Source organism: Agrobacterium sp. CCNWLW32, from assembly GCF_037083425.1.
In the GTDB taxonomy this organism is placed as follows: Bacteria; Pseudomonadota; Alphaproteobacteria; order Rhizobiales; family Rhizobiaceae; genus Agrobacterium; species Agrobacterium radiobacter.
The window spans coordinates 1-110,611 of the sequence record NZ_JBAOJM010000002.1 but is presented as its reverse complement, the minus strand read 5'-3'; the positions used below and the strand labels follow the sequence as shown (position 1 = coordinate 110,611).

Sequence of the window (110,611 nt, the reverse complement as noted above, 5' to 3'; positions counted from 1 at the left end):
TGCGGCTTGATATCGGCAATACCAAGACGGTGACGCAGGCGGTGCTTGACGGTCTGGCGGAGGTCGGTTTCATCGAAGGCAGGATTGATGAGCCGGCTTTGATGGTGCAGCCCGTCGTCTCCGACAAGCTGCTGGTCGTCACCGGTTCGGCCCACCCCTTTGCCGATGGTCGTTACCTCACCGCGCTCGATATGCTCTATGGCACCTCCTGGGTGCTGCGCGAACAGGGCTCCGGCACCCGCTCCGCCTTCGAGGCGGCCGTGCGGCAGATGGGGGTGGATCCCGCTGAACTGTCCGTCATGCTGGAACTGCCGTCCAATGAGGCGGTGGTGATGGCGGCGCGTTCCGGGGGCGCCGCCACGGCGGTGTCCGCCTCAGTGGCATCCCTGTTCCTGCGGCAAGGGTTGCTCGTCCGCGCCGGCATCGATCTGCCTGCCCGCAACTTCGCTTTGCTGCGTCACAAGGAACGTCACACCAGCCGGGCCGCGATGGAACTGGAGCGCCTCAGCCGGGCGGCGTCGGAGGATTACAAGGCCGGCCTTGCGGGATTGTAGCAGAGTGGCGAGTGGCACCGTTGGCATGGGAAGGCCGCCGCCTGCTTCTTCTCCCCGCCGGGGAGAAGTCCGCGGCAGCGGGATGAGGGGGCGACGGTCGAAATATTCGGAGAGCTTGCCCCCTCATCCGACCCTTCGGGCCACCTTCTCCCCGGCGGGGAGAAGAAAAGGGGAGCGCCGCAACCGGCGTTCCCCATTCGTCAGCATCAATCACTTGCCTTTGGACTCCAGCCAGGCCTTCATCATGGCGATCTCGCCTTCCTGCGCCTTGATCACCTCTTCAGCCAGCTTGCGGATTTCCGGATTCTTGCCGTATTCTAGCTGGACCTTGGCCATATCGATTGCGCCCCGATGGTGCGGGATCATGCCGCGCACGAAATCGACATCGGCATCACCGCTATAATCGATGGCCATATCGCCATGCATTTTCTTGCTGGCTTCCATGAAGGCCTTGGTGGAAGCGCTGTCGCTCATCGTGCCTTTTGACATGTCATGTCCGGCATGGCCGCCCGCATCCTGTGCAAAAACGGGCATGGCGAGAGAGGCTGCGAAAGCGACGGCGAGCGTCATGGTCTTGATAGACATGGATTATCCTTCCTGTGTCTGACGGATTTTTCGATGGTGGTCTGAAAAAATCTGCGGTCAGGCGCGGGGAGGCGGCAGCGGCGGGGCGAAAGCCTTGCCGTCGAAGGCAATGCCGCGTTGCGGCTTCGGATAGGCAAACGTCATGCATCCGCTATCGGCGAAGATGGTTCGTGGAACCACGATCAGGCACGCGGCGCAGGAACCGGGATGGGCGGCATTGTCACCATGCGGACAGCAACCGCCCGTTTCCGCTTTATGGGCCGCATTCTCCGCGTGTTTTTGAGAGCCGTGGTCCCGATCATCTGCATGATGCGAATGGGCATCGTCGTGTTTCATCGGCGATTGTGAGGAAGCCGCCATGCCCGTCGGCATGCTCATCGCCATCTGCGCCGGCATTGCGCCGTAAAGCAGGCAGGCAAGGAACATCAATGTGCGGACCACCTGGGACATGGCGTGAATTTACCGCGGAAATTATGGAATAAGCATGACGATCAGGTGAGTTCGCGCGCAATGACGTGATGCACGATGCGGTAATCCCTGCTTTCCTCGCCAAACGGGGCAAGCGGCCATTCCCATGCGGCGGCGGGCGCAGGAAGCTCGATGCCATGCAGCAGGTCTTCGTGCTGGTGCAGATTACCATCCTTGCCGATGACGTCGAAGGAGGTGTCGGTTATCAGGCAGGCCTTGCAGGGCAGGCCAGCCAGCGCTTCCAGATGGGTGTGAATGAGCTTCGGCAGAAGATCGTCCGGGGCATCTGCGATCTTTTCCCGCTCCAGCCGGTGGCGCGCACCGGTGCCGATCTGTGACAGGAGATTGGCCGATACCACGAGATCGAGATAGGGCACCCGCCGCAGGAAATCGAGCGGTTCGGCCGGCCGGCCGGCGAGAACATCGTCAAAACCGGAAAGATCGCGACTGGCGATGCGGACATTCTTTTTGGCATTGAGGCGCAGCTTTGCCTGCACGCTGGCGAGATGCACCAGATCGACCAGCACGACGGTATCGAACATCGCCACCAGCGCATCATAGGGCACATCGCGCAACAGGCCCGAGCCCAGCACCACCGCCGTTCGCCGCTGCTTCAGCTTTCCGGCCGATTGCAGCACGAATTGCCGGCTGTTGTTTTCATGCTCTGCCCAGGCGTTGGCGCAGCGGTTGGCGCGCGCCCAGAGGTTGACGGAATAGCGTATATGCGGCCGGAATTCTTTCGGCGTGACCGCGCGTGTGGCGGCATATTGCAGGGCTTCGAGGATCATGAATGCCTATCGGTAGATTTCACGGCGATGGCCGATTTCGACCACCAGCACGACGAGCTTGTGATCCTGTATATCGCAGATGATGCGGTAATCGCCCACCCGGTAGCGCCAGAAATTTCCGAGTTCGGAGCCTTGAAGGGCGGCGCCGGTCCTTCGAGGGTTGCCATCTCTGGCAATGCGGTCCGTCAGAAAAGAAACGATGCGATTGGCATCGCTTTTCGTCAAAGCGCCCAGTTGCTTGACGGCAGCGCGCTGAAACTCAATTTTCCAGATCAAGATCACGCATCACTTCTTCCAGAGTATAGGTGCGTTCTTTATTGGCGATGCGCTGCCGCGTCGCCTCCTCCGCAAGATAAAGATCTTCCATATCCTCGATATGTTTCTCGATCGCCTCGCGGATGTAATAGGCGGATGTGCGGCCGGTGCGCTCGGAAAGCGCCTTCAGCCGCTCATAGGTCTCATCAGGCAGGCGGATGGCCGTCTGTTTGCTCATGGGTCGCGTCCTTCCCGATCCGAATTGGGATACATGTATCCCATATAGCACCGCCTGGCTGCGTGAGCCAGCAAAACCGGAGCCTTTGCGGCTTGCCGCACCGGGCTTCATCCTCTAATACACCGGCATAATTTCAGGAAAATATCGGATCGGCCCCATGAGCGAAAAAGCAAAAAAGCCTCAGAAACTGAAAGCCCGCCTGCCGCGCGGCTTCGTGGATCGAACGGCTGCCGATATTCATGCCGTGAATGAGATGATCGAGAAGATCCGCAAGGTCTATGAGCTCTACGGCTTCGATCCGGTGGAAACCCCGCTGTTCGAATATACCGATGCGCTCGGCAAATTCCTGCCCGATAGCGACCGTCCGAACGAAGGCGTGTTTTCGCTGCAGGATGACGACGATCAGTGGATGAGCCTGCGCTACGATCTGACCGCGCCGCTCGCCCGTCATGTCGCGGAAAACTTCAACGAAATCCAGCTGCCATACCGCACCTATCGCGCTGGCTACGTGTTCCGCAATGAAAAGCCCGGCCCCGGCCGCTTCCGGCAGTTCATGCAGTTCGATGCCGATACGGTGGGCGCCGCCGGCGTGCAGGCCGATGCCGAAATGTGCATGATGATGGCCGATACGCTGGAAGCGCTCGGAATCAAGCGCGGCGATTACGTCATTCGCGTCAACAACCGCAAGGTGCTTGATGGCGTCATGGAAGCCATCGGCCTCGGCGGCGAGGAAAATGCCGGCCGTCGTCTGAATGTGCTGCGCGCCATCGACAAGCTCGACAAGTTCGGTCCTGAAGGGGTGAGGTTGCTGCTCGGTCCCGGTCGCAAGGACGAGTCCGGTGATTTCACCAAGGGCGCGGGCCTTGGCGAGGAGCAGATCGAAAAGGTCCTGTTTTTCGTCGGCATCAAGGACTATACGGCAAGCGCCGATGATCTGGCGAAACTGGTTGCGGGCACCTCGAAAGGCGCGGAAGGCGTTGATGAACTGAACATCATCGGCGCTCTGGTCTCCGGTGCCGGTTACGATGCGACGCGCATCAAGATCGACCCCTCCGTCGTTCGCGGCCTCGAATATTATACCGGCCCGGTCTATGAGGCCGAGCTGTCCTTCGATGTCACCAATGAAAAGGGCGAAAAGGTCGTGTTCGGCTCGGTCGGCGGCGGCGGGCGTTATGACGGTCTCGTCTCGCGCTTCATGGGCCAGCCGGTTCCGGCCACGGGCTTCTCCATCGGTGTTTCGCGCCTGATGACGGCGTTGAAGAACCTCGGCAAGCTCGGCCAGGTCAAGCCGCTCGCACCGGTTCTGATCACCGTCATGGATGGCAATGTGGAAAGCATGGGCCGTTACCAGCGCTTCACGCAGGCGCTGCGCTCCGAGGGCATCCGTGCTGAAATGTACCAGGGCAACTGGAAGAAATTCGGCAACCAGCTGAAATATGCCGACCGTCTCGGCTCCCCCATCGCCATCATCCAGGGCGGTGACGAGCGTGCCGAAGGCGTGGTCCAGATCAAGGATCTGATCGAAGGCAAGCGCCTCTCCGGCGAAATCGAGGACAATGCCAGCTGGCGCGAGGCGCGCGTGGCGCAGGTCAGCGTGCCGGAGGCCGAACTGGTGGCGAAGGTCCGCGAGATTCTGGAGCATCAGGCAGAGGACGTTCGCCGCGCCGCCGAAGGGCGCTGAAGCCATGGCGATCCTTGCGCTCGACCATGTTCAGCTGGCGATGCCGGCGGGCCGCGAAGATGAGGCGCGTGCCTTTTATGGCGGCCTGCTTGGCTTTGCGGAGCAGGTCAAACCCGCTAATCTGGCCGCGCGTGGCGGATGCTGGTTTACCTGCGGCCCGATAAAGCTGCATCTTGGCGTTGAGCAGGATTTCCGGCCGGCGCGGAAAGCCCATCCGGCCTTTCTGGTCGATGATCTGGTGATCTTGCGAAAAACACTTGAAACTGCGGGCTGCCATGTGATTGAGGATGAGCCGTTTGAAGGATATCACCGGTTTTATGTCCATGATCCCTTCGGAAACCGTATCGAATTGATGCAACCGCTCGAACCGTGACGAAAAGTACCGTTTCATGCCCCTGATCGACATGCCGGAATTTTCCGGAGAGCTACTGGAAGAATTCGCCGCGCGCCGCACGAGCCGGGTGAACACGCCCGTCATCCAGCCCGCCGAACCGTTTCTGGATATGGCCGGCGAGGATTTGCGCCGCCGTATCTTCATGACGGAGAGCGAGACGGGGACGAGTCTTTGCCTTCGCCCCGAATTTACCATCCCGGTTTGCCTGCGCCATATCGAGACGGCGACCGGCACGCCGAAGCGTTATTCCTATCTCGGCGAGGTCTTCCGCCAGCGCCGTGAGGGTGCGAACGAGTTTTATCAGGCCGGTATCGAAGACCTTGGCGATACCGATATTGCCGCTGCCGATGCCCGTGCCGTCATCGATGCGACCGGTATTCTGCAGCGCCTGCTGCCGGGCCGGGCGCTTGCCGTCACGCTGGGTGATCAGCAGGTGTTCGAGGCGGTGGTTGCCGCCCTTGGACTGCCGCTCGGTTGGCAGAAGCGGCTGGTGCAGGCCTTTGGCGATATGGCGCAGCTCGACGCGCTGCTGGAAAGCCTCGTGCATCCCAAGCCGATGACCGGTCTTGATGCCCGGGTCGCGGGCCTGCTGGCGACTGGCGACGAGGCGGTGCTGGTCGATTATCTCGATACGGTGATGCAAGAGACCGGCTATTCCACCAATGCCAGCCGTTCGCCGCAGGAAATCGCCCGCCGTCTGCGGGAGAAACTGGCGCTTGCGGCCACCCGCCTGCCGGATGATAGCTTCGCGCTGCTCAAGCAGTTTCTGGCCCTGAAAGCGCCCCTGCCGCAGGCTTCGCAGGTTCTGGCTGATTTTGCCGCAAAGGCGAAGCTGAAACTTGACGGCGCGCTTTCCGCTTTCGACAAACGTGTCGCAGCCCTTGCCAATGCCGGTGTCGATCTTGAGACCGTCACCTATGGCGCGGCCTTCGGCCGTCCGCTCGATTATTATACCGGCCTTGTTTTCGAGGTGGTGGAAGCGGGTGGAGACAGCGTTCTGGCCGGTGGCGGCCGTTTCGACCGGCTGCTGACGCTGCTCGGCGCACAGGAAAAAATACCGGCTGTGGGTTTTTCGCTCTGGCTGGATCGCATCGAAGCGGTGCGGGGGAGCGACAAGCCATGATCACCATCGCATTGCCCTCCAAGGGCCGTATGAAGGAAGACGCTTCCGCCGTTCTGGAACGCGCCGGATTGAAGGTCGCGGCAGTCGGCAACGACCGCTCCTATCGCGGCCGTATCGAAGGACGGGACGATATCGAGATCGCCTATCTGTCGGCCTCCGAGATCGCCCGCGAGATCGGCGCGGGCACGGTGGATTTCGGCGTGACGGGTGAGGACCTTGTGCGCGAGGGACTGACCAATGCCGATGCGCAGGTGGAATTCTGCGCCCGCCTCGGTTTCGGTCATGCCGACGTCGTGGTCGCCGTGCCGGAAATCTGGCTGGATGTGGACAGCATGGCCGATCTCGGCGATGTCGCTTCGGAATTCCGCGCCCGTCATGGCCGCAGGCTGGCGATCGCCACCAAATACTGGCGGCTGACGCAGCAGTTCTTTTCGCGCCAGCACGGCATCCAGCTTTACCGTATCGTTGAAAGCCTTGGCGCGACCGAGGGTGCGCCGGCGGCGGGGCAGGCGGATATCATCGTCGATATCACCTCAACCGGTTCGACGCTGAAAGCCAATCATCTGAAAATCCTCTCCGACGGCATCATTGTCCGTTCGGAGGCCTGCTTTGTCCGCGCCCGTAAGCCGGAGCACGATGGCGATGCAAGGGTTGAGGAGATCGCGTCGCGCATAAGAGCGGCGGTCTGACGCCAGACAAAAAAAGCCGCCGGAGCGATCCGGCGGCTTTTTTGTTGGTCGATCTATCTGGCTCAGGCGTGGGCCACAGCCGCGCCGCGCTTTGCGTCGACGGAGTAGGCGCCAGCGCCGAAGGCGGCAAGCAGGATGTAAGCGCCGGCAAGCGTGATGTTCTTCACCATCATGATGCCGTTCAGCGTGTTGATCCAGCCAAGAGCCGGCTCAGGCCAGCCGGGAACGGCAACGGTGCCGCTGTGGAAAACCAGACCGGTGAAGACGCAGAAGACGGCAAGCGCCCAGGCGGCGATTTTGGTCTGGAAACCAGCGAGAATGGCAAGACCGGCAACGAGTTCGAACAGGCCTGCGACATAGGCAAGCGCGGTTGCGGCGGGCAGGCCGGCGCCGGTGATCATGCCGGCCGTGCCGGCCGGATCGACGAGCTTGCTGAAGCCCGAAGTAATGAAGATGAAGGAAAGCAGAATGCGGGCGATGAGAACGAGAACGTTCTGGCTGCTGGACATGGATATCTCCGGTAATTGATCGGCGTGTTGCCGGTTGATCTGCAGGGCAATGTCTGGAGACATCAATGTCGGAAAATCACTCATCCATAAAGATGAACAACAGAAGACAAATTGTCTTCATTTTGTGAACGGTGGATGGCATCGCTGCAAAAAGCCTTAGGCGGCGAAGCGAATATCCTCAAGACGCGGAAACAGGAAAAGCCCTGATATGCGCCCTTGCTGGCCGTCTTCGAAGCCGGAAGATTCACCCATGCAGATGACCGGCTGCCGCATTGCCGGCAAGATGGAGAGGCCGGTTGAAAAACAGAAACGTGAGGGCGCCGTGGAAACCTGCTCGAAAAGTTCCAGCACGCGGGCGTGGTCAGCGCGGTCGTAACAGCGGACAAGGCTCAGCAACCCGCACTCGCCCGGCGGCAGGCCGTGCATGAATGATGCGTGTTCGCCGAGCCGGATGACGCCGCTCGAAAGATCGCTGCTCCACTCCTCCGAAATGAAGAAATGCGACATGGTCCGGGGATCGGGCGTGGTCGTCACCGCCGTTGGCAGAGCATCGTTGCGTCTTGATATTTCAAACAAATCGCGCCCCCGCATGAACACGTGCCAGCGCCGCCATTTCTAGCGCCACTGCCAGGTTGAACCTTTACCGCCACCCGCAGTCGAACGTGTTTGCCAAGCATCGAAACCCCTTCAATGCTCGCCGCCCAGTCGCGGAACCCTTACGGGGGCTGACTTATAGTTTATTTTCCCCTACCTACAACAACCAGTCAGTGAGAAAATCAAAAATATTATGTATTTCTTCTTCAAAATCGCGAGATTTGCGAAAAAGCACAACTAAATAGCGCACTTATAAGCCGGTCCGAGTGGAAATCAGGCCCGTATGGGGTGGTGATTCGCTCATGGCGCTGCCGCATTATTGCATGGGATGGCAAAAAATAGCCGGATAAAATCACGGCTGTTCCAAAACGGGACAATATTTGAGCGCTTCCGCTTTCGGCCTTCAGAATTATGCAACCGGTTGATTTTATTAGGCATCTCTCGCAAGAGAGACGACGTCCTCCTCGGCCTCGTGCCGAGGATCTAATCACGTCGCGGGAAATCAATCGGTTGCAGATCCCCGGGACAGGCCCAAAGATGACGCCCCTTTCGTCAAACGTGCAGGGACGGCAAAGAAAAAGGGCGGTCCGAAGACCGCCCTTTCTTATTCCAGTGACAGGACTGATTAGAAGTCCATGCCGCCCATGCCGCCACCGGGCATCTGCGGCATTGCCGATTCCTTCTTCGGAAGCTCGGCGATCATGGCTTCGGTGGTGATCAGCAGCGAAGCAACCGAAGCTGCGTTCTGCAGAGCCGTACGTACAACCTTGACCGGGTCGACGATGCCGAGCTGGATCAGGTCGCCATATTCGCCGGTCTGGGCGTTGTAGCCGTAGTTGTCTTCGTTCTTGTCGAGGATCTTGCCGACAACGATGGAAGCTTCGTCACCTGCGTTTTCTGCGATCTGGCGAACCAGAGACTGCAGAGCCTTACGCACGATGTTGATGCCGGCTTCCTGGTCGTCGTTTGCACCCTTGACGGTGATCTTCGTGGAAGAACGCAGCAGGGCAACGCCGCCGCCCGGTACGATACCTTCCTGAACAGCAGCGCGCGTCGCGTTGAGAGCGTCGTCAATGCGGTCCTTCTTTTCCTTCACTTCAACTTCCGTCGAACCGCCAACGCGGATCACGGCAACGCCGCCAGCGAGCTTGGCAAGACGTTCCTGCAGCTTTTCGCGGTCGTAGTCGGAAGTGGTTTCTTCGATCTGCGCCTTGATCTGGGCAACGCGGCCTTCGATGTCGGACTTCTGGCCTGCGCCGTCAACGATCGTGGTGTTTTCCTTGGAGATCGAAACCTTCTTCGACTTGCCGAGCATGTCGAGGGTAACGCTTTCGAGCTTGATGCCGAGGTCTTCGGAAATGACGGTACCACCGGTCAGGATGGCGATGTCTTCCAGCATGGCCTTGCGGCGGTCGCCGAAGCCCGGAGCCTTGACGGCAGCGATCTTGAGGCCGCCACGCAGCTTGTTGACGACGAGCGTTGCAAGAGCTTCGCCTTCTACGTCTTCAGCGATGATGACGAGCGGCTTGCCGGTCTGAACGACAGCTTCGAGAACCGGCAGCATAGCCTGGAGGTTCGAAAGCTTCTTTTCGTGCAGAAGGATGTATGCGTCTTCGAGGTCCGCAACCATCTTTTCCGGGTTGGTCACGAAGTAAGGCGACAGGTAGCCGCGGTCGAACTGCATGCCTTCGACGACTTCGAGTTCGGTTTCAGCGGTCTTGGCTTCTTCAACGGTGATGACGCCTTCGTTGCCGACGCGCTGCATTGCTTCAGCAATGTCGAGACCGATCTGACGCTCGCCGTTTGCAGAGATCGTGCCGACCTGTGCAACTTCTTCCGAAGTGTTGATCTTCTTGGCCTTGGCCTGAAGGTCCTTGACGACTTCTGCAACGGCCAGATCGATACCGCGCTTGAGGTCCATCGGGTTCATGCCGGCAGCAACTGCCTTTGCACCTTCGCGAACGATGGCCTGGGCCAGAACGGTCGCGGTGGTGGTGCCGTCACCAGCGATGTCGTTGGTCTTGGAAGCGACTTCGCGAACGAGCTGTGCGCCCATGTTCTCGAACTTGTCTTCCAGTTCGATTTCCTTGGCGACCGAAACGCCGTCCTTGGTGATGCGCGGAGCGCCGAAGGACTTGTCGATAACGACGTTACGACCCTTCGGGCCGAGGGTGACCTTCACTGCATCAGCGAGAATGTCGACGCCCTTGAGCATCTTTTCGCGCGCTGAGCGGCCGAATTTGACTTCTTTGGCTGCCATTTTCAAAACTCCTGGTTTCGAACGGCCGGAATGGATCCGGCTTGAAATTTAAGGAAACGATGGGTTCGGCGAAATCAGCCGATGATACCCATGATGTCGGCTTCCTTCATGATCAGAAGGTCTTCGCCGTCGAGCTTGACTTCGGTGCCCGACCACTTGCCGAACAGGACGCGATCGCCAACCTTGACGTCGAGAGCGACGACCTTGCCGGCCTCATCGCGAGCGCCGGAACCGACGGCGACGATTTCGCCTTCCTGCGGCTTTTCCTTGGCGGTATCGGGAATGATGATGCCGCCCTTGGTCTTTGCTTCGGATTCAACGCGACGAACCACGACGCGATCGTGAAGCGGGCGGAAATTGGTGCTTGTCATTGCCTAATCCCTCGATCAAATGACTGCGCGAGCTTTTGGAACTCGCCTGATGGGTGTTAGCACTCTCCTTTATCGAGTGCCAGCGGAACCGAGATAAGGAGGGCGTCTGCCGGAGTCAAGAACGCCCTGTCTGAAAAATTTCATGGCTTATGGTTATCAGCGTTCCATGACAGAAATTTCCCATGTGCGGATGCGCGCCATGACGACATTCTTTTCGCGCGATGCGCGTCGCATCCATCTGCGGGACATTTGTGTTCATGCTGCGTCAGGCGGGGCCGAAGACCGGTCACGCACCGCTTTTTTCCTTGCCATCGGCGTCCCGCTTTGCGATGTGACGCTCACCCTCTTCTCGCATCCGGAAAGCATCTCATGGCCCACCGCATTCTCACTCTCGGCGAAATCACTGATGGGTTCGACGTTATTCTTTCGGATGTCTGGGGCGTGCTGCACAATGGGGTGAGCGCCTTTCCGGATGCGGCGGTTGCGCTGCGGGAAGCGCGCAAGGCTGGCAAGACGGTGGTGCTCATCACCAATTCGCCGCGTCCCGCCCCCGGCGTCATCGCCCAGCTTCGCGTTCTCGGCGTGCCTGATGAGGCCTATGACCGCATCATCACCTCGGGCGACGTTACCCGTGGTCTGATCGCGGAAGGCCCGAAAAAGGTCTTCCTGCTCGGCCCGGAACGGGACATGCCGCTGCTGGAAGGTCTCGATGTCGAATGTGTCGGCGAGGCGGAAACGGAATCCGTGGTCTGCACCGGCTTCTTCGACGACGAGACGGAGACGCCCGAAGACTATACCGAAATGCTCAAGGGCTTCATTGCCCGCAAGGTGCCGATGATCTGCGCCAACCCCGATCTGGTGGTGGAACGCGGCGAGCGCATCATTCCCTGCGCCGGCGCCATGGCCGCCTATTACGAACAGCTCGGCGGCGAAGTCCGCATTGCCGGCAAGCCGCATGCGCCGATCTATGAAGCCTGCTTAGCTGCGGCCAGGGAAGTGCGCGGCGCCTTCGCCAAGGATCGCGTGCTCGCCATCGGTGACGGCATGCCGACGGATGTGAAGGGCGCGATTGCGAGCGGTCTCAACCTTCTCTATATCAGCGGCGGCATTCACGCTGCCGAATATACGCTGAACGGCCAGACGGACGAGGCGCTTCTCAACGCCTATCTCAAGGGGCAGGGTGCTGCTCCCGGCTGGTGGATGCCCCGTCTCGCCTGAGGATATCTCGCCTGAGGAATAGCTGGCGCAGGAATGGATCGATTGCCATGACCGTCTTTCACCGCAATGAAAAAAAGGAGCCGCTGCCGGAAGCTCTTCGTGGCGGCGTCATCGCCATCGGCAATTTCGACGGCGTGCATCGCGGCCACCGGGCTGTGCTGGATCGTGCTCTGGAACTGGCGGAAGCCCGTGGCGTTCCCGCGCTGGTGCTGACCTTCGAGCCGCATCCCCGTTCCGTCTTCCGTCCCGACACGCCGGTGTTTCGCCTCACGCCCGCGCCTTTGAAGGCGCGCATCCTTGAGGCCATCGGTTTCCGCTCCGTCATCGAATATCCCTTCGACCGGGAATTTTCGCAGCGCTCGGCGGAGGAATTCGTTCAATCCATCCTGGTCGACTGGCTTCATGCCAGCGCCGTCGTCACCGGCTTCGATTTCCATTTCGGCAAGGGCCGCGAAGGCGGCCCGGCATTCCTGATGGAGGCCGGCAAACGCCATGGTTTTGACGTGACGCTGGTGGATGCCTTCCGCGACGAGGGTGCGGATGTCGTCTCCTCCAGCCGTATCCGCTCGCTTCTGTGCGACGGTGATGTGGCAGGCGCCGCAGGCCTGCTCGGATACCGCTTCACGGTGGAAAGCGAGGTCATCGGCGGCCAGAAGCTGGGGCGCACGCTGGGTTATCCCACCGCCAACATGGCGCTCGCCCCGGAAACGGAACTGAAGGCCGGCATCTATGCCGTGCGGTTCCGTCGCCCCGATGGTTCTATCCACGATGGCGTGGCAAGCTTCGGTTATCGTCCGACCGTCACCGAAAACGGCGCGGCGCTGCTCGAAACATTCGTCTTCGATTTCTCCGGCGATCTGTACGGCGAGGTCTGTTCGGTCTCCTTCTTCGGTCACCTGCGCGATGAACTGAAATTCGATGGCCTCGATCCGCTCGTCGCCCAGATCAGGCGCGATGAAGAAGAGGCGAGAGCGATGTTATCGGGCGTGCGCCCGCTCAGCGCGTTGGATGCGAAGATTGCGTTTTGATCTGATGAGACCTGTCAGCCCATATTCCGGGCTATATTGCCGTCGCTTTTCTCTTCCTTTTTGCCGGAAAACCGCATAAACAACCGGCCATGTCCCAATACCGGTTGAAGTTTACAGTTCAGATTGGCCGAATTATTGGCCCGGCCTTCCGCCCGCTCTGACGAGCCGGAAGGTCCGGGATTTTGGCGCTTGTCATGGCATTTGTCATGGCGCTTTCCGTATTTGCCCCTCTTTGAAATTGAGACGGCGCGACCGACACGGCGCGCAACAACGGTACGATTATGAGCGACACCGCAGAAAAACTGGACTACTCCTCCACCCTCTATCTGCCGCAGACGGATTTTCCGATGCGCGCTGGCCTGCCGCAGAAGGAACCGGAAACGGTGAAGCGCTGGCAGGAGATGGGCCTCTACAAGCGCCTGCGCGCCTCCGCCGCCGGCCGCGAGAAATTCGTGCTGCATGACGGCCCGCCCTATGCCAACGGCAACATCCATATCGGCCATGCACTGAACAAGATCCTGAAGGACGTCATCACCCGCTCTTTCCAGATGCGCGGCTTCGACGCCAATTACGTTCCGGGCTGGGATTGCCACGGCCTGCCGATCGAATGGAAGATCGAGGAAGCCTATCGCGCCAAGGGCAAGAACAAGGACGAGGTTCCGGTCAACGAATTCCGTAAGGAATGCCGTGACTTCGCGGCCGGCTGGATCAAGGTCCAGGCCGAAGAGTTCAAGCGTCTCGGCATCGAGGGCGACTTCGAAAATCCCTACACGACGATGAACTTCCACGCCGAAGCCCGCATCGCCGGCGAACTCCTGAAGATCGCCCGCACCGGCCAGCTCTATCGCGGCTCCAAGCCGATCATGTGGTCGGTCGTCGAGCGCACGGCGCTGGCGGAAGCCGAAGTCGAATATGCGGATGTCGAGAGTGACATGATCTGGGTGAAGTTCCCGGTAAAGGACGCTGCGCCCGCGCTTGCCGGCGTTTCCGTCGTCATCTGGACGACCACACCGTGGACCATCCCCGGCAACCGCGCCATCGCGTTTTCTTCGCGGGTCGAATATGGCCTGTTCGAAGTCGAGAGCGCCCAGAATGATTTCGGTCCGCAGCCGGGTGAAAAGCTGATCTTCGCCAGGAAGCTCGCCGATGAGGCCGCAGCCAAGGCAAAGCTGACCTTCAAGATCGTTCGCGACGTGAAAACCGAAGAACTGGCCGCCATCACCTGCGCCCATCCTTTGGCGTCGCTTGGCTATGATTTCCCGGTTCCGCTTCTCGAAGGCGATCACGTCACCGACGATGCCGGTACGGGCTTCGTGCACACCGCGCCGAGCCACGGTCGTGAGGACTTTGACGTCTGGACCGCGCATCAGCGCGAGCTGGAAGCGCGCGGCGTTTCGTCGGCCATCCCATTCCCGGTCGGTGACGATGGTTTCTACACCGAAGACGCTCCCGGTTTCGGCCCGTCCGCCGAAGGCGGCGCTGCCCGCGTCATGGACGATAACGGCAAGAAGGGCGACGCCAACGACCGCGTCATCAAGGCGCTGATCGCTACCAATAACCTCTTTGCCCGCGGCCGTCTGAAGCACAGCTATCCGCATAGCTGGCGCTCCAAGAAGCCGGTCATCTTCCGCAACACGCCGCAATGGTTCGTCTATATGGACAAGGAACTGGGCGACGGCACGACGCTGCGTTCGCGCTCCTTGAACGCCATCGATCAGACCCGCTTCGTTCCGGCCTCCGGCCAGAACCGCCTGCGCGCCATGATCGAAGGCCGTCCCGACTGGGTTCTGTCGCGCCAGCGCAGCTGGGGCGTGCCGATCGCCGTTTTCGCAGACGAGCATGGTGAGGTTCTGGTCGACGAGGCCGTCAACGCCCGTATCATCGAGGCTTTCGAAGCTGAAGGTGCGGATGCCTGGTTTGCCGAAGGCGCCAAGGAACGTTTCCTCGGCAATGACCACGACCACGCCAAATGGCAGCAGGTCATGGACATCCTCGATGTGTGGTTCGACAGCGGTTGCACCCACACCTTCACGCTTGAAGACCGCCCGGACATGAAGTGGCCGGCGGATGTCTATCTCGAAGGTTCCGACCAGCATCGCGGCTGGTTCCATTCGTCGCTGCTCGAAAGCTGCGCGACGCGCGGCCGCGCGCCCTATAACGCCGTTGTCACCCATGGTTTCACCATGGATGAGAAGGGCGAGAAGATGTCCAAGTCCAAGGGCAACGTCGTCTCGCCGCAGGAAGTCATGAAGGACGCCGGCGCCGATATCCTGCGCCTGTGGGTCATGACGACGGATTACTGGGAAGACCAGCGTCTCGGCAAGGCCATCATCCAGACCAATGTCGATGCCTATCGCAAGCTGCGTAACACCATCCGCTGGATGCTCGGTACGCTCGCTCATTATGAGGGCGAAGAGATCGCCTATGACGATCTGCCGGAGCTGGAAAAGCTGGTGCTGCATCGCCTGTCCGATCTGGATAAGGTCGTGCGCGAGGGTTATGACGGCTTCGAGTTCAAGAAGATCGCCCGCGCGCTGGTGGATTTCGCCAATGTCGAGCTTTCGGCCTTCTATTTCGATATCCGCAAGGACACGCTCTATTGCGACGCGCCGTCGTCGCTGAAGCGCCGGGCATCGCTGTCGGTCATCGCCAAGCTGTTCGATTGCCTTGTTTCCTGGCTCGCGCCCATGCTGCCCTTCACCACCGAAGAAGCGTGGCTATCGCGTTATCCGGATGCGGAATCGGTGCATCTTGCCCAGTTCCCGGAAATCCCGGCGGAATGGAAGAACGACGCGCTGGAAGCGAAGTGGGAGAAAATCCGCAAGGTCCGCACGGTCGTGACAGGCGCGCTGGAAGTCGAACGCCGCGAAAAGCGTATCGGCTCCTCGCTCGAAGCCGCGCCCGTCGTGCACATTGCCGACGCCGATCTTCTGGCGGCGCTGAAGGGGCAGGATTTCGCCGAAATCTGCATCACCTCGGCCATCTCGGTGGTTGGTGACGAAGGCCCCGCCGATGGCTTCCGCCTGCCGGAAGTGGCAAAGGTCGTGGTCGAGCAGAAGCTGGCGGAGGGCGTAAAATGCGCTCGCTCCTGGCGCATCACCACCGATGTCGGTTCCGATCCGGACTATCCGGAGGTTTCCGCCCGCGATGCGGCCGCGCTGCGCGAGCTTGCAGCCCTCGCATAATGAAAATGGCCGGATGAATTGCGCTTTGCCTCTTCATCCGGTACACCTGCCTGAAAATGGCCGGATTTGCACGGCAATGCGGGCTGCCGCCTGCCGAAAGACGATGTCTGGCGCAGTGGGACGGACGGCTGGAAGGGTTTCGATGAAGACGATGCAGGGTAATGCGCAGGGTTTGGGCATGTTTCGCACGGTTGTTGGCATCACGGCGATAGGCGTGTTGCTCGGCGCCTGCACGAGCCCGACCTACGGTACGGGCAAGACGGCGGCTGAACAGCTTGTCGACGATCTTGGCAACGCGACCTCGATCACCGGTGACCAGAGCAAGCGCAACCTGAAATACAGCCCCCGCCCGGGTCTCGTCGTTCCCGCCCAGACCCGTGCCGAACAGCTGGCCACGCCGCAGCAGAACATGGCAAGCCGCGAAAACAACCCGCAATGGGTGGAATCGCCGGAAGAGACCCGCGAGCGCCTGCGCGACGAGGCGGATGCCAATAAGAACAACCCGCATTACCGCTCGCCGTTGCTCGCCGGTAACGGCACTGCCGGCCAGATGACCGAAAGCCAGAAATGGGAAGCCTTCCGCAAGGCGAAGGCCGAAGCCCAGGGCGGCTCGGTCGTCAACGCCCAGCGCAAGTTCCTCACCGACCCGCCGGCTGAATATCGCAGCGTCCCGCAGGATCAGTTGACCGATCTCGGCGAGCCTGAGCAGAAAAAAGAAAAGCGCCGCAAGAAAGAAGCGGCTGTCGCCGGCACCGGCAAGAGCTGGTGGAACCCCTTCCAGTAAAAACGAATGGCTGATGGCCTGCGGGAAAGCATGAGCCTCCCGCCGGCCGCTCAATCGTCGAGGCGTTTCTCGCGAAAGAATTGCCGCAGGATGTCGGCACTTTCGCTTTCCGCCAGCCCGGAATAGACATCCGGCGCGTGGTGGCAGGTCGGCTGGCTGAAGAAGCGCACGCCATTATGCACCGCGCCGCCCTTCGGGTCTTCCGCGCCATAATAGAGCCGGCGGATACGGGCGAATGAAATCGCCGCAGCACACATGGTGCAGGGCTCCAGTGTCACGTAGAGATCAGCGCCGGGCAGGCGTTCCTGCTCCAGCGCTTCGCAGGCCATGCGGATCACGGCGATTTCGGCGTGCGCCGTCACATCATTCAATTCACGGGTCCGGTTGCCGGAACGGGCGATGACGCGGCCGTCCAGAACCAGTACGGCGCCGATCGGAACCTCCTGCCGCTCGCCGGCGGCACGGGCTTCCGCCAGCGCCAGTTCCATGAAATGCGTCCTTTCGGCCATTGCGTTTCAATTTCCTCTTAACCCTTGTGCTTGGACCTGATAGGACAGCCCAAACAACAGGCAAACAGCAAATGACTTTTAAAGACAAGCCGAAGCGTGACGGCGGCAAGACAATTAGCCGCGACAAGAAGCCGAAAGGCCCCGGCAAGCCCGCCGCAGAGCGCGAAAAGAAACCGACCGAGGCAAAGGCCGCCCCGGCGCCGGAAACCGTTGGCGGCTCCAAGCCCGAGCGCATTTCCAAGATCATGGCGCGCGCAGGTGTGGCCTCGCGCCGCGATGTCGAGCGCATGATCATGGAAGGCCGCGTGTCGCTGAACGGCGTCAAGCTGGATACACCGGTGGTCAACGCCACGCTGTCCGACAAGATCGAAGTCGACGGCATGCCGATTCGCGGTGCCGAGCGCACGCGCCTGTGGCTCTATCACAAGCCCGCCGGTCTGGTGACGACCAACTCAGACCCGGAAGGCCGCCCCACCGTTTTCGACAATCTGCCGAGCGAACTGCCGCGCGTTCTGTCCATCGGCCGCCTCGATATCAATACCGAAGGCCTGCTGCTGCTCACCAATGATGGCGGTCTTTCCCGCGTGCTGGAACTGCCGACCACCGGCTGGCTGCGCCGTTACCGCGTGCGCGCCCATGGCGAGGTTGATCAGGCAGCGCTCGACAAGCTGAAGGAAGGCATTGCCGTCGATGGCGTGCTCTACGGCGCAATCGACGCGACGCTCGACCGTACCCAGGGTCACAACGTCTGGATCAGCATGGGCCTGCGTGAAGGCAAGAACCGCGAGATCAAGAACGTGCTCGGCGCACTCGGCCTCGAGGTCAACCGCCTGATCCGCGTTTCCTACGGTCCGTTCCAGCTCGGCGATCTCGCCGAAGGCAAGGTGCTGGAAGTGCGCGGCCGCATGCTGCGCGACCAGCTCGGACCGCGTCTGATCGAACAGGCCGGCGCCAATTTTGACGCGCCGATCTATAATGCGCCCGTTGAAGACGAGGAAGACAACACGCCGAAGCGGGCGGTGAAGTCCGAATGGGCAAAGAGCGATGCGCCGGAAGGCAAGCCGCGTTTCGACAAGGCTGCCGGCAAGCCGGAAGACCGTCGCGAAAAGGCGCTCGGACGGCTGGATACCAAGCGCGGCGACAAGCCGGCTGGCAAGTTCGGCTCCAAGCCCGCCGGGAAATTTGGCGCAAAGGGCCGCAGCGAGGATGATGGCGACGACCGCCGCCCACGCCAGCCCGCCGGCACCAGCCGCACGGCCAATGTCTGGATGGCGCCCGGTGCAAGGCCCACCCGTGATGGCAAGGAGCGCAAGTCTTCCGCCCGCGCGGAAGCCGAAAACCTCTTCAAGAAGCCTTCCGCCCAGGACGAGGCGCGCCGCAACGTTGTGCGGCATGCGGATGCCGATGGCGAGTGGATCCGCTCAGATTCCCCCCGCGAAGAAGAAGGTGGCCGCGGACGCGGCGACCGTCCGCGCGGCGAAAAGAGCTTTGGCGATCGTGGTGGCCGCGGCGGAAAGCCGTTCGGCGACCGGCCATTCCGCGACAAGCCGCGTGAAGAAGGTGATCGCCCGCGTGGCGACCGTCCGCGCGGCGAAAAGAGCTTCGGTGACCGCCCGGCGCGCGGCGGCAAACCTTTCGGCGACCGGCCGTTCCGTGACAAGCCGCGTGAAGAGGGTGATCGTCCGCGCAGTGACCGTCCACGCGGCGAAAAGAGTTTCGGTGATCGCACCGCCCGCGGTGAAAAACCTTTCGGTGACCGTCCGTTCCGCGACAGGCCCCGTGAAGACGGTGAGCGCCCACGCGGCGAGCGCCCGGCGGGAGACAAGCCTCGTGGCGGCAAGCCGGGCGGTAAACCCGGATTCGGCAAACCGTCCTTCGGAAAATCGGGCGAGCGTGGCGAACGTTCGGGTTTCTCAGGCAAGAGCAAAGGCCCCGGTGGTCCCGGCGGCGGCAAGCCGGGCGGCAAAGGCCCGGGTGGCAAACCTTCTGGAGGCAGGGGAATGACACGTAATGCGGATCGTAGGCGGTGAGTTCCGCGGCCGGACACTGGCCGCGCCGAAATCGAATTCCATTCGTCCGACCATCGACAGGACGCGGGAAAGCCTCTTCAACATTTTAAGCCACGCCTATCCGGAAAGTCTGGACGGCACGCGCGTTCTGGACGTTTTTGCCGGAACGGGCGCGGTTGGTCTGGAGGCGCTTTCGCGCGGCTGTCGTGTGGCGCTCTTCGTCGAAAACGGCGTCGAGGGCAGGGGGCTGCTCTGGGAAAATATCGATGCGCTGGGTCTGCATGGCCGCGCCCGCATTTTGCGGCGTGACGCCACCAAGCTCGGTGGTGTCAATAATATCGAGCCCTTCGATCTTCTCTTCGCCGACCCGCCCTATGGCCATGGCCATGGTGAGAAGGCTTTCTCTGCAGCCCATGGCGGCGGCTGGCTGACACCTGGCGCGCTTGCCATTCTGGAAGAGCGCGGCGATGTGGCGGTGAAGGTCGATCCGGTATTCAAGCCGCTCGAAAGCCGCATCTTCGGCGACACGAAAATGCATTTCTACCGCTACGAGCCCTAGAACCTTTCCAGGAAAAGTGGAGCCCGGTTTTCCGTCCGGAAATGCGACAGAACAAAGAGTTAGAGTGTTTTCGCGATTCGAAGAAAAGCGAAAACACTCTAATAGGAACGCCTCCCGTCACGCCACGGTCTTGTCTTGTTTGCCAAATAGGCAGAGTCTTTGCCGCGGAAAGAATTTGGGTGTTCGCATGGAGCAGGGTGTAAACGAAAGCATCACGATCGTCCGCGCCGGGGAAGAGGTTCTCCAAGTTGACGGCGCGGGTGGCCACGAGCCGACATTCGGACTGGCGCTCGGCGGCGGCGGGGCGCGGGGCATCTGCCACATCAACGTCATCGAGGCGCTGGACGAACTCGGCATCCGGCCCGTCGCGATTTCCGGTTCTTCCATCGGCTCCATCATCGGCGCGGGCATGGCAGCCGGCATGACCGGCCGCGAAATCCGCGAATACACGCTTGAACTCATGGGACGAAAGGGCTCGGTCGCCAACCGGCTCTGGAGCCTCGGCCCGGCATCGATGCGCCACGCGGTGGACGGTTTTCGCCTTGGGCAGTTCAACCTCGAACTCATTCTGCACGCGCTGATGCCGCAGGCTCTGCCGAAGGATTTTTCGGAGCTTGCCATTCCGCTCAAAGTGATAACCACAGACTATTACGCGCAGACCGAAGTGGTGGTGGAACGCGGGGAGATCATCCAGGCGCTGGCGGCATCCGCGGCCATTCCGGCACTGTTCATGCCTGTTCGTATCGATGGCCGCATCATGATCGATGGCGGCATCTTCAACCCCGTGCCCTATGAACATCTGCTGGATCGGGCCGATATCGTCATCGGCGTCGATGTCGTCGGCGGCCCCGAAGGCGACGGCACCACCATGCCGAACCGGCTGGACAGCCTGTTCGGCGCCAGCCAGCTGATGATGCAGGCGGCAATCGCCCTGAAACTGAGGTTACGCCCGCCGCATATTTTCCTGCGCCCGCCGGTGCACCGTTTCGGCGTGCTGGATTTCCTGAAGTCCGAGGAGGTGCTGAACGCGTCGGCTAGCATCAAGGACGACCTGAAACGGCAGATCGACATGCAGGTGGAGCTGTTTCATCGCGGGCAGGGTGTGGAGGCTTGAGCGGTACGTCCTGGATATTCGCTGGGAAACAAATGGCGCTCTTCCAGCCATCGCCTTTGAATCACAGCGAAACTTCCGTCTCGCTCTCCTCCGAACCCTCTTCCTCCTCCCACTTTTCCGCCTTGGTCTTCGGCTTCATCAGCGGTTCCGGCTTCACCTCGCGCACCGGCTTGTTGTGCAGCATCTGCCGGCCGGCGGCGAGGCCTTCGACGGCCTGAAGCTCCAGCCGCTGCTCGTCGCGTTCGCGAATATCGTCGGCAATCGCCAACGCCCTTTCGCCGTCCATGTCGAGTCCCTCCAGAATGCGCCTGCCGAACAGCAGGCCGGATTCCAGCGTTTCGCGGATTTCATATTCCACGCCTCTTTTCCTGAGGTCGAGGGAATGCACGCGGTCATAAGAGCGGGCATAGATGCGCACGCTTGGAAATTCTGACTGGATCATGTCGATGATACGGTCGGTGACCTCCTTTTTATGGGTGCAGACCGCCACGAGATCGGCCCGCTCTATGCCTGCGGCGATCAGCACGTCCTTGCGGGTGCCGTCACCGAAAAAGATGCGAAAGCCGAACCGGGCGGCCTGACGCACGCGGTCGGCGGAACTGTCGATGACGGTCACGTCGCGCCCGCCGGCGAGAAGGATCTGCGAGGCAATCTGGCCGAAGCGGGAAAAGCCGATCATCAGCACATCCGCGCCCGCCCCGTCGAAATCCTCTTCCAGCTTGTCCTCTTCCGCATCCTCCGCCGTCAGCCGCCGCGAAATCACGGCCAGAAGCGGCGTCAGCGCCATGGAAAGCGTGACAACGGCAACGAGGATCGAGGCGGTTGCCTGCGGAAACAGCCCGGAGGCCGCCGCCGTGGTGAAAAGCACGAAACCGAATTCGCCGCCCTGCGCCAGAAGCAGCGCAATCCGGCTCGATGCATAACGCGAGGAGCCCGCGATGCGGCAGAGGCCATAGATCAGGGCAGCCTTCACCGCCATCATCGCCGGCACGGCGATCAGGATGAGGACGATGTGCTCATAAACGATATGGATGTGCAGTGACATGCCGACGGCCATGAAGAACAGCGCCAGAAACAGCCCGCGAAACGGCTCGATATCGGCCTCCAGCTCATGGCGATAGGAAGATTCCGACAGCATCAGCCCCGCCAGCAGCGCACCCATGCCCATGGAAAGCCCGACCATCTCCATGATGGCGGCAGCACCGATGACGACAAAAAGGGCGGCCGCGATCATCACTTCACGCGCACCCGTGCGGGCGATGATCTGGAACATCGGCGTGAGCAGGTAACGCCCGGCCAGCACCATGCCCGCCACCGCAACGACGGAGGCGATGAGATCGGACACCATCGAATCCGTCGGCACATCCGGGCGGTTGGAAAGAATGGTGACGAGGGCAAGAAGCGGCACGATGGCAAGGTCCTGAAACAGCAGGATAGAGAAGGACCGGTTGCCATGCCGCGTATTCATGTCGCCGTCATCGGCAAGGATTTGCAGCGCAAAGGCGGTGGAGGAAAGCGCAAGACCGAAACCCGCAACCACGCTTCCCCGCCAGTCGATCAGCCCCGCCCACCATGCAATGGCCGCCAGCACGCTGCCGGTCACCAGCACCTGAGCCAACCCCAGGCCTAAAATATCGCGCCGCATCTGCCAGATGCGTGAAGGCTTGAGCTCAAGGCCGATGATGAAGAGCAGGAAAACGACGCCCAGTTCCGAGACGTTGAAGATGTCCTTCGCATCCGTGACCAGATGCAGGAACGGGCCGATGATGATGCCGGCGACCAGATAACCGAGCACGGTGCCAAGCCCGAGCTTGCGGAAAACGGAGGCCGCGATGACTGCGCCGGCCAGAAGCAGCAATGGTTCGGAAAAGAGAGCGTCGTGCTCGGTCATGCGGGCGGACTTTCGAATAGGGTGGCGACAAAACCGTCCGAATGGAGAAAGCGGCGTTTCGCCCTTGATGCGGGGTTGCTGGCACAATAAATGGAACAGGAATGAAAGGCCAACTCATGTCCTCAGAAATAGATTCTTCCAAACTTCTCGATCGTGCCAGCGAACTTGTCGATCTTGCCCGTGCCGCCGGTGCGGATGAGGCGGATGCCGTTGTGGTCCGCTCCCGCTCGCAATCCGTCGGCGTGCGGCTCGGCAAGGTGGAAAGCACCGAATCCTCCGAAAGCGACGATTTTTCCCTGCGCGTCTTCGTTGGCCGCCGGGTGGCGAGCGTGTCCGCCAATCCCGGCTTCGATCTGAAGACGCTGGCGGAACGGGCCGTCGCCATGGCCAAGGTCTCGCCGGAAGATCCCTTTGCCTGCCTGGCGGACAAGGAGCGGCTTGCGACGTCCTATGACGATCTTGAGCTTTTCGATGCGACTGAGGTATCGGCCGATCAGCTGCGTGAGGCAGCCCTTGCTTCTGAAGAAGCAGCACTCGGCGTCAAGGGCGTCAGCAATTCCTCCGGTGCCGGCGCATCGAGCGGCATGGGTGGTCTCGTCCTCGCTACGTCACACGGTTTTTCCGGCAGCTATATGGGCAGCCGTTTCAGCCGCTCCGTCAGCGTCATCGCCGGCCAAGGCACGAAGATGGAGCGCGACTACGATTTCGACAGCCGCCTTTATTATGCCGATCTCGATGCGGCCGAGGAAATCGGTCGCCGCGCCGGTGAAAAAGTCGTGCGGCGTGTCGGCCCGCGTCAGGTCGATACCGGCAGCAACATCACTGTGGTTTTCGATCCACGCATCGCCCGCGGCTTCGTCGGTGCGATTGCCGGCGCGATCAACGGCGCTTCGGTTGCCCGCAAGACCAGCTTCCTGCGCGACAGGATGGGTCAGCAGGTTCTGAAAAAGGGCCTCTATCTCACCGATGACCCGCAGATCGTGCGCGGCCCGTCCTCGCGTCCCTTTGATGGCGAGGGCGTCAGGGGCGAGAAGATGACGATGATCGAGGATGGTGTTTTGAAGCACTGGTTCCTTTCCACTTCGGCGGCGCGGGAACTTGGCCTTGAAACCAACGGGCGCGGCGTGCGCGGCGGCACGGCGGTTTCGCCGGCCTCTACCAATCTCGCGCTGGAGCCGGGCGATCTCTCGCCGGAGGACTTGCTGAGGCAGGTCGGAACCGGCTTTTACGTCACCGAGCTGATCGGCCACGGCGCCAACATGATCACGGGTGAATATAGCTGCGGCGCCAGCGGTTTCTGGATCGAGAATGGCGAAAAGACCTTCGCGGTTTCCGAGGTCACCATTGCCTCGAACCTGAAGGACATGTTCATGCGGGTCACGCCGGCCAATGATATCGATCGCAAATACGGCGTCGCGGCCCCGACGCTCGCCATTGAAGGCATGACGATCGCGGGCAAGTGAGGCGGCCTGCGGGTTGTTTTCGCCGACACTTTATGTGCAAGTGCGAAGAGAAAAACGGGCGCGCCGTTTGAGGCGCGCGGAAAAGACGGCAAAATGAACGATATGGCTGAAGCCCGCTGGGCCTCCGATCTGCGGCTGGTCCTTAAAGCCGCCCGCAAGGCGGGTGAGACGGCCCTCGGTTTCTTCCGCAAGGATCCCGAGGTCTGGTGGAAAAATGGCGGGCTTTCGCCGGTCAGCGCGGCCGATTACGCCGCCAATGAAATCCTCGAAACCATCCTGCGCTCCGCCCGGCCGGATTATGGCTGGCTTTCCGAAGAGACGGATGACGATACCGACAGGCTTTCCCGCTCCACCGTCTTCGTCGTCGACCCCATTGACGGTACCCGCGCCTTCATCGGCGGCCGGGATACATGGTGCGTCAGCGTCGCGGTGGTGCATGAAGGCCGACCGGTGGTCGCGGCTCTTGTCGCTCCGGCGCTTGCGGAGGAGTTTACCGCATTTGAAGGTGGTGAAGCTCTGAAGAACGGGTCACCCGTTTTTGCCGCGCGCGAAAATGCCGGCATCTTCCATCTGGCAGCGCCCGAAGACGTGATCACGCATCTGCCGGAAGAGGTGCGCAGCACCGTCAAACGCATTCCACACGTGCCCTCGCTCGCCTACCGGCTGGCCATGGTGGCGGATGGCCGCATCGACGGAACGCTGGTCAAGGCCAACTCGCATGAGTGGGATCTGGCCGCCGCCGACCTCATTCTGGAGAAGGCCGGCGGTCGTCTGGTCGGGCTCGATGGAAAACCTCTGATGTATAATCGCCGGCAGGTTAACCACCCCGCATTGTGCGCTGCAGCAGATTATGCGCTGCCTGCACTTTTGAAAGCGTTTTCACATCTGTCTGACAGTTGACGTTTGCCGGGAAATCCCGCAGATGAAGGCCTCTCTCAGCGTTTAAGAAAGAGACTAAGAAATGACGGAATCTGGCAAACCGAAACAGCTGCTGCACCTCGTCTTCGGCGGCGAACTTGAAAACCTTCAGGATGTTCAGTTCCGGGATTTGAACGCGCTCGATATCGTCGGCATCTATCCGGACTATGCTTCCGCGCTCACCGCATGGAAGTCCAAGGCGCAAATGACTGTTGATAACGCCCATATGCGTTATTTTATCGTGCATATGCACCGTCTTCTCAATCCGGACGATAAAATTTGAGTCCTTTTGCCCTTGCGTTGTAATACTATTGGGTGAAGGCGAGCTTTCCCGTGATTCCTGCGCGAGCGGCGCAGGCCGGGAATGCCGGAGCGAGAAAATGTGATCGCGCTTTCGTTTCCGATGACAAAAAATGACGCAATTTGAGAAGAAGTAGGCGGCGATAACAACCAGAACAGGGGCAGGGCATTGCGCGGAATGATCAAGGGCAGAATGTCATGAGCAGCCGTCTCGCACGTTTCGCTCTTTCCGGTTACCGCATTGCCGGTATCGCCGCGTACCCGTTCGCCAAGCCCTATCTTTCCTATCGGGCCGCGAAGGGCAAGGAAGACAAGCGCCGCCGGCTCGAACGTTTCGGTTATGCGAGCGCCGAGCGCCCGCGCGGGCCGCTCGTCTGGTTCCACGCCGCAAGTGTCGGCGAAACGCTTGCCCTCATCCCGCTGATCCGTGAAATCCGCAAGCGCGATATCTTCGTGCTTCTGACCACCGGCACGGTCACCTCGGCCGAACTGACCCGCACCCGGCTCGGCGATGACGTGATCCACCAATATGTGCCGCTCGACATCAAGATCGCGGTCAATCGCTTCCTCACCTACTGGGCGCCGGATGCCGCCATCACAGCGGAATCGGAAATCTGGCCGGTGACGATGATGGAGCTGGAGCGCCGGCACATTCCGCAGATCCGGGTCAATGCCCGTCTCTCCGACCGTTCCTTCGACCGCTGGAAAGCCCGGCATGATATTGCGGAATCGCTGTTTTCAAAGCTGGCGCTGGTGGTTGCGCAGTCCGATCTCGATGCCGAACGTTTCCGTGATCTCGGCTCCTGGCCGGTGGTGATTTCGGGTAACCTCAAAGGTGACACCGACCCGCCGCCCTGTGATGAGGCGCTTCTGGAGCACTATCGCAAGCAGGTCGGCAATCGCAAGACATGGGCCGCCATCTCCACTTTCGACGGCGAGGAGAAGGCTGCCGCCACCGTGCATGCGGCGATCAAGTCCCGCAATGGCCAGTTGACCATCATCGTGCCGCGCCATCCCGAGCGCGGCGATGATGTGGAAGCCATGCTGAAGGGCATGGGGCTCACCGTGGCGCGTCGCAGCCGCAATGACGTGATAACGCCGGAAACCGATATTTTCCTCGGCGATTCCATCGGCGAAATGGGGCTTTACCTGCGGCTGACCGAACTTGCCTTTGTCGGCCGCTCGCTGACGGCCGAAGGTGGGCAGAACCCGCTCGAGCCTGCGATGCTCGGCTGCGCCGTCCTGTCAGGCGCGCATGTGCAGAATTTCCGCGAAGCCTATCAGAAGCTCATCCGCGCCGGCGGCGGGCGTATCATCCGCGATGTCGAGATGCTGGCCAAGGCGGTGCATTACCTCCTGGTCAACGACAATGAGCGTTACAAGATGATCGATGCGGGCAACCGGGTCATTCAGGATATGCGCGGCGCTCTTTCTTCCACCGTCAAGGCGCTGGAGCCCTATATCAACCCGCTCACCGTTTCCGCCAAGCTGCAACCGCGGAGCGCCATCGGTTCATGGTAGCGGATATCGAACTCAACGCGGCGCAATTGATCGCCGCAGTCCTTTTCGACAAGGACGGAACGCTTTTAGGCTATGACGCCAGCTGGGGACCGGTGAACCGCGAACTTGCGGCCATCGCGGCCAAGGGCGATCCCGTTCTCGCCGACCGGCTTCTCTCCGCCTGCGGCATGGACCCCGTTACCGGTCATGTGGTGCCGGACAGCCTGCTGGCCGCCGGCAACACGGCGGAAATTGCCGCCGGTCTGGTTGCCGCGGGCTCGCCCTGCGATGTCGGGGAACTGACTGCTCGCCTTGACCGGCTGTTCACCGAGGCTGCGGATAAATCCGTGCCGGTGACCGATCTCAAGGCATTTTTCGCAAGGCTGAAGGCGCGCGGCTACAAGCTCGGCATTGCCTCCAGCGACAATGAAAACTCCATTCGACAGACGGCCATCCGCTTCGGTTTCGAAAACGACGTCGATTTCGTCGCGGGATATGACAGCGGTTACGGCACCAAGCCGCAGCCCGGCATGGTTCTGGGCTTCTGCGAGGCGATCGGCTTCCCGCCGGAACGCGTGGCCGTTGTCGGCGACAATAACCACGATCTGCACATGGCGAAAAATGCCGGAGCCGGTCTGCGTATCGCCGTTCTGACGGGAACAGGCTCGCGCGAAAGCCTGGGTGCGGATGCCGATTATTGTTTCGAGGACATTACCGCTCTCGAAGCGCTTTTGCCGGAACGGGCTCTCTGAACCCGGTTAGATTTCCGCCGGGCCCGGCATGGCCCCGTGGAACCGTCTAATCCATTTTTGCAATTTACGGTTTTTTCTGGCAAACAACCTCCTGACATGTGACAGGCGAACGGAATGCCGTGGGCGACGCGGCCGGGAGCGGGAATAGATGGTTTCTGAAGCGCCGCCGTTCTGGTGGCAGAAAGCGGGCTGGCAGGCGTGGCTCCTGTCACCTTTCTCGCTTCTTTACGGCAAGGTTGCCGGCCGGCGGATGCGAACGGCAAAAAGGGCAAGCGTTCCCGTTCCGGTTATCTGCATCGGCAACTTCACCGTGGGTGGGGCCGGCAAGACGCCGACAGCGATGGCAATTGCGAGAGCCGCCGTCGCAAAAGGCCTGAAACCCGGATTTCTCAGCCGCGGTTATGGCGGCACGCTTGACGTTACCACCCTTGTCGATCCCGGACAGCACCGATCCGCCGATGTCGGAGACGAGCCGCTGCTCCTGGCGCGCGAGGCCGTCACGGTCATCTCCCGCAAGCGCGTGGAAGGCGCACACCGGCTGGTGAAGGAAGGCGTCGATCTCATCATCATGGATGACGGTTTCCAGAGCGCGCGCCTGACGCTGGACTATGCGCTCGTCGTCATCGATACGGTGCGCGGCATCGGCAACGGCCATCTCGTGCCGGGCGGTCCGGTAAGAGCGCCGCTTGCCGAACAGATGCGGCATATGACCGGGCTCCTGAAGGTCGGCAACGGCCATGCGGCCGATGCGCTGGTCAGGCAGGCGGCAAAGGCTGCCAAACCCGTCTTCGTTGCGGCGATCACGCCGCAGGAGCCGCAGGATTTCAGGGGAAGGCGCGTGCTGACCTATGCGGGCATTGCCGACCCGGCCAAATTCTTCAGAACCGTCGAGGCGCTCGGCGGCGAGATCGTGCTGCAGCGCTCTTTCCCGGATCATCACCACTTCAGCGACGACGAGATCGCCGATCTTCTGCAGGACGCCGGCAAACAAAATTTGCAGCTGGTGACGACGGCCAAGGATGCGGTGCGGCTCAACGGCCACCACGGCCGGGCGGAAGAATTATTGTGGAACAGCCTGGTGATCGAAATCGACATGATGTTCGACGACCCCAATGCCGCCGCGACGATTATCGATACGGCGGTGAGAAACTGCCGCGCGCGTTTGCTGCGGGAAAATGCACGGACGTCGATTTAGAGTACCGAAGAATATAAACCGCTGTGCACCCACTTCTCCTCATTCCTGTGCTTGTCACAGGAATCCAGTCGACGCGCGTCCGCGCGGCGGGAAGAGCCTTGTCAGCCCAAGGACTTGGGCTGGCTGGATCCCTGTGACGAGCACAGGGATGAGGGTGGAGAGTTGAGCAGTCTCAGCGTGAAAAGAAGCGTTCTCACGCATGGCTCTTTATGGGCGTGCTTCCGCGCCCTTATCAGGCGGGCAAATTACCAGCCTTCTTTTCGGCCTCCAGCGAAGCCGCCGCATCCACATAGGCTTCCTGCCTCGCCACGCTCCAGTAGCGCAGCTCATCAACCGGGATTGTCTTGCCTGTCATGGCGCAGATGACATGCGAGCCGGTCTGGACGATGCGGAAGTCACCGTCGAGATATTCGATGACGGCGAGGCGGTTGCCGCCTCCTTCAAATCTGTTCATCCGTTTTCGTCTCCTGCTCTGTCCTGTCAGGGCACCCAGTCCGAAACGGCGTAGCGTTTTCCTGAACAATCCGGATGCTCCAGTATCCTGAATTTATATAGGCCGGCGCGGCGCAAGGCCAGCCCCGCCTGCTTGCGGCTGGATGAAGGTGTCAGCTGCGGCCGAAGAGCCGTTCTATATCGGAAAGTTTCAGTTCGATATAGGTCGGTCGGCCATGATTGCATTGACCGGAACCCGGCGTGTTTTCCATCTGCCGCAGAAGCGCGTTCATCTCTTCCGGCCGCATACGCCGGCCGGAACGCACCGAGCCGTGGCAGGCCATGGTGGCCGCGACATATTCCAGCTTGTTGGCAAGCGTGGAGGCGGCGTCCCATTCGGCGATCTCGTCGGCAAGCTGACGCACCAGCCCCTGCACATTGACCTCACCCAGCATGGCAGGTGTTTCCCGGACGGCGACCGCGCCCGGCCCGAAACGTTCGATGACGAGCCCCAGTGCATCGAACCCGGCGGCGTGATCCATCAGCCGGTCGCAATCCTCTTCCGGCAGGTCGATGATTTCAGGGATGAGCAGCACCTGCGACGGGGGACGCCGGGAATGCAGTGCATTGCGCATTTCCTCAAACACCAGCCGCTCATGCGCGGCATGCTGGTCGACGATGACAAGGCCGTTCTCCGTCTGGGCGATGATGTAGTTCTCGTGCAGCTGCGCCCGCGCGGCGCCGAGCGGGTAAAGCACGGGTTCCGGCGAGGGGCTCGTGGCGGTCTCGTAAATCTCCCGAGGCTCGGCCCGCGCCGTCGGCATGGTGATGTCGGAAAAGCGCGATTGCACCGCCTCGGCAAATTGCATGTCCCCAGAAACCGCAAGCGGCCGCGACGGTGAGGTGGCGGCGGACCACGGCGCGGCTGCTGCCATGGAAGGCGAGGGCCTGATGCCGGACGGGCTATAGCCGGGGCGGAACGCATTCATCATCTGGCTCGCGCCCGTCGTCGCGGCCCTGTCGCCGTCGCGCGTCAGCGCCTGGCGGATCGCGCCGACGATCAGCCCGCGAATGAGGCCGGGATCACGAAAACGCACGTCGGATTTCGCCGGATGCACGTTCACATCCACAAAGGCGGGGTCAAGCGTGATGGACAGCACCGCGACCGGATATCGCCCATGCGGCACGGTTTCGGCATAAGCGCCGCGAATGGCGGATAAAAGCAGCTTGTCCTGCACCGGGCGGCCATTGACGAAGACATATTGATGCGCCGAGTTGCCGCGATTGAAGGTCGGAACACCGGCAAAACCGGTCAGCGTCACATCCTCGCGGCCGGCATCGATCTCGATGGCGTTGTCCTTGAACTCGGCACCCAGAATCTGCGCCATGCGGGCCAGATGATCGTCGCCGGTCGAAGGAATTTCGAGCGTCGAACGGTCGGTGCCTGATAGCACGAAACGGATATGCGGGAAGGCGATCGCCATGCGCTTGACGACTTCGGTAATCGCGGCTGCCTCGGCCCGTTCCGTCTTCAGGAATTTCAGCCGCGCGGGGGTGGCGAAAAACAGGTCGCGCACCTCGACGATTGTGCCGGCATTCGAGGCGGCGGGCCGGACATCGGAAACCTTGCCGCCGGTAACGGAAATCACCGAACCCTGTTCAGCGCCCTGTTGGCGGCTGGTAATCGTCAGCTTGGCGACCGAGCCGATGGAGGGCAGCGCCTCGCCACGAAACCCGAGCGTGCGGATATCATCCAGCGTATCGGAAATTTTCGAGGTGCAGTGACGCCTGACCGCAAGCTCCAGATCGGCAGGTGACATGCCGGAACCGTTATCGGTAATCCGCACCAGCCCCTTGCCGCCGCCCGCCGTGGCGATCTCGATCCTGGTCGCGCCAGCGTCGATGGCGTTTTCCACCAGTTCCTTCGTGGCGCTGGAGGGTCTCTCGATGACCTCGCCGGCGGCGATCTGGTTGATAAGGGTTTCTGAAAGCTGCTTGATGGCCATGATCGTCATTTTCGCGGATTCGCTACGGCTTCGAAAGCAAAAAACTCGGGCTGTGGAAATTTGCACATGTTTTACGGTCCCTTGGGCATTTGATCATTTCGGTCAACATGGCGTTAAGCGTTAATCCGCCTTTAATCGGCCTTGATTATGGTGAGGCGGCTTGAAATGACCGCAGGAACGGGGCCGCCTTCGCCGGGCGGCGTGTGACGTCGACTATGGGTGAGCGTCATCTTCCCCTCAAGACTGCTTCAAGTTGCAAACCCTGATGTCTCTTTTTCGGAATTTTTCGTTTCATCCCGGCATTTGCCCTGGACGATTCCACTAGAAACATAAGCCTGACCCCTGAAAAACAGGCGGGAGTTTGCAGTTGAGTGATTTGGCGTCCTCTGGCGCGGGCGTTCATACGGTGATGCTTGATGCCCTTTGCGACGCGCTTGGCGCGGCGATCGTCGTTTACGACCGTAATGATCACATTATTTTTGCAAGCCGGAAACTCCTCAGCTTTTTTCCGCTGGAAGAGGCCGTCATCGGCCCTGGCGCGCGGCTGCGCGACTATCTGAGCGCGCTATATGATTGTTATCTGCTCGAGGCGGAAAGCCTCTCCGCCAATGCCCGCCCGCTCGGCCGGGAGGAATGGATCGGCGAGCGGCTGGCGCTGCACTGGAAGGAAAGATCGGAAAAAACCGAACGGCTGAAGGGAGAGCGCTTCCTGCGCTTCGTCATGAACCGCCTGCCGTCCGGCCTCGGCATCAGCGTGGTTGCCGATATTTCCGAACAGAAGAAACGCGAAGAGCAATGGCGCATCGACCTTGAGCGCGTACAGCTCGTTGAGGAAATTCTCGACAATCTGCCATTTCCCGTCTTCGTCAAGGATCGGAACATGGCCTATGTCGCCCTCAACAAATCCGCCAGCGCCCTGGTCGAAACCAGTCCCGAGAGCATTCTCGGCCGTACCGTTTTCGATCTCCACTCGCGCAAGGTCGCCGGACGGATCGATGCCGCCGATCGTATGGTGCTGGATAGCGGTACGCCGGCTGTCATTCCCGAAAGGGTGCGACGCCTGAATGGCGAAGAGGTGCTGACAATCACCCGCAAGCAGCGTGTGGGCCGGCCCGGCCGATATTTCCTAGTGACGACGATGGAGGACGTGACCGCTCTTGCCACCATCGATGCCAATGGCACGCCCGTCATCCCCTCGCTCGAACATGTTCCTTTCGTGGCCTCCATCTATGGCAGGGACGAGGAAACGGACAATCGCGGCGGGGTTTTAAAGAGCAAGGCGGTGTTGGTCGTCTCTGAAAACGGGCGCTTTGCGGAAGCCGCCGGTCGTCTTCTGACCGCGGGCGGCATGGACCATGCGGCGGTGACGAGCGAGGACGAGCAGCGCACATTCATCGATGTCGCGGCTTCCGCCGGTGTGAGCATCGATGTGGTCGTTGTCGACGCCCAGATGAGCGTCGCATGCCTCGATATTGCCGCCGCGCATGATCTGCCCGTCGTCACCATCGAGGAGGAGGAAATAGATGCTTCCCTGCTGCATTATCTTGCCGCTGGGTTGAAATCCTCCCCAAATGAGAAAACCGCTGACGAGGACTGGGAGATCATGACGGAGGATCTGCCCGAAATACTCAAGACCGGCGGCGTCTGCGAGATACTTCTCGTCGAGGATAACAGGGTCAACCAGATCGTCTTCTCGCAGATACTCGAAGGCCTGGGGCTTTCCTGGCGGCTCGCCACCTCGGGCGAGGAAGCCTTGCGTCTCTTTGTGGAACAGCCGCCTTCCGCCGTCCTGCTCGACACGACGCTGGGCGATATCGACGGCTTCGAGGTCGCCCGCCGCATGCGCGGCCTGGGCGGCGAGAAACATATTCCCATCGTCGGTGTCATCACCCACGCATTCGAGGGCGATCTCGACAAGTGCCGGGCCTCCGGCATGGACGATATGCTGCTGAAACCCGTCAGTCCTGACATGGTCGAGGCGGTTTTCCTGCGGCTTTTCGGCAAGGACGCCCTACGGCTGCAGGCCTGAAATTGCCATTGCCGGGAGGCTATGGCTTTTTTAATACTTGCCCTGCATTGTGAGCGCGGTCGACACAGGATTCACGAGATGCAGGAATGAAACGGGCAGAGCCGCAATCGTTGCAGGTCAGCCAGAACGAGTTGCAGGCGATGGCCTACAGCGACCCGCTGACGGGGCTCGGCAACCGCTACCGTTTGCGGGACAAGATCCGGATGCTTGCCAGCGAGCGCTCCAGCGATCCCGCCCCCTTCACGGTCGGCATTGCCAATATAGACGGCTTCAAACCCATCAACGATCTTTTCGGCGTGCAGGCGGGCGATGAAATCCTCTGCCAGGTCGCGCACCGGCTGAAGGCCTGCATTCCCGATGGCGCGGTCGTGACGCGCCATGACGGTGACGAATTCGCTTTCGTGCTGCCGCTGGTGTTCGAGCGTACTGGCGCCGAACGTATCGGCAACATGATCAAGGACGTGCTTTCTGCCCCTTATGATCTCGGCGACCGCAACGTCCGGCTTTCTTCCTCCTTCGGTTTCGCCATCTATCCCTTCGCCGGCGATGAATTCGAGGATTTGCTGAAAAGCGCCGAGACGGCGCTCTATCGGTCCAAGAGACGTGGCCGCGGCCAGATCACGGTCTATTCGCGTGAGATCGCGCAGGAGATGAAGCGCGCCACGCAGCTGGAACAGGCGCTTAGAAACGCCATCATCACCGATGCCATCGATGTGCATTTCCAGCCCATCGTCCGGCTGGAAGAGGCAAAGGTCATTGGTTTCGAGGCGCTGGCCCGCTGGAACGATCCCGATCTCGGTTTCGTATCGCCTGCGGTTTTTGTGCCGCTCGCCGAAGAGCGCGGTTTCATCGATGCGCTGTCGGAAGCCCTGCTCAGAAAGGCGGCGGAAGCGGCCCTGTTCTGGCCGCGTGAACTCTTCCTGTCCTTCAATCTCTCTTCCGCGCAATTGATGGACCCAAGCACGGCGGACAATATTCTGTCCATTCTCTCGCGTGTCGGCCTCGATCCGCATCGGCTGGAACTTGAGATCACCGAAACGGCTGTCATGACATCAGCCGATACCGCGCAACGCATCATCAGCGAATTGCAGAGCGCCGGCGTTCGCATTTCGCTTGACGATTTCGGCACTGGCCAGTCGAGCCTCGGCCGCCTGCGGGATTTCACCTTCGACAAGGTAAAGATCGACCGCGCCTTCGTGTCGCGCATCAGCAGCGATCGTCCTTCCGAACATATCATCAAGGCCATCGTCGCCATGTGCGAAGGGCTCGATCTCGAAGTCGTGGCCGAGGGGATAGAAGAACGGGCGGAAGAGGAAAAGCTGCGCGCGCTCGGTTGCGCCATGGGGCAGGGCTATTTCTACGGCCGCCCCGCCGATGCCGCCGCGACCCAGCGGTATCTGCACGAGAATTACCGCGAGATATTGTCGGATATTTCCTGAGACAGAGCGGTCTGGCGGCGGCTGCAAGGCGGCGGACGCAATCTCCAACTTCCCTCATTCCTGTGCTTGTCACAGGAATCCAGCCGACGCGCGTCTGCGCGGCGAAGAGAGTCCTTTCAGCCCAAGGACTTGGGCTGGCTAGATTCCTGTGACAAGCACAGGAATGAGGAGAGTGCGGTGCGTGCCGCGTCTCAGAGCCTGTAAAGCGGCTCAAACCGGCCCTTGACGTCAACCCCGAGCTCGAACGTCAACCCATGCTGCGGATTGGCGGCAATGGCGTCGTCGTCTAGATGTTCGCGCGCCGAGGTGACAAGAAGGCGCGACGCGTCGGGGCCGATGAAGGCCGGGCAGGTCGTCTGTTTGCCGGGCACCTCATATCGGGCGATGTGATTGCCGTCCGTATCGTAACGATCCACCGCACCCTCACCCCAGCGAGCGTTCCAGATATGCCCTTCGGCATCGCAGACGGATCCGTCCACGCCGCCTTTGATACCCGTGGAATCGATGAAGACTTCAGCCTTGCCGGAGGGCAGGCCGGTCTCGGCATCAAGCGGCACCCGCATCAGCTTGTTCACCTTGGTATCGACGTAATATCCCGTCGCCCCATCGGGCGAGAAGCAGATCGAATTCGGAATGCTGATCTCGCCAAACAGCTTCGTCACGGTGCCTTTGGAAACATGATAGACGCTGCCCGCGCCTGTCTCCGCCTTGCGACCCATGGTGCCGATCCACAGCGCGCCGGAGGGGTGCATGCGCCCGTCATTGGAGCGGTTGCCGGGCAAATCCTTTTCCAGCTCCGCATGCAGCGTCAGCACGCCGGTTGCCGTGTCTCGCAGGAAAAGTCCGTCATCGGAGGCGATCAGCTGTTTGCTGTCGCTGACCTTGGCGAGCGCACTGCCCATGAAGGGCAGGGCATGCACGGTCTTGCGGCCGGAGGCGAGATGCAGCTCGTGCAGTTCCCGCTCGAGAATATTGAACCACCAGGCGGTGCCGGTCGCAGGGTCGAAGGTCGGGCCTTCGCCGAGTAGCATCGGCGTCTCGTCCAGAACACGTCCGGCAAAGGGAAAAACAGTCGCCAAGCTCTTATCCTCCGATGGCTGCATCATAGGCTGAAAGTGTGACAGTGGCGCGTTCGCGCACCTCCGCCGCCGTCATGCCCGGCTTATAAAGGCTGGTGCCAAGCCCGAAAGCCGTAATGCCGGCGTTGGTATATTCCGCGAAGTTCCTGTCCGAGACGCCGCCGACGGCGGCGATGACCAGATCCTTCGGCAGGATGGTCCGGATCGCATTGATACCCGCGGGGCCGATGATGCTGGCGGGAAAGAACTTCAGCCCGGTCGCCCCGGCCTTTGCGGCCACCAGCGCCTCGGTGGGGGTGAGAACGCCCGGCATCGTCACCATGCCCTTGACGCGGGCGGCGACGATAACGTCGGCATCGGCATTGGGGCTGACCATCAGCTTGCCGCCGGCCGCATCCAGCGATTCCACCTCTTCCACGCTAAGCACGGTGCCGGCGCCGATCAGGCAATCGGCGGGCGCCATCTTTGCGGCGATCTCGATCGAGCGGAACGGATCGGGCGAATTGAGCGGGATTTCGATGGCGCGGAAGCCGGTCTCGATCAACGCGCCGACAACGCCTTCGGTTTCCTCGGGCTTCAGACCGCGCAGGATGGCGATCAGCGGATATTTGATGGAAGGGAAGGGAATACGCATGATGTCTCTTTATCCTATGGCCAGATGGCATTTGCAGCGGCGAGCAATCCGCGCCGCACGGCCTCGTCGGCGTCGATGACCGTATATTGAATCTCGAGGGCTGCGAAGGCACCCTCGTAAAGCGCGCCGAGCGCACCGGAGCCGATCAGCACCACGGGCGTCTCCCGCCGTGCCGTCGAATGCGCACCGGCGATTTCCAGCCCGATCATGATGCCGGAGAGCTTGGCCTTGGCGTCGGTCGCGGTAAGCCCGTGCAGCAATTGCCCGGAGCGCAGGGTGAAAAGGCGATTGGTCGCAAGCGCGGGATGGGCGTAAATATCGCGCACGGCCGCCGTGAAAGCCTCATGCTCGCCGGTAAAGGCTTCGGCCTCTGCCACCGCATGGGAAAGGATCGTCTGCTTCGAGATGACTTCGAAGAGTTCGCCGGTCATGAAAGTGGCAAAACCCGTCACGCCGCCATCCTTTACGGTCACCCATTTGGAATGGGTGCCGGGCATGCAGACGAGTTTTTCACCGGCGTCCGAAGAAGCGAGAGCGCCAAGCAATTGCGTTTCTTCGCCGCGCATCACGTCGGGCGCGTTTTTATCCCGCTGCGCCAGTCCCGGCAGAATGCGCACATCCCGCACCTGGCCCGGCACGCGAACCGCGCCATCGAGAACCGCCGAAAGCGATGCCGGCACGTCGATATAACCCGCTTCGACCCAGCCCTGCCGCGCTCCCGCCATGCCGCAGACGAGAACCGGCAGATCTTCCGGTGCGCCGATAGCGTCGAGATGCGATTGCAGCACCTCGGCAAAACCGGTCCGCATGGCGGTGGTCATGCCTTCCGTGCTTCTGCGCTCCGCCAGCACCGCGCCCGATCGGCTCATGAGCCAGAGCCGGAAACTGGTTGTACCCCAGTCGACGGCGATGAAAGCGGGTTCAGACATTATAGAAGGCCTCCGTCTACGATTATGGATTGCGCCGTGATGGCGCTCGATGCCGATGATGCGAGAAACAGGCACGGACCCGCCAGGTCGGCGGCGACGAGCGTGCGCTTCAGACATTGCCGCGCCGTGGTGGCGGTAATGCCCTCATCCGTCAGCCATAGTTCCTTCTGCCGCTCCGTCACGATCATGCCGGGCAGCAGCGTGTTGACGCGGATGTTTTCCGGGCCCAGCCGGCCGGCGAGGCTTTTCGTCAACCCGATAATGCCGGCCTTGGCCGCCGCATAGGATGGCAGCTCGCCCATGTTGAGCAGAAACGAGATGGACGAAAAATTGACGATAGAGGCGCCCTTCGCCTGCCGGAGGTAGGGCAGGGCTGCCTGAACCGAGAAGAACATCTGCTTGAGATTGACCGCCTGATTGGCGTCCCAATAGGCTTCGGTCACCGTTTCTATGTCGTGGCGGTCGTCCCAGGCGGCATTGTTGACGAGTACCTTAATACCGCCGGTGGCCAAGGCCGCCGCCTCCACCGTCTTTCCGATCGCCGCGATATTGCGAAGGTCGGTTTTGAAGAAGTGGACCGGATGCTGCGCCGTTGTCGCAAGCCGCTTTACGAGCGCCAGGCTTGGCTCCTCGGCGATGTCTATGAACGAAACCCTCGCTCCCTGCATCGCGAAGGCTTCCACCAGCGATGCCCCGATGCCGGAACCGCCGCCGGTGACGAGCACGCCCGCATCCTTGAGGTCCGGAAATTGGGCTTGCGTCATCGGCGTCATCTCATCCATTGAAAGGCTTGATTGTTCCATTATTTGGAACTAGATTTTACTAAATGGAATTATTCTCTTGGCGTCACGCTTATGTCAAGACAGATGACGGTGGATGTTGCCATGGCCGATAATAAAAAGCCCAATGGGCAAAAGCCTGACGCGGTTCCGATGGTGCAACGGAAAACCGGGAGTGACACGGGCACGCTCGGCAAGGCCGTCTCGCTGCTGGAGTTGATCGCCTTTGCCGACAAGCCGATGCGCTTTACCGATGTGGTCGAAGCCTGCGGTCAGCCGCGCGGCTCGGTTCACCGCCAGCTCGCCCATCTCGTCGCCGAGGGCCTTATCGATCACGCTGCCGATCAGACCTATGCCGTGGGGTTGAGGCTGCTGCAACTGGCAGCGAAAGCCTGGAGCGGCAACGACCTGCGCAGCGTCGCGGCCCCGCATCTGGCAGCGTTGCAGGAAATGACGCAGGAATCCGTGCATCTCGCCGTGTTGAACGGCAGGCAGGTGACCTATCTCGACAAGATGGAGGGGCAGCACACATTGCGCATGCATTCGCAGGTGGGCAAAACCTCACCGGTCTATTGCACGGGGGTGGGCAAGGCGGCGCTGTCGCTGTTATCAGCTGATGATCTGGCGGAACTGGCTGCGGAACTGGATTTTCACCACTTCACGAAAAATACGATCACGACCCCGGAAGCACTGATGGCTGATGTGGCGACCATTCGCGACAATGGCTACGGTTTCGACCTTCAGGAACACGAGATCGGAATTCACTGCGTTGCAGCACCGGTCCGGGCGCCCGGCCGCAATTTTCGCGCGGCGATTTCCGTCACCGGTCCGGCCTATCGTGTGGATGTGGAACAGCTACGCAAATGGGCCCCTCTGGTGCGCGAGACTGCCGATAGAATTTCCGATGATCTTGCCTGCAGATTATCCCCGGTTGCGGATGGTTGAGGAAAAAACGGGGCGTTAGCCGGTGGATTTTCCCTTATGGAAAGCGCGGGGACGCGTCCATTCAGGTGCATTTGATATTATTTTCGACTATTCTGAATTAAGTTTTCAACTTTTGTTTGCATGAATCGTTTTGGTGAGTAACATCCGCAACAATTTCCGGGCAAAGGCGGGCCTTTGCGGCGGCATTTTCTCATTCTCGAAGAACAGCTTTGATGCAGAAAACAGAGACGGCCGCCGTTCAGTCGATTGGTGTTGATTGCGTTCGCGAGATCGCTGATCTCAACACGCAATTCGATATATTCCGGTTTCTGAAGCGGCTGACGGAGGCCTGGGAATTCAGGGCTTTCATGGTGCTCGACCTGTCCTCGGAAGTGGCGAGCGAACTGTCGCAATATACTGTTATCACCAGCTGGCCGGCCGAGCTTTTGCAGCGCTACGATGAAGAGGGCATGCTGCAGACCAGCCGGGTGATGGCCCAGTTGAAAAAATCGACCGTCCCCTTTTCCGTCTCGATGGATTTTCTGGTCAGAGGCGACGGAGAAATCGCCAAGAAAACCGTGATCAACCTTTTCGAACGTTTCGAGATGATCAATTCGGTGTGGTTTCCCGTTCATGACATCACCATGCGACGCGGCGCGGTCTCGTTTTCCGGCAACAAGACGGCTCTGCCCGCCAGCCGGCTTGCCGAGCTTTTCTACATTTCCAGCCATGTCTTTGCCCGGCTATCTGAAATACGACGCCTCGATTTGAGGGTTCCCGAAACATTGAGCGAGCGGGAGATCGACTGTCTGAACTGGACCGCCGCCGGCAAGACCAGCGCTGAAATTGCTGAAATCATGATGCTGTCGGAACACACCATCAATCATTACCTGAACCGCGCAACGAAAAAACTCGACACGGTCAACCGCACCCAGGCTGTCGCCAAAGCGCTGCGGGTCGGCCTGATAAAATAGCGAAACCGTAATTTTATCATTGTGATAAAGCGCTTCCTGGGCGATCCTCCTTTCGAATCACCGGAAAGGAGAAATCGTTTGCCGGAACGGCATAGGGTAAAAGCGGGATTTTCTCCGACTATCGACTGCGCCGTGCTGATAGCCGCTGCCGAAAAAGGCTTTGCTGCCGATGAGGGCATAGAACTCGAACTTTTCCGAAAACAGTCCGCGCGCGCCGTGCTTGCGGCGCTTGGCGAGGATGGCGTTCATGTCGCGCATCTGCCCGCCCCGGTTCCCGTTGGTTCCGCTGTTGGCCTGGATGACCTGCCAGGCGATATTGTCGGCGTTTTCACACTCTCCCTTGGCGGATCGGCAACGACCGTTTCGCACGGATTTTACGACGAACTTTATCGCGAAGGACTGAAGCTGCCGGATCCGGCGGCTTTTGGGCGGGCCATGGCCCGTGTCTGCGCCGCGCGCCGGGCGGCAGGTGGAACCCCGCCGGTCTTTGCGGTCGAGGATATTGTCTCCACGCCATTTTATGCCCTGCGTTATCTGCTCGGAAGCTGCGGCGTGCTGCTCGGCCGGGACATGGAAATCGTCGAAGCCCTGCCGAAGGCGATGCCATCGCTGCTGGAAAGCGGCAAGGTCGATGCGCTCTGTACCGCCGAACCGGCGGGCAGCGCCGTGGTGCTGGGCGGCGCCGGCCGTATCGTCACCACGGGCGCGCTGATCTGGCACAATGCGCCGGAAAAGATACTGGCCGTGAAGACGCGCTGGGCAGAGGAAAACGCCGCCCTTTTGGAAGGACTGCTGCGGGCGCTTTATCGCGCCGGCGAATGGTGCGCCAACGCCGCCAACATAGAGGAACTGGCCGGCATCCTCGCCGCGCCTCAATATCTGGATGAGAACGGCGAATTCCTGCTGCCGGCGCTGACAGGCTATATTTCCACCTCTCAGCGGGACATGCAGCGGTTTCAGGAGTTTTTCGTGACGAGTGCCAAGGCCGCCAATTTCCCTTGGCAGAGCCAGGCCCTGTGGTTCTTCAGCCAGATGTTGCGCTGGGGCGAGGTTTCCGCCGATTACCGGCTCGATGCCGCCGTGGTGGAGGCCGCCCGCAACGCCTACCGGCCGGATATTTTCCGCAAGGCCATGAAGCCGCTTTTCGTGCCGGTGCCGGGTGCCAATCTGAAACTCGAAGGCACGTTGCGCGAGCCTGTTCATGTCGGCGCGTCGCGCACGGGTCTGGTGCTCGGCCCCGACTGTTTTTTCGACGGCCATGTTTTCGATCCGGAAACGCTGGCGATGGACGACGAAATCTGAAACGGCAGCGTTAAATCGTCGCGAATGCCTGACTGTCGCGCTTTGGCATTGGCGAAGCGCTCCGGCTTGTCTATGGATGGCACGCAATACCCGGTCGGACGATATAGCGGAGCAGGAATATGGCAGAGGTCAGCAAGAGCCAGGTGGAAAAGGCGCTGGAAGCGGTGATCTATCCCGGCAGCGGTAAGAGCATCATCGCACTCGGCATGGTCTCGGAAATCTTCATCGCCGATGCGAAAGCCTATTTCTCGATCACCGTACCGGCCGACAAGGCTGCGGAGATGGAGCCGCTGCGGCTTGCCGCGGAACAGGCGGCCAAAAGCGTTGAGGGTATCGTCGGCGCGGTCGTCGCTCTGACGGCCGATCGCAAGCCCGGCCAGCAGCAACCGGCGCCGGCGCGCCCTGCCGCTGCACCCGGCCGGCCGGCCACACAGCCCGGCTCGTCAAAGGTGGGCGTACCGGGCGTGCGGGCCATCATCGCCGTGGCCTCGGGCAAGGGCGGGGTAGGCAAGTCGACGACCGCGGTCAATCTGGCGCTAGGTCTCCAGTCGCTCGGCCTCAAGGTCGGCATGCTCGATGCCGATATTTACGGCCCTTCGCTGCCGCGATTGCTGAAAATTTCCGGCCGTCCGCAGCAGCAGGAAGACCGCATCATCCTCCCGATGGAAAATTATGGACTGAAGGTCATGTCCATGGGCTTTCTGGTGGATGAGGAAGCGGCGATGATCTGGCGCGGGCCGATGGTGCAGTCCGCCCTGATGCAGATGCTGCGCGAAGTGGCCTGGGGCGAGTTGGATGTGCTGGTGCTGGACATGCCGCCCGGCACCGGCGATGCGCAGCTTACCATCGCCCAGCAGGTGCCGCTCGCCGGCGCCGTCATCGTCTCCACACCGCAGGATCTGGCGCTGATCGATGCGCGCAAGGGCATCACCATGTTCCGCAAGGTGGAGGTGCCGCTGCTCGGCGTCATCGAGAATATGAGCTATTTCATCGCGCCCGATACCGGTGCGCGTTACGATATTTTCGGCCATGGCGGCGCGAAGGCGGAAGCGGAACGGATCGGCGTGCCTTTCCTCGGCGAAGTGCCGCTCACCATCTCCATCCGCGAAATGTCGGATGCCGGAACGCCTGTTGTCGCCGCCGAGCCCGATGGCCCGCAGGCCGCGATCTACCGCGATATCGCGCAAAAAGTCTGGGCGCGCATTGGTGCGAGCGAGCAAAAAGCCGCGCCGAGGATCGTTTTCGAATAATGCGCCAGTCGCGGACGCAAAGCGGGCAGGCATCTGCCCGCTTTGAATAATCCTTTGAAAACAGAAGATTAACCGAAAGTATCTGGTAGCATTTCCGGATTTGAACTCCAGAGATGCTTCGCCTGCAATGCTGTCGCGAAAAAATATTGCTTGATTGCATCTCGCTTTGGGCGCATACGCCTGCGCCGTTTGGCTCTTGGTCCATCGGGCTGGCGAGATTGTGAAATCCCGCCTGGTCCGGCGCTCCCTGAAGTGTCGTCCAAAGGTTTGCCGACGGCAAACAGGATATGTTAAGCAGCATTGCGGCAAGCCCGCGATGTGGAGCGGAGAAGCGGATTGATAAAAGCCTATCGCGCCAATTGCGAGGCGATCAGCCTGTCGGCAGTCGACGGCTCCGGACCGATTCCCGACGACATCGTCTGGATCGATCTCGTCAATCCAGACAGGGCGGAAGAGCAGCATGTGGAAAAGCTGCTGGGCGTGGAACTGCCGACGCGCGAAGACCTGAAGGATATCGAGCCTTCCAGTCGTCTCTATATGGAAGACGCCAATGTCTTCATGACCGCGTCTCTGGTGTGGAAGGCGGATTCGGATGATCCGCGCCTCACCGATGTCGCCTTCGTTCTGGTTGGCAAGCGTCTGGTGACAATCCGTTATGCCGAGCCGAAATCATTCCACCTTTTCATTGCCGCCATTACCCGCGCGCCGCACGAAATGCGCAGCGGCACGGCGCTGCTTTTGAAACTGCTCGAAACAATCGTCGACCGCACGGCGGAAATTCTCGAAAACTCGGTCACTGGCATCGATAATCTCGCCGCCGACATTCTCGGCAGCCAGGCCCGTTCCAAACGCAAGGCGCCGCGCTATCTCGAAGACCGCCTGACCAATATCGCCGCCTATCACCGGCTGATCTCGAAGGTCCGCGTCAGCCTCGCATCGCTAGCGCGGCTGCAGACCTTCCTCTCCACCAGCGATCAGGCTCGCGAGGACAAGGGAGCGAGGGAACAGGGCAAGTCGATCGGGCGCGATATTCAGTCGCTGAACGAACATGCCTCCTTCGTTTCCGGCAATCTGACCTTCCTGCTTGACGCCTCGCTCGGCATCATCAACATCGAGCAGAACGGCATCATCAAGATATTCTCGATTGCCTCGGTGGTGTTTTTGCCGCCCACGCTGGTGGCCTCGGTTTACGGAATGAACTTTCAACTCATGCCGGAGTTGAACTGGACGTTCGGTTATCCCCTGGCGCTTGTTATCATGCTGATGTCCGCAATCATCCCGTTTCTCTTTTTTCGTTGGAAGGGCTGGCTCTGAGGAGCCAGGATCATCATGTCCCAGATCGTTGACAAGGACGTTGCCGAGAAACCGGATGCCGATGACGAGCACAAGAACAAGGGGCTTTACGCCGCGATCCTTGGTTCGATCGGCGTCGTCTATGGCGATATCGGCACCAGCCCGCTCTATGCCTTTCGCGAAGCCCTGCGGCCCATCGCCTATGACGGGGTGACTCAGGAAGAAGTCATCGGCCTGACATCACTGATGATCTGGTCTTTGACGATCATCGTCACCTTCAAATATATCACGCTGCTGCTGCGCGCCGACAATGACGGCGAAGGCGGCACGCTTTCGCTGCTGGCGCTGCTGATGAAGACGGCGGGCACCCATCGCGGCGTGCTCATCGTGCTCGGCCTCATCGGTGCTGCCCTGTTTCTCGGCGATGCGATGATCACCCCGGCACTATCGGTGCTTTCGGCGGTGGAAGGCCTGAAACTCGTCACGCCGGAGATGGACGAATTCATCATTCCGATTTCCGTCGGCATCCTCATTGGCCTCTTCGCCATTCAGTCTCACGGCACGGGCACGGTGGCGAAGTTCTTCGGGCCGATCACCGCGGTCTGGTTCATCGTCATGGGGCTTGCGGGCCTCATCCATATTGCCGACGATTTCAGCATTCTCTTTGCCTTCAACCCGTGGCATGCGGTCGAGTTTCTGGCGAATGAAGGTTTTTACGGCATCGTCGTGCTGGGCGCGGTCTTCCTGACGATAACAGGGGCGGAAGCGCTTTACGCCGATCTCGGCCATTTCGGTCGCCGTCCCATCCAGTGGGCGTGGTTCTGTCTGGTTTTCCCGGCATTGACGCTGAACTATCTCGGTCAGGGCGCGCTGGTGCTGAAAGACCCGGCGGCGATGTCCAATCCGTTCTATCTGATGTTCCCGCAATGGGCGATCCTGCCGGCCGTCATTCTGGCGACTGCCGCCACCATCATCGCCAGCCAGGCGGTCATAACAGGTGCGTTTTCGCTCGTGCGTCAGGCGATCCATCTCGGCTACCTGCCGCGCATGGAAATCCTCTTCACCTCGGAAACCAATACGGGGCAGATCTACCTGCCCGCCGTCAACACCATCCTGCTGTTCGGCGTCGTCGCGCTGGTGCTCACCTTCAAGAGTTCGGATGCGCTGGCCACCGCCTACGGTATTTCCGTCACCGGCGCGATGGTCGTCACCAGCCTGATGTTCTTCGAATTCGTGCGCAAGCGCTGGCAATGGTCGGTCTGGCTCGCGGTTGCGGTGCTGGCCCCGCTCTTGACGCTGGAACTGATTTTCCTCGGCGCGAACCTGCTGAAGATTCACGATGGCGGTTATGTGCCGGTGCTGCTGGCCATCGCCTTCACCATCATCATGACCACCTGGCAGCGCGGCTCGAAAATCCTCTTCGCCAAGACCCGCCGCGGCGATGTGCCGCTGAAAGCTTTCGTTGCTTCGGTGGAAAAGGAAAGCGCCCATGCGCCGGTGCGCGTGCCCGGCACCGCGATTTTCCTGACCGGCGATCCGGAAGCTGCGCCGGCGGCATTGCTGCACAATCTCAAGCATAACCACGTCCTGCACGACAAGAATGTCATCCTGACGATCCGCACTGAGGACCAGCCGCGCGTTCACCCCGAGGATCGTTACACGCTGACGAAACTGAGTGATCGTTTCGCCGTGGTCGAACTGCATTTCGGCTTCATGGAAACCCAGAACGTCACCCAGGCGCTCGGCTATCTGCGCCGTACGGGTTACAAGTTCGATATCATGTCCACCTCGTTTTATCTCGGCCGCCGCAAGCTGGTGCCGGATCCGAAATCGGGCATGCCGGGCTGGCAGAACCGCCTGTTCATAGCGCTTGCCGAAACCGCCGCCGATCCGTCCGATTATTTCCGCCTTCCGGCCAACCGTGTGGTGGAACTCGGCTCCCACGTCGTCGTCTGATGACGGGAGCACGCCTCTCGGCAATCTGAGACGCTCCTTCCTTCGTCATTCCGGCTCAAGGCCGGAATGACGCGGTGGGGATGCTGTGCATGAAGCTGTGCGCGGTATTATGGAATCTGAAGCAACACGACGCGCATTAGAATATGTTCACACATTAACGTGAAAGCGCGTCCGGGCGCGGCGTTAACCAAGCATCAAGGTTAATAAGAGATTCTCGAACACCTGTAGCAAATTTGGTTGTCGGTGTTCGGAGTGCTGGTTTTGCGTTCGAAAAGAGTAATGCGTCGTCGGTCCCCCGTGTCCCTTCAGGGGTGGGCGTCAAAATGGACATCGCCCGTCGTCTTCGGCCTTGCCGCCTGGCTCGTTTTTCCATCCCTCGCCGCCCGTGCCGATCTGGCCTCGCTTCTGGCCGGGCTGGACAAGGGCGGGGAGCAATGGCGCATGGTGCTGACGGCATCTCCGGCAGGCTCCGTTCATAATGCCTCGCTGACTTTCAATGATGCCGCAGGGGAGGCCGCATTGCATGGCGGCGGCATGACCCTGCCCAATGGCAGCAAGGTCGCCTTTGTCACCAACAAGAAGGGTGAGGCAACGACGCCGGACAGCGAGCGCGTCAACCGCGCCGCCAAGAAGGGCCGCATCGTCGCAACCGAAATCATGCAGCCGCCCAAGGCCTTCACCGCCGGTTCCGTCCTGCAGCGCACCAGCATGCTGGATATCGAGCCGCTGAAGCGCAAGGACCGCACGGCTTTCGTCAAGCCGAAGCGCGGCAAGGACGTGGAACTCGCCTCCTTCTATTTCCGTCGTGAGGAAAAGAAGGCGGACAAAAGCGTCTCGCCGATGCTGGCCGAACTCATCACCAACAGGACGCCGGATATTCTTGCCACGGCTTATGCGCCGGCCGAACCGGATTTTGCTCGCGAGTCGCCCTTCGACGCCATCCTCAAAAAGCCCGAGGCCGGTCGTTTCGTGCCGCAGATCAGCCAGGACGATCACGCCTGGGCAGCCACCCCGCTGCCGGCCGCCGTGTTTTCCGCAGCCGAACAGCAGTGCCTGGCATCCGGCATCTATTTCGAGGCGCGCGGAGAATCGGTGAAGGGACAGGCGGCGGTGGCGCAGGTCATCCTCAACCGCGTGCGCAACCCCGCTTATCCGAAAACCATCTGCGGCGTCGTTTATCAGAACAAGGACTGGCGCAACCGCTGCCAGTTTTCTTTCGCCTGCGACAATATCAAGGACCGGGTGAACTCCGAACGCCACTGGAAGATGGCGCGTGAAGTGGCCATGGCCACCACCGCCGGCAAAATCTGGTTGAACGAAGTGGGCTCCGCCACCCATTATCACGCCGTTTATGTGCGTCCCGCCTGGGGCAAGTCCATGAAGAAGGTCGGCAGGATCGGCCTGCACGTCTTTTACCGTACCTATGGTGGCGGCTGGAGCTGATCACACCGCCAATTTGTCGCATTTTGCGTGTCAAAAATGCCGATTCCCTGGGGAAACATCGCCGCTAAACCGCGATTTGATGTCAAGCTATTGTTTTTGCATGATTAATTTGTGCCAAAACAACCGCTCGCAGTGCCTTGACTAGAGAAGCCCCTAAAACTATGTTGCGCGCGACTTCAGAGCGGGCTGGAACAGGCTTAATCCGTCACCGTTTACAACTCCAAAGGGTTCTGGCATGGCTGGAACGGAGAAAATGGGTGGGATTTTAAGATGACTGGCAACCGTGACGATAGTCTGGACGAGCGCCGCAAGCGCCTTGCCGAAGAACTGGCAAAGGTGAAGGCGGAGGATGAGGCGGAAGTGAGGGCGGAGACCAACGCTGCGGAAAACCGGAAAGGTTTTGCGATGGCGGTGAAGCTCTCATCGGAGTTCATTTCGGCCATCGTGGTCGGCGCTATGCTGGGTTATCTTCTGGACTATTTTGCCGGCACGACGCCGTGGGGGATGATCGTTCTTCTTCTTCTCGGTTTCTGCGCAGGCGTATTGAATGTGTTGCGCTCGACCGGCGCGGTGGCCAAGCCGCCGCTGCTGGAAAAGGCGGACAGACAGGACGAGGGTGGAAAAGACGGCGTTTAAGCTGTTTTTTCTTGCAGTTGAGATGCCGCGACAGGCGGCGACAGGTAAAGAGGGCAGCCGGTGGCAAACGATCCGACCCATCAGTTCTTGGTGCAGCCGATCATTCCGATCGAAATTGGCGGCGTCGATTTTTCCTTCACCAATGCGTCGCTCTTCATGGTCGCGACCGTGGCTGCCGCTTCCGGTTTCCTTTATTTCGCAACGTCGAACCGCGGTCTGATTCCGACCCGCATGCAGTCCGTTGCTGAAATGTCCTACGAGTTCATCGCCTCCATGCTGCGCGAAGGCGCCGGCAAGAAGGGCATGGTGTTCTTCCCATTCGTGTTCTCGCTGTTCATGTTCGTGCTGACGGCGAACCTTCTTGGCATGTTCCCGTATTTCTTCACGGTCACCAGCCAGATCATCGTTACCTTCGCGCTCGCCTGCCTCGTTATCGGCACGGTCATCGTTTACGGTTTTTACAAGCACGGCCTGCACTTCTTCGGCATTTTCGCCCCCTCGGGCGTGCCGAAGGCGCTTTTGCCGCTTGTTGCGTCAATTGAAATGATTTCGTTCCTGTCGCGTCCGATCAGCCTTTCCGTTCGTCTTTTCGCGAACATGCTGGCTGGCCACATCACGCTCAAGGTTTTCGCAGGCTTCGTTGCCTCCATGGGTGCGCTTGGCGCGCTCGGCATCGGTGGCGCAGTTCTGCCGCTCATCATGACGGTCGCCATGACCGCTCTCGAATTTCTCGTTGCCTTCCTGCAGGCTTACGTCTTCGCGGTACTGACTTGCATGTACCTGAACGACGCCGTGCATGGTGGTCACTGAGAAGTAAAGTCGCTGGCCCCGGCAACGGGCGTCAAAAACAGCCGCAACAACCAATATCTCAAGGAGTCTCACATGGAAGCGGAAGCAGCAAAGTACATCGGCGCAGGTCTCGCATGCCTCGGCATGGCTGGTACGTCCCTCGCACTCGGCCGTATCTTCGGTGATTACCTGTCCGGCGCACTGCGCAACCCCTCTGCTGCCGACAGCCAGTTCGGCCGTCTGGTATTCGGCTTTGCCGTTACGGAAGCTCTGGGCATCTTCTCGCTGCTCGTTGCTCTCCTTCTCCTGTTCGCTGTTTAATATCAGCATCAGGTCTGGATCACGGCCCGCAACATAGCGTGCCGTGATCCTTCGCATTTGCAGTCCCCCTGGAGGTGAGCATGTTCGTGACCGAGGCTTATGCCCAGTCAGCACCGACCGTAGGTGAAACGCATACGGAAACTCCGGCTGTCGGCCAGCCGCAACCGGAAGCCACGCACACGGAAACCGGTGTGGCGCACGGCGCTGAACACGGTGCTTCCGGCGTATTCCCGCCGTTCGACCAGTCTACTTATGCATCGCAGGTTCTCTGGCTGGCGATTACGTTCGGCCTTTTCTACCTGCTCATGCAGAAGGTCATCGTTCCGCGCGTCGGCGGCATTCTCGAAAACCGTCATGGACGCATCGCACAGGATCTCGATGAAGCGGCACGCCTGAAAAGCGAAGCCGACGCTGCCGTCGAAACCTATGAAAAAGAACTCGCGGCAGCCCGCGCCAAGGCAAGCTCTATCGGCGCCGCGGCACGTGACGCCGCTAAAACGAAGGCCGATGCCGATCGCGCCGCCATCGAGGCCGGACTTGCTGAAAAGCTTGCCGCCGCCGAAAAGCGCATCGCTGGTATCAAGGAACAGGCTTTCGCCGATGTCGGCGCCATTGCTGAGGAAACCGCGACCGCGATCGTTGACCAGCTGGTCGGCACTAAGGTCAAGGATACCGACGTCAAGGCCGCCATTGCAGCCGCTTCGACTGTGAAGGGAGCCTGATATGGCGTTTGATGCATCATTTTTCGCTCTCGTCGGTCTTGTTCTCTTTTTCGTCCTGATCGCCTATCTCAAGGTTCCGGGCATGCTCTCCAAGTCTCTGGACGAGCGCGCGCAGAACATTCAGGACGAGCTGGCCGAAGCCAAGCGCCTGCGTGAAGAGGCCCAGCACCTGCTGGCCGAATATCAGCGCAAGCGCAAGGAAGCCGAAGCTGAAGCCGCCGGCATCGTTGCTGCCGCCGAGCGTGAAGCCGCAGCGCTCACCGAAGAAGCCAAGCAGAAGACGGAAGAATTCGTCGCCCGCCGTACGGCTCTTTCGGAACAGAAGATCAAGCAGGCCGAAGAAGACGCCATCGGCGCCGTCCGCGCCGCCGCAGTCGATATCGCCATTGCCGCTTCCGAGAAGTTGCTGGCCGAAAAGACCACGGCTGCCACTAAGGCCAAGCTTTTCACCGCCACGATTGGCGAAGTGAAGTCTAAGCTGAACTGAGATTTATCTCGGACTGATAAGAACCCCTCCGGCGAGAGCTGCGAGGGGTTTTTTTGTTGTCAAGTCTGGTTGGAGTTATAGCGCCAAAGGTGGGTGATCGACCCGCTTTGGCCAAAGTCTTCTTAATGGCGGATATCGGATTGCTCTTCCGCTTTGCACCAACAGCGGACATGCTGTGCATTTTCTGACGCAACCAACTTATCGTCGGGAAGGCTTATTCGATAGCGAGGCACAGAAGCGCCATTTGCTGGTGTGGTCCGATAGGACGCCCGGTCACCTGCTTGACATATTCCAATTCCGGTGCGAATTTTTACCTATGGGGTAGCGATCGCCCCATGAGGCCACGGCCGAAGAATCGCGTCCTTTGAACCCGAAAAAACGGAGGGACGCGCGATGCCGTCATTTCTTGAAATCACACCCGAAAAGCTCAATCGCATTATCGGCACGCCCAACGCGCCGACGATTATCGACGTCCGCACTGACGAGGACTTTGCTGCTGATCCCCGCCTCATACCGGGAGCGATTCGGCGCGATTACCGCCAAGTGATGGACTGGGCCGAAGGGCTTACCGGGCCATTGGTCGTCCTCTGTCAGAAAGGCCAGAAGCTCGGTCACGGTGTTGCCGCTCACCTTCGTGCGGTTGGCAGTGCCGCCGAGGTTCTCGAAGGCGGCTTCGAAGCCTGGCGTGCGTCGAAAGCGGCCCTAGTCCCCGACGATAGGCTGCCGCCCCGCGACAGCCGTGGCCGGACGGTCTGGGTAACCCGCTCGCGTCCGAAAATCGACCGCATCGCCTGCCCGTGGCTGATCCGGCGCTTCGTCGATCCTTCGGCGGTCTTCCTGTTTGTAGCGGCGGCGGAAGTATCAGCGGTCGCCGATCGCTTCAACGCCACGCCCTTCGACATTGAAGAGGTTTACTGGAGCCACCGTGGCGAGCTTTGCACCTTCGACGTCATGGTCGAGGAATTCGGCCTTGCGACGGAACCCATGCTCCGCCTCGCGACAATCGTCCGGGGAGCAGATACGTCCAGACCCGACCTCGCCCCCGAAGTGCCGGGACTGCTTGCCGCCTCACTCGGCTTATCCCGGATGTTCAACGACGACCTCGAACAACTCGCGGCCGGCATGACGCTCTACGATGCGTTTTACAGATGGTGCCGTGATGCAACCGAGGAGACCCACAACTGGCCCAACCCGAGGAAGGTATGAGACCATGACCGACCTTGCAAAGACCAGTGTCCGCCTGGATGCGGGCGAAGACGACATCGTTCCGCTTTCCGAAGCCGTGAAGGTATGGGCGCGCGTGGCAGCGCTCAGCTTCGGCGGCCCAGCAGGCCAGATAGCAGTGATGCACCGCATCGTCGTTGACGAGAAGCGCTGGGTGGGTGAGCACCGTTTCCTGCATGCCCTCAACTACTGCATGCTGCTGCCGGGGCCGGAGGCTCACCAGCTTGCCATCTATATCGGCTGGCTGCTGAACAAGACCAGGGGCGGCATGATCGCCGGCCTGCTGTTCGTCCTGCCGGGGTTTCTATCCATCCTGGCGCTCAGTTACATCTACGTTATCTTCGGCGACGTCACCGCGATCGAGGGCATGTTCTTCGGGCTGAAATGCGCGGTCCTCGCCGTTGTCGTTCAGGCGGTCTTTCGGATCGGCAGCAGGGCGCTGAAAAACAATGTGATGGTCGCCATGGCGGCCGCCGCCTTCGTCGCGATCTTCTTCCTTCACGTGCCCTTTCCACTGATCATCCTCGCGGCCGCAATCATCGGCTGCTTCGGGGGGCGGACAGGGCTTCACGCTTTCAAGGCAAACGGCGGACACAAGTCGGGATCGGGCAAGATACTCGAAGACAGGGATTCCATCCTCGGCGAGGACATTCCCCTTCACGCCAGGCCCAACCTTGCCTGGTCGCTCAAAACCTCTGGCACTCTTGCAGCGCTCTGGCTCATTCCCGTCGCGACGCTGATCCTGGTGCTCGGTTGGGACAATGTGTTCTCGAAGATGGGTCTGTTCTTTAGCCAGATGGCCGTCGTCACCTTCGGCGGCGCCTATGCCGTGCTCGCCTACGTCGCTCAGGCTGCGGTGGAAAACTATGGATGGCTTCGTCCGGGAGAAATGCTTGATGGTCTCGGTATGGCCGAGACGACGCCCGGTCCTCTCATTATGGTAACGCAGTTCGTCGGCTTTCTCGCGGGCTATCGCGATCCGGGGGCGTTGTCGCCGCTGGCGGCGGCAACTCTCGGAGCGATCCTGACGACCTGGGTAACTTTCCTGCCGAGTTTCCTTTGGATATTCGCTGGTGCGCCCTTCATCGAGAAGATGCGCGGTAACGCGGCGCTTGGCGGGGCGATGTCGGCCATCACTGCGGCCGTCGTCGGGGTGATCCTCAACCTGGCGGTCTGGTTTGGACTTCACGTGCTGTTCGAGGAAGTCCGACCCGTGGCCCTCGGCCCGCTGGCATTGGATGTCCCAGTCTTCTCATCACTCCTGCTGCCGTCGCTCGCCCTGACATTGCTAGCGGCATTCGCCATTTTCCGGCTCAAGCTGTCTGTGATAGTCACGCTGGCCCTGTCTGCAGCGCTTGGGATTGCCTGGCGGTCGATATTTTGAAACCCGGAGTCCGCTTTGGCCTATCGCGGAAGTGATTGCCGGACCTTCATTCACGATCAGTCCCGCTTCAGCGGCCGAAAGCTCATCCTGTGCAACGGGCAGGGGCCGTGGCTTTCGATGGCGCGCAGGTGGGCGGGCGTACCGTAGCCGGCATGGCCTTCGAAGCCGTAGGATGTGTGCACCACACCGGCGCGTTCCATCATCCGGTCGCGCGTCACCTTGGCGATGATCGAGGCTGCGGCGATGGAGAGGGAGCGGGAATCGCCCTTGATGACGGCCTTGGCTTCGCAGGTGATACCCGGCGGCCGGTCGCGGCCGTCGGCGAGAACGAGGGCAGGGGAGATTTCGAGACCGAGCACGGCGCGGCGCATGGCGTCCAGGCTGGCGCGCAGGATATTCATGCTGTCGATCAGGCCGGGGCCGGAGGAGGCGACGGATACGATCGAGGTTTCCATGATCTGTACGAACAGGCTTTCCCGCTTCTGCTTGGTTAGCTTCTTGGAATCGTCCATCCCCTTGGGAATATTGTCCGGATCAAGAATGACGGCTGCCGCAACCACGGGTCCGGCCAAAGGCCCCCGGCCTGCCTCATCCGTGCCGGCGACGGGCCAGAGGCCCTTCTTTTTCGCCTCCAGCTCGAAGGAGAAGTCAGGGCCGGTTTCGGCAAGATCAAAAAGGGCAGGAGAATCGGGTGTGGCCGTGCGTTTCATGCGGCGAAACTGGCACACACACCCGATCTCCTGCAAGCCCCCGGAAGCGGGCGATGACAGGCATGGTGAGCCGGGGTCAAGGGGCGTGGCTCACCGTGCCCCGAAGGTCATCATGACCTTTGATCCTCCAACGGGGCGGCGGAGGAAAAACGATCGCACGCGAGGCGGCGGCTCCGGGGGCGATGTCCGGCGGGCCAGGGAAAACCCGTCGGGCATTTCGTGGGGAGCAACAAGATGAGAAGGTTGCTCCCTATCGTTTTGAATTCCGTTTAATATAGGCTCACAGAGCCTCCGATTGTTGGCGAGTTATCCTTCATGCTCGACGTCATCCTCGGGCTTGACCCGAGGATCCACTATCGCGCTCGGTTTATATCCTCGGGTCAAGCCCGAGGATGACGTCGAGTTCAGTTCGGGCATCCATCACCTCAGTCACTTTCAGCGTTTACTTCTCAAAGCAGCGACAATTGCACGCCTGCACCGCCCGGCGGCACGAAGAGATCGTCACGCAGGTGGATGCCGCGGCGGATGAGGCCAAGCCGCTTCGTGGCCATCTCGAAACGCCTGCCGATCTGCCAGGCATAGGGGCCGGCGCCCTTCATGCGTTTTCCGAATTCCGCGTCATAATCCTTGCCGTCACGCATGGAGCGCACCAGCGACATGACATGGCGGTAACGGTCCGGATAGTTGCGCAGCAGCCAGTCGCGGAACAGCGGGCTCACCTCCAGCGGCAGGCGCAAAAGCACATAAGATGCTTCGGTGGCGCCGGCGGCCTTGCCGGCCTCGAGAATGCGCTCGATTTCATGATCGTTGAGTGCCGGAATGACAGGCGCCATCATCACGGCCACGGGAATGCCCGCCTCGGTCAGCGCCTTCACCGCGTCCAGCCGCTTCTCCGGCGTGGCGGCGCGCGGCTCCATGTTGCGCGCGAGCTTGCGGTCCAGCGTCGTCACGGAAATGCCGACCTTGGCGAGCCCCTTTTTGGCCATGGGCGCCAGAATGTCGATATCCCGCTTGATCAGCGCCGATTTGGTGACGATGGCGACGGGATGATCGGCCTTGGCCAGCACTTCCAGTATCTGCCGCATGATGCGCCATTCGCGCTCAATCGGCTGATAAGGGTCGGTATTGGTGCCAATGGCGATCACCCTTGGCTTGTAGCCCGGTTTCGCCAGTTCCCTTTCCAGCAGCTTTGCCGCATCCGGCTTGGCGAAGAGCTTCGATTCGAAATCCAGACCGGCCGAAAGTCCCATATAGCTGTGTGTCGGCCTTGCGAAACAATAGATACAGCCATGTTCGCAGCCGCGATAGGGATTGATGGAGCGGTCGAACGGGATGTCGGGCGATTCATTGCGGGTGATGATGCTGCGTGGCTTCTCCACCTGCACCTCGGTGCGGAACTCCGGCATGTCCTCGAGCGTCTGCCAGCCATCGTCGAAAACCTCGTGCTGCAAGGTCTCGAAACGTCCATCCGGATTGAGCCCGGCGCCACGGCCGCGACGGCGGTCGATCTCGATGCGCAGGCCAGATGCATCGGCCAGCGCATTGGCAATGTCAGGCATATGGCTCGGCTGGAAGGCAGCCTGCCCCGAAAGCGTATGGTTTCTCATCTGGATGCTCCCAGGACGCCGCACGCCTTTCGAGGCACGCTCAACGCCCTAAACCGTTTCCGTCCGGACGGGCTTTTATCGCCTTCCGAATGATTAAATTCCTACATCAGGAATGAGAACATTACAAGAACAAAATTGCAGATTCAGCTCGCGCATCAGACAGGGGCGTGACCGCGATATGCCTGACCGCGTGCGGAGGCCGCGTGATGGTCGGCATAAGCAGCCACGGATTTTACCGCGATCAGCACAGTGGCAATTTATTGTGCGATGCGTTAGAGCTATGCAGATGTTGACAGTCATAATGGAATGCCGGGATCACGAACCGGAACTGGCGCATACGCTGTCTGCGCTTGTCACCGGGGCCGTGGAAGGGCTTGTAAGTGATGTTGTGATTCTTGATCACGGTTCGCGCGATGGGTCGTCGCGCGTCGCCGATGCCGCCGGTTGCCGTTTTTATGGGCAATGGGACATCGAGGATGTCGTGAAGTCCGCGCGCGGCGGCTGGCTGCTTCTGATCGAGCCCGGCGCGCGCCCGCAGGCGGGCTGGATCGACGAGATTCTCGAATATGTGGCGATCTGCGCGCAGCCGGCCCGCTTCTCGCCCTCGCGCTATCACCGGCGCAATGTCTTCAGCCGCGTGCTGCGCCGTATTCCGCCATTGGAACACGGATATCTTCTGCCAAAGAAGCATGCCCTGTCGATCGCCAGATCGGGCATGAGCCTGACGCAATTTGTCGGCGCGCAGAAACCGCGCCGGCTGAATGCGGAAATAGTACCCGCCTGGGCGCTGCGGGCTTCGGCTTAACGGGCGCGTCTTACCCGGCCAGAACCTTGCCGGGATTCATGATGCCGGCGGGGTCGAAAGCATGTTTGATGCGTCGCATCAGCTCCATTTCGATGCCGGGGCGAATGGCGGCCAGTTCATCGCGCTTCAATTGCCCTATGCCGTGTTCGGCCGAAATGGAGCCGCCGAGCGACAGCACGATGCCATGCACGACCTCGTTCATATCCCGCCAGCGGCCGAGGAATTCGGCCTTGTCGGCACCGACAGGCTGGGAAATATTGTAATGGATATTGCCGTCACCCAGATGGCCGAAGGCGCAGACACGCGCGCCCGGGATGGCAGCGAGAACCGCCTTTTCCGCCGTCGCCATGAATTCCGGTATTTTTGAAACCGGAACGGAAACATCGTGCTTGATCGACCCGCCTTCGGGCTTCTGCGCATCCGACATGCTCTCGCGCATGTGCCAGAGCGCCTGTCGCTGCGCCTCCGATGCGGCGAGCACGGCGTCCTGAACCAGCCCGGCCTCAAAACCGCGCTCCAGCAGCGATTGCATCATGCTATCCGCCGTCTCCGCCGAATCGGAGGTGGAGATATCGATGAGCGCGTACCAGTCGTGCGGTTGCTCCAGGGGATCGCGCACGCCGGGAATATGTCTGGCGGTGAATTCGACGCCGATTCGCGGCATGAGTTCGAAGCCGGTCAGCGCCGTGCCGCAGAGGTTGGAGGCCATTTCAAACAGCTTCAGCGCATCTTCGGTGGAGGTCAGCCCCGCAAAGGCCACCTGATGGCCGAGCGGCTTCGGGAAGAGCTTCAACACCGCGCCGGTGATGACGCCAAGCGTGCCTTCCGAGCCGATGAAGAGATCACGCAGATCGTAACCGGTGTTGTCCTTCTTCAGCCGGCGCAGCCCGTTCCAGATTTCGCCTGTCGGCAGCACCACTTCGAGCCCGAGGCACAGCTGGCGCATATTGCCATAGGCCAGAACCGCCGTGCCGCCGGCATTGGTGGCGAGATTGCCGCCGATGCGGCAGGACCCTTGAGAGCCGAGCGACAGCGGGAACATGCGCTCCACCGTGTCGGCGGCCTTGTGGATGTCGTCGAGAATGCAGCCGGCATCGGCGACGATGATATTGGCGACCGGATCGATATCGCGGATGCGGTTCATGCGTTCCAGCGACAGGATGATGTCGGTGCCATCGGCACGCGGCGTCTGGCCGCCCACAAGGCCGGTATTGCCGGTCTGCGGCACGATGGCAGTGCCGGTCTCGCTGGCGAGCTGCAGAATGGCCGAGACCTCTTCGACCGACCCCGGCTTGAGCAGCAACGGCGAGGCGCCGCGATAAAGGCCGCGATTTTCCACCAGCCGCGGCGCCATTTCCGCCGGGTCACGCACCGCGTTCTTTTCGCCGACAATGGCGGCAAAGCGGTCAAGGATGTCGGAGGAGGGGATGGCGGTGGTCGTCATGGGCGGCGTCTCGCTGTCTTTTGAAACATGGGCGAAAGGATTGGGTGCCGTCAGCCTCGCGGCGCGGCGGCGCGGGAAAGGCGGTCGTTGATCGCCTCTCCGAGACCATGGGTGGGAATGGCGGTGATGGCGATGGTGTCCGCACCGCTCGCATCGGCGGCTTTCAGATAATCGAACAGATTGGCGGCGGCCTCGGCAAGATCGCCGGTGGGGCTAAGGTCGAGAACGGTGCGCGCGGCCTCTTCGCCTGATATGGCGATGCCGCCGAAGCGGATTAGCGCTTCGCCCGGCAGAACCGAGGTGGCGTGAAGGCGCACGGCGGCGCCCGGCGCATAATGCGAGGCCAGCATTCCCGGCGCCTCAATGGCGGCGGCGGCTTTTTTGGGCCGTTCGAGGCTTTTGCCCGCAACACGTTCTATGTCCTCGGTGACGATGCCGCCGGGACGAAGCAGCCGCACCCGGCCATCCTCTTCCACCTTGACGATGGTGGATTCGACGCCGACGGAGGCTGCGCCGCCGTCGAGAATGAGATTGATCTTCTGGCCGAGATCCGCTTCCACATGGGCGGCACTTGTCGGGCTGATCTTGCCGGAACTATTGGCGCTGGGGGCGGCGAGCGGCCTGCCGAAGCGGCGGATGAGATCGCCGGCAAAACCCTGGGGCACACGAATGCCGACCGTATCGAGCCCGGCCGTCGCCAGCGAATGAATATCGCTTGCCGGGTTCAGCGGTAGCACCAGTGTCAGCGGGCCGGGCCAGAAGGCCTCCGCGAGTTTCCGCGATATGGGATCGAAGACGGCGTAACGTTCGGCCATGGCGATATCGGCCATGTGGCAGATCAAGGGGTTGAACTGCGGCCGGCCCTTCGTCTCGTAAATGCGGGTAATCGCCGCCGGGTTGGTGGCGTCGGCGGCAAGGCCGTAGACCGTTTCCGTCGGCAGGGCGATGGGTTGGCCGGCGGCAAGCTCGGTTGCTGCTGCCTGCAGGGCTGTTTCCCGCTCGTTGTCTATATTGATATGACGCGCCATGATGCTGCCTTTCAGGGCGGTCAATAGCGTATTTCAGGGCGGAGTGGGAAGCGCTAATGCATGTCGCCCGAAAGTGGTCCGCGGTTTCGGGATAACGACTTGCATAAAACAAATAAAGATAAAGCGCCGGGGCGCTCTATCGCTTCTATATCGCCTTGATGACCTTGCGCATCTCCTCGGACCGCGCGCCGAGCATGAGCACATTTTTCAGCGCCACGCGCGGATCATGGGTCTGGAACAGCAAGCCGCCGCGATGGATGGAGGTGTCGACGGCGATTTCCTGATCCGGAAGCGCGTTGATGGCGACGGCGAAATACATCCGTGAATAGCGCGCATCGATATTTTCGAAGAAGTTCCCGGCCCCGCTCAGCTCGGCGAAGAAATTCGCGAAATAGAACGACCAGAGCACATGGCGCTCGGCATCGAAGCTCGTTTTCGCCGCCGTGACGTGACAATAGCCGAGATGCGGCCGGTCATTGAGCAGATGGTGAAAAACCATCTTCGGGAAACGGATGGACTGGTGAAAGGCGTTGAGACGGTTGTGGGTGGCATCGGCGGCGGCTTCCAGCTTTCGCCCGGTCAGCGCAGCCACTTCATCATGACTGTAATAGACGCGTTCCCTCGGCAACCAGCGCTCTTCATAACGGCTGATGCGCCCTGTCCGCAGGAAATCCGAATGCGCGGTCTTCGATCTTATCGGTGTGACCGAATGCCTGCTCGCATCGAAATAGCGTATGCGTGTCGCCTTCTCCACCGGAAGCGCCCTCGTTGCTGTCGATCCGGCAAGATAGTTTAGGGCGCGTTAATACTCCGTTGCGTCGCGCCTCCCGTTTTTTAACGGGTGGGGAGTAAAGCGCGCGACATCATGCGTCATATTGCGACGTGATTTCCGACATTGAATAGCTGTCGGATTTCCCAGCGGAATGGGCTGCGACGGCGAATTGCGCATGTCGCAATTTGTCGCCAATGCGGAAGCCGATGTCGCTGTTTGTGCTGCCGCAAATGACCGCCGGTGTTTAGATGAGTACATGCTTCCGCAACCCCGCAAATGGTGTCGGGCAGGGCGGTTTGATCGAGGATTTGGCCATGGAATTGCGTGATACCGTATTGCGCCAGCTGAAAAACCGCCGCGAAGGCTTCAGCCTGGAACAGCCCTTCTACACGGACCCGGATTATTTCAAGCTGGATATGGAAACGATCTGGTATCGCGACTGGCTGTTTGTCGGCCATGATTGCGAAGTGCAGAAGTCCGGCAGCTATTTCACCGTTCAGGTCGGCGCCTATTCCGTCGTCATCGTTCGCGGTCGCGATGGGCAGATCCGCGCCTTCCACAATTCCTGTCGCCACCGCGGCTCCCGCGTCTGCACCACGCAGAAGGGCCAGTCGGCGCGCCTTGTCTGTCCTTACCACCAGTGGACCTACGATCTCGACGGCAAGCTGCTCTTCGCACGTCACATGGGTGAAGAGTTCGACAAGGGCGATTTCGGCCTGAAGCCTGTTGCCTGCGAAACCGTCGCCGGTTACGTCTTCATCTGCCTTGCCGATCAGCCGGCGGATTTCGAGCCCATGCGCAAGGAAGTCGAGAGCTACATGGCTCCGCACCGCATCTGGGAAGCGAAGGTCGCGCATGAAAGCACGATCATCGAAAAGGGCAACTGGAAGCTCGTCTGGGAAAACAACCGCGAGTGCTACCATTGCGCCGCCAACCACCCGGAACTCTGCCGCACCTATCCCGAAAACCCGAGCGTGACGGGAACGGATGGCGGTGCCAGCGACCCCGAAATCGGCGGCCACTGGGCGCGCTGCGAGGCCGCCGGCCTGCCGAGCCGCTTCAAGATCGACCCGAAGGGCCAGTTCCGCGTCGCCCGCATGCCGCTGATTGGTGAAGCGGAAAGCTACACCATGTCTGGCAAGCGCGCCGTGCGCCGACCGCTTTCGGAGGATGTCAGCATCAGCCATATCGGCGCGCTGCTCCTGTTCCATTACCCGACGACCTGGAATCATTTCCTCGGCGACCACACCATTTCCTTCCGCGTGCTGCCGCTCAGCGCCACGGAAACCATGGTCACCACCAAATGGCTGGTGCACAAGGATGCGGTTGAAGGCGTGGACTACGATCTTGAAGATCTCACCCACGTCTGGAACGAGACCAATGACCAGGACCGCCGCATCGTCGAGGAAAATGCCTTCGGCATTCGCTCGCCCGCCTATGAGCCCGGCCCCTATTCCATGGAGGATGAGGGCGGCGTGATGCAGTTCGTCAACTGGTATTCCGATTTCATGGTCGACCGGCTCTCCGGCGATAAGGCCCGGCTCTCTGCTGTAGCGTGATGCGAAGATGAATATGGTTGTGACCTACAAGCACATAGACGAGATGAAGCCGTGGAGCGACAAGCTCCAGCTGCTGGAATGCATTTCAGTGACGCCCGAGACCCCGGACGTCATGACGTTTCTGTTCCGCTCCGAGGACCAGAACTGGTTCCGTTATCTGCCGGGCCAGTTCGTCACGCTGGAATTGCCCGTGGGTGCGGAGCCGCTCTACCGCACCTACACCTTGTCCTCCAGCCCGTCGCGACCCTACGCGCTGTCGGTCACGGTCAAAGCGCAGGCCAACAGCATCGGCACGCGCTGGATGTTCGACAATCTGAAGCCCGGCATGAAAATCCGGGCGCTGGGGCCGCTCGGCGACTTTTCCTACGTCAAGCATCCCGGCGACAAATATCTCTTCATTTCGGCAGGCTCCGGCGTCACGCCGATGATGTCAATGGTGCGCGACATGAGTGACCGCGCGCCGCAGAGCGACATTGCCTTCGTCAATTGTTCGCGCACACCCGGCGATATCGTCTTCCGTCACGAACTGGAATATCTCGCCCGTTTCATGCCGAACCTCTCGCTCGGCTTCATTGTCGAGAAATGCGGTCGCACCGACCTGTGGTCTGGCCTGAAAGGCATGGTCGACAAGGCCAAGATCGCGCTTCTGGCGCCAGATTTCATGGAGCGCACCGTCTTCTGTTGCGGGCCGGAGCCGTTCATGGCCGCCGTCCGCTCGATGCTCGACGCATCCGGCTTCGATATGAGTCGCTACCATCAGGAAAGCTTCGCGCCGGCTGCCCCGGTCACCGTTGGTGAAAACGTCCTCACCGGTGCGGATGGCGAGGCACTGTCGATGGTGGGTTTCACCCTTTCCGGCAAGGAAATGCCCTGCCAGCCCGGCCAGACGGTTCTGATGACGGCGCGTGCCGCCGGCGTCCGTATCGGCGCTGCCTGCGAATCCGGCATCTGCGGCACCTGCCGGGTGCTGAAGCTTTCGGGTGAGGTGGAGATGAACCACAATGGCGGCATTCTCGATGAGGAAATCGAGGAAGGCTATATTCTTGCCTGCTGCTCGCGGCCTCTGACTGACGTGAAGGTGGAAGCCTGACACGAGCAGGCGTTTCATCTCATTCGTCTTTCACCGGATAGTTGTCTTGGAACTAAATTTCTCTAAACTCGTTTGCACGTCATCGAATTCTTTTCGGGCGTAGAACGGGGCTGTCCCATATCTCCGACAAGAGCGAGTGGGTGAAAAGGCGTGGTCCAACGCGCTGAAGCAAACGGAGGAAGATCATGATGAATTTCCGGACAACGAGTGTCGCCACGGCGATAGTCGTGTTCCTCACCAGCTTTACGCCATCGCAGGCGTTCCAGGCGCCCGTGCCGATGCCGAAGCCGGCGATCACGGCCGACAATAATGTTGTGCCGGTGCAGTACCGCGAATGGGACCGCAGAGGCGACCGCAGGTACGGCGACCGCATGTATCGCCCGCGCCCGCCGCGTGATGGATATTACAATGGTCACCGCGGTTATCGCGATCGCCGTCCGGGCTACCGTTATCACAACGGTTACTGGTTCCCGCTTGCAGCCTTTGCCGCAGGCGCGATCATCGGCGGCGCCATGTCGCAGCCGCGCCCGGCCTATGGCGGCAGCCATGTCGAATGGTGCCAGAACCGCTGGCGCTCGTATCGCGCTTACGACAACAGCTACCAGCCAAATAGCGGTCCGCGCCGCATATGCGTATCGCCTTACAGCCGCTGATAGTGGTTTTCGAAAGCCCGGATTTTGATCCGGGCTTTTGCTTTCAGGCGGCCGGGCCGGGTAACCGAAGCGTGAATGGATCGTTAATGCTGGGTTCAGACGAAAACGCCTAGCCTGCAACCGGTAATGTTCCGGCCAGAACCGACAAACTGGCTGAGTAAGAAGAAAAAGGTGTTATTATTCACGTCCAACGGCCTGTCGACCGTCGTGAATGGAGGAAGTCAGATGAGAGACTATATGAAGAATATCTTGGCTGTCGGTCTTTCTGCGATCGTGGTAGCAGGAGCGATTGTTCCGGCAGAAGCAGCGATGCCACTACCAATGGCGCCGAAGAGTGTCGAGACGGTGGGCAACGACGCCAGCAAGAATATCGTGAATGTGCAGTACTGGCGCGACCGTCGCGACTGGGATGGCGGACGTCGAGGCTGGTATGGCGGCCATCGCGGCTATCGTGATTACCGCCCGGGTTATCGTCATCATGACGGTTACTGGTTCCCGCTCGCAGCCTTTGCGACGGGTGCGATCATCGGCGGCGCGCTGTCGCAGCCGCGTGAAGTCTACCGTCCGGTTCCCGAATATCGTCCGCGTCCGGTCTATCGCGAATATCGTCCGGTCCGCCGTGGCGGTATGAGCCAGGCGCATGTGAACTGGTGCTATGGCCGCTATCGTTCCTACGATGCCTATAGCAACACGTTCCAGCCTTACCATGGCCCGCGTCAGCCCTGCTATTCGCCTTACAGCTGATAGAATGTCAGGCTGAAATTGACAGAGCCGTCCGGTTACGACCGGGCGGCTTTTTACGTTACAGGATTCGTGCGCGCTTCAGCACGAACCAGGCGAGTGCAACCGAAATCACGATGAAGATGCTGGCCGACAGCGTGCCGCCGGTGCCGACGGTAAACGGCAGTTCATCCGTATTCATGCCGAAGAAACCGGTCACCAGCGATGGCGGCAGCAGGAATGCCGTCATCAGCGACAGGATATAAAGGTGCCGGTTGGTTTCGGACGAGAGTTTGGAATCGATTTCTTCGTGCAGCAGCCTTGCACGCTCCTGCAGGGCATAGACGTCATGATCGACAGCCTCAAGGCGGCCCATCAGGCGTGAGGCGACATCCTCGAAACCGTCAGGCATTTCGTCATCATCGGCGGCCGAAGCCCGCCGCATCAGCGTCAGCACGGTGCGCAGATGCCGGTGCAGGCGAACCACCGTGCGGCGCAGCGGGGCGAGCCGCCGCCGTTCGTCGCGTGTCTCGCTGTCATAGACCAGATCCTCGATGGCGTTCAGTTCCTCCGTCGTCTCCATCACCAGATTGATGAGCGAGCGCTGGAATTCGGCGACGAGGCCTTCGAACACATGTGACGGTGTGAGATAGCGGTTGGAATTCTTGTCGACCGCCGCCTTCAGCCGGTCCACCGAATGCAGCGGCTGCAGGCGGGTGGTGATGATGAAGCGGTCGCTTACCGCAAAATGCAACCAGCCGAAATCGCGCGTTTCCTTGTCGAATTCCCGCTGGAAATCGACCAGCGTGCCATAGAGCGATTTTTCATCGACCACGATGGACGGATGTGTCTCATGGGTGGTGAGGCTTGCGCGCGCTGCCGGATCGAGACCGTCGATGGTCTCGAGAAAACCCGCTACGCGCTGATCGGCGAGATTGAGATGCAGCCAGAAGAAGCCTTCGCACTCGGCCATTTCGTGAAAGCCCGCATCGGGTGCAAGCCGGCGGCACGGGGCTGTGCCGGGGTGGAATTGATAGGCCCAGACAAGGCCTGGAATAACTGGCGTTATGAGATCCATCGTGGCAGTCCTGACCGGCTGGATGGGAGGAGGGAGGCGCCCGTCGTTCCGGTGTGGGAGCAGCGGCGTCGTCGGGCGACTTTCAGCGCATGCTGAGCAAATTCATATGACAGTTTTATAACAATCCCGTCGAAATGACGGGAATTTTCAAATTGACGTTTACGTAAAAATCATTTAGCCCGAAGCCAGTAGCAAGATGCCAGAGCTTCGGGAGGAGGCAGCATGTATAGCGCGCCGGTGGATGATATCGCCTTTACACTCAAACATGTAGCGGGTCTTGGAGACGCGCTTTCAAAGGGTGTGCTTGGCGATCTCGGTGAAGACCTCGTGGATGCCATCCTGCAGGAAGCTGGCCGTTTCGCCACGGAACAGGTCGCACCGCTCGCCGATATTGGCGACCGTCAGGGCGCGAAGCTCGCCGACGGCAAGGTGACGACGCCTGACGGTTGGGCCGATCTTTACCGCCGCTGGGCGGAAGCGGGCTGGAACAGCCTGACCGCGCCGGAAGAGTTCGGCGGCCAGAACCTGCCGCATATGCTGAATGTCGCTGCACTCGAAATGTGGAATTCCGGCTCCATGGCCTTCGCGCTGGCGCCGACGCTGACCATGGGCGCGGTGGAAGCCATCGTCGCCCACGGCAGCAATGATCTCAAGCGCATCTATCTTCCGAAACTCGTTTCCGGCGAATGGACCGGCACCATGAACCTGACCGAGCCGCATGCGGGTTCGGACCTTGGCGTGTTGAAGACCCGTGCGGAGCGCAATGGCGACGGCACCTACCGCATCTTCGGCCAGAAGATTTTCATCACCTGGGGCGAACACGACGCGGCTGACAACATCATCCACCTCGTTCTCGCCCGCCTTCCGGATGCGCCGGCCGGCACGCGCGGCATCTCGCTGTTCCTCGTTCCGAAATTCCTGCCTGATGAAAACGGTGCGCCGGGTGGCCGCAACGACCTTTTCTGCCATTCGCTGGAGCACAAGCTCGGCATTCATGGTTCGCCCACCTGCACGATGATCTTCGGCGACGGGAAATTCGGAGATGAAAAGGGCGCTCTCGGCTGGCTGGTCGGCGAAGAGAACAAGGGCCTCGCCTGCATGTTCACCATGATGAACAACGCCCGCCTTGCCGTCGGCATGCAGGGCGTGGCGATCTGCGAAGCGGCGACCCAGAAGGCGATCGAATACGCCAGGGAGCGCACGCAGGGCAAGGCGCCCGGCTGGCAGGGCTCCGGCATGAGCCCGATTATCGAACACCCTGATGTCGCCAGAACGCTTCTGACGATGAAGGCGCTGACTCAAGGGTCGCGGGCGATTTCCTTCAGCTGCGCGCATGCCATCGATATGGCGCATGCGAGCGAAGACGCCCGGCAGCGCGCTCACTGGCAGGAGCGCGCTGCCCTTCTGACCCCGATCGCAAAATCCTTCTCCACCGATGCCGGTGTGGATGTCGCCTCCATGGGCATTCAGGTGCATGGCGGCATGGGCTTCATCGAGGAAACCGGCGCGGCGCGTTATCTGCGTGATGCCCGCATCGCGCCGATCTACGAAGGCACAAACGGCATTCAGGCCATCGATCTGGTGCTGCGCAAACTGCCGCTCTCCGAGGGCGCGCAGGTGCGCGGTTTCATCGCAGAACTGCGCGAGATCGCCGCCCGGACAGCCGCATCGAACCGCGATGATCTCGGTGAGACGGCCCCTTATCTTGAAGCCAGCCTCAACGATCTGGAAACGGCGACCGACTGGCTGCTGGACCGCATCAAGGCGGGCGAAACCGAAACGGCACTCGCCGGCGCGACACCCTATCAGCGCCTCTTCGGTCTGGCGCTGACAGGCGCCTATCTCGCCAAGGGCGCATTGGTCTCTGTCGATGATGGCAGGGGTGGGCATCGCGCCGCACTTTGCCGCTTCGCAGCGGAAAACCTGCTGGCGGAAACGGCGGCGCTGAAGGATCGCGTTATATCAGGCGCGGCAAGCCTTGCTGCCGCCCGCACCGTACTGGCTTGAGGAGGCTCAGATGTCGAACGATCATATTCTCGTCGAGCGGGTGGGTCATGCGCCGGAGGTTCTGACCATCCGCTTCAACCGGCCAGACAAGAAAAACGCCATCACCGATGCCATGTATCTGCGCATGGCCGAGGCCCTGCATGCCGCCAATGCGGATCCGGACATCCGCGTCGTTGCGTTTCTCGGTACGGAAGGCTGCTTTTCCGCCGGTAACGACATGGCCGATTTTCTCGCCTTCGCCATGTCGGGCGGTAAGGGCAAACTCGCCGCATTGGAACTTTTGAAAGCGCTCGTCGCCTTCGACAAGCCAATGGTATCAGGCGTGGACGGGCTCGCCATCGGCATCGGCACGACGCTGAACCTGCATTGCGACCTGACGGTCGCTTCCAGCCGTAGCCTGTTCAAGACGCCCTTCGTGGATCTGGCGCTGGTGCCGGAAGCGGCCTCCAGCCTGCTTGTGCCGAAGCTTATGGGCCACCAGCGCGCCTTTGCGCTGCTTGCCATGGGCGAGGGTTTTTCCGCCGAGCAGGCATTGCAGGCCGGGATGATCTGGAAAGTCGTCGCCCCCGAACATGTCGAAACCGAAACGCTGGCGCTTGCCACCCGCCTTGCCGCCAAACCACAGCAGGCGCTGAAGATCGCCCGCGATCTGGTTCGCGGCAACCCGGCCGATATTCTCGCCCGCATCGAAGAGGAAGGCCGCCATTTCATCGCGCAGCTGCAAAGTTCGGAAGCGCGAGCCGCCTTCGAGGCATTCATGCGTCGTTAAGTGTGCGGGCAGGAATTCCTTGCGGTTAAGCAACCGGGCAATATGGCTTGGGTTAGATAACGCAACGTCATTGTCCGAAGGCCACCCACATGCGTCACTTCGTTTTCGCCCTGACTGTCTTCCTATCCGCCGCGACGATTGCCGAAGCGGCGGCGATAACACGCGCTCCAGCGGCTTCCACCAACGACGTCATTCTGGCGCAGTCCACGGACGACGATAGCCCGAACTTCTATTCCGGCAATAACCGCGACCGCCAGCGCCGCGCGCGTTTCGTCTGCGTCATCACCCCGCCGGACAGCGCCAACCGCCGCCGGCCCTATATCTGCCCGCTGGAGCGCGGCCGTGTGGGCGGTGCCTGCCGCTGCTCGGGCGTGGTCGGCAACGGCACGGTCGATACGGCCTGGTAAGAGTGACCCCTCCGCCCTCATTCCTGTGACAAGCAAAGGAATGAGGGCCGTTGGAATTGCAGGCATATGAAGCGTTGCGTCAGCTTCGCTAAGCGGCTCTGCGCCCGGATTGCTTATTTCTCCAGCGTCGCCACCGCTTCCACATGCGGCGACCACAGGAACTGGTCAACCGGCGTGACGCGGGTGATGCGATAGCCGCCCTCGGTCAGGATGTCGAGATCGCGCGCAAGCGTCAGCGGGTTGCAGCTCACGGCAACGATCTTCTTCACCGTGCTGCGGGCCAGTTCCTTGCACTGGAATTCCGCACCGGCGCGCGGTGGATCGAATACGACAGCATCGTAATTCTTCAATTCGCTTGTCATCAGCGGCCGGCGGAAGAGATCGCGTTTCTCGACGCTGACCGGCTTCAGGCCCTGCGTGTTGCGGGCGGCGAAATCCAGTGCCTTCAACGGCTTGTCTTCCGCTTCCACCGCATGAACTCTGCCGACGCGCGCAAGCCGCAGCGCAAAGGTGCCGGAACCGCAGAACAGATCGGCAATGCGTTTGGATTTGCCGATATGGGCAAGCACCAGCTCGGCCATGGCGTCTTCCGCCTGCTTCGTCGCCTGCGTGAAACCGCCGGCCGGCGGCGAAACGGGAACACCGCCGAATTCGATGATCGGCTTCTGCGGTTCGATCAGGATTTCGCCGGCAAGCGAGACGCGGGCAATGCCGCGCATGGCCAGCACTGTTTCCGTGAGCGTGCGCCGCTGCTTGTCATTGACCGACTTGATGCCCTCGACGGAAATATCGAGACCGGAGAGCGTTTCGAGAACGGTGATGCGGAACGGCTCGGCGTTCGCCACCATGGAAAGGCCGATGGCGCGGATGGCGTCCAGCCGCGAGACGATGCCCGGCGAGGTGACGGGACATTCCTCGATGGCGACGATGTGATGGCTGTTTGCCTGGCTGAAGCCGAGCAGCAGGCCCTTTTCCGTCTTGCGGGCGGCGAACACCGCGCGGCGGCGTTCGCCGGGGCGACAGATGACAAGATCGTCCACATCAGGCGTCAGGCCCTTCGATTTCAGCGCCGAAACCACCAGCTCCCGCTTGTAGGCATGGTAAGGCTGATCGGAAAGATGCTGCAGCGAACAGCCGCCGCAGGTGCCGTTCTTGCCATCGGGACCGAAGTGGCGGCAGGCAGGTTCACGGCGCTGCGCCGAGGCTTCCGTTATCGACATGACGGTGCCGTGATCCTTGACCTTGGCGATGGCGACCGTTTCACCGGGCAGCGCGAAGGGCACATAGACCGGGCCGTCGGGACAGTGCGCGATGCCGTCGCCCTGCGCGCCGAGGCTCTTGATGGTGACGGTCTGTGTACTCATGGCTTTTCGCCTCCGAGAAGAAATTCGATATTGCCGTCACCGCCGGAAATCGGCGAGGGAATGAGGCCAAGGCTTTTCCAGCCCATGTCCTCCGTCAGCCAGCGTTCCAGTTCGGCGGCCACGGCAGGCGCGGTTTCCGGCTCCTTCAAAAGCCCGGCCTTGCTGATGGCGTCGCGGCCCGCCTCGAATTGCGGCTTCACCAGCAGGACAGCCAGAGCGCCCGATCCAGCAAGCTCAAGTGCCGGGGCAAGTGCGAGCTTCAGCGAAATGAAGGACACGTCGGAGACGATGAAACCGATGGCCCGGTCATCGATATCCTCTGCCGTCAGGTAGCGCGCATTCAGCCCTTCCAGATTGGTCACACGCGGATCGTTCTCGATCCTTGGATGCATCTGCCCGTGCCCGACATCGATGGCGGTGACGTGTTTAGCACCACGATGAAGCAGCACCTCGGTAAAACCACCAGTCGAAGCGCCGACATCAAGACAGTCATGGCCCTTCGGGTCGAGCCGGAAATGATCGAGCGCGGCTGTCAGCTTGAGGGCGGCGCGGGAGACGTAAGCCTGCGCGGGATCGCTGATGGCGATCTCGGCATTGCCGGCGACGGTCTGGCTCGGTTTGGTGACGGTCTTGCCGTTGACGCTCACGGTGCCGCGCGCAATCGCGTCGCGTGCACGCGAGCGGCTGGCAAAGTGGCCGAGCGACACAAGAAGCTGGTCAAGCCGTTCATTTTCAGATGTTTTGGACATGGTTCCGTGTCAATGACCGCCAAACTCCGCCGATGCAAGCGATTTATCGCCGGGACGGGCCGGCAATGCCCGCTGCCGGCCATAATGGCGATGTTGCACCGCAAAGTCAGAATGTTCGATTAATCCAATATAAAGGCTTGTATAGCACTTTGTGCGCAAGGCCCGTGCGGCCACCGGAACCTGCCATGACGGCGTCTCCTCCCATCCACAAAATTGCGACCGTTGCAGCGCAGACGCTTGCTTCGAGGCATCAGGTCGCCGAGAGAGTTTGCGATGTCGCTGAAAAATCTCCCCATTAACCTGAAGCTCATAGCCACCTTCTGCGCCCTGATGAGTGTGTGTCTGCTCGCGTCTGCGGTCGTATTCTGGCAGACGCTGGGGAGCGAGCGTGTCACGATCGAAAACAACCGCACCAAGGATATCATCCAGGCAGTGGATGGCGCGACGGCCGCCATGCTGGAACAGGCCGTCAACCAGCGCGGCTTCCTGCTGTTCCGCAGCGACAGCACCTATAATGATGTGTTCGCCCAGCGCGACCTGATGCTGAAGAAGCTCGATGAAGCCCGCACGCTGGCCGTCGGCCGCCCGGACATCCTGAAATCCATCGACGACATGCAGAAATCCGCCACCGTGTTCTTCAAGGAACTGGCGGAACCGCAGATCGCTGCGCGAAAGACGACGGAAGCGCCGATTTCCGAAATCATCGAGATCGGCCGCAATCAGGCGAAGGGCCAGCTCGATGGCTTCCGCACCTCCGCCGCCAAGATCAAGGAACAGCTGAACGGCCTGTCCACCGCTTACGCGGCGGAACAGCAGGCAGCGGCATTGAACCTTAAATATGCGCTTCTGGGTGGCGGCGCGGTTGCCGGTCTTCTGGCCGTTGCCCTCATCTGGGCTCTGTCGCACTCCATTGTCACGCCGATCGTTGGCATGACAGCGGCCATGAGCCGTCTCGCCGATGGCGATCTGGCGACGGAAGTGCCTGCCACGGATCGTGGCGACGAAGTCGGCAAGATGGCGAAGGCCGTTCTCGTCTTCAAGGAAGCCGGGCTGGAAAAATCCCGCCTTGCCGGCGAGACCGAGCGCATGCGCTCCGCCACCGAGACCGAACGTCGCCGCAACGAGGAGGAAAAGGCGCGGGACGAAGCCGCCAGCGCCTTCGCCAGCGCCGAGCTTGGCAAGGGCCTTGCCGCTCTTGCGGATGGCGATCTTTCCTATCGCATTGAAACGCCTTTTGTGCCTGCCATCGATCCGGTGCGCCTCAATTTCAACAGCGCTGTCGACAAGCTGCAGCAGGCGCTCAAAACCGTTGGCGAGAACGCTGCCGCCATCAATTCCGGCGCTTCGGAAATGCTCTCCGCTGCCGACGATCTGTCGCGCCGCACCGAGCAGCAGGCTGCCTCCATCGAGGAAACCGCTGCAGCCCTGGAAGAAGTCACCACCACCGTGCGCGATAGCGCCCGCGGTGCGGAAGATGCCGGTAATCTGGTCCAGCGCGCCCGCGCCGGTGCGGAAAAGTCCGGCGTCGTGGTCCGCAGGGCGGTTGCCGCCATGCGCGAAATCGAGAAGTCCTCAGGCGAAATCGGCAACATCATCGGTGTCATCGACGATATCGCCTTCCAGACCAACCTGCTGGCGTTGAACGCCGGCGTGGAAGCCGCCCGCGCCGGTGATGCCGGCAAGGGTTTTGCGGTGGTTGCGCAGGAAGTCCGCGAACTCGCCCAGCGTTCCGCCAATGCCGCCAAGGAAATCAAGACGCTTATCGGCGCTTCCAGCCAGCAGGTGGAAAACGGCGTCAATCTTGTCGATGAAACCGGCAAGGCGCTGGAACTCATCGTGGCGGAAGTCGAAGAGATCAATGCTCATGTCAGCGCCATCGTCGTTGCTTCCCGCGAACAGGCAACCGGCCTGCAGGAAATCAACACGGCCGTGAACACCATGGATCAGGGCACGCAGCAGAATGCCGCCATGGTGGAACAGCAGACCGCCGCCAGCCATTCGCTGGCCCGCGAAGCGGAAGCGCTGAACAGCCTGCTCGGCCAGTTCAGGATGGGTGGCGCGCGCGCTGCCGTTGCGAGCGCCGGCGGCTATTCCGCGCCGCGCCAGTCTTCGGCAAAGCCTGCCTTCCAGTCAGCACCGGCCGCGCCGGTTCGCAAGGCTCCGGTAAAATCGGCCTCCACAACCGCAAGGCCCGTCGCTTCGCCGGCCCGTGCGCTCGGCCAGAGCCTCGCCCGCGCCTTCGGTGGCGCTGCCGAAGCACCGGCCGCGAAGGATCAGGACTGGACGGAGTTCTGAGCCTGGCTTTCAGAGTGAACCTATGAATTGGGGGCCGAAAGGCCCCCTTTTTGCATCGGCGTTTTCAGGCGGGTAACGCCGCTTATGTGCCCTGTAGCCGGAACATCCGCGTAAAGAACAGCTCATCCGACAGGCGGTGAAGCAGGGCGGCAATGACGGCGGTTGCGGCAACAGCGAAAACGAGGCGTCCGGCCAGAACGCCATAGACATCGGCGCCCAGCGACATCACCACGAGCGTGTCTTCAATCACGCTATGGGCAAAACCCATGAACACACAGGACAGAAACACCTGACGCGGTGATATCGTCCCCGATTGCGCCTCGCGGATCAGGAAGCCGGCGCCGTAGGAAATTCCCAGGAACAATCCGATGGCGGTGAGATGTTCGGCCTCGCCGCGAATGCCCGCAAGACGCAGCAGGGGCGAAAGCGCTTTCATCATCAGCGCCAGGAGGCCGGTGAGCCTGAGGATTTCAAGGCAAAAGGAAAGGGCAAGCAGGATGACGAGCATCCAGACCATGGTTTCACCGAGACCGAGGAAATAGGCGGTCCATTCAGGCGTGGCGCCCATCGCAATCCAGGCAGGGTTTGCCGGGCCTGACAACCATCCCGTCGCTTCCAGAAGCTGGTGCAGGAGAAAGGCATAGAGCAATCCGCCGCCGACGCGCAGCGCCGTGGTGACAATCATGCCCGGTCCCGCCTTTTCAATGATCTTCTGTTCGATGGGCAGGCCATGGGCGAACAGGATGAGCGCCGAAAAAACGGTGATATCAGCAACGGTGAGCGACGACGCGGGTACAAGTGTGAAGATGAGCGGCACCGCACCCCATATGCCGACCAGCATTGCGGTCAGCCAGGCAAGACCGAGTTCCGGCGGCAGGCCGATGAGGTTCATGACCGGCGCAAAGGCAGGCGCCACCGCCTCGATCGCGCCCATCCTCGACAATAGCTCGGTCAGAATGGCGATTGGAACCGTGATCCGCACAAGCACCCAGTAGATTGCTAGCGTTTCCCGCGTTTTTTGCCAGACGGGCAGGAAAAGTGACATGTGAAGGCTCCCTGAAGATTGTTCCCATTCACTAATCCCGGCCCGTTCGCATTTGTGGTCAAAGATTGCAGTTTCATGCAATTTTATTGCAAATGTGTCAGTCGGCGATATGCTGCCGGCATGGACAGGATTGACAGGAAACTTCTGAATCTCTTGCAGGGCGACGCCTCGCGCACCAATGTGGATATAGCCGATGAGGTCGGGCTGTCCCCGTCCAGTTGCCTGCGCCGCCTGCAGCGGCTGCGCAAGTCGGGCGTGATCGATCGCATTGTGGCGATCCTTAATCCCGCAAAGGCGGGGCGGGTGATCAAGGCTCTGGTGACGGTGGAGCTGAAATTGCACGGCGAGCAGCATATGCGGCGCTTTCTGGATATTGCGAGCGCCGAAGAGGCCGTGTCGCAGGCCTATGCCGTCACCGGCGCATCCGATGTCGTGCTGATGCTGCGCCTGCGGGATATGGAAGAGTTCGATGCCCTGTGCGACCGGTTGTTCCGCGACCAGCACAATGTGGCGCGCTTTTTTACCATGGTCGTTATCAAGACGGCGAAAGAAGAAACGGCCATCAGGCTTTGAAACTGATGGCATTGCATCAGGGGGAAGCGTTTAATCATTCCCTTTAACCCAAAGAAAGCCGTGTCTGGCTTTCGGGAAGGCAGTTTTCAGATGACGCCTCGCGTTAAGTTAAGACTTCTGGATGGCGCCTATGGCGTGGCCCGGCTCCATGCCGATGCATCCATTCCAGCCTGGGTCGATGGCGCAGGTTTTCTCAGCATCAGCCGGACCGATGACGAGCTTTCCGTCGTCTGCCGCCAGGAGCGAATCCCTGATGATGTTCAGGCCGATACCGGCTGGAACTGTCTCAAACTTCAGGGTCCGTTCGCCTTTGATGAGACGGGCATCGTTCTCTCGGTGATCGAACCGCTATCGACCAACGACATAGGGATATTCGTGGTTTCGACTTTCGATGGCGATCACCTGCTGGTGAAATCGAAGGATCTGGAGAAAGCGCGCGAGCTGCTGGCAAATGCAGGACATTCACTCGTCTAGGATTTGTGAGCATGATCCGCGCGCATGGGGTGCCAGACGGAAATATCGCGCGGGGCATCCAGAAGATCGGGCAGGGCGTCGTGCCATGCCTGCCGATAGGGCCGGTGAATCTGAACGTCGATGACATCCTGATGGTCGCTCCAGGTCTCATGCAGCAGGAAGCGGTTCTCGTTTTCACCATCCCGGTGCAGGGTTGCGTTCACGAAGGTCTTTTCGTGCCGCATGGCATCAAGCAGCGCATTCAGTAATTCGAGAAAGCGGTCGCGCTGGCCGGGACGGACCTGAAATCCGATGAGATAGGTGGTGTGCACGGGTGTTACTCCTTGGCGCCTTGCATCAGTGCTTCGCGGGTTGCCGCGTCGGCGGGGTAAAAACACTCCAGCACGAGTTCGGCCAGTGTGACGTCTGTCGCCGTTCCGAAAACCGTGGTGGTTGAAATGAAGCTCAATATGCTGCCCGAAGAGGGATCACGGAGCTGGAGCGGTATGGCCAGAGGATCGGCTCCGGCATGGGACGAGGCCTTTGGCGCGGGATAGGCCGCGAGCTCCGCATGCAGCCGAGAAAGCACCTCGTCTCCCGTTTCCTCGACCTGACGGCGCAGGCGTTCCAGCAGGTGATGACGCCACTCGGCGAGATTGACGATGCGCGAACTCAAACCCTGCGGATGCAGGCTCAGCCTCAAGGCGTTAAGCGGCGGGCGAAGCAGTTCCTCGGAAACACCGGCCAGAAGCGATGTGATCGCCCCATTGGCGAGAACGACGTTCCAGTGCCGGTCGACGGCAAGGGCGGGGAAGGGCATATGCCCATGCACCACGGTTTCGACGGCCTGCCGGGCCGCCGTCATATCAGGCGCATCCATCGGCCGTTCGGAATGGATAGGCGCATAACCCGCTGCCAGCATCAGCCGGTTGGCGGCGCGGGCGGGCATCGAAAGCTGCTCCGCCAGTTTCGCGAGCATGTCGCGGCTGGGGGATGATCGCCCACTTTCCACAAAGCTCAGATGGCGCGCCGATATTTCCGCCTCAATCGCCAGATCGAGCTGGCTCAACCTGCGGCGGGCACGCCATTCCTTCAGCACTTGGCCGACATGTTCTCGATGATGCGTCATGCCCCGCAGCCTAGCAGAAGATATCGGCAATGCGATTACCTCCGAGGTAATTGTTCCGCTTCCCGACACCCGTCATGTTTGGGCCGTCAACCACAAGGAGCGCAATCATGACGCAGCATCTCGCAATCGCCGAAACCTATCTCGCGGTCTGGAACGAGGAGGACAATGAACGCCGCAGGCATCTCGTCGGTCAGGCGTGGTCGGAAAATACGCGTTACGTCGATCCGCTGATGCAGGGCGAGGGGCAGCAGGGAATTGCCGCGATGATCGAGGCGGCGCGGCAGAAATTTCCGGGATATCGTTTCGTTCTTGCCGGCACTCCGGATGGCCACGGCGACTTCACCCGTTTCTCATGGCGTCTCATTTCGCCTGACGGGGACGATGTGGCCGGCGGTACCGATGTCGTCAGCCGTGATGCCGAGGGGAGGATCGAAAACGTCGTCGGTTTTCTCGATGGCGCGGCATCCTGAGGCAGAGGCGGGATAGTCCCGCCTCCCGTCCCGGCAATCTTGTCAGCCGGCGAAACCGACGCCGGCCTGACGCTGGCCGAGCGCATTGAACACGGTGGACACGATGCCGGCCCGGTCGAGGCCGGCATTGGCATACATGGTCTCGGGCTTGGCCTGCTCCACCCACTGGTCGGGCAGGGTCAGCGTCCGGACCTTGGGGCCGTGGTCGAGCAATCCGGCGCTTGCCATGAAATGCAGCACATGCGCGCCAAAACCGCCGACTGAGCCTTCCTCGATCGTCACCAGCACTTCGTGATGGGCCGCAAGCTGGCGGATGAGATCGAGATCGAGCGGCTTGGCAAAGCGCGCATCGGCAACGGTCGTCGAAAGTCCGGCGGCATCAAGATCTTCGGCGGCTGCAAGGCATTCCGCAAGCCGGGTACCGAAGGAGAGCAGCGCAACCTTGGTGCCTTCCTTGATGATGCGGCCCTTGCCGATCTCAAGGATTTCACCGCGTGCGGGCATCTCGACGCCCACACCTTCGCCGCGCGGGTAACGGAAGGAAATCGGGCCTTCGTCATAGGCTGCCGCCGTGCGTACCATATGTTTCAGTTCGGCCTCGTCGGCCGCCGCCATCACCACCATACCGGGCAGGGTGGCGAGGAAAGTGGTGTCGAAGGAGCCGGCATGGGTCGGTCCGTCAGCGCCGACGAACCCGGCGCGGTCGATCGGGAAACGTACGGGCAGGCTCTGGATCGCCACGTCATGCACCAGCTGGTCGTAACCACGCTGCAGGAAGGTGGAATAAAGCGCGCAGAACGGCTTGTAGCCGTCAGCCGCAAGCCCCGCCGCGAAGGTGACAGCGTGCTGTTCGGCAATTCCGACATCGAAGGTGCGGGACGGGAAAAGCTCGGCCATCTTGTCGAGGCCGGTACCATTCGGCATGGCGGCGGTGACGCCGATGATCTTGTCGTCGAGGGTCGCTTCCTGGATCAGCGCTTCGGCAAAGACGCTGGTATAGCTCGGCGCATTCGGTTTGGCTTTCGCCTGTGCGCCGGTGATGACGTCGAACTTGTTGACGCCGTGATATTTGTCCGCAGCCGCTTCCGCCGGCGCATAACCCTTGCCTTTCTGCGTCACCACATGGATGAGGACAGGGCCTTTCTGGTTGTCGCGCACATTGCGCAGCACCGGTAGCAGGTGGTCGAAGGAATGGCCGTCGATCGGGCCGATGTGATAGAAACCGAGCTCCTCGAACAGCGTACCGCCGGTCACATAACCACGCGCATGGGTCACGGCGCGGGTAATGGCGCGGTCGATGGTCTTGCCGAGATAGGCTGTGAGCTTCTTGCCGAAATCACGGAAGCCCATATAGGTGCGGCCGGAGGCAAGGCGGGCGAGATAAGCGCTCATCGCGCCCGTCGGCGGTGCAATCGACATGTCGTTGTCGTTGAGGATGACGATCAGCCGCGCGTCGAGCGCGCCTGCATTGTTGAGCGCCTCGAACGCCATGCCGGCAGACATGGAACCGTCGCCGATGACGGCGATCACCTTGCGGTCGCTTTCGTCGAGACCCGCCGCCACCGCCATGCCGAGACCGGCGGAAATGGAGGTGGAGGAATGGCCGGCGCCGAAATCGTCATATTCGCTTTCGGCCCGCCGGGTGAAACCGGAAAGGCCGCCTTCCTGGCGCAGCGTGCGGATGCGCTCGCGACGGCCGGTCAGGATTTTGTGCGGGTAACATTGGTGGCCGACATCGAAGATCAGCCGGTCCTCGGGCGTGTTGAAGACCTTGTGGATGGCAATCGTCAATTCCACCACGCCAAGGCCGGCACCCAGATGGCCACCGGTCTTCGACACGGCGTCAATCATCTCGTCGCGCAGTTCCCGTGCCAGTTCCGGCAGGTCGCGATCGTCGATCTCCTTGAGATCGGAGGGAAAATTCACCCGGTCGAGCAATGGGGTCTGGGGCATTCCGGTCAATCGTTCGGCCTTTTCTCGTGGTCAGCGGGGGGCGCCAGAGCGTCTTTCATAGGGAAAGCCGACGGTCCATTCCTGCATGTCGTACACTTCTATAGAATTTCAACCTTCCGGCAAAGGGACAAACTCTTCTTCGTCGCCGGGAACGATATCGAAGCGTCCGGTTCTCCACTCCTGTTTGGCCTGTTCTATGCGTTCTTTTGATGACGAAACGAAGTTCCACCAGATGTAGCGGCGCTGATTGAGCGCGGCCCCACCAAAGATCATGATGTGACAGCCATTGCTGCCGGCCTGAAGCGTGATGTCGTCACCCGGCCTGAAGACGAGCAACTGGTTGGCGGCGAAGATATCGCCTGCCACATCGAGCGAACCGGAGAGAATATAGATCGCCCGCTCCTCATGATCGGCGGAAAAGGGAAACTTCACTCCCGGCTCCAGCGTCAGATCGACATAAAGCGTATCGGTAAAGGCCGAAACGGGGGAGGTAAGGCCCTCGAATTCGCCGATCACCACCCTACCGGAAGCGCCTTTGATATCGATCAGCGGCATGTCTTCCTTGGCGGTATGGGCAAAGGCCGGGGCGATTTCTTCCATATGGTCGGGCAGGGCAAGCCAGGTCTGCAGGCCGGACATGGAAAGCGGATGGCCGCGCAGGTTTTCCGGCGTGCGTTCCGAATGCACGATGCCGCGCCCGGCGGTCATCAGGTTAATGTCTCCGGGGCGAATGACGAGTTCGGTGCCGAGACTGTCGCGATGCTTGATTTCGCCGTCGAACAGATAGGTGACGGTGGAAAGCCCGATATGCGGATGCGGCTTGACGTCCAGCGCATCACCAGCCTTCAGGATCGCCGGTCCCATGCGGTCAAAAAAGATGAAGGGGCCGACGAGACGACGCTGCCGGGTCGGCAAGGCGCGGCGCACCGCAAAGCCGCCAATATCGCTGGTGCGCGGAATGATGAGGTTTTCGATGGCGTCGCAGGCAAAGGCATCACCCGCGTCGGGATCGTTACCGGGAAAAAAGGACATCGCAAGCTCCTCGTATCGTTACACGAAAGCTTAGCACGAACGGAACGGGGTGGGAGCGCCGTAATGGTGAACGCAGCGTCACACCGTTCAACAGGACGTGTTTACTCGCCGTCGAGAGGCTCGACGCCCTGCGGTTTTCCGGCGCGATCGAGACGGATTTTCTCGATTCGCTTTTCCGCAGCGTTCAACAGCGTTTCGCAGTGCTTCTTCAGGGCTTCGCCACGCTCGTAGATGGCGATGGATTCGTCCAGCGCCACGTCTCCGCGCTCCAGGCGTGCGACAATGCTTTCCAGCTCGGCGACGGCTTTTTCGAAGGAATAACCGCTGACATCGGCTGTGTTGGCATTTTCCGTCATGTTCAACCCTTCATCATTCTCAATATGTGCATGGCTGCCGATTCCGCCAGCCCTTCCAGATCATAACCGCCTTCAAGCAGGCTGACGACCCGGTTCGATGCGTATTTATCGGCCATTTCCAGAAGCCGGCCCGTCGCCCAGTCGAAATCCTCACCCACCAGATTGATCTGCGCCAGAGGATCGCGGTGATGCGCGTCGAAACCAGCGGAGATGAGGATGAGGTCAGGCGAAAAATCGGCAATGGCCGGCAGGACGCGGGATTTGAACGCCTCGCGAAAATATTCGCTGCCGGTATTGGGCGAAAGCGGGGCGTTGACGACGTTGTTCTTCACGCCGGTTTCGTTTTTGTCGCCGCTCCACGGATAAAGCGGCATCTGGTGGGTGGAACAGAACAGCACTGATGTGTCGTTCCAGAAAATATCCTGCGTACCGTTGCCGTGATGCACGTCCCAGTCGATGATGGCGACGCGCTCTGCCCCGTGCGCCTTCTGCGCATGGCGGGCGGCAATTGCCACATTGTTGAAAAGACAGAAACCCATGGCCTTGGCTGTTTCGGCGTGGTGGCCGGGCGGGCGGGCCGCGACGAAGACATTGTCGGCAGCGCCGGTAAACACGTCGTCCACCGCCGCCATCGCCGCACCGATGCCGGTCAGCGCCGCCTGCAGGCTTTTGCGTGATACATAAGTGTCGGCCTCGACGCGGTTGATCTCGCCATCCTCTTCAGGGATCTGCCGCATGACGGCAAGCAGGTGCTCCTCCGGATGCGCCAGCAACACCGCGTCTTCATTGGCCTGAGGCGCTTCTCTGCGGATCAGGCGCTCGAAATTCGGATGTTCGAGCGCGATGTTCAGAGATCGCAGGCGATCCGGCCGCTCGGGGTGGCCTTCGGGCGTGATATGCTCCAGGAAGATCGGATGTTCGTATAAACGCGTCGCCATTCTTTTCCTCCCGAAGAAAGTGTGTTCAGGCGCGCTGCGGCAGAAGCGGATAACCCGCCATCACGGCGCGGCCGGCCAGCGCTGCAAGCACAGCCTTCAGCGCATCGCCCGGAATGAAGGCGAGCGAACCCATGAAGGCCTTTTCGAAACCAAGACCGACGACCAGCGCCAGATAGGTGATGCCGAAAGCATAAAGCACGATCACGCCGCCGATCAGGCTGGCGATGAAAAAGCCGATGCCCTGTGTCAGGGCAGACTGGCTGCGATTGACGAGTTTTTCCGAGAGCGTGCCGGTGACGAAAACCGCCGCGATCCAGCCGATCAGGAAGCCCGTCGTCGGCGTGGTGAAGATGGAAAGGCCGCCGCGTCCGCCCGAAAGCACCGGCAGGCCGATGGCGGCAATCAGGATTGTCAGGAGAACCGCGAGCGTACCGCGCTTTGCGCCGAGGACGACGCCTGCCAGCATGACGCCGAGCGACTGCGCGGTGATCGGCACCGGAATGAAACCGAGCGTGATCGGCGGCAGAAGCCCGAGTGCGATGATGATGGCGGAAAACAGCGAAATCAGCACAAGGTCGCGGGTCGTCATGACGCTCAAAACTCCGGATGGTTATCTGGCCGCAAGCTTTGGCCTCTGAAACCGCGCGCGTCAATGGCGTCGGCGATGGCATCGGCATCCTTCAACGTCATAATGACGAGCGGCACGATGGTGGTGGCCATGCGCACCGGCAGGCCGCGCGCCCGGTGCGCATCGCGCACCGCATGGTAGCGGTTGACGATCTCAGGCACGAACCGCACCACCAGACCGACGGCAAGTCCGATATCGGCGGCCTTGACCAGCCCCAGCCGTTCCAGGGGGGCCGCGGCACGCGTAATCTCGTCCATGAATTGCGAAATGCTGACGGTGATGGTGACGGCGGTGGCAAGCAGCGCGAGCGCCGTCAGCCGCAGAAGATTGACACTCGCATCATGGGCTGGAAGCAGGAGATAGCTGAAACCGGCGACGAGGAAGATGGTCAGCATCACCGGCCGCAGCCGCAGGCCGATCTCGTGGAAGGGCAGGCGTGTCTCGCGCAGGATGGCGGCGGCGAGAACCACGGCGCATCCCAGAAGCGGCAGATCGCGGGTGAGGAACAGCGCGATGCTGAAGCCCATAAGCGTCAGGAGCTTGACGGGCGGCGAGACGCGGTAGAGCCAGCCGGTGCCTTCGACATGCAGCGATTTCATCGCGATGCCACCTCCAGATAATGCGCAACCGCCTCTTCGGGGCCGGCATCGGCAACCAGCGCGCCTTCATGGAAAACCAGCACGCGGTCGAAGCCTGCAACCAGCGACAGGTCATGGGTGATGACAACAAGCGCCTGCGACAGCGCCGCCATGGTTTTTTCAACGATAGTACGGTTTTTCAGATCAAGCTGGTTGGTCGGTTCATCGAGAATTAGGATTTGCGGATCGGTGACCAGAAGGGCGGCAAGCGCTGCAAGCTGCAGTTCTCCGCCGGAAAGCTCATGCGCGCGCCGCTCTTCCAGATGGGGAATGCCGAGCCGCGCAAGAACGGCCTTCACCCGGTTTTCGGTTTCCGCCCTGCCGATGCCGAGCCGCTTGAGGCCGAAGGCGACATCGTCGCGCACGATCGGCAGGATGATCTGGTTCTGCGGATTCTGGAAGATGAAGCCGACCGTCTGCAATACCGCTTTGGCGTCGCTCACGGTGTCGAGACCGTTTACCGAAACCTTGCCCGCACTCGGCTTGTTCAGCCCGTTGATCAGCCGGGCAAAGGTGGTCTTGCCGGAACCATTGAGGCCGATCACGCCGATGCGCCGTTCCGTCAATGTCACAGACAGCGGCTGCAGGGCCTGCCGGCCCTCGAAAGCGACACCGGCGGCATCGAAACGGATTTCCAAGCTTACATCCTCGCGCTCGTTTTCCGGTTCTATACCCCGTCATCAACAGAAGTGAAACAAGGAACAAAAAAAGAACATTGCAATCCTGAAAAAGCCGTCATACCTTTTGCGCCATGACGATCAAGGTTTCGAACGAAGCGGCAAGGCGGATTTTTCTGGCGCGGCAGGGGCTTTGCTCCCCGCCCGGCAAGGCGCTTTCCAAGGATGGCCTGCTGCAGCTCATCACCGATATCGGTTTTGTGCAGGTGGACAGCATCGGCACCGTGGAGCGCGCCCACCACCAGATTATCTTCTCACGCAACCAGACCTACAGGCGTGACCATCTGACCACGCTGCTGGAAAAGGACCGCGCGCTTTTCGAGCACTGGACGCATGACGCTTCCATCGTACCGACGGAGTTTTACCCCTATTGGAAACACCGCTTCCGCCGCCGCGAGCCGATCATTCAGGAGCGCTGGCGCAAATGGCATGGAGAGGGCTTCGATGCCGCTTTCGGCGAAACGCTGGAGCGCATCGCCGCCACCGGCCCGGTTCTGGCGCGGGAGCTGAAGGAGGAGGGGCATCAGTCCGGCGGCTGGTGGAACTGGCATCCCTCCAAGACGGCGCTCGAATATTTATGGCACACCGGCAAGCTCGCCATATCCGGCCGCGTGAATTTCCAGAAGGTCTATGATCTCGCCGAGCGTGTCATTCCCGGCGAGCACCACGAAACCGAGGTGGAGCACGCCGAATTTGTCGACTGGGCCTGCCGCGAAGCGCTGAAGCGGCTGGGTTTCGCCACCCATGGCGAAATCGCCGCCTTTTTCGATCTCGTCACCCCGCAGGAGGCGAGGGACTGGGTCAAGAGCCATCGCGATGAACTCTGCGAGGTCTCGCTTCTCTCCAGCGACGGAGACACCGCCCGCCCGTCTTTTGCCTTTGCCGATTTCACCGCCGACCTGACGGATGTACCGGAACCCTCCGCCCGCGTCCGTGTCCTCAGCCCCTTCGACCCGCTGTTGCGCGACCGAAACCGCACGGAACGGCTGTTCGGCTTTTATTACCGCATCGAGGTCTTCGTGCCCGAGCCGAAACGGCAATATGGCTATTATGTCTTCCCGCTTCTGGAGGGCGACCGGATGATTGGCCGCATCGACATGAAGGCGGATCGCAAGCGCGGCACGCTGGATGTGCGCCGCCTGTGGCTGGAGCCTGGCGTGCGCGCCTCAGCAGGACGGCTTGAAAAGCTCGACGCGGAACTATCGCGGCTTGCGAAGTTTACCGGGGTTGAGAGCGTGAATTATCTGGAGGGCTGGCGGGAGGACAAATGAAGGTGTCTTTTCGCGGTGCCTGAATGTAGTGGCGAGCGCCGCCACACTCGCCCTTGAGGCGAGGATCCACAAGCCGCGGAGACAATGGCTTCCGGGATCATGACTTCACGTGTCCGGAACATCTCAAGCATGTCACGTCGGGAACTGCGGGATGGATCCTCGGCACAAGGCCGAGGATGACGCCGAACGGGCGAAGAGCGCGCCAAGCCGAAGCGCTCTCGCGAAGCCCCTAAATCACCCGATATCCGTCGCCGAAATTTTGATGCCAAAGCCTTCCAGGCCGACATAATGACGCTCGCGTGTCGTCATCAGCTTGATCGAGCTGATGCCGAGGTCTTTGAGGATCTGCGCACCGAGACCGATTTCCAGCCATTCGTTTTCACGTGAGCGGGCCTGCGCATGCGCCTCGTCGGGATCACGCGCCTTGCGACGGCCGGCCACCTGGCCGACGCCGACGGAGCCCTCACGCAGATAGACGATGACGCCGCGGCCTTCCTCGGCAATCTTCTGCATATAGTGCTGCACCGGCTGGCGGTCGCCGAACACGTCGTCGGCGACATTTTCCGGGTGCAGGCGAACGGGAATGTCGACACCGTCTCTGATATCGCCGAAAATCACCGCCATATGCTGCATCCGGTCCCAGGGCAGGGAATAGGTTTGCGCCTTGGCCGGTCCGAACGGCGTTTCGATGGTGAAGGAGGATTCCATCTCCACCAGCGTTTCCTTGCGCTGGCGATAGGCGATGAGGTCGGCGACGGAAACCTGCTTCAGCTTGTGTTTTTCCGCAAAGGCGGTGACCTGCGGTCCGCGCGTCACGGTGCCGTCATCATTGACGAGTTCGCAGATGACACCGATGGGCGGCAGGCCCGCAAGCTTGCAGAGATCGACCGCCGCTTCGGTATGGCCGGAGCGCATCAGGACGCCACCTTCACGGGCAATCAGCGGGAAGATGTGGCCCGGCCGGGTAAAATCGGCAGCCCCGACATTGGGATTGGCGAGATTGCGCACGGTTAGCGTCCGGTCATCGGCGGAAATGCCCGTCGTGGTGCCGTGCTTGAAATCGACGCTGACGGTGAAGGCCGTCGTGTGCGCGCTATCATTTTCCGCCACCATGGCGTTGAGGTTCAGCCGCTTGGCTTCTTCGCGCGGCATGGGCGCGCAGACGATGCCGGAGGTGTGGCGCACGATGAAAGCCATCTTTTCCGCCGTGCAATGCACCGCCGAAATGATCAGATCGCCTTCATTCTCTCGGTCGTCATCATCGGTCACGACGACGATTTCGCCTGCTTCGAAAGCGCGAATGGCGTCGACAACGCGTTTCTGGTCATAGGCCATGGCGGTCCCCCTTATTTCAGCCGGCCGGTCTGGCCGCGGTCTCGCAGATAATGGTCGGCAACGGTGCAGGCGATCATCGCTTCGCCGATCGGCACGGCGCGGATGCCGACGCAGGGGTCATGGCGCCCCTTGGTGCGCACATCGACATTATTGCCGTCGGTATCGATGGACAGGCGCTCCGTCAGAATGGAGGAGGTGGGCTTGATGGCAAAGCGCGCGATGACAGGTTCACCGGTCGCGATGCCGCCCAGAATGCCGCCGGCGTGGTTGGAGAGGAAGATCGGCTTGCCGTCATTGCCCATGCGCATCTCATCGGCATTTTCCTCGCCGGAAAGCTCGGCGGAGGCGAAACCTTCGCCGATCTCTACACCCTTGACGGCGTTGATCGACATCAGGTTTGAGGCGATATCCTGGTCGAGCTTGGCATAAATGGGGGCGCCAATACCGGCCGGAACGCCCTCCGCCACCACTTCGACAACGGCCCCGATGGAGGAGCCGGCCTTGCGGATGCCGTCGAGATAGTCTTCCCACACCGGCACCATGGCTGCATCCGGGCAGAAGAACGGGTTCTGATCGACCTGATCCCAATCCCAGTTGTCGCGGTTGATCCTGTGCTTGCCGATCTGCACCAGCGCGCCGCGCACATTGAGGCTCGGCACCACCTTGCGGGCGATTGCGCCGGCGGCGACACGCGCCGCCGTTTCGCGGGCGGAGGAGCGTCCACCGCCGCGATAATCGCGAATGCCGTATTTCAGGTCATAGGTGAAGTCGGCATGGCCGGGACGGAAACGCTTGGCGATCTCGCCGTAATCCTTGGAACGCTGGTCGGTATTCTCGATCAGCATCGAAATCGGCGTGCCTGTTGTTATCATCGTCTCGCCGTCCTCATCCAGCATCACGCCGGAGAGAACCTTGACGATGTCATCTTCGCGCCGCTGGGTCACGAAGCGGCTCTGGCCGGGTTTGCGCTTGTCCATCCAGTGCTGCACCTCGGCAAGGGTGAAGCGGATGCCGGGCGGGCAGCCATCCACCACGCAGCCAAGTGCCGGCCCATGGCTTTCTCCCCAGGTGGTAACACGGAAAAGATGACCGAAACTGTTATGCGACATAGTTCTCAAAACCGGAAAACAGGGCGCCTGTGGACAGCGCCGTTTGAAACAAGCGGATTTGTCTTAGTGGAAAATCCGGGCAAGGCAAAAGCCTTTCTTTCACGGCAAGCCCGATAAGGAGGTGACGCACCGTCCACAGCGGCGCGGCCGGGGCCGGAACGGCGTGTTTCATCAATAAATGGATCGTATCGCCTGATTGATTCGCGGGAAGACGAGGTTTTTCCGGGATGACGAAAATGTAAAAGCGCCGTCGTTTTCCACGCTAATCCCGAGTTTTCCAATATTGCCGGGAAATGCGGTGTAAAAATCACTAACGGCTTGAACGCGATCCCAAATCCGTTCATCAATTGGGCCGAAAATGTCATGGTTGCGGGCAATTTCCGCCACATTCGAAAGGCAATTCTTCATGCATGTAAGGTTTTCACGCAAATCCACGAAAGCTAGATCGATGCGTATGATGATTGCCGCCCTTCTGGCCGCCACCAACCTTTTGATGCCCATCAACAGCTTCGCGCAGAGCGTCGATGTGGAAGGCACGATCAGCAAGATCGATGCGAATGGGCTGAGCATTACGCTCAACGACGGCAAGACCTATCGCGTACCGGAAGAGTTCAATTTCGAAGGTCTGAAAGCGGGCGTGAAGGTCGTGGTTTTCTACACGGAAGTGGATGGCAAACGCGTGGTCGACGATCTTCAGGTCGTTGAGTAAGGCTGCGGTTGCGGCTTTGCCTGTGACGGGGCGAACCTCTGTAAACTTGTTCGGGAAGCACCAACATTTCCGTCATGCCGGACTTGATCCGGCATCCAGCCGACGCGTATCTGCGCGGCGGGATGAATCTTTTCAGCCCAAGGACTTGGGCTGGCTGGATTTCGGCTTAAGGCCGGAATGACGGGAGAGGGGTTGACCCATGCCCCTCACGAAATCCACTCCGCGCTGTTCCTGTTGATCTCGACCTTCAAAATCCGGTCCTGCGGAATCTGCGTTCGCGACGCCTCATCCTTGTCCATGCCTGATACCAGCCGGAAGATCGAGCGGATCACGCCGCCATGGCAGACGCAGATCGTTGGAACCTCAACGGAGGAAAGCCATGCGCCGATGCGCCAGGAGAGGATTTCATAACTTTCGGCATCCTGGCCGGGGGGAATGAAATCCCACTTGTTGGCCTTGCGCGCCTTCACCCGGTCCGGGAATTCTTTTTTCAGCTCCGGCAGGGTCTGGCCCTCCCAGTCGCCGAAGGAAACTTCGATCAGGCGATCGTCGGTGCGATAGGCGAGCGGATCGAGGCCCATCGCGGCGCGCATCAGTTCCATGGTTTCGCGTGTGCGCCCGAGCGGGCTTGCCACATAATCGAAGTCCGTGGCCTGTTCTCCCAGCAGATGCGCAAGGAGTTTGCCGTTACCGACCGCCTGCTGGCGGCCGAAATCGTTGAGCGGAATGTCTTTCTGGCCCTGAAGCCGGCGTATCGCATTCCAGTCCGTTTGTCCGTGCCGGATCACATAGACGAGCAAGGCGATACCCCGTTTTCAAACTTCGCAGGCTTAGTCCTTCACCACCGAGATGTCAGGCGCATCCACGGCCTTCATGCCGATGGTGTGGTAACCGGAATCGACATGGTGGATTTCGCCGGTCACGCCGGTGGAAAGGTCGGACAGCAGGTAAAGCGCCGACTTGCCGACTTCCTCGATGGAAACGGTGCGCTTCAGCGGCGCATTATATTCGTTCCACTTCAGAATATAGCGGAAATCGCCGATGCCGGAAGCCGCAAGCGTCTTGATCGGGCCGGCGGAAACGGCGTTGACGCGGATGCCGCGGTTGCCGAGGTCGACAGCGAGATAACGCACGCTGGCCTCAAGGGCAGCCTTGGCCACGCCCATCACGTTGTAATTCGGCATGACCTTCTCGGCGCCGTAATAGGTCAGCGTGATGATCGAGCCGCCATCATTCATGATCGGTTCCGCGCGCTTGGCCACAGCCGCCAGCGAGAAGACGGAAATGTCCATGGTGCGGTTGAAGTTGTCGCGGCTGGTATCGAGGTAACGGCCGGTCAGCTCGTCCTTGTCGGAAAAGGCGATGGCGTGCACGACGAAGTCGATCTTGCCCCAGTGCTTTTCCAGCCCGGCAAAAACCGCATCGATCGTCTCGAGATCGGTCACGTCACAGTGCCCGGCCATGAAGGCGCCAAGTTCCTGCGCCAGCGGCTCGACGCGCTTCTTCAATGCGTCGCCCTGCCAGGTGAGTGCGATTTCCGCGCCTGCGTCTGCGCAAGCCTTGGCAATGCCCCAAGCGATGGAACGATTATTGGCGACACCCATGATGAGGCCGCGTTTGCCAGCCATAAGACCGGATGCCTGAGCCATTTTGTGCTCCCTAATACTTTTGATCGGTCCTGCCTATGGCATAGGCTGCAATCCTGTTCAAGATTGCCAAAGATCATCAACTGTTAGGGAGCGTAACAAAGGGTGCGTTGTCCCGGCTATTCGCAAAACTTTCACAAATAAAGGCCTTCGCGCATGTGCCGCATCAGGTCGGTCACTTTCTCATCCGGCTTTTCGAGCAGGACGATGCGCAATTCGATGACGAGATCGCCCTGTCCACCCTTGCCGTCGGCAAGGCCCTTGCCGGCGAGGCGCAGCACGCGGTCCGAACCGGACCAGGCAGGAATGGTGATGTTTTCCTCGCCGAGCGGTGTCGCGACGTTCGTTTCACAACCCAGAACCGCGTCGCTGAGCGATATCGGCAGCGTTGTGTGAATATCGAAACCACGAAGGGAAAACGCGTCCTCGCGTGCGGTCAGCAATGTCACGGCAAGATCGCCGCGGGCCATGTTGGGAAGCTTCAGCCCCTGTCCCTTCAGCCGCACCACATGCCCGTCCGTCATGCCGGCTTCGAGCTGGAAGCGAACGTCGCGTTCGTCGGCAAGCGGCACGGTAATCCACTTGTGCTCCAGCAGATCGGCGACCGTGACGGTGGCTTCCGCGGTAATATCAGGCGCCTTTTCGGGGGCCGGCTGCGGGGTGCGGAACCGGCGCACGAGAGCATTGAAGAGATTGACGGCAAGTGAGGCGGGCGCGGTCCGGTCATCGCCAGCGCCGGGCGTGGTCTCGCCGGCCGCAGGCATATCGCCTTTTGCGGCGCTCGCGGCAGCCTTTGCCGCTTCCGCAGCCTGCTGCACCTTGGGATCGTTCTGCGCCTCGGCGCCAAAAATCCGCTCGACGATGTCTTCGGCGGTTTCCGCCTTGGCGTCGGTTTTCTGGCCGGTCTGCGCCCGGTTGCGGGCGTCGGCGCGGGCCAGTTCCTCCATCAGCTTTTCAGCCGCCTTGGCGCGCTCGGCGGCCTCGCGCGCGGCTTCCCGCTGCTGCATGATGGTTTCGCCGCGCTGCTTCTTCTCGGCCGCCCTGCGGGCCTGATCGTAGAGATCGCGCTTTTTGGGGTCTTTGAGAAGATCATAGGCCTGGCCGATCTCGGCGAATCGCGCCGAGGCATCGGGATCGTCGCGATTGGCGTCCGGATGGACGGTTTTCGCCTTCGTGCGCCAGGCGGCCTTGATTTCCTCGTGGCGGGCGTCACGTTTTACGCCGAGGATCGAATACGGATCGCGCATGCGAAACACCAGTTTACGTTGGCTCAGGCGCTGCCGCCCTTCATGGCGCAATCCTGAAACTAACCCCTCCGAAAAGGGCTGCCCGCGATCATTCGCCTGCACGCCCTCTGTCTAATCAACGTCGACTGTTGCAATAAGTTGCTAATCACTCCTTTACGGAGGAAGCGCGCTGCACCGAGGCCGGCTCTATTCCCTGTGGAAGGGTAAACAGATTATTTCTGCTCGAAGCGGGTCAGCAGCCATTCGCCGGTTTCCGACAGGCAGGCCTGTCCGGCATAGCTCGCAACACCCTCGAAGGAGTGACGCGTCGTTTTGAAATCGCGGCAGACGAAACCGCTCGATTTGTCTTCGTGAATGGCGGTGACGACGCCGGCGCTGCCGGTGGCCGCATTGGCCCAGGGCAGCGGCTGGTCGGCGAGCTTGGCGAGATCGGCCGAGGTTACCGCATTGCGGATCGTCGCATCGTCCGTCTGCGGCGCATTGTTCGGCTGGTTGGGAACGGAGGCCGTGGAAAGCGAGCGGTCGACCTTGTCGCCGCCGAACAGATCGAGGCTGACGCAGCCGCTCAGCACCACGAGCATTGACACGACGGCGGAAACTTCCGCTACCGACGAAAGGAGGCCCTTTGTTCGACTGTTCGACTTTGCTATGACGGTCACCATCTTTCACCAGAGATCATCTCTGGGGTCCAAATCAGCTCGGGAGCATTTTAGTCAATATGTCGGAAACGGGGTTAACATCCAGTGACTTCACGGAAGAAAATGAACCGTTCACGCTTTTTGCCGAATGGCTGAAGGACGCAACGGCTTCCGAAATCAACGATCCGAACGCGGTGGCGCTTGCCACCGTGGACGAAAATGGCCTGCCGAATGTGCGCATGGTGCTGCTGAAAGGCGTCGATGATCGCGGCTTTGTTTTCTACACGAATTTCGAAAGCCAGAAGGGCCGTGAGATCCTTGGTCAGAAAAAAGCGGCCATGTGTTTCCACTGGAAAAGTCTCCGCCGGCAGGTGCGCCTGCGCGGCGAGGTGGAGATCGTGAGTGATGAGGAGGCGGATGTCTACTACGCCTCGCGCCCGCGCGGCAGCCGCATCGGCGCCTGGGCTTCCAAACAGTCTCGGCCGCTGGAGGGCCGTTTCGCGCTGGAGAAGGCGGTCGCCGAATATACCGCCAGATATGCCATCGGCGAGATTCCGCGCCCGTCCCATTGGTCCGGTTTCCGCATTCGCCCGCTCAGCATCGAATTCTGGCACGACCGCAAGTTCCGCCTGCACGACCGCATCGAATTCCGTCGCGAGACGCCTGATGGTGCATGGTCCAAGGTCCGCATGTATCCGTAATCGCCCTCGGGGCAGGCCATCGCGGCCTGCCTATTTCAGCAGCGAATCAAACAGCGGCAGGCCGATGATCGCGGAAATGGCGATCAGCCCATAGCAGATGCGCCGGAACGACGCTTCGTCGGCAAGCCCGTGCAGCCGCGCCCCGGCATAAAGACCCGCGCCGTAAAAAGGCAATGCCAGCAGGAAAAACACGAAGACATCAACGGTGAACAGGCCGCCGACAAAATAGCTGGCGATGGAAAACACCGTGGAAACCGCGAAATAAAGAATGACATTGGCGCGCACGAAAGCGCCTTTCAGCGCTCCGCCCAGCCAATAGGCGACGACGGGCGGACCGCCCAGTTGCGCAGCGCCCGAAAACAGCCCGGCCAGAAGCCCGGTGAAGAGGGTGAGCGGCGTTTTCGGCCGGCCGCTGTAACGCCAGCCGGACACCAGAAATAAGAGCAGCACCACGACCACGCCGGAGATGAGCCAGCGCAGGGTCAATGGATCACCCTTGGAAAGCAGCAGGGTTCCAACCGGTACGCCGACAAAGGCGCCGGCCGCCATGATGAAAACCTCGCGCCGGTCCGCCATGCGAAAGGCGGGCGGTATCATGCCGAGCGTCAGGACGCCGTCCACCACCAGCAGTACCGCCGAGGCGACGCGCGGCCCGACGATGGCGCTGGCAAGCGGGATGAAAATCAGCGCTGCGCCGAAGCCGGAAAAGCCGCGGGCGAGGCCGGCAAGAAACGCGGCGCCCGCAAACATGGCGAGCAGCGTCGGACTATGCGCGGTGACGAGTGACGACAGGAAGTCGAGATGGGACATGGGTGATGGCACGTTTGTTCGAATATCTTTTCTCTATCTCGCTTGCATGCGCATGTCCCGGAAATTTCCGTTCATGGCTGCATGACGCACTGACGGGTCGACGCGGTCAGAGAATCATGGTTAGAGTTGTAGTGCGTGAACAAAGGATGAACAAATGTTTACTGACATGATGCGTCGGTTTGACGAGGCTTCGCAAAAATATGCCGCTGAAAACGGAATATTCCGCGATCCGGACTGGTACATGCTGAAGCTTCAGGAAGAGGTTGGCGAGATGACACAGGCCTGGAATCGGCTGACAGGACGGGCGCGCATCAAGGGCAGGAGCAAAGAGGAGATGAAGCGGGATCTGGCCGACGAAACCGCCGATCTCCTCGGCCATGTGCTGTTGCTGGCCTATTATAACGGTCTCGATATCGAGGGATCGATCGAGCGTAAGTGGCGTTTCAAGCCGGGAGCCTGACGACCGGCCGAACGGCGGCTTGATCCTTCGGGTATCTCACCGCTTTGATACAGCTAGGAGAAAGCGACGATAAAGAACAGGATCGCAAGAGCCGCAGCCACAGGCGTCATCACCAGCCGCTCCGGGCGGCTTTTCGACATGGCGTTTAATCCAACGCTCACTGCCAGATAACAGGCGATGATCCAGATGCCGGGTTCGATCCAGCCGGATGGCCAGACGTCCACATAGCCCGTCTTTTGCAGCGGAAAGGACGCGAAAAAGGCATAAATGAGTGGAGCCGCCGCGCTGGCAATTCTTTGCCGGACCGGCAATAGCCGGTGCGCGCCGCCCCAGGCAAGGCGACCGAAGGGCGCGCCGGCTGCAAGCGCGATCTGGAATACGCACAGAACCAGCAGTATCAGCGTCGCGAGCGACACGGCAACAGGCGGCATGATCACCCCGGTTATGAATACGCCGACGAAGGCGCTCGACCTATAGCGGCGTTCAAGCCGACACATGCTTCATCATGACGCCAAACGGCTAAGGACATGTGACGGCCGCCCGCGCTTTCGGCCCACCCGATTCTCATCTCAATCAGGCCTTTGCCTTTTGCAGAAGGCTTGCCACGGCGTGAAGGTCGCTTGCAACGGCAACGCACTTTTCCCGCATTTCCTCGGTCGGCGGCGCGACATCGGGCACCATGATCGTCAACATGCCCGCGGATGTGGCCGAGCGTACGCCTGAATAGGAATCCTCCAGCGCAAGGCAACGGCCCGGATCAAGGGAAAGCCGTCGGGCTGCGGTCAGATAGGGCATGGGCGCGGGTTTGGGTTCGGTATAGTCGCCGCGTGCGACGATGGTATCGAAACGTCTGAGAAGATCGTGGGGGCCGAGATGGCGCGTCACCGAATCGTGCTGCGACGAGGTGGCGATGGCGCGGCGGATATCGAGCCGGTCGAGAAGATCGAGAATGTCGATGACGCCCGGTTTCAGCGCCACGCCATCAGCCATCATCACACCAAGGTGCCGGAGCCAGGCGTCGCGGAAGCTGTCGATCGGAAAATCCGCGCCATAATCGGCAAAGATGGTGCCGGTAATGACATCCCACGGGCTGCCGCACACCTTCTGGTAGGTTTCGACCTTCATGCCATGGCCGCCTTCATCCGAGGCCGCCAGAAATGAATCGCGATAAAGCCTCTCGCTCTCGATCAGCAATCCGTCCATGTCGAACACCACGGCCTGCGGAAGAAAGGGCAACATGGCTTAACCGAACCGGAAAGGGCGTTCGCCGAGGCTCTCGAAAGGGCGGATCAGGTAACCATCGGGATCGGCGACGATGAATTGCCGGTTGCCCACTTCGACCGTGCCGCGCCTGTACCATTTTTCCTCCAGCGGCATCACGAGGTCGATCGAGGATCGCTCCAGCCGGAAAAGAATGGGTTGCAGGGAGGGAACGGCGAGCTGCAGGTTCATGCCGCGGCCGAGCGGAAATTCAAGCGCGGCATTTTCAGTCACGAATGTCCGGGTTGCGCCGATCTGGTCGATCATCAGCTGGGCATCCCCCAGCGCCAGATAGGTAAAGCCCTCTTCGGGGCGCTCATAGACCACATGAAAACCGATCAGGTCGCAATAAAAGGCGCGGCTTTTCTGCCAGTCGCTGACGGCGATTTCAGGAACGAGGGCATTTCGTATGATGGTCATGGTCTCCTTTGCCGCGCAGGCCCGGGATGGGAGATGGCCTGCGGCACGGGCTGATCTTACCGTCTTCCCGGCTGCACGCCAGAGGAAACCTCATCATGGCAGCCATGTGTGAGGCTGCGGGCTGAGATTGTCGCGGCAGGTTCAGCCTCTGGTGTCCCGCAATTTTCCTCCCGTCATTCCTGTGCCTGTCACAGGAATCCAGTCAGCCCAAGTCCTTGGGCTGAAAAGACCCTCTTGCCGCGCGGATGCGCGTCGACCGGAGTGACGGATGTGGGGATGGCACCGCTACATCACTTTTCCCGCGCTACAGATACGCATTGAGCGTCGTTACAGGCAGGTCGTGAGATTTACGCCTTCGTACCGCCGACGGTGATCTGATCCATGCGCAGATGCGGTTGACCGACGCCAACAGGCACCCATTGACCGGCCTTGCCGCAATTGCCGATGCCGGTATCGAGTTTGGAATCATTGCCGATCATCGAGACGCGCTTCATGGCGTCCGGCCCATTGCCGATCAGCATCGCGCCCTTCACCGGCGCGCCGATCCTGCCGTTCTCGATGAGATAGGCCTCGGTGCAGCCGAACACGAATTTGCCTGAGGTAATATCCACCTGGCCGCCGCCGAAGGAGACAGCATAGATGCCCTTCTTGACGGAGGCGATGATTTCTTCCGGCGTTTTGTCGCCTGACAGCATGTAGGTATTGGTCATGCGCGGCATCGGCACATAGGCATAACCCTGCCGGCGGCCGTTGCCGGTGGGCGTCGCACCCATGAGCCGGGCGTTCTGCCGGTCCTGCATGTAGCCGACCAGCCTGCCGTTCTCGATCAACACATTATATCCCGATGGCGTGCCTTCGTCATCGATCGTCAACGAGCCGCGGCGGCTGTCGATGGTGCCGTCATCCACCACGGTCACACCGGGGGCGGCCACCATTTCGCCCATCAGGCCGGCAAAGGCGGAGGTCTTCTTGCGGTTGAAGTCGCCCTCGAGGCCATGGCCCACCGCTTCATGCAGCATCACGCCCGGCCAGCCGGAACCCAGCACCACATCCATGGTGCCCGCCGGCGCATCGATGGCGGTGAGATTGACGAGCGCCTGACGCAGCGCCTCATCCGCACCGCGCTGCCAGTTTTCCGTGGTGATGAAATCGCCGAAGCCGACACGGCCGCCAATGCCGTAGGAGCCGCTTTCCTGCCGGTCGCCTTCGCCCGCCACAACGGAGATGTTGATGCGGGTCATCGGCCTGATATCGCTGACGCGATGTCCGTCGGCGCGCAGGATGTCCACCACCTGCCAGCTCGCGGAAATGGTTGCCGTCACCTGCCGGACATTCGGGTCCTTGTCGCGCAGATAGGCGTCGATATCGGTGAGAAGCTTCACCTTCTCCTCGAAGCTCGGGCTGCCGATCGGGTTCTCGTCGCCATAGAGCTTCTTGTTGGTGCGCTGCGGTGCTGCGGCATAAGAACCGGAATAACCTCTGGTAACCGCACCCACCGCATCCGAAGCGCGTTTCAGTGCGCTTTGCGAAAGCTCGCCCGCATGGGCATAGCCCACCGTTTCACCGGCAACGGCGCGCAGGCCAAAACCCTGATCGGTGTTGAAGGAGCCGCCCTTCAGCCGGCCATTGTCGAAGGTCAGCGATTCGGCTTGGGCATGTTCGATGAAGAGTTCGCCATCGTCAGCGCCGGCGAGCGCCTCGCCGACGAGCTTGCGCAATTGCGTTTCGTCGCAATCGAAGAGTTTTACAAGATCGTCGGTCATGGGAGGCTCCAGTCATTATCGTTCATGACCGATTTAGGCACTGGAGCCGACGGACGCAAGGCTGTCCCGTAATGGCAGGCGTCAGGGAAGCGCGTCGTAGCCCTCGGCAAAGCCCGAAAGCTCGATCGGAATACCCACGCGATCCTGATCAACGGCTTCGCGCAGCGCAAAAACCGCATTCTTGCCGGCGCGCAGAACCTTCAAGAGCTCGTCGTCAATATCCACTTCCACGTAGCAGCCTTCGGAGAAGCAGCGGGTGAAATAGGCGCGGCCGATATTATTATTGTCGATATAGAGCTCCATGCCATCCTTCAAAAGCACGCCGAGCGGCGCGAGGATGCGCAGGATTCGCGACTTGCGGTCGGCGGTTTTCAGCACCACCACCGAAAGGCCGACTTCCGGGCGGTCATCGGCAATCACGTTCTGCATGAGGGCGCATTGTTCTTCGGATGCACCCGCCGGCTTGTCGCAGATGACAGACCATGCGCCATGCGTCGACTTCGGCGTGCCGGGCGGCTGCTGTTGCGCCAGCGCTGCGGCAGCGGGGGCGATGATGGCAAGACCGGCGGCGGCAAGAAAAGTGCGCGCGAGCGGGGAAAGACGCATGGATACCTCTGGGATTCGAATCAGTGCGGCTATTTTGACGCCATAATCCGGAAAAAAAAGCCTCAGGGCTTCAATTCCAGCGGAGTTGGGCGGAAATAGGACCTGACCGCCTGTATGGGCGTCTGATTTGCCCGGCACGTCATTCGTTATCCGGCGGTGGAACCGACTGGAAGTCGGGGCTTTGTCGCATTTGGGCTGTTCGAAATCGCGTTCGGCGGGGCAGCTCAGACACAGGGTGCGGGAAAGTCGCCCGTGGATTGACCAATGGCAAAATTGGGGCATATCCGTGTCCCGACGCATATTGCGGCAGAGGACAAACTGTGGTTTGAAGTTAGTACCATTAGCATGGATTCTGCGTCTGTGATTGATCTAGATCAGACGCGTGAGGGAGAGGGTACCGTGAGGAATAGGATTTACGCAGCACTGGCGGGGATGACCTGTCTGCTCACGGCTGTCGGCGCCCACGCCGATCAGCCGGTGCATTGGCAAATGGGCATGCAGGAGGCCGCCACGCCGATCATGCACGAAATACGCTGGTTTGAACAATATACACTGTGGTTCATTGTTCCGGTTACGCTTTTCGTTCTTGCGCTGCTCATCATCGTTGCCTTGAAATTCCGCGCCGCGAAAAATCCGGTGGCTTCCAAGACCAGCCATAACACGGCGATCGAGGTTGTCTGGACGCTGGCGCCGGTTCTCATTCTCCTGTTCCTCGCTTTCCCCTCGTTCAATCTTCTGAACGCGCAGCTGACGCAGCCGGAAAACCCGGACCTGACGCTGAAGGCGACCGCCACGCAATGGCTGTGGAGCTATGAATATGCCGCCGCCGAGGGCGCCGAGCCGCTCTCCTTCGACAGCTATCTGCTGAAAGAGCAGGATCGCGCTGCTGCGGGCAAGGAGGACAAGGCCCGCTATCCGCGTCTTCTTGCGGTAGACAATGAAATGGTCGTTCCTGTCGGCAAGACCGTTCGCCTTCTGGTGACGGCGGCTCCGACGGATGTCATCCACGCCTTCGCCATGCCCGCTTTCGGCGTCAAGATCGACGCCGTTCCGGGCCGCCTCAACGAAACATGGTTCAAGCCGGAGAAGGAAGGCCTCTATTATGGCCAATGTTCCGAGCTTTGCGGCAAGGACCACGCCTTCATGCCGATCGCCATTCGGGTGGTTTCCGAACAGCAGTACAACGCCTGGCACGCCGCCGCCGCTTCAGACCTGAACGGCGCGAACCGGGCGCTGATGGCCTCCGTCGACGGCGCTCCGCGCACCGTTGACGTTGCCGCCAACGAAGCCAACTGAGACCTGGAGTGACGACAATGGCTGGACCTTCCGCACACGACGATCATCACTCGCATGGTCAATCCGCACATGACGATCATTCGCATGATGCGCATCATTCCCATACGCCGGGCTTTTTCGCCCGCTGGTTCCTGTCCACCAACCATAAGGACATCGGCACGCTCTACCTGATCTTCGCCATCATGGCGGGTATCATCGGCGGCGGTCTGTCGGTCGTCATGCGCATGGAACTGCAGGAGCCGGGCATCCAGATCTTCCACGGTCTGGCCTCCATGGTTTACGGCTTCGAGGGCGACGCTGCCATCGACGGCGGCAAGCACATGTTCAACGTGTTCACGACAGCGCACGCGCTCATCATGATCTTCTTCATGGTCATGCCGGCGATGATCGGCGGTTTCGCCAACTGGATGATCCCGATCATGATCGGCGCTCCTGACATGGCTTTCCCGCGCCTCAACAATATTTCCTTCTGGCTGATCGTCCCGGCCTTCATCCTGCTGCTCCTGTCGCTCTTCGTCGAAGGTCCGGCGGGTGCTTACGGCGTCGGCGGCGGCTGGACCATGTATCCGCCGCTATCGACCAGCGGCATGCCCGGACCGGCGGTGGATCTTGCGATCTTCTCGCTGCACGTTGCCGGCGCATCCTCGATCCTCGGCGCGATCAACTTCATCACCACCATCCTGAACATGCGCGCTCCGGGCATGACGCTGCACAAGATGCCGCTGTTTGCCTGGTCGGTTCTGGTCACCGCATTCCTGCTGCTGCTTTCCCTGCCGGTTCTGGCGGGTGGCATCACCATGCTTCTGACCGATCGCAACTTCGGCACGGCATTCTTCTCGCCGGAAGGCGGCGGTGATCCGATCCTCTACCAGCACCTGTTCTGGTTCTTCGGCCATCCGGAAGTGTATATCCTGATCCTGCCCGGCTTCGGCATCATCAGCCACATCGTGTCCACCTTCTCCAAGAAGCCGGTCTTCGGTTATCTCGGCATGGCCTATGCCATGGTGGCCATCGGCGCAGTCGGCTTCATCGTCTGGGCCCACCACATGTATACGGTCGGCCTGTCGCTCGAAGCGCAACGTTATTTCGTCTTCGCCACCATGGTCATCGCGGTGCCGACGGGTATCAAGATCTTCTCGTGGATCGCGACCATGTGGGGCGGTTCGCTGACCTTCTCGACCCCGATGGTCTGGGCGATCGGCTTCATCTTCCTGTTCACCGTCGGTGGCGTCACCGGCGTGCAGCTCGCCAATGCCGGTCTCGACCGTTCGCTGCACGACACCTATTACGTCGTCGCCCACTTCCACTACGTGCTGTCGCTCGGTGCGGTCTTCGCGATCTTCGCCGGCTGGTATTACTGGTTCCCGAAGATCACCGGCTACATGTACAGCGAGTTCATCGGCAAGCTGCATTTCTGGGTCATGTTCGTCGGCGTGAACCTGATCTTCTTCCCGCAGCACTTCCTTGGTCTCGCCGGCATGCCGCGCCGCTATATCGATTATCCCGATGCCTATGCCGGCTGGAACCTGGTGTCTTCTTACGGTTCGTATATCTCGGCCGTTGCCGTGGGTATCTTCCTCTTCGGCGTCTGGGAAGCCTTCGCCAAGAAGCGGATCGCCGGCAACAATCCCTGGGGTGAGGGTGCGACCACGCTCGAATGGCAGCTGTCTTCGCCGCCGCCTTACCACCAGTGGGAACAGCTGCCGCGCATTCGCTGATGCGCGGCCCCGGAAGGCGCGGGCAGGACTCGCAAATTCCGGACGCTCAAAAACAAGGGACGGTACGGCCTTGGTCAGCGCCGTTTCCTTGAGGCGGGAATGCCCGTTGCCGCGTGACATTTTGTCCAAGCGAAGCATATCGTCCGACATGATACATGCCCCGGACGTGATAAATGCCAAGTCTGGCCTTTATGAATGAGCAGCGCAGACGAATGGCGGGATGGGCGCGGTCACAGGGCCGGGCAAATGGTATCGGTTCTTCCGGATGCCGCCCATGCCGGAACGTTCGGACCAATGAATTGACGCATCGCGCATGCCGGAAATCACATTCGTTTTCGGGCCGGTGCAGGGGATGTCGCGACAGGCGGCGCCTGAAGGAAAACAGGACAGGAAATGAGCATTATCGACAATCGCGACATGCTGGGCGTGAAGGGCTCCGAACTTTCGGAAGCCGGCGCGCGCGATTATTTCGAGTTGCTGAAGCCGCGCGTCATGTCGCTCGTCGTCTTCACGGCCTTTGCGGGCCTCGTGCTGGCGCCGGGCGAAATCAACCCGGTGCTCGGCATCATCGCCATTCTCTGCATCGCTGTCGGCGCCGGCGCGTCCGGCGCACTCAACATGTGGTATGATGCCGATATCGACGCCGTGATGAGCCGCACCGCAAAGCGGCCGATCCCGTCGGGTCGTATCGCGCCGCGCGAGGCCTTGGCCTTCGGTTTGACGCTGTCGGCCTTTTCGGTGGTCATTCTCGGTCTTGCGGTCAACTGGTTCTCGGCCGGCCTGCTTGCCTTCACCATCTTCTTTTACGCCGTCGTCTATACGATGTGGCTGAAGCGCTCGACGCCGCAGAACATCGTCATCGGCGGTGCCGCCGGCGCTTTCCCGCCCATGCTCGGCTGGGCCTGCGTCACCGGCGGCGTTTCGCTTGATAGCATCATCCTGTTCCTCATCATCTTCCTGTGGACACCGGCGCATTTCTGGGCGCTGGCGCTCTTCAAGATGCGTGATTACGGCGCCGTCGGCATTCCGATGATGCCGAATGTGGCGGGCGAACGCTCTACCAAGAACCAGATGATCGTTTATGCGGTGCTGACCGCGGCTGCGGCTGTTGCGCCTTATTTCACGGGTCTGGCGAGCGCCGGTTACGGCATTTTCGCAGCCGTGCTGAGCGCAATCTTCGTCTACTGTTCGTTCGATGTCCGGCGCATGCCTGAGGGCGACGAGAAAATGCTGCCGGCCAAGAAGATGTTCGCCTATTCGGTGCTTTATCTCTTCGCCATCTTCTCCGGCCTTCTGGCCGATCATTTCGCGCCGGCCCTCAAGGCCGTCATGTCGGGAGTCCTGTGATGGAAACGGTGGAACTGAGCGCGGCTCAGAAAAAATCGAGACGCGGGCGCAACATTGCGCTCGGCGTTTTGCTCGCCGGCCTGGTGGTGCTGTTCTACGTCATCACCATCATCAAGATCGGCTCGCACTGACGGGCTGATTGAGGGGAGAGGAGGAGGAGGAGATGGCAAATATGGAAACGCAGACGGCAGCGACCGGCAGGCAGAAGGTGAGCAATCGCTCCATTCTCGTGCTCTGTCTGGTGTTTTTCTGCGCCATGATCGGCATGGCCTATGCCGCCGTACCGCTCTACACCCTGTTCTGCCGCGTCACCGGCTATAACGGCACGACCCAGCGCGTCGAGCAATATTCCGACGTCATTCTCGACAAGACCATCAACGTCACCTTCGACGCGAATACGTCGAACGGCCTCAACTGGGATTTCCAGCCGGTCGACAGGAAGGTCACGCCGAAGATCGGCGAAACGGTGCAGGTGACTTTCAAGGCGACGAACCGTTCACCCGTGGCGACCACGGGCACGGCGGTCTTCAACGTCACGCCGATGGAAGCAGGGGCCTATTTCAACAAGGTGGAATGTTTCTGCTTCACCGAAACGACGCTGCAGCCGGGTGAAACGCTGGAAATGCCGGTGGTATTTTTTGTCGATCCTGACATCGCCACGGCGCGCGAGACCAAGAGCATTCATACTTTAACGCTGTCCTATACGTTTTATCCGGCCAAAACCGAAAAACCGGTTGCGTCCTTGCCGGTAAAAACTGAATCTGGCGAAAGCAAATTGTGAGAGGAGATCCGGCCTTTTGTTTAAGGCCGGATCAGGGAAGAGATACCAGGGGATTGTCGCAATGGCAGATACGCATCAGAAGAACCACGATTACCACATCATCGATCCAAGCCCCTGGCCGCTTCTGGCCTCGATCGGCGCCTTCATCCTGACATTTGGCGGCGTCTGCTACATGCGTTACCTGTCGGGCGGCTCCTTCAAGCTGTTCGGTGCGGAACTCGCCAATCCCTGGCTTTTCTATATCGGTCTCGTTATCGTGCTCTACACCATGTATGCGTGGTGGGCGGATACGATCAAGGAAGCCAATGAGGGCAGCCACACCCGCGTCGTTTCGCTTCACCTGCGCTACGGCATGATCATGTTCATCGCCTCAGAAGTGATGTTCTTCGTCGCGTGGTTCTGGGCCTATTTCGATGCCAGCCTCTTCCCGCACGAGGCCATTCAGGCGTCCCGCCTCGAATATACCGGCGGGCAATGGCCGCCAAAGGGCATCGAGGTCATCGATCCCTGGCATCTGCCGCTCTACAACACCGTCATCCTGCTTCTGTCGGGCACCTGCGTCACCTGGGCCCACCATTCCCTGCTGCACAATGACCGCAAGGGCCTGATCACCGGTCTGGTGCTCACCGTTGCGCTCGGCATCCTGTTCTCCACCGTGCAGGTTTACGAATACATGCATGCGCCGTTCGACTTCAAGAATTCGATCTATGGCGCGACCTTCTTCATGGCCACCGGTTTCCACGGTTTCCACGTCTTCGTCGGCACGGTCTTCCTGCTTGTCTGCCTGTTCCGCGCCATTGCCGGCGGTTTCACGCCCAAGCAGCATTTCGGTTTCGAAGCGGCCGCCTGGTACTGGCATTTCGTTGACGTCGTCTGGCTGTTCCTGTTCTTCGCCATCTATATCTGGGGTGGCTGGGGCGCGCCGGTGCACGGCTGATCGCACCGATAATGGAGGGGCGGCAATCGCCGCCCTGATGTCCGGGGCGAGTTTCCCGCACGCCCGGCGCCATTCTCGGGTTCGACCCGAGAATTCAGATCGGTGGTGTGCAAATCCTCGGGTCACGCCCGGGGATGACGGAGGAGGGAGCCTCCGTCGACACTTCACGGGCAGCGGTTGCTGCCCTCGTGCCTGAGCCCCTCTCCAGAGGGGTGGTTTGCAGGCGGAAGCGGGAGGTCATATGTCAGAACCCGGAAACGGCAATTTCGCGCCGGTAGATCCCATCAAGGTCGGGCTCAAAGGCTGCTGCCCGCGTTGCGGCAACGGCAGGCTGTTCGATGGTTTTCTGACCATAAAGCCCACCTGCAGCGCCTGCGGGCTGGATTACGGTTTTGCCGATGCGGGCGATGGCCCGGCCGTCTTTGTCATGCTGATCGTCGGTTTTCTGGTCGTCGGGCTGGCGCTCTGGGTCGATCAGCGTTTTGCGCCGCCCGTCTGGGTGCATGTCATGCTGTGGTTGCCGTTTACGGTAATTGTCTCCCTGGTGCTGCTGCGCAAACTGAAGGGGATCATGATTGCGCTGCAATACAAGAACAATGCAAGCGAAGGCAGGCTTGATCGTGAATGACGTTTCCCACATGAAGGCCGCGGAAAGGCGCGTCTGGTTCGCCGCGCCGCTGGTGCTGCTGGCGCTTGCCATCCTTCTCGGGCTTGGCACCTGGCAGGTGAAGCGGCTCTACTGGAAAGAGGCGTTGATGGCCGATATCGAGGAGCGGCGGAGTGCAAATCCGGTGACGCTTGCCGATATCGAGGCGATCGCAAAAAGCGGCGGCGATATCGAATATCGCAGGGTCAGCCTTTCCGGCACCTTCGATCATGCCCATGAGCGGCATTTCTTCGCCACCCATCAGGGCCGGACCGGTTATTACATCTATACGCCGCTGACGCTTGCGGACGGCCGCATTCTCTTCGTCAATCGCGGCTTCGTGCCTTTCGAGATGAAAGAGCCCGCCAAACGGCCCGACGGGCAGGTAACCGGCGAAGTGACAATAACGGGGTTGGCGCGCGCGCCGCTCGTGGCAAAGCCATCATCGCTGCTGCCTGACAATGATATCGCCAAGAATATCTTCTACTGGAAAGATCTGGCGGCCATGGCTTCCAGCGCCGAAATTCCGTCCGAGCGGTTGGTCAATCTCTTCGTGGATGCCGATGCCACGCCCAATCCGGGTGGCTGGCCTGAAGGCGGCGTGACGCTGATAGATTTGCCCAACAATCACCTGCAATATGCGATAACGTGGTATGGCTTGGCGGCTGCCCTTGTCATCGTCGCCGGTTTTGCCTATTTCCGGAACGGCAAGGCGCAGGGTGAATAAAGCGCGCCGCGTCCGGTAGGGCAGTTGATCGGGCAAGACCACGGTGCCGGCCAAGGAGCTGGCCAAGGAGCTGGAATGAACATCGCCGTTTCCAAACCCCCTTTGACGATAAGGCTGTGCGGACCGCGCGGCTTTTGCGCGGGCGTGGACCGGGCGATCCAGATCGTCGTGCTGGCGCTGAAAGCCTATGGCGCGCCGGTCTATGTCCGTCACGAAATCGTGCATAACCGCTATGTGGTGGAGGGGCTGGAAGCCAAGGGTGCGGTCTTCGTCGAGGAGCTGCACGAAATCCCCACCGAGCATCGCGAGCAGCCGGTGGTTTTCTCCGCCCATGGCGTGCCGAAATCAGTGCCTGAGGACGCACAGGCGCGTAACCTGTTTTATCTCGATGCCACTTGCCCGCTGGTCTCCAAGGTCCACAAGCAGGCCATGCGCCACCAGCGGCTTGGCCGCCATGTGGTGCTGATCGGCCATGCCGGCCACCCCGAGGTCATCGGCACCATGGGCCAGCTTCCCGAAGGTACCGTCTCGCTGATCGAGACGGTGGAGGATGCCGGCCGTTATGAACCGCTGGACCGTGAAAATCTCGGCTTCGTTACCCAGACGACATTGTCGGTTGATGACACCGCCGGCGTTATCGCCAGGCTGCAGGAACGTTTCCCGGCCATTCAGGCGCCCGCCGCCGACAGCATCTGTTACGCAACCACCAATCGTCAGGATGCGGTGAAGCAGGCAGCCCCCGGCTGTGACCTGTTCATCGTTGTCGGTGCGCCCAATTCCTCCAATTCCAAGCGGCTGGTGGAAGTGGCGCTGCGCGCCGGGGCCAAGCGCTCCGTGCTGGTGCAGCGGGCCTCGGAAATCGACTGGGATGAAATCGGCGATATCAGCACCGTCGGCCTCTCGGCCGGTGCTTCCGCACCTGAGGTTATCGTTGACGAGATCATCGAGGCCTTCAAGGCGCGTTTCGACACCACGCTCGATCTTGCCGTAACGGTTGAGGAAACGGAACATTTCCTCGTCAATCGCGAGCTGCGCAGCATCGAGCTGACGACGGATGATATGGCCTTCGTCAACGGCAATGCCAGCAATGCGCTGCCGCCGAAAACCGCCGCCGGCATTTAAAGCTGGATGATGCTGCCTGTGAGCGGTTTCCGTCTCACAGGCGTCATCCATCGAGATTTCCACTCCGTCCTTCATCAAGAGATTTGAAATTGGCAGTTTATACTGATATCACCGAAGATGATCTGAGGAATTTCCTCACGCAGTACGACGTCGGCAGCCTCACCTCTTACAAGGGCATTGCCGAGGGCGTCGAAAACTCCAATTTCCTGCTGCATACCACCAAGGACCCGCTGATCCTGACGCTTTATGAAAAGCGCGTGGAGAAAAACGATCTGCCCTTCTTCCTCGGCCTCATGCAGCATCTGGCAGCCAAGGGCCTGTCCTGCCCCTTGCCGCTGCCGCGCAAGGATGGCGAATTGCTGGGAGAATTGTCGGGCCGGCCGGCGGCGCTGATTTCCTTTCTTGAAGGCATGTGGCTGAGAAAGCCGGAGGCGAAACATTGCCGGGAAGTCGGCAAGGCACTCGCTGCCATGCATCTGGCCGGTGAAGGCTTCGAGATCAAGCGGCCGAATGCGCTCTCCGTCGAAGGCTGGAAGGTGCTTTGGGACAAGTCCGAAGCGCGCGCTGATGAGGTGGAGAAGGGCCTGAAAGACGAGATTCGCCCTGAGATCGATTATCTCGCCGCCCATTGGCCGAAAGATTTGCCGGCCGGCGTCATCCATGCCGATCTGTTTCAGGACAATGTGTTTTTCCTCGGCGACGAACTTTCCGGCCTGATCGACTTTTATTTCGCCTGCAACGACCTGCTCGCTTATGACGTCTCGATCTGCCTCAATGCCTGGTGCTTCGAAAAGGACGGCGCTTACAACGTCACCAAGGGCAAGGCGCTGCTGGAAGGCTACCAGTCGGTGCGTCCGCTGAGCGAAGCGGAGCTGGAAGCGCTGCCGCTTCTGGCGCGCGGTTCGGCGCTGCGCTTCTTCCTGACGCGGCTTTACGACTGGCTGACGACGCCCGAGGGCGCGCTGGTGGTGAAGAAGGACCCGCTGGAATATCTGCGCAAACTGCGGTTCCACCGTTCCATCGCCAATGTCGCCGAATACGGGCTGGCGGGCGAATGAAACATGTCGATATTTTCACCGATGGCGCCTGCTCCGGCAATCCCGGTCCGGGCGGATGGGGCGCCGTGCTGCGTTACGGCGAGGTGGAGAAGGAACTCTGCGGCGGCGAGGCCGAGACCACCAATAACCGCATGGAATTGATGGCGGCGATTTCGGCGCTCAATGCGCTGAAGAGCCCCTGCGAGGTCGATCTTTATACCGACAGCGCCTATGTCAAGGACGGCATCACCAAGTGGATTTTCGGCTGGAAAAAGAAAGGCTGGAAGACGGCTGATAACAAGCCGGTCAAGAATGTCGAGCTATGGCAGGCGCTGGAGGCGGCACAGCAACGTCACAAGGTCACCCTGCACTGGGTCAAGGGCCATGCCGGCCATCCTGAAAACGAGCGCGCCGATGAACTGGCGCGAAAGGGCATGGAGCCCTTCAAACGGCGGTAATGGAAGCCTGCTCTATCTTGGGTCGGCGAAAATAGAGCCGACTTGATCTCGGGCCCCATTATCCGGGGTTGTGAAAACCGAAACCCGACCTATCTTGTCGTCAAGGGGGTGCTCCAGTGGCGCCCAACGGAGGAGAGAAATCCGGATGATCCTGCATTGTGTATTTTTACGCTTCAAGGCCGCAACGGCGTCTTCTGAAAAACAGGCAATATTCGAGGCGATCGCTGCCCTGAAAGATGTCATCCCCGGCATCATTGATGTGAAATACGGCCAGAATGTCTCGCCCGAAGGGCTGAATGGCGGTTTTGTTGATGGTTTCATCGTGACGCTGGAAAGCCCCGAGGCCCGCGACGACTATCTCGCCCATCCGCAGCACATGGAAGTGGGGGAGCGTCTCGTGTCGCTCACCGACGGCGGTCTCGCCGGGCTTCTGGTGTTCGATATGAATGTTTGAGAGGGCGGCCGAGCCGCCCTTTATTCTTCAATGCGAATGCCTGTAGTGAGATCGTATCACTAAGTGTGCCGTCACCCCGGACTTGATCCGGGGTCCAGTGCGGTCAAGTCCTTGATCGCGAAAGACTTTTCTCACGGCGCAGACGCGCCGTGGCTGGATGCCGGATCAAGTCCGGCATGACGGAAAGTTGGAGCCTTTACATTTACAAGGAGAGACCAAGCTCGCCCTCAAAGCTGCTCGATCATCGCCGCAGCGGCAGAGACCGTTGCCTGGCCGGGGTTCTCTTCAACGTTGAGCGACTTCACCACGCCGTCTTCCACCAGCATCGAATAACGCTTGGAGCGCACGCCAAGGCCGCCGCCGGACAGATCGGCATCGAGGCCGAGCGCCTTGGTGAAGGACGCATCCCAGTCGGCGAGGAAATGAATCTTGCCCTGACCACCAGACGATTGCGCCCATGCGCCCATGACGTGCCAGTCATTGACGGCGACGACGGCGATATCGTCCACGCCCTTGGAAAGAATGGCGTCACGGTTTTCGAGATAACCCGGCAGGTGGTTCAGCGAGCAGGTGGGGGTGAAAGCGCCGGGAACGGCAAAGAGAACCACCTTCTTGCCGCCGAAAAGTGCGTCCGTGGTGGTTTCCACCGGGCCGTCGGCCGTCTTTTCCTTGAAGGTTGCGGAAGGCAGTTTTTCGCCGATCTTTATGGTCATGTCCGTGCTCCTGTAGCCGTTCGGTTCGCGCGACTATAGAGCACGAAAATGAAAGCTGTCATGCGGTTTTCGAGATAATTTCCCCCGCAGAAACACCGCTTACGGCTTCGGGAAATTCAGCATGGTCTCCATGGCCCGGTCGCCTGACTTGACCAGAATGGGCCAGCTGTTGCCCTGCACCTGATAGGTTTTCGGCAGGCCCTTGATGTTCATGTAAAAGGAGAGCTTGCGCTTGTCGCGCACCAGGTTCTGCGGCTCGTAATAGGCAAAACCGGAGGGACCCGCGATGAATATTTCGGTCTCCTTGGGTGCGTTTTCCGGAAGCTGCAGCTGCACGCCGAGCATGGTCTTGTCGGGCGTGATGTGGAAATCGATCACCTTGAAATCGTCGGAGGCCGCCTCGGGCAGCGTTTCGCGCGCCTCTTCGAGAAGACGGCGTTCCTCGCTGTCATCATCACCCGCATTGCCGCGGTCGATGGAAAACTTCGCTTCGAAGGGAATGCAGATATTCTGGCACACGCCGATAAAGGCGGTGAGGTCTATCTTCCCGCTTGCTGCCGGGTCGGCGGCTTTCAGCTGAAACGGAAGGCTGACGGCGTGGTCATAGCCGATATCGGTGATGTCGCCGTTTTCGATCAGCTTCGGAACCGGATAGGCCATGGTGGTAAGCGCCACGCCGCTTGCCGGATCGGGCGTTATCTGCGGCGGTATGCCTGCTTCGCCCGGTTCGCGCCAATAGGTGATCCAGCCGTCCTTCGGCTCGATCTGCAGCACGCCGCGCACCACGCCGTCCGCATCCATGGCAAGGCTTGCCACGCGCATCAGGCCGCCCTCGCTTCTGGCCCAGTCGGTAATTTCGGCCTGGGCGGCTTGCATGCCGCCGAGGAGGGCGGCAAATGCGGCCGCGAGACGAAGATGTGAAAATCGAAAGAATATCCTGACGCTCATGCTTCCCGTCTAACCCAACATCGCCCGACGGACCAGTTACGAATTCGTGCGGTTCATCATTTTCGGTTGATTGATCGGGCGCGATGCCGCATCCTGTCCTCTGTCGAAGTGCGAACGCCGTTTTCCGTTGAGCGACGGAATTCGGTCTGCTGGAGGCGCCGGTGAGCTTTTCAACCCTGATGGACAAACGCGAACGTGGCTTTCTCGATGGCCAGTTCCTCATCGCGATGCCGGGGCTGGACGACGGCAATTTTGCCCGTGCGGTGATCTATATCTGCGCCCACTCGGATGTCGGGGCCATGGGCTTCATCATCAACCGGCCGCAGCAGATCACGTTTACGGATATTCTGCTGCATCTGAAGCTGGTGGATAGCAACGACGCCATCATGCTGCCCAACCGCACCCGCGAATTTCCGATCCAGTGCGGCGGCCCGGTTGAATCCGGCCGGGGGTTCGTGCTGCATTCGGATGATTACCTCAGCGAATCAAGCATTCCGGTCAGCGATGACATTTCGCTCACCGCAACGCTTGATATCGTCCGCGCCATTTCCAACGGCCGCGGCCCGCAAAGGGCGACCATGATGCTCGGTTATGCCGGCTGGGGTCCGGGCCAGCTGGAAAACGAGATCGCCAATAATGGCTGGCTGAATTGCCCCGCTGCGGAAGAGCTGATCTTCGACCGTGGACTGGACAATAAATACGAGCGGGCGCTGGCCCTGATGGGCGTCGATGCGCGCATGCTCTCCACGGATGCCGGGCACGCCTGAGCCCCAGCAGAATTCCTGCCCCTTTCGGCTGGAACCAAATCCTGACCCCTGACGTTACCCACCCGGAAAGCCGGACAGACAGTACGGCTAAACTAGGGAGCAGTAATATGGGTAGCACATCTGACAAGATCGCCGGTAAAGCCAATGAAGTTGCTGGCAAGGTGAAGAAGAGCGTCGGCGAAGCGACGGGCAATAATGAATTGCGCGCCAAGGGTGCCGCCCAGGAAACCAAGGGCAAGGTTCAGAGCTCCGTCGGCAAGGCGAAGGACGCCGTCAAGGGCGCCGTCGACCGCATGTAATTCTGCATGAAACATTGCGCCTCTCCCACGATGCGGCGCATGCAGCGCATGTGTTATCGCACATGCGCTCTTGTCATGTGAGGGCCATGACGACCGGGCCGCTACGCCTGCGCCTTCACATCTTATCTCTGCTTTTCTTTCACCCGTCCCATCCAAGGGTTTCATACATGAAGCTTTTCTCCTGCGCATCCTGCGGCCAGCCTGTCCATTTCGACAATCGCTTCTGTGTCTCCTGCGGCCATCGTCTGGCTTTCGTGCCGGAACGGCTTTCCATGGAAGCGCTGGCGCCTGCGGGTGAACCGAACTGGCAGATCGTCGCCCAGCCGGAAAAGCAGGTGCGGTTTTGCGCCAATGAGGTGAATGATATCTGCAACTGGTCTGTGCCGGCGGAAAGCGCCAATGCCTTTTGCCCGGCCTGCAGCCACAATCGCCTGGTGCCTGATATGGCCACAGAGCAGGGGATTGAACAATGGCACCGCATCAGTCAGGCGCAGCGGCACCTGTTTTATTCGATCCTGCGGCTTGGCCTGCCGCATCCCAATCGTGATGCTGACCCCGCAGGCGGCCTCGTCTTCGACTTTCTGGTGGATGAGGTGGCGCTCGATGGTTCCGTCATTCCCGCCATGACCGGCCACGACGAAGGCCTGATCGCCATCCGCGCGGCCGAGGCCGATGACGCGACGCGCGAACAGGTGCGCGCCAACATGAACGAGCCATACCGCACCATGCTTGGCCACTTCCGCCACGAGGTCGGGCACTTCATCTGGAACAAGCTGGTGCGGGACGAAAACCGGCTGGAGGCCTGCCGCGCCGTCTTTGGTGACGAGCGCGAGGATTATGGCGCCGCCCTGCAACGCAATTATGATGGCGGGCCGCGCCGCGACTGGCAGGAGAATTTCATCAGTTCCTATGCCTCGGTCCACCCCTGGGAGGATTTCGCCGAATGTTTCGCCCATTATCTGCATATCGTCGATACGCTCGAAACCGCGCGCGCCTTCGGTGTGGCGATCGATCCTGATGGGCACGAGGAAATGGCGGCGGAAGTGACGTTCGATCCCTATAAGGCCCGCAGCGCCGCGCAGCTGGTGAAAGCCTGGATCCCGCTCAGCGTCGCCATCAATTCCATCCAGCGTAGCATGGGGGAGGCGGACCTTTATCCCTTCGTGCTGACGCCGCCGGTGGTGGCGAAGATGGAGTTCATCCACGACCTGTTACATGGGAGCGTGGCGGCGGATGCGCAGCCGGTGATGATGGTTCAGTAAATATTCGGTGTGCAGGTTGAAAATCCGAGACGTTCCGGGGAGCATTAGCCCTCTCCGTCGTCATCCTCGGGCTTGTCCCGAGGATCTGCCGTCGGTAGTTTTAGCATGCGTGATTAGATCCTCGGGACAAGCCCACTACTGTCCGGTTTAAATTTGCGGCCATTGGAAGGCCATCTGGTTTTGGTTTGTGGGTTTGTCTGGTGGCGGGT

The 110,611-nt window shown here is 60.6% G+C and carries 115 protein-coding genes (1 of these 115 cut by a window edge); 65 read left to right on the top strand and 50 right to left on the bottom strand.

The genetic code is table 11. The features are described from left to right. Nucleotides 1-554: the 3' portion of a LysR substrate-binding domain-containing protein gene (locus tag V6R85_RS04470; RefSeq protein ID WP_026363679.1), read on the top strand. Its footprint begins 364 nt before the window's first position; 554 of the gene's 918 nt are visible here — the last part of the coding sequence; its start codon lies beyond the left edge, outside the window; its stop codon occupies nt 552-554. Between the two features lie 210 nt (nt 555-764). On the opposite strand, the gene copM is transcribed toward V6R85_RS04470, so the two are convergent. Genes copM through relB form a run of 5 tightly spaced genes read right to left on the bottom strand, consistent with a single transcriptional unit; the run spans nt 765 to nt 2,888 of the window. After that, the gene (gene copM, locus V6R85_RS04465) at nt 765-1,139 is read right to left on the bottom strand and encodes a CopM family metallochaperone (RefSeq protein ID WP_111833687.1); all 375 of its coding nucleotides are present in this window, start codon (nt 1,137-1,139) and stop codon (nt 765-767) included. Between the two features lie 57 nt (nt 1,140-1,196). Then, on the bottom strand, nt 1,197-1,589 hold the full coding sequence (locus tag V6R85_RS04460; RefSeq protein ID WP_236775528.1) for a hypothetical protein: 393 nt from the start codon (nt 1,587-1,589) through the stop codon (nt 1,197-1,199). 41 nt (nt 1,590-1,630) lie between these two features. Further along, nucleotides 1,631-2,395: a hypothetical protein gene (locus V6R85_RS04455; protein ID WP_003503190.1), complete on the bottom strand. Its 765-nt coding sequence runs from the start codon at nt 2,393-2,395 to the stop codon at nt 1,631-1,633. A 6-nt stretch (nt 2,396-2,401) separates the two neighbouring features. Further along, a complete protein-coding gene (locus tag V6R85_RS04450) occupies nt 2,402-2,671 on the bottom strand; it encodes a type II toxin-antitoxin system RelE family toxin (RefSeq protein ID WP_003503189.1) in 270 nt (89 codons plus the stop codon). Then, nucleotides 2,655-2,888, bottom strand: a complete 234-nt coding sequence (relB, locus tag V6R85_RS04445; RefSeq protein ID WP_003503188.1) for a type II toxin-antitoxin system RelB family antitoxin — start codon at nt 2,886-2,888, stop codon at nt 2,655-2,657. Before relB ends, V6R85_RS04450 begins: the two co-directional genes overlap by 17 nt. A 157-nt stretch (nt 2,889-3,045) precedes the next feature. Here relB and hisS point away from each other — a divergent pair, with 157 nt between their 5' ends. From hisS to hisG, 4 genes are read left to right on the top strand one after another with little or no spacing between them, the layout of a single operon-like run. Continuing rightward, the gene (gene hisS, locus V6R85_RS04440; protein WP_111833686.1) at nt 3,046-4,569 is read left to right on the top strand and encodes a histidine--tRNA ligase; all 1,524 of its coding nucleotides are present in this window, start codon (nt 3,046-3,048) and stop codon (nt 4,567-4,569) included. Between the two features lie 4 nt (nt 4,570-4,573). Beyond that, a complete protein-coding gene (locus tag V6R85_RS04435) occupies nt 4,574-4,942 on the top strand; it encodes a VOC family protein (RefSeq protein ID WP_111833685.1) in 369 nt (122 codons plus the stop codon). A gap of 16 nt (nt 4,943-4,958) precedes the next feature. Further along, nucleotides 4,959-6,086 (top strand): ATP phosphoribosyltransferase regulatory subunit, encoded by a 1,128-nt coding sequence (locus tag V6R85_RS04430; protein ID WP_111781269.1) that lies wholly within the window; start codon nt 4,959-4,961, stop codon nt 6,084-6,086. After that, nucleotides 6,083-6,775 carry an ATP phosphoribosyltransferase gene (gene hisG / locus V6R85_RS04425; protein WP_003503184.1) on the top strand — a complete coding sequence of 231 codons (693 nt, stop codon included), beginning with the start codon at nt 6,083-6,085 and terminating at the stop codon, nt 6,773-6,775. Before V6R85_RS04430 ends, hisG begins: the two co-directional genes overlap by 4 nt. Nucleotides 6,776-6,837: 62 nt before the next feature. On the opposite strand, the gene V6R85_RS04420 is transcribed toward hisG, so the two are convergent. From V6R85_RS04420 to groES, 4 genes are all read right to left on the bottom strand, one after another. Continuing rightward, nucleotides 6,838-7,284, bottom strand: coding sequence for a DoxX family protein (locus V6R85_RS04420; protein ID WP_003503183.1), 447 nt, complete (start codon nt 7,282-7,284; stop codon nt 6,838-6,840). A 156-nt stretch (nt 7,285-7,440) separates the two neighbouring features. After that, complete coding sequence (locus V6R85_RS04415; protein WP_003503182.1) at nt 7,441-7,875, bottom strand: hypothetical protein; 435 nt, start codon at nt 7,873-7,875, stop codon at nt 7,441-7,443. A 628-nt stretch (nt 7,876-8,503) separates the two neighbouring features. Then, nucleotides 8,504-10,138: a chaperonin GroEL gene (gene groL / locus V6R85_RS04410; RefSeq protein WP_003503181.1), complete on the bottom strand. Its 1,635-nt coding sequence runs from the start codon at nt 10,136-10,138 to the stop codon at nt 8,504-8,506. 74 nt (nt 10,139-10,212) lie between these two features. Continuing rightward, nucleotides 10,213-10,509, bottom strand: a complete 297-nt coding sequence (gene groES, locus V6R85_RS04405) for a co-chaperone GroES (protein ID WP_003494080.1) — start codon at nt 10,507-10,509, stop codon at nt 10,213-10,215. A gap of 369 nt (nt 10,510-10,878) precedes the next feature. On the opposite strand from groES, the gene V6R85_RS04400 reads away from it, so the two are divergent. The 4 genes from V6R85_RS04400 to V6R85_RS04385 all read left to right on the top strand — a co-directional run bounded on the left by V6R85_RS04400 (nt 10,879) and on the right by V6R85_RS04385 (nt 16,724). Further along, nucleotides 10,879-11,727, top strand: coding sequence for a TIGR01459 family HAD-type hydrolase (locus V6R85_RS04400; protein WP_031234240.1), 849 nt, complete (start codon nt 10,879-10,881; stop codon nt 11,725-11,727). A 47-nt stretch (nt 11,728-11,774) separates the two neighbouring features. Further along, the gene (locus V6R85_RS04395) at nt 11,775-12,755 is read left to right on the top strand and encodes a bifunctional riboflavin kinase/FAD synthetase (RefSeq protein WP_035261003.1); all 981 of its coding nucleotides are present in this window, start codon (nt 11,775-11,777) and stop codon (nt 12,753-12,755) included. 281 nt (nt 12,756-13,036) lie between these two features. Further along, nucleotides 13,037-15,940, top strand: coding sequence for an isoleucine--tRNA ligase (gene ileS / locus V6R85_RS04390; RefSeq protein WP_111833683.1), 2,904 nt, complete (start codon nt 13,037-13,039; stop codon nt 15,938-15,940). Nucleotides 15,941-16,082: 142 nt separating this feature from the next. Further along, nucleotides 16,083-16,724 (top strand): hypothetical protein, encoded by a 642-nt coding sequence (locus V6R85_RS04385; protein ID WP_020811949.1) that lies wholly within the window; start codon nt 16,083-16,085, stop codon nt 16,722-16,724. Nucleotides 16,725-16,774: 50 nt separating this feature from the next. On the opposite strand, the gene V6R85_RS04380 is transcribed toward V6R85_RS04385, so the two are convergent. After that, complete coding sequence (locus V6R85_RS04380; RefSeq protein WP_003503170.1) at nt 16,775-17,233, bottom strand: nucleoside deaminase; 459 nt, start codon at nt 17,231-17,233, stop codon at nt 16,775-16,777. 71 nt (nt 17,234-17,304) lie between these two features. Between V6R85_RS04380 and V6R85_RS04375 the strand changes: the two genes are divergently transcribed. The 3 genes from V6R85_RS04375 (at nt 17,305) to V6R85_RS04365 (ending at nt 20,915) form a co-directional block, all read left to right on the top strand. Next, the gene (locus V6R85_RS04375) at nt 17,305-19,263 is read left to right on the top strand and encodes a pseudouridine synthase (RefSeq protein ID WP_111833682.1); all 1,959 of its coding nucleotides are present in this window, start codon (nt 17,305-17,307) and stop codon (nt 19,261-19,263) included. Further along, the gene (gene rsmD / locus V6R85_RS04370; RefSeq protein ID WP_003503166.1) at nt 19,244-19,801 is read left to right on the top strand and encodes a 16S rRNA (guanine(966)-N(2))-methyltransferase RsmD; all 558 of its coding nucleotides are present in this window, start codon (nt 19,244-19,246) and stop codon (nt 19,799-19,801) included. Before V6R85_RS04375 ends, rsmD begins: the two co-directional genes overlap by 20 nt. Before the next feature lie 187 nt (nt 19,802-19,988). Further along, nucleotides 19,989-20,915 carry a patatin-like phospholipase family protein gene (locus V6R85_RS04365; RefSeq protein ID WP_111833681.1) on the top strand — a complete coding sequence of 309 codons (927 nt, stop codon included), beginning with the start codon at nt 19,989-19,991 and terminating at the stop codon, nt 20,913-20,915. A 61-nt stretch (nt 20,916-20,976) separates the two neighbouring features. Here the strand turns inward: V6R85_RS04365 and V6R85_RS04360 are convergent, their stop codons facing one another. Continuing rightward, nucleotides 20,977-22,806 (bottom strand): monovalent cation:proton antiporter-2 (CPA2) family protein, encoded by a 1,830-nt coding sequence (locus tag V6R85_RS04360; RefSeq protein ID WP_060722959.1) that lies wholly within the window; start codon nt 22,804-22,806, stop codon nt 20,977-20,979. A gap of 116 nt (nt 22,807-22,922) precedes the next feature. Between V6R85_RS04360 and V6R85_RS04355 the strand changes: the two genes are divergently transcribed. The 6 genes from V6R85_RS04355 (at nt 22,923) to lpxK (ending at nt 28,934) form a co-directional block, all read left to right on the top strand. After that, the gene (locus tag V6R85_RS04355) at nt 22,923-24,269 is read left to right on the top strand and encodes a TldD/PmbA family protein (protein ID WP_111833679.1); all 1,347 of its coding nucleotides are present in this window, start codon (nt 22,923-22,925) and stop codon (nt 24,267-24,269) included. 93 nt (nt 24,270-24,362) lie between these two features. Continuing rightward, complete coding sequence (locus V6R85_RS04350) at nt 24,363-25,169, top strand: 3'(2'),5'-bisphosphate nucleotidase CysQ (RefSeq protein ID WP_003503157.1); 807 nt, start codon at nt 24,363-24,365, stop codon at nt 25,167-25,169. 61 nt (nt 25,170-25,230) lie between these two features. Continuing rightward, complete coding sequence (locus V6R85_RS04345) at nt 25,231-25,470, top strand: DUF4170 domain-containing protein (RefSeq protein ID WP_003503155.1); 240 nt, start codon at nt 25,231-25,233, stop codon at nt 25,468-25,470. 215 nt (nt 25,471-25,685) lie between these two features. Further along, nucleotides 25,686-27,008, top strand: a complete 1,323-nt coding sequence (gene waaA / locus V6R85_RS04340; protein WP_020010543.1) for a lipid IV(A) 3-deoxy-D-manno-octulosonic acid transferase — start codon at nt 25,686-25,688, stop codon at nt 27,006-27,008. Then, a complete protein-coding gene (locus V6R85_RS04335; RefSeq protein ID WP_111833678.1) occupies nt 27,002-27,739 on the top strand; it encodes an HAD family hydrolase in 738 nt (245 codons plus the stop codon). The genes waaA and V6R85_RS04335 overlap by 7 nt, the downstream gene beginning before the upstream one ends. 148 nt (nt 27,740-27,887) lie before the next feature. Next, a complete protein-coding gene (lpxK, locus tag V6R85_RS04330) occupies nt 27,888-28,934 on the top strand; it encodes a tetraacyldisaccharide 4'-kinase (protein ID WP_111833677.1) in 1,047 nt (348 codons plus the stop codon). A gap of 232 nt (nt 28,935-29,166) precedes the next feature. On the opposite strand, the gene V6R85_RS04325 is transcribed toward lpxK, so the two are convergent. Both V6R85_RS04325 and mutL read right to left on the bottom strand, forming a co-directional pair. Beyond that, on the bottom strand, nt 29,167-29,388 hold the full coding sequence (locus tag V6R85_RS04325; RefSeq protein ID WP_003503147.1) for a DUF2093 domain-containing protein: 222 nt from the start codon (nt 29,386-29,388) through the stop codon (nt 29,167-29,169). A gap of 151 nt (nt 29,389-29,539) precedes the next feature. Further along, on the bottom strand, nt 29,540-31,372 hold the full coding sequence (gene mutL / locus V6R85_RS04320; protein ID WP_099086150.1) for a DNA mismatch repair endonuclease MutL: 1,833 nt from the start codon (nt 31,370-31,372) through the stop codon (nt 29,540-29,542). 409 nt (nt 31,373-31,781) lie between these two features. On the opposite strand from mutL, the gene V6R85_RS04315 reads away from it, so the two are divergent. Both V6R85_RS04315 and V6R85_RS04310 read left to right on the top strand, forming a co-directional pair. Further along, entirely contained in the window at nt 31,782-33,401 is a 1,620-nt protein-coding gene (locus V6R85_RS04315) for a response regulator (protein WP_162695473.1), read from the top strand. 86 nt (nt 33,402-33,487) lie between these two features. Next, nucleotides 33,488-34,840, top strand: coding sequence for a putative bifunctional diguanylate cyclase/phosphodiesterase (locus V6R85_RS04310; protein ID WP_003503140.1), 1,353 nt, complete (start codon nt 33,488-33,490; stop codon nt 34,838-34,840). Nucleotides 34,841-35,031: 191 nt separating this feature from the next. On the opposite strand, the gene V6R85_RS04305 is transcribed toward V6R85_RS04310, so the two are convergent. The 4 genes from V6R85_RS04305 to V6R85_RS04290 are packed head-to-tail and all read right to left on the bottom strand — an operon-like array spanning nt 35,032 to nt 38,264. Further along, nucleotides 35,032-35,919, bottom strand: coding sequence for an SMP-30/gluconolactonase/LRE family protein (locus tag V6R85_RS04305; RefSeq protein ID WP_111833809.1), 888 nt, complete (start codon nt 35,917-35,919; stop codon nt 35,032-35,034). A gap of 4 nt (nt 35,920-35,923) precedes the next feature. Further along, entirely contained in the window at nt 35,924-36,553 is a 630-nt protein-coding gene (locus V6R85_RS04300; protein ID WP_003503136.1) for a 2-dehydro-3-deoxy-6-phosphogalactonate aldolase, read from the bottom strand. Nucleotides 36,554-36,567: 14 nt separating this feature from the next. Then, nucleotides 36,568-37,482: a 2-dehydro-3-deoxygalactonokinase gene (locus tag V6R85_RS04295; RefSeq protein ID WP_080865895.1), complete on the bottom strand. Its 915-nt coding sequence runs from the start codon at nt 37,480-37,482 to the stop codon at nt 36,568-36,570. Continuing rightward, entirely contained in the window at nt 37,482-38,264 is a 783-nt protein-coding gene (locus V6R85_RS04290; protein WP_060726058.1) for an SDR family NAD(P)-dependent oxidoreductase, read from the bottom strand. The genes V6R85_RS04295 and V6R85_RS04290 overlap by 1 nt, the downstream gene beginning before the upstream one ends. 72 nt (nt 38,265-38,336) lie before the next feature. Between V6R85_RS04290 and V6R85_RS04285 the strand changes: the two genes are divergently transcribed. The 14 genes from V6R85_RS04285 to chrA all read left to right on the top strand — a co-directional run bounded on the left by V6R85_RS04285 (nt 38,337) and on the right by chrA (nt 52,966). After that, on the top strand, nt 38,337-39,206 hold the full coding sequence (locus V6R85_RS04285; protein WP_162695457.1) for an IclR family transcriptional regulator: 870 nt from the start codon (nt 38,337-38,339) through the stop codon (nt 39,204-39,206). Between the two features lie 212 nt (nt 39,207-39,418). Next, nucleotides 39,419-40,159 (top strand): helix-turn-helix transcriptional regulator, encoded by a 741-nt coding sequence (locus V6R85_RS04280; RefSeq protein ID WP_099085615.1) that lies wholly within the window; start codon nt 39,419-39,421, stop codon nt 40,157-40,159. 78 nt (nt 40,160-40,237) lie between these two features. Further along, entirely contained in the window at nt 40,238-41,461 is a 1,224-nt protein-coding gene (locus V6R85_RS04275) for a CmpA/NrtA family ABC transporter substrate-binding protein (protein ID WP_111833675.1), read from the top strand. A gap of 119 nt (nt 41,462-41,580) precedes the next feature. Then, on the top strand, nt 41,581-42,711 hold the full coding sequence (locus V6R85_RS04270; protein ID WP_003503126.1) for an Mrp/NBP35 family ATP-binding protein: 1,131 nt from the start codon (nt 41,581-41,583) through the stop codon (nt 42,709-42,711). Between the two features lie 336 nt (nt 42,712-43,047). Next, nucleotides 43,048-44,025, top strand: a complete 978-nt coding sequence (locus V6R85_RS04265) for a magnesium transporter CorA family protein (RefSeq protein WP_080865900.1) — start codon at nt 43,048-43,050, stop codon at nt 44,023-44,025. Nucleotides 44,026-44,040: 15 nt separating this feature from the next. Beyond that, nucleotides 44,041-45,960 (top strand): potassium transporter Kup, encoded by a 1,920-nt coding sequence (locus V6R85_RS04260; RefSeq protein ID WP_111833674.1) that lies wholly within the window; start codon nt 44,041-44,043, stop codon nt 45,958-45,960. Nucleotides 45,961-46,239: 279 nt separating this feature from the next. Next, on the top strand, nt 46,240-47,403 hold the full coding sequence (locus V6R85_RS04255; protein ID WP_162695456.1) for a cell wall hydrolase: 1,164 nt from the start codon (nt 46,240-46,242) through the stop codon (nt 47,401-47,403). Between the two features lie 270 nt (nt 47,404-47,673). Continuing rightward, nucleotides 47,674-48,039 (top strand): AtpZ/AtpI family protein, encoded by a 366-nt coding sequence (locus V6R85_RS04250; protein WP_020010559.1) that lies wholly within the window; start codon nt 47,674-47,676, stop codon nt 48,037-48,039. 60 nt (nt 48,040-48,099) lie between these two features. Beyond that, a complete protein-coding gene (locus V6R85_RS04245; protein ID WP_003503121.1) occupies nt 48,100-48,849 on the top strand; it encodes a F0F1 ATP synthase subunit A in 750 nt (249 codons plus the stop codon). Nucleotides 48,850-48,921: 72 nt separating this feature from the next. Then, complete coding sequence (locus V6R85_RS04240) at nt 48,922-49,149, top strand: F0F1 ATP synthase subunit C (protein WP_003494147.1); 228 nt, start codon at nt 48,922-48,924, stop codon at nt 49,147-49,149. An 80-nt stretch (nt 49,150-49,229) separates the two neighbouring features. After that, nucleotides 49,230-49,871, top strand: coding sequence for a F0F1 ATP synthase subunit B (locus V6R85_RS04235; RefSeq protein ID WP_099085613.1), 642 nt, complete (start codon nt 49,230-49,232; stop codon nt 49,869-49,871). Nucleotide 49,872: 1 nt separating this feature from the next. After that, nucleotides 49,873-50,358, top strand: coding sequence for a F0F1 ATP synthase subunit B (locus V6R85_RS04230; RefSeq protein ID WP_020010562.1), 486 nt, complete (start codon nt 49,873-49,875; stop codon nt 50,356-50,358). A 393-nt stretch (nt 50,359-50,751) separates the two neighbouring features. Beyond that, nucleotides 50,752-51,564 carry a chromate resistance protein ChrB domain-containing protein gene (locus V6R85_RS04225; protein WP_020010563.1) on the top strand — a complete coding sequence of 271 codons (813 nt, stop codon included), beginning with the start codon at nt 50,752-50,754 and terminating at the stop codon, nt 51,562-51,564. A 4-nt stretch (nt 51,565-51,568) separates the two neighbouring features. Next, on the top strand, nt 51,569-52,966 hold the full coding sequence (gene chrA / locus V6R85_RS04220; protein ID WP_111833673.1) for a chromate efflux transporter: 1,398 nt from the start codon (nt 51,569-51,571) through the stop codon (nt 52,964-52,966). Between the two features lie 56 nt (nt 52,967-53,022). Here chrA and V6R85_RS04215 read toward each other — a convergent pair whose 3' ends face one another. Further along, nucleotides 53,023-53,676, bottom strand: coding sequence for a ribonuclease HII (locus V6R85_RS04215; RefSeq protein WP_077998424.1), 654 nt, complete (start codon nt 53,674-53,676; stop codon nt 53,023-53,025). A gap of 449 nt (nt 53,677-54,125) precedes the next feature. Further along, nucleotides 54,126-55,283: a PA0069 family radical SAM protein gene (locus tag V6R85_RS04210; protein WP_003503108.1), complete on the bottom strand. Its 1,158-nt coding sequence runs from the start codon at nt 55,281-55,283 to the stop codon at nt 54,126-54,128. Nucleotides 55,284-55,569: 286 nt separating this feature from the next. Here V6R85_RS04210 and V6R85_RS04205 point away from each other — a divergent pair, with 286 nt between their 5' ends. Then, nucleotides 55,570-56,088 carry a hypothetical protein gene (locus tag V6R85_RS04205; protein ID WP_060726391.1) on the top strand — a complete coding sequence of 173 codons (519 nt, stop codon included), beginning with the start codon at nt 55,570-55,572 and terminating at the stop codon, nt 56,086-56,088. A gap of 10 nt (nt 56,089-56,098) precedes the next feature. Here the strand turns inward: V6R85_RS04205 and V6R85_RS04200 are convergent, their stop codons facing one another. From V6R85_RS04200 to V6R85_RS04190, 3 genes are all read right to left on the bottom strand, one after another. Next, complete coding sequence (locus V6R85_RS04200; RefSeq protein WP_111833672.1) at nt 56,099-57,532, bottom strand: FAD-binding oxidoreductase; 1,434 nt, start codon at nt 57,530-57,532, stop codon at nt 56,099-56,101. A 50-nt stretch (nt 57,533-57,582) separates the two neighbouring features. Further along, entirely contained in the window at nt 57,583-58,560 is a 978-nt protein-coding gene (locus tag V6R85_RS04195; RefSeq protein WP_111833806.1) for an L-threonylcarbamoyladenylate synthase, read from the bottom strand. A 145-nt stretch (nt 58,561-58,705) separates the two neighbouring features. Further along, nucleotides 58,706-59,314: a DUF6656 family protein gene (locus V6R85_RS04190; protein WP_060722977.1), complete on the bottom strand. Its 609-nt coding sequence runs from the start codon at nt 59,312-59,314 to the stop codon at nt 58,706-58,708. Between the two features lie 332 nt (nt 59,315-59,646). Here V6R85_RS04190 and V6R85_RS04185 point away from each other — a divergent pair, with 332 nt between their 5' ends. The 4 genes from V6R85_RS04185 to V6R85_RS04170 all read left to right on the top strand — a co-directional run bounded on the left by V6R85_RS04185 (nt 59,647) and on the right by V6R85_RS04170 (nt 63,378). Beyond that, on the top strand, nt 59,647-60,891 hold the full coding sequence (locus V6R85_RS04185) for an aromatic ring-hydroxylating oxygenase subunit alpha (RefSeq protein ID WP_003503099.1): 1,245 nt from the start codon (nt 59,647-59,649) through the stop codon (nt 60,889-60,891). Between the two features lie 7 nt (nt 60,892-60,898). Beyond that, on the top strand, nt 60,899-61,981 hold the full coding sequence (locus V6R85_RS04180) for a hybrid-cluster NAD(P)-dependent oxidoreductase (protein ID WP_107675177.1): 1,083 nt from the start codon (nt 60,899-60,901) through the stop codon (nt 61,979-61,981). A gap of 185 nt (nt 61,982-62,166) precedes the next feature. Then, nucleotides 62,167-62,634 (top strand): BA14K family protein, encoded by a 468-nt coding sequence (locus V6R85_RS04175; protein ID WP_003503095.1) that lies wholly within the window; start codon nt 62,167-62,169, stop codon nt 62,632-62,634. A 225-nt stretch (nt 62,635-62,859) separates the two neighbouring features. Next, the gene (locus V6R85_RS04170; RefSeq protein ID WP_003503093.1) at nt 62,860-63,378 is read left to right on the top strand and encodes a BA14K family protein; all 519 of its coding nucleotides are present in this window, start codon (nt 62,860-62,862) and stop codon (nt 63,376-63,378) included. A 58-nt stretch (nt 63,379-63,436) separates the two neighbouring features. Here the strand turns inward: V6R85_RS04170 and V6R85_RS04165 are convergent, their stop codons facing one another. Further along, entirely contained in the window at nt 63,437-64,432 is a 996-nt protein-coding gene (locus V6R85_RS04165) for a transporter (protein ID WP_035212536.1), read from the bottom strand. A 222-nt stretch (nt 64,433-64,654) separates the two neighbouring features. On the opposite strand from V6R85_RS04165, the gene V6R85_RS04160 reads away from it, so the two are divergent. The 3 genes from V6R85_RS04160 to V6R85_RS04150 all read left to right on the top strand — a co-directional run bounded on the left by V6R85_RS04160 (nt 64,655) and on the right by V6R85_RS04150 (nt 67,615). Beyond that, on the top strand, nt 64,655-66,439 hold the full coding sequence (locus V6R85_RS04160) for an acyl-CoA dehydrogenase (protein WP_099085610.1): 1,785 nt from the start codon (nt 64,655-64,657) through the stop codon (nt 66,437-66,439). A gap of 10 nt (nt 66,440-66,449) precedes the next feature. Further along, on the top strand, nt 66,450-67,208 hold the full coding sequence (locus V6R85_RS04155) for a crotonase/enoyl-CoA hydratase family protein (protein ID WP_111833671.1): 759 nt from the start codon (nt 66,450-66,452) through the stop codon (nt 67,206-67,208). An 89-nt stretch (nt 67,209-67,297) separates the two neighbouring features. Further along, nucleotides 67,298-67,615, top strand: a complete 318-nt coding sequence (locus V6R85_RS04150; protein WP_003503086.1) for a hypothetical protein — start codon at nt 67,298-67,300, stop codon at nt 67,613-67,615. A 113-nt stretch (nt 67,616-67,728) separates the two neighbouring features. Here V6R85_RS04150 and V6R85_RS04145 read toward each other — a convergent pair whose 3' ends face one another. Continuing rightward, nucleotides 67,729-68,979 (bottom strand): class I SAM-dependent RNA methyltransferase, encoded by a 1,251-nt coding sequence (locus tag V6R85_RS04145; protein WP_111833670.1) that lies wholly within the window; start codon nt 68,977-68,979, stop codon nt 67,729-67,731. Beyond that, nucleotides 68,976-69,728, bottom strand: coding sequence for a TlyA family RNA methyltransferase (locus tag V6R85_RS04140; RefSeq protein ID WP_003503077.1), 753 nt, complete (start codon nt 69,726-69,728; stop codon nt 68,976-68,978). Before V6R85_RS04140 ends, V6R85_RS04145 begins: the two co-directional genes overlap by 4 nt. Before the next feature lie 273 nt (nt 69,729-70,001). Between V6R85_RS04140 and V6R85_RS04135 the strand changes: the two genes are divergently transcribed. After that, on the top strand, nt 70,002-72,023 hold the full coding sequence (locus V6R85_RS04135; protein WP_111833669.1) for a methyl-accepting chemotaxis protein: 2,022 nt from the start codon (nt 70,002-70,004) through the stop codon (nt 72,021-72,023). A gap of 82 nt (nt 72,024-72,105) precedes the next feature. On the opposite strand, the gene V6R85_RS04130 is transcribed toward V6R85_RS04135, so the two are convergent. After that, a complete protein-coding gene (locus tag V6R85_RS04130; RefSeq protein WP_111833668.1) occupies nt 72,106-73,068 on the bottom strand; it encodes a nucleoside recognition domain-containing protein in 963 nt (320 codons plus the stop codon). A gap of 120 nt (nt 73,069-73,188) precedes the next feature. Between V6R85_RS04130 and V6R85_RS04125 the strand changes: the two genes are divergently transcribed. Further along, nucleotides 73,189-73,641 (top strand): Lrp/AsnC family transcriptional regulator, encoded by a 453-nt coding sequence (locus tag V6R85_RS04125; protein WP_336377021.1) that lies wholly within the window; start codon nt 73,189-73,191, stop codon nt 73,639-73,641. A gap of 90 nt (nt 73,642-73,731) precedes the next feature. Next, on the top strand, nt 73,732-74,115 hold the full coding sequence (locus V6R85_RS04120; protein WP_087743464.1) for an ACT domain-containing protein: 384 nt from the start codon (nt 73,732-73,734) through the stop codon (nt 74,113-74,115). Here the strand turns inward: V6R85_RS04120 and V6R85_RS04115 are convergent. Next, a complete protein-coding gene (locus V6R85_RS04115; RefSeq protein ID WP_003503068.1) occupies nt 74,112-74,426 on the bottom strand; it encodes a putative quinol monooxygenase in 315 nt (104 codons plus the stop codon). The genes V6R85_RS04120 and V6R85_RS04115 overlap by 4 nt on opposite strands. A gap of 5 nt (nt 74,427-74,431) precedes the next feature. Then, a complete protein-coding gene (locus V6R85_RS04110) occupies nt 74,432-75,223 on the bottom strand; it encodes a helix-turn-helix domain-containing protein (RefSeq protein ID WP_060726073.1) in 792 nt (263 codons plus the stop codon). A 107-nt stretch (nt 75,224-75,330) separates the two neighbouring features. Between V6R85_RS04110 and V6R85_RS04105 the strand changes: the two genes are divergently transcribed. Continuing rightward, a complete protein-coding gene (locus V6R85_RS04105; protein ID WP_003503064.1) occupies nt 75,331-75,693 on the top strand; it encodes a nuclear transport factor 2 family protein in 363 nt (120 codons plus the stop codon). Nucleotides 75,694-75,735: 42 nt separating this feature from the next. Here the strand turns inward: V6R85_RS04105 and dxs are convergent, their stop codons facing one another. From dxs to V6R85_RS04070, 7 genes are all read right to left on the bottom strand, one after another. Beyond that, complete coding sequence (gene dxs, locus V6R85_RS04100; RefSeq protein ID WP_003503063.1) at nt 75,736-77,655, bottom strand: 1-deoxy-D-xylulose-5-phosphate synthase; 1,920 nt, start codon at nt 77,653-77,655, stop codon at nt 75,736-75,738. Between the two features lie 99 nt (nt 77,656-77,754). After that, a complete protein-coding gene (locus V6R85_RS04095) occupies nt 77,755-78,678 on the bottom strand; it encodes a pirin family protein (protein WP_111833667.1) in 924 nt (307 codons plus the stop codon). A gap of 101 nt (nt 78,679-78,779) precedes the next feature. Beyond that, a complete protein-coding gene (locus V6R85_RS04090) occupies nt 78,780-79,034 on the bottom strand; it encodes an exodeoxyribonuclease VII small subunit (RefSeq protein ID WP_003503059.1) in 255 nt (84 codons plus the stop codon). Nucleotides 79,035-79,036: 2 nt separating this feature from the next. Further along, nucleotides 79,037-79,972, bottom strand: a complete 936-nt coding sequence (locus V6R85_RS04085) for a histone deacetylase family protein (RefSeq protein ID WP_080865922.1) — start codon at nt 79,970-79,972, stop codon at nt 79,037-79,039. 25 nt (nt 79,973-79,997) lie between these two features. Beyond that, on the bottom strand, nt 79,998-80,561 hold the full coding sequence (locus tag V6R85_RS04080; RefSeq protein ID WP_003503057.1) for a biotin transporter BioY: 564 nt from the start codon (nt 80,559-80,561) through the stop codon (nt 79,998-80,000). Between the two features lie 5 nt (nt 80,562-80,566). Beyond that, complete coding sequence (locus V6R85_RS04075; protein WP_099085604.1) at nt 80,567-81,199, bottom strand: energy-coupling factor transporter transmembrane component T family protein; 633 nt, start codon at nt 81,197-81,199, stop codon at nt 80,567-80,569. Continuing rightward, nucleotides 81,196-81,876, bottom strand: coding sequence for an energy-coupling factor ABC transporter ATP-binding protein (locus V6R85_RS04070; protein ID WP_080865927.1), 681 nt, complete (start codon nt 81,874-81,876; stop codon nt 81,196-81,198). The genes V6R85_RS04075 and V6R85_RS04070 overlap by 4 nt, the downstream gene beginning before the upstream one ends. Before the next feature lie 113 nt (nt 81,877-81,989). On the opposite strand from V6R85_RS04070, the gene V6R85_RS04065 reads away from it, so the two are divergent. Beyond that, on the top strand, nt 81,990-83,186 hold the full coding sequence (locus V6R85_RS04065; protein ID WP_060722987.1) for a winged helix-turn-helix domain-containing protein: 1,197 nt from the start codon (nt 81,990-81,992) through the stop codon (nt 83,184-83,186). Between the two features lie 234 nt (nt 83,187-83,420). Here V6R85_RS04065 and ribB read toward each other — a convergent pair whose 3' ends face one another. Genes ribB through V6R85_RS04050 form a run of 3 tightly spaced genes read right to left on the bottom strand, consistent with a single transcriptional unit; the run spans nt 83,421 to nt 85,995 of the window. Beyond that, complete coding sequence (ribB, locus tag V6R85_RS04060) at nt 83,421-84,521, bottom strand: 3,4-dihydroxy-2-butanone-4-phosphate synthase (protein ID WP_065694894.1); 1,101 nt, start codon at nt 84,519-84,521, stop codon at nt 83,421-83,423. An 11-nt stretch (nt 84,522-84,532) separates the two neighbouring features. Further along, a complete protein-coding gene (gene aroC / locus V6R85_RS04055) occupies nt 84,533-85,630 on the bottom strand; it encodes a chorismate synthase (protein ID WP_003509173.1) in 1,098 nt (365 codons plus the stop codon). A gap of 5 nt (nt 85,631-85,635) precedes the next feature. Beyond that, a complete protein-coding gene (locus tag V6R85_RS04050) occupies nt 85,636-85,995 on the bottom strand; it encodes a hypothetical protein (RefSeq protein WP_162266764.1) in 360 nt (119 codons plus the stop codon). Nucleotides 85,996-86,078: 83 nt separating this feature from the next. Here V6R85_RS04050 and V6R85_RS04045 point away from each other — a divergent pair, with 83 nt between their 5' ends. Next, nucleotides 86,079-86,339, top strand: coding sequence for a DUF1344 domain-containing protein (locus V6R85_RS04045; RefSeq protein ID WP_003509170.1), 261 nt, complete (start codon nt 86,079-86,081; stop codon nt 86,337-86,339). Between the two features lie 206 nt (nt 86,340-86,545). Here V6R85_RS04045 and V6R85_RS04040 read toward each other — a convergent pair whose 3' ends face one another. The 4 genes from V6R85_RS04040 to V6R85_RS04025 form a co-directional block, all read right to left on the bottom strand. Continuing rightward, nucleotides 86,546-87,139 (bottom strand): histidine phosphatase family protein, encoded by a 594-nt coding sequence (locus V6R85_RS04040; RefSeq protein WP_060722990.1) that lies wholly within the window; start codon nt 87,137-87,139, stop codon nt 86,546-86,548. A 30-nt stretch (nt 87,140-87,169) separates the two neighbouring features. Next, nucleotides 87,170-87,988, bottom strand: coding sequence for an enoyl-ACP reductase FabI (gene fabI / locus V6R85_RS04035; RefSeq protein ID WP_003509163.1), 819 nt, complete (start codon nt 87,986-87,988; stop codon nt 87,170-87,172). Nucleotides 87,989-88,119: 131 nt separating this feature from the next. After that, complete coding sequence (locus V6R85_RS04030) at nt 88,120-89,232, bottom strand: DnaJ C-terminal domain-containing protein (RefSeq protein ID WP_111833666.1); 1,113 nt, start codon at nt 89,230-89,232, stop codon at nt 88,120-88,122. A gap of 212 nt (nt 89,233-89,444) precedes the next feature. After that, entirely contained in the window at nt 89,445-89,894 is a 450-nt protein-coding gene (locus V6R85_RS04025) for an RT0821/Lpp0805 family surface protein (RefSeq protein ID WP_026363698.1), read from the bottom strand. A gap of 56 nt (nt 89,895-89,950) precedes the next feature. Between V6R85_RS04025 and pdxH the strand changes: the two genes are divergently transcribed. Beyond that, on the top strand, nt 89,951-90,571 hold the full coding sequence (gene pdxH, locus V6R85_RS04020) for a pyridoxamine 5'-phosphate oxidase (RefSeq protein ID WP_087743481.1): 621 nt from the start codon (nt 89,951-89,953) through the stop codon (nt 90,569-90,571). 30 nt (nt 90,572-90,601) lie between these two features. Here pdxH and V6R85_RS04015 read toward each other — a convergent pair whose 3' ends face one another. Further along, nucleotides 90,602-91,381, bottom strand: coding sequence for a sulfite exporter TauE/SafE family protein (locus tag V6R85_RS04015; RefSeq protein ID WP_162686155.1), 780 nt, complete (start codon nt 91,379-91,381; stop codon nt 90,602-90,604). 154 nt (nt 91,382-91,535) lie between these two features. Here V6R85_RS04015 and V6R85_RS04010 point away from each other — a divergent pair, with 154 nt between their 5' ends. After that, entirely contained in the window at nt 91,536-91,841 is a 306-nt protein-coding gene (locus V6R85_RS04010; RefSeq protein ID WP_111784584.1) for a MazG nucleotide pyrophosphohydrolase domain-containing protein, read from the top strand. Between the two features lie 53 nt (nt 91,842-91,894). Here V6R85_RS04010 and V6R85_RS04005 read toward each other — a convergent pair whose 3' ends face one another. The 5 genes from V6R85_RS04005 to V6R85_RS03985 all read right to left on the bottom strand — a co-directional run bounded on the left by V6R85_RS04005 (nt 91,895) and on the right by V6R85_RS03985 (nt 95,890). Beyond that, the gene (locus V6R85_RS04005; protein WP_020010605.1) at nt 91,895-92,272 is read right to left on the bottom strand and encodes a hypothetical protein; all 378 of its coding nucleotides are present in this window, start codon (nt 92,270-92,272) and stop codon (nt 91,895-91,897) included. 142 nt (nt 92,273-92,414) lie between these two features. Then, nucleotides 92,415-93,080, bottom strand: coding sequence for an HAD family hydrolase (locus V6R85_RS04000; RefSeq protein WP_111833665.1), 666 nt, complete (start codon nt 93,078-93,080; stop codon nt 92,415-92,417). Between the two features lie 3 nt (nt 93,081-93,083). After that, nucleotides 93,084-93,521: a bleomycin resistance protein gene (locus V6R85_RS03995; RefSeq protein WP_060722997.1), complete on the bottom strand. Its 438-nt coding sequence runs from the start codon at nt 93,519-93,521 to the stop codon at nt 93,084-93,086. Nucleotides 93,522-93,868: 347 nt separating this feature from the next. Beyond that, complete coding sequence (tldD, locus tag V6R85_RS03990) at nt 93,869-95,284, bottom strand: metalloprotease TldD (RefSeq protein ID WP_020010608.1); 1,416 nt, start codon at nt 95,282-95,284, stop codon at nt 93,869-93,871. Between the two features lie 81 nt (nt 95,285-95,365). Next, a complete protein-coding gene (locus tag V6R85_RS03985; RefSeq protein WP_003521101.1) occupies nt 95,366-95,890 on the bottom strand; it encodes an invasion associated locus B family protein in 525 nt (174 codons plus the stop codon). A gap of 432 nt (nt 95,891-96,322) precedes the next feature. On the opposite strand from V6R85_RS03985, the gene coxB reads away from it, so the two are divergent. From coxB to V6R85_RS03925, 12 genes are all read left to right on the top strand, one after another. Beyond that, nucleotides 96,323-97,186 carry a cytochrome c oxidase subunit II gene (coxB, locus tag V6R85_RS03980; RefSeq protein WP_003509143.1) on the top strand — a complete coding sequence of 288 codons (864 nt, stop codon included), beginning with the start codon at nt 96,323-96,325 and terminating at the stop codon, nt 97,184-97,186. 17 nt (nt 97,187-97,203) lie between these two features. After that, entirely contained in the window at nt 97,204-98,904 is a 1,701-nt protein-coding gene (gene ctaD, locus V6R85_RS03975) for a cytochrome c oxidase subunit I (RefSeq protein ID WP_003509141.1), read from the top strand. A 393-nt stretch (nt 98,905-99,297) separates the two neighbouring features. Next, complete coding sequence (cyoE, locus tag V6R85_RS03970) at nt 99,298-100,251, top strand: heme o synthase (protein ID WP_003509139.1); 954 nt, start codon at nt 99,298-99,300, stop codon at nt 100,249-100,251. Continuing rightward, nucleotides 100,251-100,382, top strand: coding sequence for a hypothetical protein (locus V6R85_RS03965; RefSeq protein WP_003509137.1), 132 nt, complete (start codon nt 100,251-100,253; stop codon nt 100,380-100,382). The genes cyoE and V6R85_RS03965 overlap by 1 nt, the downstream gene beginning before the upstream one ends. 32 nt (nt 100,383-100,414) lie before the next feature. Beyond that, nucleotides 100,415-101,032, top strand: coding sequence for a cytochrome c oxidase assembly protein (locus V6R85_RS03960; protein ID WP_060722999.1), 618 nt, complete (start codon nt 100,415-100,417; stop codon nt 101,030-101,032). A gap of 61 nt (nt 101,033-101,093) precedes the next feature. Further along, nucleotides 101,094-101,969 (top strand): cytochrome c oxidase subunit 3, encoded by an 876-nt coding sequence (locus V6R85_RS03955; RefSeq protein ID WP_003509131.1) that lies wholly within the window; start codon nt 101,094-101,096, stop codon nt 101,967-101,969. 241 nt (nt 101,970-102,210) lie between these two features. Then, complete coding sequence (locus tag V6R85_RS03950) at nt 102,211-102,597, top strand: DUF983 domain-containing protein (RefSeq protein WP_060726087.1); 387 nt, start codon at nt 102,211-102,213, stop codon at nt 102,595-102,597. A 10-nt stretch (nt 102,598-102,607) separates the two neighbouring features. Continuing rightward, a complete protein-coding gene (locus V6R85_RS03945) occupies nt 102,608-103,342 on the top strand; it encodes an SURF1 family protein (protein ID WP_080866537.1) in 735 nt (244 codons plus the stop codon). Nucleotides 103,343-103,417: 75 nt separating this feature from the next. Beyond that, a complete protein-coding gene (ispH, locus tag V6R85_RS03940) occupies nt 103,418-104,464 on the top strand; it encodes a 4-hydroxy-3-methylbut-2-enyl diphosphate reductase (protein WP_003509126.1) in 1,047 nt (348 codons plus the stop codon). Between the two features lie 89 nt (nt 104,465-104,553). After that, nucleotides 104,554-105,522, top strand: coding sequence for a homoserine kinase (locus tag V6R85_RS03935; RefSeq protein ID WP_060726395.1), 969 nt, complete (start codon nt 104,554-104,556; stop codon nt 105,520-105,522). Continuing rightward, complete coding sequence (rnhA, locus tag V6R85_RS03930; RefSeq protein ID WP_020010617.1) at nt 105,519-105,959, top strand: ribonuclease HI; 441 nt, start codon at nt 105,519-105,521, stop codon at nt 105,957-105,959. Before V6R85_RS03935 ends, rnhA begins: the two co-directional genes overlap by 4 nt. Before the next feature lie 145 nt (nt 105,960-106,104). Continuing rightward, nucleotides 106,105-106,413 carry a Dabb family protein gene (locus V6R85_RS03925; protein WP_003494265.1) on the top strand — a complete coding sequence of 103 codons (309 nt, stop codon included), beginning with the start codon at nt 106,105-106,107 and terminating at the stop codon, nt 106,411-106,413. A 227-nt stretch (nt 106,414-106,640) separates the two neighbouring features. On the opposite strand, the gene V6R85_RS03920 is transcribed toward V6R85_RS03925, so the two are convergent. Then, complete coding sequence (locus V6R85_RS03920; RefSeq protein ID WP_003509120.1) at nt 106,641-107,126, bottom strand: peroxiredoxin; 486 nt, start codon at nt 107,124-107,126, stop codon at nt 106,641-106,643. A 99-nt stretch (nt 107,127-107,225) separates the two neighbouring features. After that, entirely contained in the window at nt 107,226-108,074 is an 849-nt protein-coding gene (locus V6R85_RS03915; RefSeq protein ID WP_003509118.1) for a protein-disulfide reductase DsbD domain-containing protein, read from the bottom strand. Between the two features lie 161 nt (nt 108,075-108,235). Here V6R85_RS03915 and V6R85_RS03910 point away from each other — a divergent pair, with 161 nt between their 5' ends. The 3 genes from V6R85_RS03910 (at nt 108,236) to V6R85_RS03900 (ending at nt 110,402) form a co-directional block, all read left to right on the top strand. Next, nucleotides 108,236-108,841: a YqgE/AlgH family protein gene (locus V6R85_RS03910; protein WP_111833664.1), complete on the top strand. Its 606-nt coding sequence runs from the start codon at nt 108,236-108,238 to the stop codon at nt 108,839-108,841. Between the two features lie 107 nt (nt 108,842-108,948). Next, on the top strand, nt 108,949-109,140 hold the full coding sequence (locus V6R85_RS03905) for a CsbD family protein (protein WP_003509115.1): 192 nt from the start codon (nt 108,949-108,951) through the stop codon (nt 109,138-109,140). Between the two features lie 167 nt (nt 109,141-109,307). Beyond that, nucleotides 109,308-110,402, top strand: coding sequence for a zinc-binding metallopeptidase family protein (locus tag V6R85_RS03900; RefSeq protein WP_020810744.1), 1,095 nt, complete (start codon nt 109,308-109,310; stop codon nt 110,400-110,402). Nucleotides 110,403-110,611: the final 209 nt, after the last annotated feature.

What these genes read in the sequence shown, in the direction of transcription:
- V6R85_RS04140 (WP_003503077.1), bottom strand. Translation starts at nt 69,728, where the DNA reads ATGTCCAAAACATCTGAAAATGAACGGCTTGACCAGCTTCTTGTGTCG.
- V6R85_RS04255 (WP_162695456.1), top strand. Translation starts at nt 46,240, where the DNA reads ATGCGTCGTCGGTCCCCCGTGTCCCTTCAGGGGTGGGCGTCAAAATGG.
- V6R85_RS04095 (WP_111833667.1), bottom strand. Translation starts at nt 78,678, where the DNA reads ATGTCCTTTTTTCCCGGTAACGATCCCGACGCGGGTGATGCCTTTGCC.
- groL (WP_003503181.1), bottom strand. Translation starts at nt 10,138, where the DNA reads ATGGCAGCCAAAGAAGTCAAATTCGGCCGCTCAGCGCGCGAAAAGATG.
- tldD (WP_020010608.1), bottom strand. Translation starts at nt 95,284, where the DNA reads ATGACCGACGATCTTGTAAAACTCTTCGATTGCGACGAAACGCAATTG.
- V6R85_RS04300 (WP_003503136.1), bottom strand. Translation starts at nt 36,553, where the DNA reads ATGCGTATTCCCTTCCCTTCCATCAAATATCCGCTGATCGCCATCCTG.
- V6R85_RS04235 (WP_099085613.1), top strand. Translation starts at nt 49,230, where the DNA reads ATGTTCGTGACCGAGGCTTATGCCCAGTCAGCACCGACCGTAGGTGAA.
- V6R85_RS04000 (WP_111833665.1), bottom strand. Translation starts at nt 93,080, where the DNA reads ATGTTGCCCTTTCTTCCGCAGGCCGTGGTGTTCGACATGGACGGATTG.
- V6R85_RS04180 (WP_107675177.1), top strand. Translation starts at nt 60,899, where the DNA reads ATGAATATGGTTGTGACCTACAAGCACATAGACGAGATGAAGCCGTGG.
- V6R85_RS04345 (WP_003503155.1), top strand. Translation starts at nt 25,231, where the DNA reads ATGACGGAATCTGGCAAACCGAAACAGCTGCTGCACCTCGTCTTCGGC.
- V6R85_RS04395 (WP_035261003.1), top strand. Translation starts at nt 11,775, where the DNA reads ATGACCGTCTTTCACCGCAATGAAAAAAAGGAGCCGCTGCCGGAAGCT.
- rnhA (WP_020010617.1), top strand. Translation starts at nt 105,519, where the DNA reads ATGAAACATGTCGATATTTTCACCGATGGCGCCTGCTCCGGCAATCCC.
- V6R85_RS04295 (WP_080865895.1), bottom strand. Translation starts at nt 37,482, where the DNA reads ATGTCTGAACCCGCTTTCATCGCCGTCGACTGGGGTACAACCAGTTTC.
- V6R85_RS04365 (WP_111833681.1), top strand. Translation starts at nt 19,989, where the DNA reads ATGGAGCAGGGTGTAAACGAAAGCATCACGATCGTCCGCGCCGGGGAA.
- V6R85_RS04080 (WP_003503057.1), bottom strand. Translation starts at nt 80,561, where the DNA reads ATGACGACCCGCGACCTTGTGCTGATTTCGCTGTTTTCCGCCATCATC.
- V6R85_RS03920 (WP_003509120.1), bottom strand. Translation starts at nt 107,126, where the DNA reads ATGACCATAAAGATCGGCGAAAAACTGCCTTCCGCAACCTTCAAGGAA.
- V6R85_RS04325 (WP_003503147.1), bottom strand. Translation starts at nt 29,388, where the DNA reads ATGAACAGATTTGAAGGAGGCGGCAACCGCCTCGCCGTCATCGAATAT.
- copM (WP_111833687.1), bottom strand. Translation starts at nt 1,139, where the DNA reads ATGTCTATCAAGACCATGACGCTCGCCGTCGCTTTCGCAGCCTCTCTC.
- V6R85_RS04105 (WP_003503064.1), top strand. Translation starts at nt 75,331, where the DNA reads ATGACGCAGCATCTCGCAATCGCCGAAACCTATCTCGCGGTCTGGAAC.
- waaA (WP_020010543.1), top strand. Translation starts at nt 25,686, where the DNA reads ATGAGCAGCCGTCTCGCACGTTTCGCTCTTTCCGGTTACCGCATTGCC.
- V6R85_RS04015 (WP_162686155.1), bottom strand. Translation starts at nt 91,381, where the DNA reads ATGTCCCATCTCGACTTCCTGTCGTCACTCGTCACCGCGCATAGTCCG.
- V6R85_RS04385 (WP_020811949.1), top strand. Translation starts at nt 16,083, where the DNA reads ATGAAGACGATGCAGGGTAATGCGCAGGGTTTGGGCATGTTTCGCACG.
- pdxH (WP_087743481.1), top strand. Translation starts at nt 89,951, where the DNA reads ATGTCGGAAACGGGGTTAACATCCAGTGACTTCACGGAAGAAAATGAA.
- fabI (WP_003509163.1), bottom strand. Translation starts at nt 87,988, where the DNA reads ATGGCTCAGGCATCCGGTCTTATGGCTGGCAAACGCGGCCTCATCATG.
- V6R85_RS04205 (WP_060726391.1), top strand. Translation starts at nt 55,570, where the DNA reads ATGTTGACAGTCATAATGGAATGCCGGGATCACGAACCGGAACTGGCG.
- V6R85_RS04250 (WP_020010559.1), top strand. Translation starts at nt 47,674, where the DNA reads ATGACTGGCAACCGTGACGATAGTCTGGACGAGCGCCGCAAGCGCCTT.
- ctaD (WP_003509141.1), top strand. Translation starts at nt 97,204, where the DNA reads ATGGCTGGACCTTCCGCACACGACGATCATCACTCGCATGGTCAATCC.
- aroC (WP_003509173.1), bottom strand. Translation starts at nt 85,630, where the DNA reads ATGTCGCATAACAGTTTCGGTCATCTTTTCCGTGTTACCACCTGGGGA.
- V6R85_RS04155 (WP_111833671.1), top strand. Translation starts at nt 66,450, where the DNA reads ATGTCGAACGATCATATTCTCGTCGAGCGGGTGGGTCATGCGCCGGAG.
- V6R85_RS04085 (WP_080865922.1), bottom strand. Translation starts at nt 79,972, where the DNA reads ATGGCGACGCGTTTATACGAACATCCGATCTTCCTGGAGCATATCACG.
- V6R85_RS03950 (WP_060726087.1), top strand. Translation starts at nt 102,211, where the DNA reads ATGTCAGAACCCGGAAACGGCAATTTCGCGCCGGTAGATCCCATCAAG.
- V6R85_RS04185 (WP_003503099.1), top strand. Translation starts at nt 59,647, where the DNA reads ATGGAATTGCGTGATACCGTATTGCGCCAGCTGAAAAACCGCCGCGAA.
- V6R85_RS04120 (WP_087743464.1), top strand. Translation starts at nt 73,732, where the DNA reads ATGACGCCTCGCGTTAAGTTAAGACTTCTGGATGGCGCCTATGGCGTG.
- V6R85_RS04010 (WP_111784584.1), top strand. Translation starts at nt 91,536, where the DNA reads ATGTTTACTGACATGATGCGTCGGTTTGACGAGGCTTCGCAAAAATAT.
- mutL (WP_099086150.1), bottom strand. Translation starts at nt 31,372, where the DNA reads ATGGCCATCAAGCAGCTTTCAGAAACCCTTATCAACCAGATCGCCGCC.
- V6R85_RS04200 (WP_111833672.1), bottom strand. Translation starts at nt 57,532, where the DNA reads ATGACGACCACCGCCATCCCCTCCTCCGACATCCTTGACCGCTTTGCC.
- V6R85_RS04435 (WP_111833685.1), top strand. Translation starts at nt 4,574, where the DNA reads ATGGCGATCCTTGCGCTCGACCATGTTCAGCTGGCGATGCCGGCGGGC.
- V6R85_RS04280 (WP_099085615.1), top strand. Translation starts at nt 39,419, where the DNA reads ATGCAGAAAACAGAGACGGCCGCCGTTCAGTCGATTGGTGTTGATTGC.
- V6R85_RS04135 (WP_111833669.1), top strand. Translation starts at nt 70,002, where the DNA reads ATGTCGCTGAAAAATCTCCCCATTAACCTGAAGCTCATAGCCACCTTC.
- V6R85_RS04090 (WP_003503059.1), bottom strand. Translation starts at nt 79,034, where the DNA reads ATGACGGAAAATGCCAACACAGCCGATGTCAGCGGTTATTCCTTCGAA.
- V6R85_RS04270 (WP_003503126.1), top strand. Translation starts at nt 41,581, where the DNA reads ATGGCAGAGGTCAGCAAGAGCCAGGTGGAAAAGGCGCTGGAAGCGGTG.
- V6R85_RS04315 (WP_162695473.1), top strand. Translation starts at nt 31,782, where the DNA reads ATGCTTGATGCCCTTTGCGACGCGCTTGGCGCGGCGATCGTCGTTTAC.
- V6R85_RS03905 (WP_003509115.1), top strand. Translation starts at nt 108,949, where the DNA reads ATGGGTAGCACATCTGACAAGATCGCCGGTAAAGCCAATGAAGTTGCT.
- V6R85_RS04360 (WP_060722959.1), bottom strand. Translation starts at nt 22,806, where the DNA reads ATGACCGAGCACGACGCTCTCTTTTCCGAACCATTGCTGCTTCTGGCC.
- hisG (WP_003503184.1), top strand. Translation starts at nt 6,083, where the DNA reads ATGATCACCATCGCATTGCCCTCCAAGGGCCGTATGAAGGAAGACGCT.
- V6R85_RS04065 (WP_060722987.1), top strand. Translation starts at nt 81,990, where the DNA reads ATGACGATCAAGGTTTCGAACGAAGCGGCAAGGCGGATTTTTCTGGCG.
- V6R85_RS04075 (WP_099085604.1), bottom strand. Translation starts at nt 81,199, where the DNA reads ATGAAATCGCTGCATGTCGAAGGCACCGGCTGGCTCTACCGCGTCTCG.
- groES (WP_003494080.1), bottom strand. Translation starts at nt 10,509, where the DNA reads ATGACAAGCACCAATTTCCGCCCGCTTCACGATCGCGTCGTGGTTCGT.
- V6R85_RS04145 (WP_111833670.1), bottom strand. Translation starts at nt 68,979, where the DNA reads ATGAGTACACAGACCGTCACCATCAAGAGCCTCGGCGCGCAGGGCGAC.
- V6R85_RS03955 (WP_003509131.1), top strand. Translation starts at nt 101,094, where the DNA reads ATGGCAGATACGCATCAGAAGAACCACGATTACCACATCATCGATCCA.
- V6R85_RS04290 (WP_060726058.1), bottom strand. Translation starts at nt 38,264, where the DNA reads ATGGATGAGATGACGCCGATGACGCAAGCCCAATTTCCGGACCTCAAG.
- V6R85_RS04400 (WP_031234240.1), top strand. Translation starts at nt 10,879, where the DNA reads ATGGCCCACCGCATTCTCACTCTCGGCGAAATCACTGATGGGTTCGAC.
- V6R85_RS04005 (WP_020010605.1), bottom strand. Translation starts at nt 92,272, where the DNA reads ATGCCGCCTGTTGCCGTGTCGCTCGCGACGCTGATACTGCTGGTTCTG.
- V6R85_RS04335 (WP_111833678.1), top strand. Translation starts at nt 27,002, where the DNA reads ATGGTAGCGGATATCGAACTCAACGCGGCGCAATTGATCGCCGCAGTC.
- ileS (WP_111833683.1), top strand. Translation starts at nt 13,037, where the DNA reads ATGAGCGACACCGCAGAAAAACTGGACTACTCCTCCACCCTCTATCTG.
- V6R85_RS04460 (WP_236775528.1), bottom strand. Translation starts at nt 1,589, where the DNA reads ATGTCCCAGGTGGTCCGCACATTGATGTTCCTTGCCTGCCTGCTTTAC.
- V6R85_RS03985 (WP_003521101.1), bottom strand. Translation starts at nt 95,890, where the DNA reads ATGCGTCTTTCCCCGCTCGCGCGCACTTTTCTTGCCGCCGCCGGTCTT.
- V6R85_RS03965 (WP_003509137.1), top strand. Translation starts at nt 100,251, where the DNA reads ATGGAAACGGTGGAACTGAGCGCGGCTCAGAAAAAATCGAGACGCGGG.
- V6R85_RS04170 (WP_003503093.1), top strand. Translation starts at nt 62,860, where the DNA reads ATGAGAGACTATATGAAGAATATCTTGGCTGTCGGTCTTTCTGCGATC.
- V6R85_RS04160 (WP_099085610.1), top strand. Translation starts at nt 64,655, where the DNA reads ATGTATAGCGCGCCGGTGGATGATATCGCCTTTACACTCAAACATGTA.
- V6R85_RS04130 (WP_111833668.1), bottom strand. Translation starts at nt 73,068, where the DNA reads ATGTCACTTTTCCTGCCCGTCTGGCAAAAAACGCGGGAAACGCTAGCA.
- V6R85_RS04285 (WP_162695457.1), top strand. Translation starts at nt 38,337, where the DNA reads ATGTCAAGACAGATGACGGTGGATGTTGCCATGGCCGATAATAAAAAG.
- V6R85_RS04350 (WP_003503157.1), top strand. Translation starts at nt 24,363, where the DNA reads ATGAACGATATGGCTGAAGCCCGCTGGGCCTCCGATCTGCGGCTGGTC.
- ribB (WP_065694894.1), bottom strand. Translation starts at nt 84,521, where the DNA reads ATGGCCTATGACCAGAAACGCGTTGTCGACGCCATTCGCGCTTTCGAA.
- V6R85_RS04240 (WP_003494147.1), top strand. Translation starts at nt 48,922, where the DNA reads ATGGAAGCGGAAGCAGCAAAGTACATCGGCGCAGGTCTCGCATGCCTC.
- V6R85_RS04025 (WP_026363698.1), bottom strand. Translation starts at nt 89,894, where the DNA reads ATGGTGACCGTCATAGCAAAGTCGAACAGTCGAACAAAGGGCCTCCTT.
- rsmD (WP_003503166.1), top strand. Translation starts at nt 19,244, where the DNA reads ATGCGGATCGTAGGCGGTGAGTTCCGCGGCCGGACACTGGCCGCGCCG.
- V6R85_RS04260 (WP_111833674.1), top strand. Translation starts at nt 44,041, where the DNA reads ATGTCCCAGATCGTTGACAAGGACGTTGCCGAGAAACCGGATGCCGAT.
- V6R85_RS03960 (WP_060722999.1), top strand. Translation starts at nt 100,415, where the DNA reads ATGGCAAATATGGAAACGCAGACGGCAGCGACCGGCAGGCAGAAGGTG.
- V6R85_RS03915 (WP_003509118.1), bottom strand. Translation starts at nt 108,074, where the DNA reads ATGAGCGTCAGGATATTCTTTCGATTTTCACATCTTCGTCTCGCGGCC.
- V6R85_RS03995 (WP_060722997.1), bottom strand. Translation starts at nt 93,521, where the DNA reads ATGACCATCATACGAAATGCCCTCGTTCCTGAAATCGCCGTCAGCGAC.
- V6R85_RS04375 (WP_111833682.1), top strand. Translation starts at nt 17,305, where the DNA reads ATGACTTTTAAAGACAAGCCGAAGCGTGACGGCGGCAAGACAATTAGC.
- V6R85_RS04230 (WP_020010562.1), top strand. Translation starts at nt 49,873, where the DNA reads ATGGCGTTTGATGCATCATTTTTCGCTCTCGTCGGTCTTGTTCTCTTT.
- V6R85_RS04310 (WP_003503140.1), top strand. Translation starts at nt 33,488, where the DNA reads ATGAAACGGGCAGAGCCGCAATCGTTGCAGGTCAGCCAGAACGAGTTG.
- V6R85_RS04045 (WP_003509170.1), top strand. Translation starts at nt 86,079, where the DNA reads ATGCGTATGATGATTGCCGCCCTTCTGGCCGCCACCAACCTTTTGATG.
- V6R85_RS03900 (WP_020810744.1), top strand. Translation starts at nt 109,308, where the DNA reads ATGAAGCTTTTCTCCTGCGCATCCTGCGGCCAGCCTGTCCATTTCGAC.
- V6R85_RS04430 (WP_111781269.1), top strand. Translation starts at nt 4,959, where the DNA reads ATGCCCCTGATCGACATGCCGGAATTTTCCGGAGAGCTACTGGAAGAA.
- V6R85_RS04415 (WP_003503182.1), bottom strand. Translation starts at nt 7,875, where the DNA reads ATGCGGGGGCGCGATTTGTTTGAAATATCAAGACGCAACGATGCTCTG.
- coxB (WP_003509143.1), top strand. Translation starts at nt 96,323, where the DNA reads ATGACCTGTCTGCTCACGGCTGTCGGCGCCCACGCCGATCAGCCGGTG.
- V6R85_RS04150 (WP_003503086.1), top strand. Translation starts at nt 67,298, where the DNA reads ATGCGTCACTTCGTTTTCGCCCTGACTGTCTTCCTATCCGCCGCGACG.
- cyoE (WP_003509139.1), top strand. Translation starts at nt 99,298, where the DNA reads ATGAGCATTATCGACAATCGCGACATGCTGGGCGTGAAGGGCTCCGAA.
- V6R85_RS04165 (WP_035212536.1), bottom strand. Translation starts at nt 64,432, where the DNA reads ATGGATCTCATAACGCCAGTTATTCCAGGCCTTGTCTGGGCCTATCAA.
- V6R85_RS03945 (WP_080866537.1), top strand. Translation starts at nt 102,608, where the DNA reads ATGAAGGCCGCGGAAAGGCGCGTCTGGTTCGCCGCGCCGCTGGTGCTG.
- V6R85_RS04030 (WP_111833666.1), bottom strand. Translation starts at nt 89,232, where the DNA reads ATGCGCGATCCGTATTCGATCCTCGGCGTAAAACGTGACGCCCGCCAC.
- V6R85_RS04050 (WP_162266764.1), bottom strand. Translation starts at nt 85,995, where the DNA reads ATGACATTTTCGGCCCAATTGATGAACGGATTTGGGATCGCGTTCAAG.
- V6R85_RS04380 (WP_003503170.1), bottom strand. Translation starts at nt 17,233, where the DNA reads ATGGCCGAAAGGACGCATTTCATGGAACTGGCGCTGGCGGAAGCCCGT.
- V6R85_RS04195 (WP_111833806.1), bottom strand. Translation starts at nt 58,560, where the DNA reads ATGGCGCGTCATATCAATATAGACAACGAGCGGGAAACAGCCCTGCAG.
- V6R85_RS04355 (WP_111833679.1), top strand. Translation starts at nt 22,923, where the DNA reads ATGTCCTCAGAAATAGATTCTTCCAAACTTCTCGATCGTGCCAGCGAA.
- V6R85_RS04420 (WP_003503183.1), bottom strand. Translation starts at nt 7,284, where the DNA reads ATGTCCAGCAGCCAGAACGTTCTCGTTCTCATCGCCCGCATTCTGCTT.
- V6R85_RS04455 (WP_003503190.1), bottom strand. Translation starts at nt 2,395, where the DNA reads ATGATCCTCGAAGCCCTGCAATATGCCGCCACACGCGCGGTCACGCCG.
- lpxK (WP_111833677.1), top strand. Translation starts at nt 27,888, where the DNA reads ATGGTTTCTGAAGCGCCGCCGTTCTGGTGGCAGAAAGCGGGCTGGCAG.
- relB (WP_003503188.1), bottom strand. Translation starts at nt 2,888, where the DNA reads ATGAGCAAACAGACGGCCATCCGCCTGCCTGATGAGACCTATGAGCGG.
- V6R85_RS04210 (WP_003503108.1), bottom strand. Translation starts at nt 55,283, where the DNA reads ATGAGAAACCATACGCTTTCGGGGCAGGCTGCCTTCCAGCCGAGCCAT.
- hisS (WP_111833686.1), top strand. Translation starts at nt 3,046, where the DNA reads ATGAGCGAAAAAGCAAAAAAGCCTCAGAAACTGAAAGCCCGCCTGCCG.
- V6R85_RS04215 (WP_077998424.1), bottom strand. Translation starts at nt 53,676, where the DNA reads ATGAAACGCACGGCCACACCCGATTCTCCTGCCCTTTTTGATCTTGCC.
- chrA (WP_111833673.1), top strand. Translation starts at nt 51,569, where the DNA reads ATGACCGACCTTGCAAAGACCAGTGTCCGCCTGGATGCGGGCGAAGAC.
- ispH (WP_003509126.1), top strand. Translation starts at nt 103,418, where the DNA reads ATGAACATCGCCGTTTCCAAACCCCCTTTGACGATAAGGCTGTGCGGA.
- V6R85_RS04125 (WP_336377021.1), top strand. Translation starts at nt 73,189, where the DNA reads ATGGACAGGATTGACAGGAAACTTCTGAATCTCTTGCAGGGCGACGCC.
- V6R85_RS04175 (WP_003503095.1), top strand. Translation starts at nt 62,167, where the DNA reads ATGATGAATTTCCGGACAACGAGTGTCGCCACGGCGATAGTCGTGTTC.
- V6R85_RS03925 (WP_003494265.1), top strand. Translation starts at nt 106,105, where the DNA reads ATGATCCTGCATTGTGTATTTTTACGCTTCAAGGCCGCAACGGCGTCT.
- V6R85_RS04225 (WP_020010563.1), top strand. Translation starts at nt 50,752, where the DNA reads ATGCCGTCATTTCTTGAAATCACACCCGAAAAGCTCAATCGCATTATC.
- V6R85_RS04110 (WP_060726073.1), bottom strand. Translation starts at nt 75,223, where the DNA reads ATGACGCATCATCGAGAACATGTCGGCCAAGTGCTGAAGGAATGGCGT.